The 115,343-nt window shown below is 36.9% G+C and carries 87 protein-coding genes, 7 tRNA genes and 2 rRNA genes (2 of these 96 running past the window's edge); 48 read left to right on the top strand and 48 right to left on the bottom strand.

Annotated features, from left to right (window positions below; genetic code table 11):
• Window positions 1-390: the 5' portion of a cupin-like domain-containing protein gene (locus ACKTTZ_RS07940; RefSeq protein WP_253318033.1), read on the bottom strand. It extends 492 nt beyond the left edge of the window; only the first 390 of its 882 coding nucleotides appear in the window; its start codon is at window positions 388-390; the stop codon falls past the left edge of the window.
• Between the two features lie 449 nt (window positions 391-839).
• Between ACKTTZ_RS07940 and ACKTTZ_RS07935 the strand changes: the two genes are divergently transcribed.
• Entirely contained in the window at window positions 840-3,551 is a 2,712-nt protein-coding gene (locus tag ACKTTZ_RS07935) for a TonB-dependent receptor (RefSeq protein ID WP_407848226.1), read from the top strand.
• 57 nt (window positions 3,552-3,608) lie between these two features.
• On the opposite strand, the gene ACKTTZ_RS07930 is transcribed toward ACKTTZ_RS07935, so the two are convergent.
• Entirely contained in the window at window positions 3,609-4,106 is a 498-nt protein-coding gene (locus tag ACKTTZ_RS07930; protein WP_034693971.1) for a DinB family protein, read from the bottom strand.
• A gap of 182 nt (window positions 4,107-4,288) precedes the next feature.
• Here ACKTTZ_RS07930 and ACKTTZ_RS07925 point away from each other — a divergent pair, with 182 nt between their 5' ends.
• The 8 genes from ACKTTZ_RS07925 to ACKTTZ_RS07890 all read left to right on the top strand — a co-directional run bounded on the left by ACKTTZ_RS07925 (window position 4,289) and on the right by ACKTTZ_RS07890 (window position 13,741).
• On the top strand, window positions 4,289-5,188 hold the full coding sequence (locus ACKTTZ_RS07925) for a GLPGLI family protein (protein WP_407848223.1): 900 nt from the start codon (window positions 4,289-4,291) through the stop codon (window positions 5,186-5,188).
• A gap of 181 nt (window positions 5,189-5,369) precedes the next feature.
• Window positions 5,370-5,576, top strand: a complete 207-nt coding sequence (locus ACKTTZ_RS07920) for a FeoA family protein (protein WP_051934272.1) — start codon at window positions 5,370-5,372, stop codon at window positions 5,574-5,576.
• Window positions 5,576-7,609, top strand: a complete 2,034-nt coding sequence (feoB, locus tag ACKTTZ_RS07915; RefSeq protein WP_407848221.1) for a ferrous iron transport protein B — start codon at window positions 5,576-5,578, stop codon at window positions 7,607-7,609. Before ACKTTZ_RS07920 ends, feoB begins: the two co-directional genes overlap by 1 nt.
• Before the next feature lie 218 nt (window positions 7,610-7,827).
• Window positions 7,828-8,844: a DUF4421 family protein gene (locus ACKTTZ_RS07910; protein ID WP_407848219.1), complete on the top strand. Its 1,017-nt coding sequence runs from the start codon at window positions 7,828-7,830 to the stop codon at window positions 8,842-8,844.
• A gap of 68 nt (window positions 8,845-8,912) precedes the next feature.
• Window positions 8,913-10,295, top strand: a complete 1,383-nt coding sequence (glmM, locus tag ACKTTZ_RS07905; RefSeq protein WP_253318029.1) for a phosphoglucosamine mutase — start codon at window positions 8,913-8,915, stop codon at window positions 10,293-10,295.
• Window positions 10,296-10,343: 48 nt separating this feature from the next.
• The gene (locus ACKTTZ_RS07900) at window positions 10,344-10,922 is read left to right on the top strand and encodes a Crp/Fnr family transcriptional regulator (RefSeq protein ID WP_407848217.1); all 579 of its coding nucleotides are present in this window, start codon (window positions 10,344-10,346) and stop codon (window positions 10,920-10,922) included.
• Window positions 10,923-11,182: 260 nt separating this feature from the next.
• A complete protein-coding gene (locus ACKTTZ_RS07895) occupies window positions 11,183-12,151 on the top strand; it encodes a zinc-binding alcohol dehydrogenase family protein (RefSeq protein WP_034693962.1) in 969 nt (322 codons plus the stop codon).
• A 207-nt stretch (window positions 12,152-12,358) separates the two neighbouring features.
• Window positions 12,359-13,741, top strand: coding sequence for a tetratricopeptide repeat protein (locus ACKTTZ_RS07890; RefSeq protein ID WP_034693961.1), 1,383 nt, complete (start codon window positions 12,359-12,361; stop codon window positions 13,739-13,741).
• A 46-nt stretch (window positions 13,742-13,787) separates the two neighbouring features.
• Here the strand turns inward: ACKTTZ_RS07890 and ACKTTZ_RS07885 are convergent, their stop codons facing one another.
• The 4 genes from ACKTTZ_RS07885 to ACKTTZ_RS07870 are packed head-to-tail and all read right to left on the bottom strand — an operon-like array spanning window position 13,788 to window position 16,657.
• Window positions 13,788-14,654 carry a hypothetical protein gene (locus tag ACKTTZ_RS07885; RefSeq protein ID WP_407848214.1) on the bottom strand — a complete coding sequence of 289 codons (867 nt, stop codon included), beginning with the start codon at window positions 14,652-14,654 and terminating at the stop codon, window positions 13,788-13,790.
• 47 nt (window positions 14,655-14,701) lie between these two features.
• Entirely contained in the window at window positions 14,702-15,580 is an 879-nt protein-coding gene (locus ACKTTZ_RS07880; protein WP_253318024.1) for a DMT family transporter, read from the bottom strand.
• A complete protein-coding gene (aat, locus tag ACKTTZ_RS07875; RefSeq protein WP_407848212.1) occupies window positions 15,567-16,220 on the bottom strand; it encodes a leucyl/phenylalanyl-tRNA--protein transferase in 654 nt (217 codons plus the stop codon). The genes ACKTTZ_RS07880 and aat overlap by 14 nt, the downstream gene beginning before the upstream one ends.
• Before the next feature lie 59 nt (window positions 16,221-16,279).
• Entirely contained in the window at window positions 16,280-16,657 is a 378-nt protein-coding gene (locus tag ACKTTZ_RS07870) for a DUF3127 domain-containing protein (protein WP_034694219.1), read from the bottom strand.
• Between the two features lie 178 nt (window positions 16,658-16,835).
• On the opposite strand from ACKTTZ_RS07870, the gene ACKTTZ_RS07865 reads away from it, so the two are divergent.
• The 5 genes from ACKTTZ_RS07865 to ACKTTZ_RS07845 all read left to right on the top strand — a co-directional run bounded on the left by ACKTTZ_RS07865 (window position 16,836) and on the right by ACKTTZ_RS07845 (window position 17,451).
• Window positions 16,836-16,917 (top strand) — tRNA-Leu (locus tag ACKTTZ_RS07865).
• Window positions 16,918-16,921: 4 nt separating this feature from the next.
• Window positions 16,922-16,997: transfer RNA gene (locus ACKTTZ_RS07860), tRNA-Gly, on the top strand.
• 6 nt (window positions 16,998-17,003) lie between these two features.
• A tRNA-Leu gene (locus ACKTTZ_RS07855) sits at window positions 17,004-17,087 on the top strand.
• A gap of 120 nt (window positions 17,088-17,207) precedes the next feature.
• A tRNA-Leu gene (locus tag ACKTTZ_RS07850) sits at window positions 17,208-17,289 on the top strand.
• A gap of 78 nt (window positions 17,290-17,367) precedes the next feature.
• Window positions 17,368-17,451: transfer RNA gene (locus tag ACKTTZ_RS07845), tRNA-Leu, on the top strand.
• A gap of 81 nt (window positions 17,452-17,532) precedes the next feature.
• Here ACKTTZ_RS07845 and ACKTTZ_RS07840 read toward each other — a convergent pair.
• Complete coding sequence (locus tag ACKTTZ_RS07840) at window positions 17,533-18,162, bottom strand: helix-turn-helix domain-containing protein (protein ID WP_407848210.1); 630 nt, start codon at window positions 18,160-18,162, stop codon at window positions 17,533-17,535.
• A 122-nt stretch (window positions 18,163-18,284) separates the two neighbouring features.
• Here ACKTTZ_RS07840 and ACKTTZ_RS07835 point away from each other — a divergent pair, with 122 nt between their 5' ends.
• The 8 genes from ACKTTZ_RS07835 (at window position 18,285) to ACKTTZ_RS07800 (ending at window position 29,728) form a co-directional block, all read left to right on the top strand.
• A complete protein-coding gene (locus ACKTTZ_RS07835; RefSeq protein WP_034693957.1) occupies window positions 18,285-18,680 on the top strand; it encodes a hypothetical protein in 396 nt (131 codons plus the stop codon).
• Between the two features lie 19 nt (window positions 18,681-18,699).
• Complete coding sequence (locus ACKTTZ_RS07830) at window positions 18,700-19,401, top strand: PspA/IM30 family protein (protein ID WP_253317697.1); 702 nt, start codon at window positions 18,700-18,702, stop codon at window positions 19,399-19,401.
• Between the two features lie 3 nt (window positions 19,402-19,404).
• Window positions 19,405-20,061 (top strand): hypothetical protein, encoded by a 657-nt coding sequence (locus ACKTTZ_RS07825; protein WP_034693955.1) that lies wholly within the window; start codon window positions 19,405-19,407, stop codon window positions 20,059-20,061.
• A 123-nt stretch (window positions 20,062-20,184) separates the two neighbouring features.
• A complete protein-coding gene (locus ACKTTZ_RS07820) occupies window positions 20,185-22,206 on the top strand; it encodes a flotillin family protein (protein WP_034693954.1) in 2,022 nt (673 codons plus the stop codon).
• Between the two features lie 157 nt (window positions 22,207-22,363).
• Window positions 22,364-27,166 carry a DNA repair ATPase gene (locus tag ACKTTZ_RS07815; protein WP_407848207.1) on the top strand — a complete coding sequence of 1,601 codons (4,803 nt, stop codon included), beginning with the start codon at window positions 22,364-22,366 and terminating at the stop codon, window positions 27,164-27,166.
• 236 nt (window positions 27,167-27,402) lie between these two features.
• On the top strand, window positions 27,403-27,771 hold the full coding sequence (locus ACKTTZ_RS07810) for a hypothetical protein (protein WP_034693950.1): 369 nt from the start codon (window positions 27,403-27,405) through the stop codon (window positions 27,769-27,771).
• A gap of 41 nt (window positions 27,772-27,812) precedes the next feature.
• Window positions 27,813-29,228, top strand: coding sequence for a PLP-dependent aminotransferase family protein (locus ACKTTZ_RS07805; protein ID WP_233333272.1), 1,416 nt, complete (start codon window positions 27,813-27,815; stop codon window positions 29,226-29,228).
• Window positions 29,229-29,242: 14 nt separating this feature from the next.
• Window positions 29,243-29,728 carry a GNAT family N-acetyltransferase gene (locus tag ACKTTZ_RS07800; RefSeq protein WP_407848204.1) on the top strand — a complete coding sequence of 162 codons (486 nt, stop codon included), beginning with the start codon at window positions 29,243-29,245 and terminating at the stop codon, window positions 29,726-29,728.
• A gap of 75 nt (window positions 29,729-29,803) precedes the next feature.
• Here the strand turns inward: ACKTTZ_RS07800 and ACKTTZ_RS07795 are convergent, their stop codons facing one another.
• The 6 genes from ACKTTZ_RS07795 to ACKTTZ_RS07770 all read right to left on the bottom strand — a co-directional run bounded on the left by ACKTTZ_RS07795 (window position 29,804) and on the right by ACKTTZ_RS07770 (window position 39,056).
• Window positions 29,804-31,657, bottom strand: a complete 1,854-nt coding sequence (locus ACKTTZ_RS07795; protein WP_407848202.1) for a LamG-like jellyroll fold domain-containing protein — start codon at window positions 31,655-31,657, stop codon at window positions 29,804-29,806.
• A gap of 404 nt (window positions 31,658-32,061) precedes the next feature.
• Entirely contained in the window at window positions 32,062-32,730 is a 669-nt protein-coding gene (locus ACKTTZ_RS07790) for an HAD-IA family hydrolase (protein ID WP_034694215.1), read from the bottom strand.
• Window positions 32,731-32,737: 7 nt separating this feature from the next.
• Entirely contained in the window at window positions 32,738-33,892 is a 1,155-nt protein-coding gene (locus ACKTTZ_RS07785; RefSeq protein ID WP_253317691.1) for a TIGR03364 family FAD-dependent oxidoreductase, read from the bottom strand.
• Between the two features lie 11 nt (window positions 33,893-33,903).
• The gene (locus ACKTTZ_RS07780; RefSeq protein WP_407848200.1) at window positions 33,904-35,202 is read right to left on the bottom strand and encodes a DUF5690 family protein; all 1,299 of its coding nucleotides are present in this window, start codon (window positions 35,200-35,202) and stop codon (window positions 33,904-33,906) included.
• A gap of 9 nt (window positions 35,203-35,211) precedes the next feature.
• Window positions 35,212-38,037, bottom strand: a complete 2,826-nt coding sequence (locus ACKTTZ_RS07775) for a TonB-dependent receptor (RefSeq protein ID WP_407848198.1) — start codon at window positions 38,035-38,037, stop codon at window positions 35,212-35,214.
• Between the two features lie 449 nt (window positions 38,038-38,486).
• Window positions 38,487-39,056 carry a helix-turn-helix domain-containing protein gene (locus tag ACKTTZ_RS07770; RefSeq protein ID WP_079243618.1) on the bottom strand — a complete coding sequence of 190 codons (570 nt, stop codon included), beginning with the start codon at window positions 39,054-39,056 and terminating at the stop codon, window positions 38,487-38,489.
• A gap of 422 nt (window positions 39,057-39,478) precedes the next feature.
• On the opposite strand from ACKTTZ_RS07770, the gene ACKTTZ_RS07765 reads away from it, so the two are divergent.
• The 10 genes from ACKTTZ_RS07765 to ACKTTZ_RS07720 all read left to right on the top strand — a co-directional run bounded on the left by ACKTTZ_RS07765 (window position 39,479) and on the right by ACKTTZ_RS07720 (window position 48,850).
• Window positions 39,479-40,186 (top strand): response regulator transcription factor, encoded by a 708-nt coding sequence (locus tag ACKTTZ_RS07765; protein ID WP_407848196.1) that lies wholly within the window; start codon window positions 39,479-39,481, stop codon window positions 40,184-40,186.
• A gap of 3 nt (window positions 40,187-40,189) precedes the next feature.
• Window positions 40,190-41,605: a HAMP domain-containing sensor histidine kinase gene (locus ACKTTZ_RS07760; RefSeq protein ID WP_253317688.1), complete on the top strand. Its 1,416-nt coding sequence runs from the start codon at window positions 40,190-40,192 to the stop codon at window positions 41,603-41,605.
• Window positions 41,606-41,796: 191 nt separating this feature from the next.
• On the top strand, window positions 41,797-42,291 hold the full coding sequence (locus ACKTTZ_RS07755) for a hypothetical protein (protein WP_034693930.1): 495 nt from the start codon (window positions 41,797-41,799) through the stop codon (window positions 42,289-42,291).
• 30 nt (window positions 42,292-42,321) lie between these two features.
• Complete coding sequence (locus ACKTTZ_RS07750; RefSeq protein ID WP_034693928.1) at window positions 42,322-43,149, top strand: YoaK family protein; 828 nt, start codon at window positions 42,322-42,324, stop codon at window positions 43,147-43,149.
• Window positions 43,150-43,464: 315 nt separating this feature from the next.
• Window positions 43,465-45,261, top strand: coding sequence for a DNA mismatch repair endonuclease MutL (mutL, locus tag ACKTTZ_RS07745; protein WP_034693926.1), 1,797 nt, complete (start codon window positions 43,465-43,467; stop codon window positions 45,259-45,261).
• A gap of 6 nt (window positions 45,262-45,267) precedes the next feature.
• Window positions 45,268-45,996 carry a rhomboid family intramembrane serine protease gene (locus ACKTTZ_RS07740; protein WP_034693924.1) on the top strand — a complete coding sequence of 243 codons (729 nt, stop codon included), beginning with the start codon at window positions 45,268-45,270 and terminating at the stop codon, window positions 45,994-45,996.
• Between the two features lie 9 nt (window positions 45,997-46,005).
• A complete protein-coding gene (locus ACKTTZ_RS07735; RefSeq protein ID WP_407848192.1) occupies window positions 46,006-46,998 on the top strand; it encodes an endonuclease/exonuclease/phosphatase family protein in 993 nt (330 codons plus the stop codon).
• A 73-nt stretch (window positions 46,999-47,071) separates the two neighbouring features.
• Window positions 47,072-48,043, top strand: coding sequence for an endonuclease/exonuclease/phosphatase family protein (locus tag ACKTTZ_RS07730; protein ID WP_034693920.1), 972 nt, complete (start codon window positions 47,072-47,074; stop codon window positions 48,041-48,043).
• A gap of 4 nt (window positions 48,044-48,047) precedes the next feature.
• Window positions 48,048-48,410 (top strand): hypothetical protein, encoded by a 363-nt coding sequence (locus ACKTTZ_RS07725; protein ID WP_034693917.1) that lies wholly within the window; start codon window positions 48,048-48,050, stop codon window positions 48,408-48,410.
• A 29-nt stretch (window positions 48,411-48,439) separates the two neighbouring features.
• Window positions 48,440-48,850, top strand: coding sequence for a hypothetical protein (locus ACKTTZ_RS07720; protein WP_034693915.1), 411 nt, complete (start codon window positions 48,440-48,442; stop codon window positions 48,848-48,850).
• Between the two features lie 288 nt (window positions 48,851-49,138).
• Here the strand turns inward: ACKTTZ_RS07720 and ACKTTZ_RS07715 are convergent, their stop codons facing one another.
• Entirely contained in the window at window positions 49,139-50,341 is a 1,203-nt protein-coding gene (locus tag ACKTTZ_RS07715) for an IS256 family transposase (protein ID WP_407848189.1), read from the bottom strand.
• A 125-nt stretch (window positions 50,342-50,466) separates the two neighbouring features.
• A complete protein-coding gene (locus tag ACKTTZ_RS07710) occupies window positions 50,467-51,981 on the bottom strand; it encodes a GH3 auxin-responsive promoter family protein (protein ID WP_034694213.1) in 1,515 nt (504 codons plus the stop codon).
• Window positions 51,982-52,388: 407 nt separating this feature from the next.
• On the opposite strand from ACKTTZ_RS07710, the gene ACKTTZ_RS07705 reads away from it, so the two are divergent.
• Complete coding sequence (locus tag ACKTTZ_RS07705; protein WP_407848187.1) at window positions 52,389-53,423, top strand: hypothetical protein; 1,035 nt, start codon at window positions 52,389-52,391, stop codon at window positions 53,421-53,423.
• An 86-nt stretch (window positions 53,424-53,509) separates the two neighbouring features.
• On the opposite strand, the gene ACKTTZ_RS07700 is transcribed toward ACKTTZ_RS07705, so the two are convergent.
• The 17 genes from ACKTTZ_RS07700 to mraZ form a co-directional block, all read right to left on the bottom strand.
• A complete protein-coding gene (locus tag ACKTTZ_RS07700) occupies window positions 53,510-53,920 on the bottom strand; it encodes a BrxA/BrxB family bacilliredoxin (RefSeq protein ID WP_034693910.1) in 411 nt (136 codons plus the stop codon).
• A gap of 452 nt (window positions 53,921-54,372) precedes the next feature.
• The gene (locus ACKTTZ_RS07695) at window positions 54,373-54,819 is read right to left on the bottom strand and encodes a GatB/YqeY domain-containing protein (RefSeq protein ID WP_253317686.1); all 447 of its coding nucleotides are present in this window, start codon (window positions 54,817-54,819) and stop codon (window positions 54,373-54,375) included.
• A gap of 164 nt (window positions 54,820-54,983) precedes the next feature.
• Window positions 54,984-56,897, bottom strand: a complete 1,914-nt coding sequence (gene ftsZ / locus ACKTTZ_RS07690) for a cell division protein FtsZ (protein ID WP_407848184.1) — start codon at window positions 56,895-56,897, stop codon at window positions 54,984-54,986.
• Window positions 56,898-57,022: 125 nt separating this feature from the next.
• Window positions 57,023-58,408 carry a cell division protein FtsA gene (gene ftsA / locus ACKTTZ_RS07685; RefSeq protein WP_407848182.1) on the bottom strand — a complete coding sequence of 462 codons (1,386 nt, stop codon included), beginning with the start codon at window positions 58,406-58,408 and terminating at the stop codon, window positions 57,023-57,025.
• Between the two features lie 78 nt (window positions 58,409-58,486).
• Complete coding sequence (locus tag ACKTTZ_RS07680) at window positions 58,487-59,455, bottom strand: cell division protein FtsQ/DivIB (protein WP_407848180.1); 969 nt, start codon at window positions 59,453-59,455, stop codon at window positions 58,487-58,489.
• Window positions 59,456-59,659: 204 nt separating this feature from the next.
• Window positions 59,660-61,018 carry a UDP-N-acetylmuramate--L-alanine ligase gene (gene murC / locus ACKTTZ_RS07675; protein WP_034693902.1) on the bottom strand — a complete coding sequence of 453 codons (1,359 nt, stop codon included), beginning with the start codon at window positions 61,016-61,018 and terminating at the stop codon, window positions 59,660-59,662.
• A 131-nt stretch (window positions 61,019-61,149) separates the two neighbouring features.
• Window positions 61,150-61,443 (bottom strand): GIY-YIG nuclease family protein, encoded by a 294-nt coding sequence (locus ACKTTZ_RS07670; protein WP_407848178.1) that lies wholly within the window; start codon window positions 61,441-61,443, stop codon window positions 61,150-61,152.
• Between the two features lie 102 nt (window positions 61,444-61,545).
• A complete protein-coding gene (gene murG, locus ACKTTZ_RS07665; RefSeq protein WP_034693900.1) occupies window positions 61,546-62,640 on the bottom strand; it encodes an undecaprenyldiphospho-muramoylpentapeptide beta-N-acetylglucosaminyltransferase in 1,095 nt (364 codons plus the stop codon).
• A 1-nt stretch (window position 62,641) separates the two neighbouring features.
• Window positions 62,642-63,880: an FtsW/RodA/SpoVE family cell cycle protein gene (locus ACKTTZ_RS07660; protein WP_034694212.1), complete on the bottom strand. Its 1,239-nt coding sequence runs from the start codon at window positions 63,878-63,880 to the stop codon at window positions 62,642-62,644.
• Window positions 63,881-63,902: 22 nt separating this feature from the next.
• Window positions 63,903-65,240, bottom strand: coding sequence for a UDP-N-acetylmuramoyl-L-alanine--D-glutamate ligase (gene murD, locus ACKTTZ_RS07655; protein WP_407848175.1), 1,338 nt, complete (start codon window positions 65,238-65,240; stop codon window positions 63,903-63,905).
• Between the two features lie 62 nt (window positions 65,241-65,302).
• Window positions 65,303-66,544, bottom strand: coding sequence for a phospho-N-acetylmuramoyl-pentapeptide-transferase (gene mraY / locus ACKTTZ_RS07650; RefSeq protein WP_114819545.1), 1,242 nt, complete (start codon window positions 66,542-66,544; stop codon window positions 65,303-65,305).
• 43 nt (window positions 66,545-66,587) lie between these two features.
• The gene (locus ACKTTZ_RS07645) at window positions 66,588-66,965 is read right to left on the bottom strand and encodes a four helix bundle protein (protein ID WP_407848173.1); all 378 of its coding nucleotides are present in this window, start codon (window positions 66,963-66,965) and stop codon (window positions 66,588-66,590) included.
• A gap of 41 nt (window positions 66,966-67,006) precedes the next feature.
• Complete coding sequence (locus ACKTTZ_RS07640) at window positions 67,007-68,467, bottom strand: UDP-N-acetylmuramoyl-L-alanyl-D-glutamate--2,6-diaminopimelate ligase (RefSeq protein ID WP_407848172.1); 1,461 nt, start codon at window positions 68,465-68,467, stop codon at window positions 67,007-67,009.
• A 45-nt stretch (window positions 68,468-68,512) separates the two neighbouring features.
• Entirely contained in the window at window positions 68,513-70,504 is a 1,992-nt protein-coding gene (locus ACKTTZ_RS07635) for a penicillin-binding transpeptidase domain-containing protein (protein WP_034693893.1), read from the bottom strand.
• Window positions 70,488-70,853 (bottom strand): FtsL-like putative cell division protein, encoded by a 366-nt coding sequence (locus ACKTTZ_RS07630; RefSeq protein WP_002981890.1) that lies wholly within the window; start codon window positions 70,851-70,853, stop codon window positions 70,488-70,490. The genes ACKTTZ_RS07635 and ACKTTZ_RS07630 overlap by 17 nt, the downstream gene beginning before the upstream one ends.
• Before the next feature lie 99 nt (window positions 70,854-70,952).
• Window positions 70,953-71,846 carry a 16S rRNA (cytosine(1402)-N(4))-methyltransferase RsmH gene (gene rsmH / locus ACKTTZ_RS07625; protein WP_034693889.1) on the bottom strand — a complete coding sequence of 298 codons (894 nt, stop codon included), beginning with the start codon at window positions 71,844-71,846 and terminating at the stop codon, window positions 70,953-70,955.
• Window positions 71,847-71,897: 51 nt separating this feature from the next.
• Window positions 71,898-72,356, bottom strand: coding sequence for a division/cell wall cluster transcriptional repressor MraZ (gene mraZ / locus ACKTTZ_RS07620; RefSeq protein WP_041461948.1), 459 nt, complete (start codon window positions 72,354-72,356; stop codon window positions 71,898-71,900).
• A 272-nt stretch (window positions 72,357-72,628) separates the two neighbouring features.
• On the opposite strand from mraZ, the gene ACKTTZ_RS07615 reads away from it, so the two are divergent.
• The 3 genes from ACKTTZ_RS07615 (at window position 72,629) to ACKTTZ_RS07605 (ending at window position 74,518) form a co-directional block, all read left to right on the top strand.
• Window positions 72,629-73,390 carry an alpha/beta fold hydrolase gene (locus ACKTTZ_RS07615; protein ID WP_253317963.1) on the top strand — a complete coding sequence of 254 codons (762 nt, stop codon included), beginning with the start codon at window positions 72,629-72,631 and terminating at the stop codon, window positions 73,388-73,390.
• Between the two features lie 62 nt (window positions 73,391-73,452).
• Window positions 73,453-74,076, top strand: a complete 624-nt coding sequence (yihA, locus tag ACKTTZ_RS07610) for a ribosome biogenesis GTP-binding protein YihA/YsxC (protein WP_034694211.1) — start codon at window positions 73,453-73,455, stop codon at window positions 74,074-74,076.
• Entirely contained in the window at window positions 74,069-74,518 is a 450-nt protein-coding gene (locus tag ACKTTZ_RS07605) for a GNAT family N-acetyltransferase (RefSeq protein ID WP_034693884.1), read from the top strand. The genes yihA and ACKTTZ_RS07605 overlap by 8 nt, the downstream gene beginning before the upstream one ends.
• A 216-nt stretch (window positions 74,519-74,734) precedes the next feature.
• Here ACKTTZ_RS07605 and ACKTTZ_RS07600 read toward each other — a convergent pair whose 3' ends face one another.
• The 4 genes from ACKTTZ_RS07600 to ACKTTZ_RS07585 all read right to left on the bottom strand — a co-directional run bounded on the left by ACKTTZ_RS07600 (window position 74,735) and on the right by ACKTTZ_RS07585 (window position 78,546).
• Window positions 74,735-75,802 (bottom strand): type I restriction endonuclease, encoded by a 1,068-nt coding sequence (locus ACKTTZ_RS07600; protein WP_034693883.1) that lies wholly within the window; start codon window positions 75,800-75,802, stop codon window positions 74,735-74,737.
• A gap of 124 nt (window positions 75,803-75,926) precedes the next feature.
• Window positions 75,927-76,592 (bottom strand): response regulator, encoded by a 666-nt coding sequence (locus ACKTTZ_RS07595; RefSeq protein WP_034693881.1) that lies wholly within the window; start codon window positions 76,590-76,592, stop codon window positions 75,927-75,929.
• 12 nt (window positions 76,593-76,604) lie between these two features.
• Complete coding sequence (locus ACKTTZ_RS07590; protein WP_034694209.1) at window positions 76,605-78,194, bottom strand: tetratricopeptide repeat-containing sensor histidine kinase; 1,590 nt, start codon at window positions 78,192-78,194, stop codon at window positions 76,605-76,607.
• A gap of 172 nt (window positions 78,195-78,366) precedes the next feature.
• Window positions 78,367-78,546, bottom strand: a complete 180-nt coding sequence (locus ACKTTZ_RS07585; RefSeq protein WP_156106400.1) for a hypothetical protein — start codon at window positions 78,544-78,546, stop codon at window positions 78,367-78,369.
• Window positions 78,547-78,909: 363 nt separating this feature from the next.
• Between ACKTTZ_RS07585 and ACKTTZ_RS07580 the strand changes: the two genes are divergently transcribed.
• Entirely contained in the window at window positions 78,910-79,749 is an 840-nt protein-coding gene (locus ACKTTZ_RS07580) for a hypothetical protein (RefSeq protein WP_407848166.1), read from the top strand.
• A gap of 73 nt (window positions 79,750-79,822) precedes the next feature.
• Window positions 79,823-81,610, top strand: coding sequence for a metallophosphoesterase family protein (locus tag ACKTTZ_RS07575; RefSeq protein WP_407848164.1), 1,788 nt, complete (start codon window positions 79,823-79,825; stop codon window positions 81,608-81,610).
• A 415-nt stretch (window positions 81,611-82,025) separates the two neighbouring features.
• On the opposite strand, the gene ACKTTZ_RS07570 is transcribed toward ACKTTZ_RS07575, so the two are convergent.
• Window positions 82,026-83,102 (bottom strand): phosphatidylinositol-specific phospholipase C1-like protein, encoded by a 1,077-nt coding sequence (locus tag ACKTTZ_RS07570; protein ID WP_407848162.1) that lies wholly within the window; start codon window positions 83,100-83,102, stop codon window positions 82,026-82,028.
• A gap of 330 nt (window positions 83,103-83,432) precedes the next feature.
• Here ACKTTZ_RS07570 and ACKTTZ_RS07565 point away from each other — a divergent pair, with 330 nt between their 5' ends.
• Together ACKTTZ_RS07565 and ACKTTZ_RS07560 are read left to right on the top strand one after the other, a co-directional pair.
• Entirely contained in the window at window positions 83,433-86,477 is a 3,045-nt protein-coding gene (locus ACKTTZ_RS07565; RefSeq protein WP_407848160.1) for a SusC/RagA family TonB-linked outer membrane protein, read from the top strand.
• A 13-nt stretch (window positions 86,478-86,490) separates the two neighbouring features.
• Window positions 86,491-88,251, top strand: coding sequence for a RagB/SusD family nutrient uptake outer membrane protein (locus tag ACKTTZ_RS07560; RefSeq protein ID WP_407848158.1), 1,761 nt, complete (start codon window positions 86,491-86,493; stop codon window positions 88,249-88,251).
• 193 nt (window positions 88,252-88,444) lie between these two features.
• On the opposite strand, the gene msrA is transcribed toward ACKTTZ_RS07560, so the two are convergent.
• The 10 genes from msrA to ACKTTZ_RS07510 form a co-directional block, all read right to left on the bottom strand.
• Window positions 88,445-88,999, bottom strand: a complete 555-nt coding sequence (gene msrA / locus ACKTTZ_RS07555; RefSeq protein WP_407848156.1) for a peptide-methionine (S)-S-oxide reductase MsrA — start codon at window positions 88,997-88,999, stop codon at window positions 88,445-88,447.
• 272 nt (window positions 89,000-89,271) lie between these two features.
• Complete coding sequence (locus ACKTTZ_RS07550; RefSeq protein WP_034693864.1) at window positions 89,272-90,240, bottom strand: ROK family protein; 969 nt, start codon at window positions 90,238-90,240, stop codon at window positions 89,272-89,274.
• Window positions 90,241-90,319: 79 nt separating this feature from the next.
• Window positions 90,320-91,531 carry a PepSY domain-containing protein gene (locus tag ACKTTZ_RS07545; protein WP_034693861.1) on the bottom strand — a complete coding sequence of 404 codons (1,212 nt, stop codon included), beginning with the start codon at window positions 91,529-91,531 and terminating at the stop codon, window positions 90,320-90,322.
• 51 nt (window positions 91,532-91,582) lie between these two features.
• Window positions 91,583-93,697: a TonB-dependent receptor gene (locus ACKTTZ_RS07540; protein ID WP_253318091.1), complete on the bottom strand. Its 2,115-nt coding sequence runs from the start codon at window positions 93,695-93,697 to the stop codon at window positions 91,583-91,585.
• Window positions 93,697-94,896 carry a PepSY-associated TM helix domain-containing protein gene (locus ACKTTZ_RS07535; protein WP_407848153.1) on the bottom strand — a complete coding sequence of 400 codons (1,200 nt, stop codon included), beginning with the start codon at window positions 94,894-94,896 and terminating at the stop codon, window positions 93,697-93,699. The genes ACKTTZ_RS07540 and ACKTTZ_RS07535 overlap by 1 nt, the downstream gene beginning before the upstream one ends.
• Window positions 94,897-94,936: 40 nt before the next feature.
• Window positions 94,937-97,096, bottom strand: coding sequence for a TonB-dependent siderophore receptor (locus ACKTTZ_RS07530; RefSeq protein WP_407848151.1), 2,160 nt, complete (start codon window positions 97,094-97,096; stop codon window positions 94,937-94,939).
• A gap of 33 nt (window positions 97,097-97,129) precedes the next feature.
• Window positions 97,130-99,322 (bottom strand): TonB-dependent siderophore receptor, encoded by a 2,193-nt coding sequence (locus ACKTTZ_RS07525; RefSeq protein WP_407848149.1) that lies wholly within the window; start codon window positions 99,320-99,322, stop codon window positions 97,130-97,132.
• 151 nt (window positions 99,323-99,473) lie between these two features.
• Entirely contained in the window at window positions 99,474-102,548 is a 3,075-nt protein-coding gene (gene secA / locus ACKTTZ_RS07520) for a preprotein translocase subunit SecA (RefSeq protein WP_034693854.1), read from the bottom strand.
• Between the two features lie 123 nt (window positions 102,549-102,671).
• Window positions 102,672-102,893, bottom strand: a complete 222-nt coding sequence (locus tag ACKTTZ_RS07515; RefSeq protein WP_002662059.1) for a DUF2795 domain-containing protein — start codon at window positions 102,891-102,893, stop codon at window positions 102,672-102,674.
• A 136-nt stretch (window positions 102,894-103,029) separates the two neighbouring features.
• Window positions 103,030-104,058, bottom strand: coding sequence for a GDP-mannose 4,6-dehydratase (locus ACKTTZ_RS07510; protein WP_407848146.1), 1,029 nt, complete (start codon window positions 104,056-104,058; stop codon window positions 103,030-103,032).
• 89 nt (window positions 104,059-104,147) lie between these two features.
• On the opposite strand from ACKTTZ_RS07510, the gene ACKTTZ_RS07505 reads away from it, so the two are divergent.
• Window positions 104,148-104,945 carry a DUF2797 domain-containing protein gene (locus ACKTTZ_RS07505; RefSeq protein WP_034693849.1) on the top strand — a complete coding sequence of 266 codons (798 nt, stop codon included), beginning with the start codon at window positions 104,148-104,150 and terminating at the stop codon, window positions 104,943-104,945.
• Between the two features lie 34 nt (window positions 104,946-104,979).
• Window positions 104,980-107,631, top strand: coding sequence for a hypothetical protein (locus ACKTTZ_RS07500; RefSeq protein WP_407848144.1), 2,652 nt, complete (start codon window positions 104,980-104,982; stop codon window positions 107,629-107,631).
• A 108-nt stretch (window positions 107,632-107,739) separates the two neighbouring features.
• On the opposite strand, the gene ACKTTZ_RS07495 is transcribed toward ACKTTZ_RS07500, so the two are convergent.
• Window positions 107,740-108,090, bottom strand: a complete 351-nt coding sequence (locus tag ACKTTZ_RS07495) for a hypothetical protein (RefSeq protein WP_034693840.1) — start codon at window positions 108,088-108,090, stop codon at window positions 107,740-107,742.
• 175 nt (window positions 108,091-108,265) lie between these two features.
• Between ACKTTZ_RS07495 and ACKTTZ_RS07490 the strand changes: the two genes are divergently transcribed.
• The 6 genes from ACKTTZ_RS07490 to ACKTTZ_RS07465 form a co-directional block, all read left to right on the top strand.
• The gene (locus ACKTTZ_RS07490; RefSeq protein ID WP_034693837.1) at window positions 108,266-108,460 is read left to right on the top strand and encodes a hypothetical protein; all 195 of its coding nucleotides are present in this window, start codon (window positions 108,266-108,268) and stop codon (window positions 108,458-108,460) included.
• Window positions 108,461-108,583: 123 nt separating this feature from the next.
• Entirely contained in the window at window positions 108,584-109,630 is a 1,047-nt protein-coding gene (locus ACKTTZ_RS07485) for a PA0069 family radical SAM protein (RefSeq protein ID WP_034693834.1), read from the top strand.
• Between the two features lie 1,440 nt (window positions 109,631-111,070).
• A 16S ribosomal RNA gene (locus tag ACKTTZ_RS07480) occupies window positions 111,071-112,587 on the top strand.
• Window positions 112,588-112,798: 211 nt separating this feature from the next.
• Window positions 112,799-112,872, top strand: a tRNA-Ile gene (locus ACKTTZ_RS07475).
• A gap of 85 nt (window positions 112,873-112,957) precedes the next feature.
• Window positions 112,958-113,031 (top strand) — tRNA-Ala (locus ACKTTZ_RS07470).
• A gap of 153 nt (window positions 113,032-113,184) precedes the next feature.
• A 23S ribosomal RNA gene (locus ACKTTZ_RS07465) occupies window positions 113,185-115,343 on the top strand; it runs 598 nt beyond the window's last position.
• Together the 16S and 23S rRNA genes with 2 tRNA genes alongside form the textbook arrangement of a ribosomal RNA operon.

Here is a 115,343-nt window from a genome sequence, read left to right as displayed (position 1 = left end):
ATTTGGGTATTTATCAAGGAAGCCCCCCATTAATTCTTTAGGAGAAATATAATCTTCCAGAAGTTTAGGAGCGTATTTTATGGGGTCGAAGAGGAAAATTCTAAGATCAGTAGGCTCTCGCTGGATAAGATCTATATAATCTCCAAACTTCATTGTTGCGGCTGATGCATTGATGGGAGCAGAAGGATCTGCCTTTGAACTGTCATATAGCGGGACCTCCACATCTCCTACAACCTCCTTCATATATTCCATCGTCCATTTTTGGTAAGCAGGCCATTTTTTTGCCATATTTTTGATGACAACGGGCCTTCTTGGCTTCAGATATTTTTCGTAGAATTCTTCTTTCGAAATGTCATCTACAACATCTATAGGCTTTAAAATTATTCCCATTTTATAAATTTTATGTTACAAAATTATTAAATATATATTGATGAGATAGCGTTTAATTTTTTTTTAATCTATGATTCAAATCAGATTTTCCTATTTAGAATAAGTAAGATTACTAATTTCTTAGCTTCTTGTTAAAATTGTTCTCTTATCTAATCAATAAGACAAAATCTATTCAGATTATGTTACAAAAATCAAAAAATAAATCACTCGCTTCTTTTGCAGATTTTTTATGCCAAACATGATTTTATGATAAAATAAATATTCGCAAAGACGGGTAAGAAGGTTGTGAATCTACTTAAAAAGATTTCTTTTTTCAAAGGAAAATCAAAAGTTTGAAAATTATCACTATGTTTGTAGTGATATTAATTTAACCTTTAACTATAAAATTCATCTTTATAAAAAGTGTAACAAAAAACTATAATGATTAACTAATTGAGCAAATAATAAGTATGAAAAAAAATATTTCTTTATTTCTGATGCTTTTCTTTACTGTGCTTACTTTTGCACAGAAAACGGTTTCAGGAAAAATTACTGATGATGACGGGGTAGCAATACCAAGCGCCAGTGTAACCATAGAAGAGCCCGGTAAAGATGCTATTCTTGCTTATGCCATTACAAATTCCAAAGGAGAATATAAAATAACTTTTACATCCGCTGAATCCAATGTGGATCTGAAAGTAAAAGCATTCAATCAGAAACCTCTTACCAAGCAAATTAATAACAGTGATCAGACTCTGAACTTTAAAATGCAGTCTGAAGCTACAGAAATTAAAGAAGTACAGCTGAAAACCAAAATGATCACCGCAAGAGGAGACACCATTTCTTACGATCTTAAGGCTTTCAATAGTAAAAACGACAGAACCCTTGCGGATGTAATGAAAAAGATTCCGGGAATTGAAGTAAACAAAGACGGAACAATTCTATACCAGGGAAATGCCATCAATAAATTCTACGTCAACGGAAAAGACCTGATGGAAGGTGGCTACGGTACCATCAACAACTCTCTTCCTAAAGATGCCGTACAGAAAGTAGAAGTTCTGGAGAACCACCAGCCGGTAAAAATCCTTCAGGATAAAGTACCTTCAGACCAGGCTGCCATCAATATCAAACTGAAAAATTCTGTTACGATGACTGGAAGAGGAGAAGTAGGAACCGGATTTGGAGATCCATGGCTTTGGAATGTAAAATTAACACCCATGTTTTTCGGACAAAAAAGCCAATGGGTTGTCAATTATAAAACCAATAACATGGGTGAGCAGGTGGAAAATGAAGGGAATATTTTAGCATTCGGTAGTTCATGGGAAGGAAGAAGAAGTAACATTTCGCAAAATAATTGGTTAGATGTGGAAAATGCAACGGTACCTGATCTTCCTGTAAAAAGATATTTGATGAACAGTGTGCATTATTTATCAGCGAATTATCTAACTAATATTGATAAAAAGAAAGAATGGGAACTTAAAGCCAATGCCAACTATACCAATAATGCCGTGGAAAGAGAGTCAAATAGTATTACCAGAGATATTCAACAGGGTACACAATATACTACAAGATTCCTGAACAATTTCTATACAGACAAATTAAAAGGAGAGTTGATCTTTACTAAAAATGCAAAAAAAGGATTCTTTAAAAACACAACAACATTCTCTCAATTCTGGAATGCAGATAGGGCTTTTGCAGAAAGAAATGATAAGCAAGGTTACAGGATAGGAAATGAAGCATTGGAATCACCTACAACATCTTTCCAGAACTCTTTAAGTACAATTATTCCATGGAAAGAAAAAATGGTGAATTTCAAATCTTATCTGAGTTATCAGAATGATAAACAGATTTTAGAAATTTCTCCTGCAAATTATTTACAGTTTCCATATAAAGAACCTGGAAGCACTGATTTTACAACCATAAAATTCACACCAGGAAGTACTGCTTTACAATATTTCAGGATTAAATCTTTAGATACGTCACATTCTGCAAATATCAGTTTCTCTTCAAAAGGATGGACATTCACACCACAGGTAGGATTTGATTTTTCAACGGATAACCTGACAACAAATTTTGATGGAAGTACTGTAGATAATAAACCGGATTTTGCAAATTTAGCTTATGAAAATGATCTGAAATTTACGAGAGTTAATCCATCAGCTTCCGTAGGAATCAATTATAAATCAGAGTCATGGAGTTTATTTTCAAGTTTCCCTGTAAACTTCAATAATATTAAAGCTGAAGATGCATTTAGAAATGTTTCCAAATCATTAAGTAAAGTAACATTTACTCCTAATGTTTTTGCTCAATATTCATTTGCCTCATTCTTCAAAGCGAGTGTGAATGGAGGAATTAGTAACAATTTCGGAGATATTCAGACAGCTTATGCAGGATATATTCTCACTAGTCCAGGAGGATTTAATGTGATGAATCCTAAAAACCCGATCCCTCAGACTACTACTAAAAATGCAGGAACAAGATTGGAGTACAGAAATCCGTTAAATAACCTTTTCTTTAACGTTGGATATAGAATAAGTGATGCGAAAAATAACCTTATTGCTTCAAGTATCGTTAATGAATCAGGTTTCAGAGTAACAGAATACTTGGAGAGAGAAAATAAAAGGACCAGCAATACCTATTATGCAGAAATAGGAAAATATTTTCCGAAATTTAAAACCAATGCATCATTAAGTTATAACAATACCATTTCTAAATCTCAATCCATCAGAAATACTGATAATATTGATAATAAAACGAATGGAAATACGCTAGGAATTAAATTTAACAATACTTATTTCTCATGGATGAGTGTTGATTTTAATGCGTCTAAAACATGGAATAAGACATCTAATATTTTCCTTACGGATAATAAAGGAAAGTCAGAAGGATACAACCACAATCTTAACGTATTTTTCTATCCGTTAGAAAACCATACCATAGGATTTTATTGGGATCAGATCAATTCAAAATCTGCAGATATAAAATATAATAATGGTTTCTTTGACGTTTCATATCAGTTCTCATGGGCTAAAAAGAAAATTGATTTTGAACTAAAATGGATGAATATAGCAAATAAGAGAGTGTTTGAAAGAATCGATATTGATAATACGAATATCACACAAACAAGTATGCAGCTCCGCCCAAGCCAGGTGATGCTAACTGTAAAATTCAACTTTAAATAATATAAAAACCAATCCATCCGGATTGGTTTTTTGTTGAGATATAATGATGTATTAAAATTAAAAGCTTTGCTGGTCTGCTGAAGGCCCATAGCTTCCCGGCAAAGGAATATTGTTTAGTCTGTAATATACTCCCAATTGAGCCCTGTGATGAGTGATTTGGTTTAAAGCATGTCGTATTGCACCATATTTGCTCCAGCTTGCCAGTTCATGGCCATCATTTTTAATCGTCCAGCTGGGATTCAGATCGTCTTCTGTACTGTTTTCCAATGCTGTTTTTGCAGACTGATAATCATCTTCCAGTTTTTTTATGAGATCATCTCTTGTAGAAAGAATGGTAGGTTTATAGTCTCCTTTTGCAAAATCCAACTCAGAAGTTTTCAAAATAGTGTTTGGCCATTCAAAAACTTCAACAAGATGGGTGGCAAGTGGCATCAGTTTCATACTTTTTTCATGCGGAGCATAATCGTTTTTTCCATCAGGGAATAGTTCAATAAATTTTTTTGTGGTTTGGAACTCTCCCTCCAGTTCGGATTTTAATTGAGATAAGGTATCCATAATATTTTGTTTTTTAGAAACTTAAAGGTAAGTGTTTTAAAAATGAAACTGTTTTAAGAGAATCATGATTTTTTAATCATCGGCCATCTGAAGTAGATGAATTTTTTTCTCGGAAAATAAAATTTCAGTAAAACTGTAACAAAAGAAGACAAGTGATTACTAATTATATAAAACTTGCTACAATGAAAAAGTTATTCTCCATATTTCTTATTGCTCTTTTTGCATTTGCAGGAGCTCAGGAATCTAAAGAAACAGCAAACCGTTTCTTTTATGAACTGACTTTTAAGCCGAAGAAAGATTCGGCAAGAATGGATAAGATCATTACTATTCTTGATATTACCCCTAAGAAATCAATCTATCAGGATTATACAATGCCGGCTCAGGATTCTATCATTAAAGTTCAGATAGAAGAAATGGAGAAAACCAAGTCTTTCAAGGATATGACCAAATTTATAAAGTGGCCAAAATTCTCTTATAAAATTATCAAAAGCTATCCGGACATGAAGGTTCAGTATGTAGATAGAATCAGTAGAAACCTATTCTCCTACGAGGACGAACCGAAATTACAATGGAGTATTTTACCAGATAAAGAAAAAGTAGGTGCATACAATGCTCAGAAAGCAACTACAGAATTTGGAGGAAGAAAGTGGACAGCCTGGTTTAGTTCTGATATTCCTTTTCAGGATGGACCTTATAAATTTAAAGGACTTCCTGGTCTGATTGTAAAAATAGAAGATGCTGATAAAAACTATTCATGGCAATTGAGCGGAAATAAAAAAATCGAAAACTATGATGAATTATCATATGCCGATAAGATCAATGCTAAGATGGGAATGATGAGCAATACTGTAACACCTACATCCAAAGAAAAATTCCTGAAATCTTACGAGGGATACAAAGCAGATCCATTCGCAGAATCAAGACCTTACATGACTGCAGAAAATATGAGCAGACCAATGCCAGGAACAGACGGAACAGTAGGAGACTTCATGAAAAGACTGGAAAAGCAGGTGAAAGATTTCTTCGGATCCAATGATAATCCCATAGAAAAAGAACAGCCTTCTGATAAGAAGAAAAAATAAGCATTCATATCAACTAAATTATATTTTGAATCAACCCAGATACAGCAATGTGTTTGGGTTGATTTCTTTTGTCTCAAAACGTTATTTAGATTAAATTTAAATAGCGTATATTTGCAGGACTAAAAATTAGGCTTTGAAAGAGAAAGGATTACATAAATTAAGTGGATTCCCTAAAAACAAAATGGGGAAGATATTGGGGTATGATAATGACCATCTGAAAATGCCCAATAAAATCATTGAAATGGGACTTCTTCCGGAAACCACTTTCAGAATTTTGTATCAGGCACCATTCAATGGGCCTATGTATGTGGAGTTTGGAGCAGAAAAAAGCCGGATTGCTCTTCGTGAGGAAGAAGGAGATTACATCATTGTTGAAGAATTGAATTAATGCAGGAAAACAAGAAAAAACAGATACTTTTAGTCGGAAATCCTAATGTAGGAAAGTCAACAGTTTTTAATACGCTTTGCAACAAAAAGCAAAAGACAGGAAACTATGCCGGCGTTACCGTAGCAAGCCACTCAGGGAATTATACTTATAAAAATGAGGAAGTGGAGGTTATTGACCTTCCGGGTTCCTACAGTGTATACCCTAGCTCAGAAGATGAGGCCATTTTTTCCAAATACCTTATTGATGAGCAGAAAAACTACGCAGGAGTTGTTTATATTCTTGAAGCATTAAGCTTAAAAAGAGGATTGCTGCTGTTTCAGCAGATTCAGGACCTCGGCATTCCAATGATCTTGATTGTCAATCAGATTGACCAGGCTGAAAGAAGAGGAATTACTATTGATATTCAAAAATTTTCCGATGCACTAGGCATTAAAATTATTCAGACCAATGCCAAAGAACAAATCGGGATTGATGCAGTAAGAGAAGCTGTTTACAACAACGAATTTGTAAAAACAAATACCCTTTCTTTTGAAACACCCAACGAGCATAGAGATTTTATTCAGAAACTGGCAGCACATAAAGGTTTCGACAATGAATATAAAGCTTGGATGAGCCTCTCACTGGGAACAGATCTTGGAAGAATTGGCTCAGTAATGGAACAGCTCAATGATGCTGATTCTAAAAGCTTAGTGCCGAAAAGACTTCAGGTTCAGGAAACCGTAAGAAGATATCAGAATGTAGACAAAATACTGGCTGATGTCATTTCTAAAAAAGCTCAGTTCAAAGAATTATTAACGGAAAAACTGGATAAAGTTTTAGTTCATAAATTCTGGGGTTATGTAGTCTTTTTAGCGATCTTATTAGTAATATTCCAAAGTGTTTTCTTTCTTGCGGAATACCCTATGAACTGGATCGAAGAGACCTTCTCATGGTTGGCAGCATTCTCCAACGAACATCTTCCGGAAGGACCAATTAATTCATTGATTTCAAATGGAATTGTTCCGGGAATAGGAGGAATTGTAGTTTTTGCACCACAGATCGGAATTCTGTTGTATTTCCTTTACTTATTAGAAGATTCAGGATATATGGCAAGAGTGGTATTCCTGATGGACAGATTGCTTCGCCCTTTCGGACTTAACGGAAAAAGTATCGTTCCCCTTGTATCAGGAACGGCCTGTGCCATCCCGGCGGTGATCTCTACAAGAAATATTGAGAATGTAAAAGAAAGATTGCTTACGATATTGGTAACACCATTTATGACATGTTCTGCGAGACTTCCGGTTTACAGTATCATTATCGGACTGATTATCTCAGAAGGAACATTTCTAGGAATCAAATATAAAGCACTGGTCTTGATGGGAATGTATCTCCTTGGCTTCTTAGTCGCTTTATTCTCTGCAGCAATCCTTAAAAGATTTATTAAAAGTAAAGGAAAAACGTATCTCGTAATGGATCTTCCAGCCTATAAAAAACCACTTTTTGGATATGACTTTAAAATGGTTTTAGGAAAAGTATGGGACTTCATTACCGGAGCCGGAAAAATAATTTTCATCGTAAGTATCATCATCTGGTTTTTAAGCTATTTCGGGCCAAGCCAGAAAACAAACGAATTTGTGGCTGCAGATGTTCACTTAGACCATTCTTACCTTGCTAAGATGGGTAAAGGAATAGAACCTGTAATTGCTCCTCTTGGTTACGACTGGAAAATGGGTGTAGGAATCCTTACAAGCTTTGTAGCAAGAGAAGTTTTTGTAGGAACAATGTCTACCCTTTATAGCCTGGAAGATGATGCTCCCGAAGTGAAAGTAATTGATAAAATGAGAAGAGACGTAAAACCCAACGGCGAAAAAGTCTTCAGTTTTGCAACCGGAATTTCGGTTCTTCTTTTCTACGCATTTGCAATGCAGTGTGTTTCTACACTTGCAGTAGTCTACAGAGAAACCAAAAGCTGGAAATGGACCGGCTTTCAGGTAGTCATGATGACAGGTTTGGCATATTTTGTGTCGATAATAGTATATCAGATTTTAAAGTAATGGACTCATCATTAATTATTCAGTACGTACTTATTGCCTTAATTGTAACATTTGCCTGTTACTCTTTATTCAAAGTACTTAAAAAGAATTTCGCGCCAAAGAAATTCAGCTCCAAAAGAACCAACTGCGATAAAGATTGCGGCTGTTCTTAACATTGGGTTTATCGGATAATTGAAAAAAATATAGTAATTTCATTTTTCTAATATAAATTATTCGATTTGAATTTTTTAAAGGCAGGATTACTCGTATTATTTTCTTTATCAGCTCTTCAGGTAAAAGCACAGTCAGATACCGCAAATACCAAGTCTTATGCAGACCAGGTGATGATTCGTGTGAATCTTGATACCAATATTGAAAGCTATGTTTTTTCAGAAGGAGAGGGGAAGAATGTCAACGAGACAATTCTGTCCATCAACAACAAAACGAAAACTTCCTTTTCCATAGATTATAGAATAATAAGTGCAACAATATCATTTGCACCCCGATTTTTAGATGGAAATAATGATGAAGAATTGAAAGGGAAAAGTTCTTATACCGATTTAAGTTTCAGATTTTTTCCTGGAAGATTCATTCAGAATGTCTATTATAAAAATGTAAAAGGCTTTTATGTGGAAAACATGAAAGATCTGTCCCCCGAATGGCAGGAAGGAAGAGATCCCTACATTAAGTTTCCGGATTTAAGAGTGCAGACTTTTGGTGGATCTACGTCTTATGTTCTCAATAAAAATTTTTCAGCAAGAAGTATCTATACCCAAGGCGAATGGCAATATAAAAGCTGTGGAAGCTGGGTCCCTTTTTTGGATTATGACCTTACCGTTTTTAGAAATACAATTGACGGAGTAAAAAGCAAAGAAACCCAATATAATATCGGAGGGAATATTGGATATTTCTATAATTGGGTTATTGGGAAGAATGTCAATATTTCCCCTTACCTGGCCCTCGGAATTGGAGGGAAATTCTCCAGTTACAGAGATTTTCAGAACGGAGGATCAAAAGAAAATGCCCAGTATGCTACCATAAGAATGCAGGGAGGGCTTCATATAGGTTATAATACGGACCGGTTTTTATTCGGAGGAAAAATGAATTTTAAAACCTATGCCTATGACCAGAAAAACAATCAGACTGTAGAAAATAATAATCTCTATGGACTGTTATATATTGGGTATCGTTTTGCTCCTCCGAAAGTTGTGAAAAATACCTATGATAAAATTCAAAAAAAGATTCCCGTTCTATAAGTTGAAGGGTCTTTTAAGTATCTTTGTGTTGGAAAACTTAGAAAGAACAAAATAAAAGTAAAAACATCATGTCATTAATAAAATCTATTTCCGGAATTCGCGGAACCATTGGTGGAAAAGTAAATGATAACTTAACACCACTGGATGTGGTAAAATTCGCATCTGCATTCGGAACTTGGCTTCAAAATAATAAAAACAAAAAAGATCTTACCCTAATTATCGGAAGAGACGCCAGAATTTCTGGTCAGATGGTTTCTTCTTTAGTAACAGCTACATTGCAGGGATTGGGAATTAATGTAGTTGACCTTGGGCTTTCTACAACTCCTACCGTTGAAATAATGGTTCCTGAACTGAATGCCGACGGAGGAATTATTCTTACTGCTTCTCATAACCCAAAACAATGGAATGCCCTTAAACTCTTAAACGAAAAAGGAGAATTCATCACAGGTGAAAATGGTACTGAAGTATTGGCTTTGGCAGAAAGTGAAGATTTCAATTATGCAGAAGTAGATGATCTTGGAAAATATGAAACAAGAGACGATGCTTTTGATATCCATATTCAGCAGATCCTGGATTTACCAATGGTAGATGTTGAAGCAATCAAAGCGAAGAATTTTAAAGTAGTTCTTGATGCTGTAAACTCTACAGGAGGAATTGCTATCCCAATGCTTTTAGATAAATTAGGTTGTGAAACCATCAAATTATATTGTGAACCTACAGGACATTTCCCACACAATCCTGAACCTTTGAAAGAACATTTGGGAGATATCTGTGAACTGGTGAAAAAAGAAAATGCTGACCTAGGAGTTGTAGTAGATCCGGATGTAGACAGATTAGCTCTTATTGATGAAAAAGGAGAAATGTTCGGGGAGGAATATACACTGGTAGCCGTTGCTGATTACCTGTTGAAAAATAAAAATGGAGTAGCAATTTCCAATCTTTCTTCAAGCCGTGCCTTGAGAGATGTAGCACAGACTCACAATTCAGAATATTTCGCAAGTGCTGTAGGAGAAGTAAACGTAGTTACTTTGATGAAAGAGAAAAATGCTGTGATCGGAGGAGAAGGAAACGGAGGAATTATCTACCCTGAATTACATTATGGAAGAGATTCTTTAGTAGGAGTTGCTTTATTTTTAACACATTTAGCTAAAGAAAACAAGACTGTTTCTGAATTAAGAGCCGGATATCCAAGCTATTTCATGGGTAAAAAGAAAATAGAGCTTACACCGGAGATTGATGTAGACGCTATTTTAAGCAAAATGGAGCAGGAATATCAGAATGAAGAAGTTTCTACAGTAGATGGTGTTAAAATAGACTTTGAAAACAATTGGGTTCACCTTAGAAAATCCAATACAGAGCCAATCATCAGAATTTATACTGAAGCTAAATCTCAGGAAGAGGCAGATCAGTTAGGAGATGATATCATTGCTAAAATCAAGAGTTTAATCTAAAAATACAGGAAGAACGGACAAACAGTCCGTTCTTTTTTTATACCAGAAATGTTTGAACATATTAAAAACAAATTTCCTTTCCCTAAAGAAAAGTGGAGAAAATTTCTGGGCAGTTTCCAGCGTATGGAAGTCCCTGCCAAAACTTTGCTTTTAAAAGAAGGTGAAATTTCCTACAATGCTTACTATATTGAAAAAGGCATCGTTAGAGCCTGGTATAATAATGACGGAAAAGACGCTACCTTCCAGTTTTTTCTTGAAAATACAATGTTTTCTTCCCTTGAAAGCTTTAAAAAAGGCTTGCCTAGTATGGTTTCGTTTGAGACTATAGAACCCTGTATTTTATACAAAATCAATAAACCTGATGTAGATGCTTTCCTGGAAGAAGTCTACGAGAATCCTGAGCTCAGAAACCTCTTTATGGATGCCCTTTTTGAAAGAGTCTTCGATTATATGAAACACTTCTTTTCATTCATTAAAGACACCCCACAGCAACGATACCTGAACTTGGTTAAACAAAAACCCGACATTATTAAAAGAGTTCCCCAACATTATATCGCCTCTTATCTGGGGATTACAACGGTGCATCTCAGTAGAATCAAAAGCAAAATATTGAAAGAAAGACTTTAAGAGGTTGGAAGATGGAAGTCACAAGCTGTAGGTTTCAAGCGATAATCTATAACTTCGGACTTGTTCTATTAAATTTTAAACGCGATGCACGCAAAGAATATCTTGTTTCCTTGCGAACGCTGCGTTTGTTAACTCTATTACCGGCTTTATAAACTCTCGGCTTCCCACTTCCATCATCCTTTCCCAAAATCCAAAACTCATAACAAATGTTATCGCTTCGCAGCCTTCTTCCCTCCTAATTTTGTATAAAAATTAAAAGAATGAAAGCAGCAGTAGTATTTGAAAAAGGAAGCATTCCTCAATATGCAGATTTTCAAGAGCCGGAAGTACAGGAAAACGAAATCTTGGTTTTTGTAAAAGCCGCATCGATTAAAAATCTAGACAGAGCCAGAGCAGGAGGAAATCACTATTCCACAGAAAACCAGGAACACCAGCCAACGGTTATAGGAACTGATGGAGCAGGATATCTTGAAAACGGAAATAAGGTTTATTTTTTCAGCAAAAAAGGAACAGTCTCTGAAAAGGCTGCAGCCGATAAAAAGATGATCATTCCGATTCCTGAAGAACTGGATTTTTCTCTGGCTGCTGCATTACCAAACGCTGTTATGGGATCTGCTATGGCATTAAAGTTCAAGGCAGGAATACAGACTGGAAATACTGTCCTGATTAATGGAGCAACAGGAATTACAGGAAGAATTGCCGTTCAGATTGCCAGACTATATGGAGCACAGAAGATTATTGTTACCGGAAGAAATGAAGAATCTTTGCAGTCTTTACTTGAGCTGGGTGCTGATGAGGTCGTTTCTCTAAAACTGAATGATCAAGATTTTAAGCAAAAAATAAAAGAAATTCATCAGGAAACACCGATAGATATTATCATAGATTATATCTGGGGACATTCTGTAGAAATGATCTTGTCTGCTTTCAAAGGAGACGGAACCTTTTCTCATCAGACAAAGCTGGTAACTATAGGAGGAATGAGTGGTGATACCATTCAGCTGTCTTCACAGATCCTCAGAGGAACTGATATTCAGATTTCAGGATCAGGATTGGGAAGCTGGACAAAAGAAGAATCAGCACTTCTATTTTCAGAAATTATCCCTGAAATGTTTCAGGCAGCAGTTGAAGGAAAAATTAAAATGGAAACACAAGAAGTGAATATAAAAAATATCGAAACGATATGGAACGCTGAGATAGAAAGCGGAAAACGCCTTGTCATAAGAATTTAACCCCAATTTCCGTTTTTTTATCCACAATCCTTTTATCGGTTTTCTTTTTTTACTATTTTTATAATAGAAATTTATGAAATGGAATATTCAAAAAAAAGTTGCAACTTTGCATAAATATTTGAATATCAGTTTCAGATGTATTATTAACTAAACGTTTGCCGAGGTTTGTAAGCAAATTCAAGCGTTGGGCCGACAAAGAGGACACTATTGGAAGAGTATTTTGGAAATGAACTTGTAAAAAAGTTCGAGGAAATGATGGAAAACAATGACGAATTCTACTTCGATACCGAAGAGCTGGAAGACATTATTGTTTATTATTTGGAGCTTGGTGATTTTAATTACGCTGACATGGCTGTTAATTACGGACTCAAGCTTCACCCTAATTCGTTGGATATTAAGATCAAAAGACTTGAAATCCTTCTGGAGTGGGAAGAGTATAATACGGCGAAAGAACTTATTGACGAACTGAAAGGCGCTTCTATGGAGCATACAGACTTTTTGGTTTGCTACGCCAAGTATTATTCGAACTTAGGAAATCCCAGAAAATCCATTGAAATCTGCAAAAAAGCTTTAACATTAGAGGAAGAAGAAAACTTTCTCCACAACTTTATTGCGGATGAATATGTGAATCTTGGAGATCCTTTTAACGCTCTTAAACATTACAGAAAAGCACTGAAGGAAGATCCTACGGATGAATATTCGTTGGAAAACTGTATGGTGTGTTTCAGTGACCTGAATAAGAGTGAGGAGGCTATTGCCTTTCTTAATGAATATTTAGATGAATTCCCTTATTCTGAAACTGCATGGTTTGAATACGGACAATTCTATTTCAACAGAAAAAATTATGATGAAGCGATAAGAGGCTACGATTATTTATTGGCAATCAATTCAAACTCTGTAGGAGTATATGCCAATAAAGCAGCTTGTTATGAAGCTTTGGGACAATACCAGAAGGCCATCGAAACTTATGAAGAAATGCTGGAGCTGGAATATACAAAAGCATTTACTTTCTATAAGATCGGATTATGCAACAAGGCCTTAAAACAGCCTATTTTAGCTTTAAACTCATTTCAGAAATCATTGAGAGAAGACCCTCAGTTTTATCTTGCAATGATGGAGCAGTCTTATCTTTATGAAGAAATGGGCGGAATGTCTGAAGCATTGCATTATGCCAAAGAAGCTACCCAGCTGAATGAAAATAATCTTGACTATCAGAAGAGATTGGCATTTTTGTTCATTGATTCAGGGAAGTTTGAAGAAAGTCTTTCCTGTCTTAAAAAACTGGTGGATGCAGAGCCTTCAAGGTTCTACAACTGGTATGCCTATTCAGAAGTTTTAATGTTGGTAGGAGAGTATGAAGACGCGGTAACAGTCTTGAACAGAGCCATTAAAAAACATTACAGAGCCGAGCTGTTTTATCAGTTGAGCAATTGTTTTTACAATCTGAAAGACCAGGATAAAGGAATGGAATCTCTTCAGAAAGCATTGGAACTTGATCCTTCTTTAGCTAAGGATATGCAGAAAAAATATCCTTTCATTAAAGACGAAGTGAAAAAGGTCAAAGCCAGCAAAGTGAAGAAAAAGAACTAGATTTCTCTAACAAATAACAGAAAACCTGCAGAAATGCAGGTTTTTTTTATTGATAATTGTATTCGTAGAAAAATTTATCCGGAGCGCTGGTATTTGCATTTCCGTTCATATCAAGAGACTGTCTGCTTTCTTCAGATGGATAACCCGCAGTATTAAACGTTGTTGTATACTTATGAGAGGTTGTTCCTGCAGCTGTTCCTCCTCCGGCTGTAGTATTGGTAAACTCTCCTTTATAAGTGCTTAAGCTGTTCTTAATATTCGAAAATAGCATACTTATCCCATCGCTGCTTTCATTTCCGTTAAATATAATTTTGTCAAAACCTTTGACATTTTTGAAAGGATAGTTCTTATCAGTATAGGTATAAGTCTCTTTTTCCGTGTAATTAACTGTATTTCCATTGACGATTCCGGCTCCTGATCCTACGTTACTTACCATATTTCCACTGCTGTACGTAAATACACTGTTAATGGTAGAGGATCCTCCAGTCCCTGAATTGGTCTGTCTTTTTACATTGATTTCTGTATTACTGGTATAGTTATAAGTAAATGTAACCGTATTCTGTACAGTTCCGGTAGTGGAATATTCCTTTATAATAGCTGAAGCCATTCGCCCATTAGAATATCCATATTCTACAGCGCTTTCAAGAACATTATTTTCATAATGTTTAATCCCGGAAATATAATCTTCGGTATAGGAGAACTCCACTCTTTGTCCATGATTAATGTTGTTAATCATACTGATGATTTTAGTTCCGTTGTAATTGATTTTCATTACAATACCGTCCATAGTCATCTTCGTGGGAAGAATTACGCTTTGATTAGATGGATCACTGTTGTCGAAAGGAGTGTCATCAGAGTTGGAACAAGAAAGTGTAGATAAGGCTATAGCCCCAAAAAGTAGCAGTTTTTTCATAGTTATAAGTTAAATCATCCAAATATAATTTAATTTATAACATAATTTTATTTTTTTGGATTTGTTCTTAAAAATATGAGTCCGGCAATAATAACTCCGGCTCCTATGAATTGTAAATAAGTGAGTTTTTCACCATCAATAATTCCCCAGATAATGGCAACGATTGGCATTACCAAAGTGACGGTTGAAGCAAAAAGAGGAGAGGAAACTTTCAATAAACGATAATTCATCATCATTGCCAATCCGGTTCCGAAAACAGATAAAAGGCTGACAAACATAAGTCCCATCAGGTTATCCTTTGAAAAGCTGAATTCTGAAAAGAATCCTGTGCCTGTTAAGGCAATAATGGAAGGTAATAATAAAACAAATGAGAAAACAAAAGCAGATAAAACGGTAGAAGATACCTCCATTAGCTTAGACTTCACGGTCGTTGTACTCATTGCGTAGCATAAAGTAGCCAATAAAAGCAACAGAATCGGGATCATTTTCAATTCTCCGCTGTCTCCACCACCAAAAGCCAGAATACAGACTCCAGTGAAGCTTATTAACGTGCCTACAATTTGTTTTTTTGTTGTTTCGAACTTCCATACCAAAGCTCCAACAATAATGACGAAAATGGGCATCATGGAGTTGATAATCCCTGCAATACTACTGCTTATTTCGGTTTCAGCAATCGGAAACAGAAACATCGGAATGAAATTCCCGGTAAAAGCAGCCAGAATTAACCATTTCAAATGTTTTTTAGGGAAAAGTTTGTAATTGGAAATAGCAACCGGAAGCAGAATAATGCCGGCAATAAGAACCCTTAAAGATCCAACCTGAAACGGATTGAAATGTTCCAGCGATTTTTTGATTAAAATAAAGGATGATCCCCAGATAATGCTCAGGATAACCAGAAGAACCCACTTTTCTTTATCTGCGTTCATTATTTTCGTGTAAGATTTTTAGAAATTCTTTTTTGGGAATCATTTTTGCTCCCAGACTCTCCAGGTGTTCGGTATGTGACTGACAGTCAATTAATTCAATATTGTCTTTGTTGCTTTCTACAAAATTGATAAACCCTGCTTTTGAAGCATTACTTACTTTAGCAAACATACTTTCTCCGCAGAAAACATTTCCAATCTGCAATCCGTAAAAGCCACCTACAAGTTCTTCATCCTGCCACACTTCAATGCTTTTGGCCAAACCATATTCATGAAGCTGGATAAAAGAATCCATCAGTTCATCAGAAAGCCATGTTCCTGATTGTCCTTTTCGGGTAGCCTGCTGGCAGTTTCTGATCACCTCTCTGAAATTCTTATTCTCAGAGAAAGTAAAAACATTCCTGTTTAAGATTTTTCTCATTGATTTTGAGACTTTTAATTCTTCAGGAATAAGAACAAATCTTGGATCAGGACACCACCAAAGGATTTCCTCTCCGGGATTGTACCATGGAAAAATGCCCAGCTGATAAGCAAACCAAATACGTTCTACGGACAGGTCGCCCCCAAAAGCAACCACTCCCTCATGACCTTCATACAGCTCTGGGTCAGGAAATGAAATCTCGTTTTCGTCTAATCGGACCATTTTTAGAAAAAAAATCCCACTTCAAAAAGCAGGATTTATATTTGATCTTTATTCTTTAATTAGAAAGGTAAATCATCATCGTCATCTCCGGCAAACGGATTCTCGTTAGAAACTGGAGATGCAGATTGCTGAGGCATTGCCTGAGTAGGTTCAGAACCATTGTCAAAAACTTTCTCTACTCTCCACCCTGTAATAGAGTTGAAGTATTTAGTTTCACCCTGAGGAGAAACCCATTCTCTCCCTCTGATGTTGATTCCTACCTTTACGTTTTCTCCTTCTTTAAGGTTATCTAATAAACTGATTTTATCAGATAAAAATTCTATGTTTATCGGCTGTGGATACTGTTCCTGGGTCAAAATAACCATTTCTCTTTTTTGAAACCCGCTCGCAAATGTTTGAGCATCAAAAAGTTTCTTTACCGTTCCTTGTAATTCCATATCGTAAATATTAACGATGTAAAAGTAAGAAAATGAAATGTAATAAAAGAAGGCATGAAAAAAAAATGTGGAAATTTTATTTTTTTTTCTTGAAAAGTTTGGTAGTAAAGGAAATTGTCCTATATTTGCACTCACAAAAACGAAGCAAGCTCTTTAAAACTTACAATATAAAAAACCAGCGGATGTGGTGTAATTGGTAGCCACGCCAGACTTAGGATCTGGTGCCGTGAGGCGTGGGGGTTCGAGTCCCTTCATCCGCACTATGCGAAAATAGCTCAGCTGGTAGAGCACAACCTTGCCAAGGTTGGGGTCGCGGGTTCGAATCCCGTTTTTCGCTCCACACCATGCCCTGGTGGTGGAACTGGTAGACACGCAGGACTTAAAATCCTGTGTCCGCAAGGACGTACGGGTTCAAGTCCCGTCTGGGGTACAAGACCCTCTGTAATATCTTACGGAGGGTTTTTTGTTTTAATAGAGAGTGTTCTTTAAATAAAAATCTTATATTTGTAAGAAATCAGGTTGAATCTGAGTATTCAGATCAACAAAACCAGCGGATGTGGTGTAATTGGTAGCCACGCCAGACTTAGGATCTGGTGCTGTGAGGCGTGGGGGTTCGAGTCCCTTCATCCGCACTATTCTAAAAGTTCTCTTTTAGAGTCGTTAAGAAGGTTGGAACCTCTGGTTCGAATCTTTTTTTTTGCCCACACCATGCCCTGGTGGTGGAACTGGTAGACACGCAGGACTTAAAATCCTGTGTCCGCAAGGACGTACGGGTTCAAGTCCCGTCTGGGGTACAAAGCCCTCTGTAATGTATTACGGAGGGCTTTTTTATTTGTCCTATAAGGCTATATCATTTTAGTGGATTGCAAAAATGATCATTTAATACTATTTTTACGTTCCAAATTCTCCAGCCTCTCAAAAATACTGGTGAAAATATTTTTCTCAGCAGTAGAAACGTATCCTACAATTTTATAATACTCTTGCTCGGAGTTTGCTGCTGATGGCTTGTCAGTAGCGTGCACGAGGTTTCCATCCTGATAAATAAGAAGGTTGTTGACAGATTCTGTTTTCTGATCTGCTTTGTTCAAAAACAAAATATCACCATATTGATATTGCGGTAGCAAAGTTTTTTCAGAGGTAAATTCATACACCAAATTCACGGATGCTAATATTTTTTGCAATAAGGGTTCGTTTGGATTGCTTTCCTGCGTTTTTTCGTGTGCTTCTTTGCTGTTCTGAATGGCCAATTCCGGGAAAAGCATCAGCTGGTCTATATCAGAAACGCTTACTAATTGGTTTACCTGAAGGGTTTCGGTCAGTAATTTGTCAAGATTAAGGTTAAAATGATTGGCTACCTTTAATATAGTTTCTATCTTAGGTTCTGCGCGACCTTCTTCATAAGAGCTTATTACTCCTCTGTTTAAATCAAATAAATCGGCAAAAGCCTTTTGACTCAGTCCTTTAACCTGTCTTATTTTTTTAATATTAGTTCCAAAGAAGCTCATCTTGTCTAATCTTTTTTGCAAAGATAGAGAATCTGAAATAAATAATTGCTAATAATATTTGCAATTTGAAAATTTTATTTTATATTTGTGTAGACGAAAAATAAAACACTAAACCAGCCATCATGAGAAATCAAATATTCAGAACGGTCAAAGAGTGGTTGTTAGATTATGAGTTTAACATCACGTTGGAAGATGAGGCTCAGAGAATCTTAATCATCGAAAAAGAATCCAACGGGATAAAAAACATGATCCTTATAATATCAGACTCTATTCTGATCATGGAACAGTTTCTTTTTGAAATCAAAAACCCATCCGAAAAAATATTTCTGAGACTCCTTCAGAAAAACAGAGACATCGTTCACGGAGCATTTGTACTGGACGGAAGCGGAAGAAGGGTGATTTTCAGAGATACACTCCCAACCGATAATATGGCGCAAAACGAAGTGATGGCTTCCATCAATTCTTTAGGAATCCTTGTGGGGGAATTTACAACAGAAATGCTTGAAATGAGTAAGTAATTCACAAAAGATATTTAAAATGAACATTTTTAAAAGATTGTTAACGATAGGAAAAGCAGAGATCCATTCTGTGATCGACAGCTTTGAAGACCCAATCAATTTAACGGAACAGGGAATCCGTGAAATGAAAGAACAGTTGGGAAAAAGTATAGAAGCACTTGCTCAATTGAAAGCGCTTGCCATACGTAAAAAGAATGACGCAGAAACAGAACAGCAGACCGCCAATGATTATTATAATAAAGCTATAGTCATTGTTCAGAAAGCAGAAAAAGGAGAGGTGGAAACCGCTGACGCAGACCGCCTTGCTAAAGAAGCACTGAAAAAACAGACCTCTTCTTTGGAAAATGCAACAGCTCTTCAGAAAGAACATGAGAAACTGTATGATGACTGCGAAAAAATGCAGGGTAATATCAACCATCTGAAATCAAGCATTGCCAAATGGGAAAACGAATTGAAAACCCTGAAAGCAAGAGTTCAGGTGAGTGAAGCCACAAAAGATATCAATCAGAAGATGACCCAGATGGACACCGGAAGTACAGTGAGTATGCTGGAAAAACTGAAGGATCGTGTTGTACAGCAGGAAGCCCTTGCAGAAGCTTATTCTGATCTTTCAAAATCAGGAAAAAGCATTGATGAAGAGATAGATGCCGTAGTAAACAATAGTGATACAAAAGCTGAAGAAGCTTTAAACAGATTAAAAGAAACCCTTAAAAAAGGCTAATATATGACCTTTCAGGAATTTTTGAATGTAGCATTTTCTCCGGTGAATACGGTGCTGACTGTCCTTTTGGCACTTTCGGTAGTCTATTGGCTATTCACCATTCTTACCGGGCTGGATATCGATGTTGGAATTCATTCCGATCTGGATGCTGATGCAGATATAGACGTTCCGGATGGTCATCTCCACGCTCCTGATCATGATCCTTCGGCATGGATGCATTTCCTGAAATTTCTGAATCTGGACATTGTTCCGGTAACATACTTTCTTACACTTTCATTGCTGATTACCTGGCTGGGCTCATTTTATCTGAATTATTTCATTCCACTTCCCACATGGGCAGGAATACTGATTCTCTTTCCAATGATGATTGGGGGAATGCTATTAACCAAAATAATTCTAAAGCCCCTGAATCCCTTTTTTAAAGAGATCAATCATAAAGGAGAATTGTCCTATGCCTTTTTAGGAAGAGAAGGACGCCTAAAATCCAGTATTCAGGATGATAAAATAGGAATGATGGAAGTCTTCATCGGAAGTGATCCTATGACATTGATGGTAAGAAGCAATGACGGAAGCAGGCTGGAGCACGGAACCCGGGTTATGATTGTAGATGAAGAACCCGAAAAAAGGATTTACTACGTACAGAAATCAATAAGATATTAAAATAAAAAACTAATAACCATGCTGACTATTTTTTTGATTCTGATGAATTATATCCTGGATATCATCTTCCAATTCTTATAAAAATAAAAAACACATCTATATAAACTATAAACTTATAAAACTATGAACTTACCTTTAATTGCTGGAATTATTGTTGCCGTCGTAGCAACAATCGGATTGATTTTCTGGATTTTATCGATGTATAAAAAAACTGTTCAGGGAATCGTTATTTTAAGAACTGGTTATGGAGGTACAAAAGTCTTCTTTAATGCCGGTATTGTCATTCCCATTATCCATCGTATGGAATCTATGGATATCTCCGTAAAAAAGCTGGAGATTTCAAGAGAGGGAAGAGCAGGGTTAATCTGTAAAGACAATATGAGAGCAGATATTCAGGTGGCATTTTTTATCCGTGTCAATAAATCAGTAGATGATATTGTGAATGTAGGTCAAACGATTGGTTGTCAGCGTGCTTCAGATGCCCAGACATTAAGAGAATTGTTTGAAGCCAAATTTTCAGAAGCTCTTAAAACGGTAGGAAAGAAATTTGATTTTACAGAACTATATGAAGCCAGAAGCGAATTCCGTCAGGAAATCCTTGATATCATCGGAACAGATCTTAACGGATATGTGCTGGATGACTGTGCAATAGACTACCTTGAGCAGACCTCAATTGATAAATTAGATAAAGATAATATCCTTGATTCTGAAGGGATTAAAAAAATTACCGAACTGACAGCTACTCAAAATATTAAAGCCAATCAGGTTCGTCGTGATGAAGAAAAAACCATTACAAAACAAAATGTAGAAGCCAGAGAAGCCATTCTGGAACTTGAAAAACAGCTGGCAGAAAAAGAAGAATCTCAAAAAAGAGAAGTGGCCAATATCAAAGCCCGTGAAAATGCAGAAATTCTGAAAGTAGAAGAAGAGGAGCGCCTGAGATATGAAACAGTGCGTATTGCTACAGAAGAAAAACTACAGATTGCAGAAGAAAATAAACTTCGTCAGGTCGTGATCGCTGCTAAAAATAAAGAACGTGCAGATTTGGTAGAAACCGAAAGAGTATTAAAGGATAAAGCCCTTGAAGCTACAGAAAGAGAAAGAATTGTCTCTCTTGCTCAGATTGAAAAGGAGAAAGCAATAGAACTGGAGAAGAAAAGTATTCAGGATGCGATCCGCGAGCGTTTAACCATGGAGAAAACCGTAGTGGAAGAACAGCAGGGAATCAAAGATCTGGAAGCCTTCAAAACTGCAGAAAGAAACAAGCAGGTAGAAATTACTGTTGCCACTCAGGAAGCAGAGAAAAAGCTGATCGAGGAAACAAGAGCCGCAGAATCCCGAAGATTGGCAGCAGAAAAAGATGCTCAGAAATATGTAATTGAAGCACAGGCGAAAAGAGATGCTGCAGAAAAAGAAGCTGAAGCCCGTAAGATTATTGCAGACGCAAAAGCAAAAGAAGAAGCAACAGTAGGATTATCAGAAGCTCAGGTAATGCATGCGAAAGCAGATGCTGCAGAAAGACAAGGTGTTGCAGAAGCTACAGTGATTGAGAAAAAAGCTGACGCCAATAAAAAAGAAGGAATTGCTCAGGCAGAAGTTATCAAAGAAAAAGCATTGGCAGAAGCAGCAGGAATCACAGAGAAAGCAGAAGCCATGAAGAAACTGAACGATGCCGGAAAAGATCACGAAGAATTCCGTCTTCAGCTTGCCAAAGAAAAAGATGTGGAACTGGCTCAGATTGCTATTCAGAAAGATATTGCAGAAGCTCAGTCTATGGTACTCGCAGAAGCCTTCAAATCTGCAAAAATTGATATCGTAGGAGGTGATAATACTTTCTTCGACAATGTTATCAGACAGGTTTCTGCAGGAAAAGGATTAGATAAATTCATCAGCCACAGCGAAAATGCACAGATTGTAAAAGAAAACCTTCTGGGTGATGGAGAAAACATCATTGGAAAAGTGATGGGAATGGTGGATAAATATAAAATCTCATCCGATGACATCAAAAATATGAGCATTGCTTCCCTGATTTTTAAACTGAACGGCGTAGCCAATCAACAGGAAAAAGGGATTCTGGAAAGAGCACTTGACATGGCTAAACATCTGGGAGTGGAACACAAACCTGTGAATAATAACCATGTTTAATGCAAGAGAGCTTTAGATGCTTTAAGAGATTCTAAACCTCAAACCTTATAGGTTTCCAAAACCTATAAGGTTTATATCAAAAAAAAATTTTCAAAGTACCACAAGTTATACAAAGACCTGCTGTCCTACAGCAGCCATGACAACCTAAATAAAAACGATGTCAGAACAACTTAATTCCGGAACTTACGAAATTATTCAGAACCGTTTAAATGAGCAGAAGAATGACCTGATTCAGAGACTTCAGCAGCTTAATGAAAGCCGTAAAAATATATTTGGCGGAGTGGATTTCTCTCTCATTGCCAATGAAAGAATTTCGACGGATCACAGCTGCATTGCCAAAGATATTTATTCATTGGGTGATCTCCTGATTTTTGGATCTAATGCACACCTGGGACTTCAGACGGAAATCAATATTTCGGACGTTTTTTCAATATATAAAATCAATAATGACCGGTTTGAACCTCAGGATCAGACCCTGATCAATGATGAAGTTTTCATCGACGAGTTTAAAAACCTTTACAAATATTACAGAAATACTTTCTTTGCCAGATTTACCTTCACGGAAAACTATCTTTATATGGTTTTTCAGCTGTCAGAAAGTACCACAGATATCAAAGCTTTTAAATGGCTGATCAAAGAGAATCAACTGATCTATGTAGATTCAAGAAGTGCCTCCGAAACATCATATCCTCAGCAGCATGGTTTTGTATGGACAAAGGCAACAAGAGATATGCAGAGATCCGGAAAACATCCTCATATTTCTTTAGCAGATAAAGTTTTTGTAGAAAGCATCGGTGGAGATATTACCATTAAAGTAGAAGACAATACAGATACAGGAAAGGGAATCTACTCTGAAGATGTAATTCATAAAGATCAGAATCTGGATGATGCTGAGATTCATTTCTGTGATCTGGATAATCTTGTTTTGTTTAAAATAAAGCCTTATCAGGAAACAGAACGCTATTTCATTTATAATCACAAAGAAAAAACCGTTTCAAGGGCAGATGCTATTAAATATTCAGGGCTTTTGCTTCCGGAAAATCAAGGGGTATTATTTTCAAACGGATATGCCCTTCAGACAGGAGGATTAAAAGTGATCTCTCAGGATCAGAACAGACTTTACTATCTGAAAACTGTTGCAGAACCGAACGGAGAGAATTTTTTATACGTTTTCTACGATGATAAGACCAATAATTATCAGCTGATCTCCTATAATATCATCACCCAGACTATAGAAACCCCGATCCGATGCAGCGGTTTTACATTTCTTAATGACGGGAAACTGATCTATCTCAGAGAAAGCATCGAAACCACAAAACATCATCTGTCTCAGATCTGGCAGACTCCTTTTTCCAAAGAACTGTTGCCCAATATGGAAAAAGCAGACAGTTTACTTTACAAAATTGGAAATAAGGATATTGTAAGAGTAATGGCTGAGAGTCAGGAGCTGATAACCCTTCTGAATAAAAAAGATTCTTACAGTGGTTTGTATGATGATATTGTAAAGCTCTCAACCTTTATTCTGGATACTTACTATTTTCTTGGGGAAGAGGAAGTTCAGAAGCTGGATATGCCATTGAAAGAGATCAGGGCGATTGCCCATTCGGCCATCAATGAGTACGAAAAAGTAGTAGAACAAAGGAAGAATACAGAGGAAACTTTAGAAAAGATAAAGTTGTCCTGTGATAAAATTCTTGATGATACCAAAAGGCTTCACTATTCTCAGCTTACAGAATACATTGATGCTCTTTCTCAGATCAGAGCATTAAGAGGAGAAGTGACAGGAGCCAGAGAGCTTAAATATGCAGAAAAAGCTTTGCTGGATAGATTGGAAAAATCTCTTGCAGACCGTTATACAGAACTCTCAAATGCCTGTGTGGAATTTCTGCTTCAGGAAGGTGCATTATTGCCATACGAAGAAAGAGCACAGCAGATTTCCGAAGATATCATTGGACTGCAGAAAGCCATTGACGCCAAAATAATTGAAGAAAATATCAATACACTTTCCGGGCAGCTGGAATTATTGGTGGATATTGTCAATAACCTTAAAATTGAAGACACCTCCCAGTCTACCCAGATTATTGAAAATATCTCTTTAATCTTTGCAAGACTGAATCAGGAAAGGCTTGAACTCAGCAAAAGAAAAAGAGAAATTTCAGGGAAAGAGCTGGCTTCAGATTTTCAGGCTCAGATTACCTTATTTGACCAGTCTGTGATCAATTTTCTGGAGCTTTCACAAACTCCTGAGAAATGTGATGAATATCTGACCAAACTCTCTATTCAGCTGGAAGAAATGGAAACGAAATTTATTGATTTCGAAGAGTTTATTCAGCAGATAGGAACCAAAAGAGAAGAAGTTTACGGACATTTTCAAAATAAGAGGGTACAGCTTACCGAAGCAAGAAATAAAAGGACTCAGAATCTTTTTGATGCTGCGCAGAGAATCTTGAAATCGGTACAGACCAAAGCAGAATCTTTTGACTCAGAAAATGAGATCAATGGCTATTTTGCTGCAGATCTGATGGTGGAGAAAGTGAGAGATCTCTCCAGACAGCTTGCAGAATGGGAAGATTCAGCAAAATCAGAAGAGATTCAGACGTTGTTAAAAACCCAGCAGCAGGAAGCCGTAAGAAAACTGAAAGATAAAAAAGAGATCTATGCAGACGGAGAAAGCGTCATTGCATTGGGAGACTATAAATTTGCAGTCAATCAGCAGAAGCTGGATCTTACGCTGGTACTGAGGAATGCTCAATATTATTATCACCTTACCGGAACAAGCTTTTATGAACCATTGAACTTCACGGCAGATGAATTCAAAGAAGTCTGGAATCAGGAATTTGTTTCAGAAAACAACAAGGTAAAAAGATTTGAATACCTTGCCTGGAATGTATTTTCCGCTCGCAAGGAAATAACCTCGGAGATTGAAAATGAAAAGGCAGTACAGCAGTTTACGGCAGAACATTTCGGAGAAGGACTGGTAAAAGGAATTCATGATAAAGATGCTGAAATGATTGTCTTGAAACTTCAGCAGATCCATAATGAACTTGGACTGATGAGGTTTACAGCACAGGAGAGAACTTTAGCCCAGCTTTTCTGGTTTTTCCTTGAAAGTGAAAGGAAAGAATACTATACCAAACAGTTTGAGGTAGCATCCATTATTACTCAATCATTCACTGTAAAACAGGGATTTGAGTACTTAAGCAGAGAAATTTCGGAAGAAATGAAATCTTTTGCATCAGCACATGGTATTTTTCTGGAGACGGATTATATCAATGCTGCCATATACCTGAAAAAAGAAGATAAAGAAAGCTTCCTGATCTCAGAAAAAGCTGCTACTTTGTATGAATTGTTCCTGAAAGAACTCAAAGAAAAAGGCAAAGATCTGGAGTTCATTGCTCAGATACAGGCTATGTATCAGTATCCTTCAGCATGTTATTACATTGCCGAAAGTGCATTACAGGCATTTGATCCGGAAGCTGATGAAAATATAATACAGGAAGCTGCAGCATTCATCATTACTCAAAAGTTTGATCCGAAAAATATCAAACACATTGCTTATGAAGTCGCCATAAAAGAGCTGAAATCTCTTGAAAAAGACACGGAATATCATCTTAACTACTTTGAATTTGTATCCAGACTGAGTCACTTTAATACCGTTACCGTTCCGAAATACAAACGTCTTCAGGAATTGAAATACAGCTGGGTAGATGAAAAGAAAAAAGCATTGAAGCTGGATACCTTTAAGCCTCAGGTTTTAAGCTCATTTGTGAGAAATAAACTGATTAATGATGTTTATTTCCCTCTCATCGGAGCCAATCTTGCCAAGCAATTGGGAACTGTGGGATCAGACAAAAGAACAGACAGAATGGGAATGCTTCTTCTGGTATCTCCTCCTGGATACGGAAAGACAACCCTGATGGAATATATGGCAGAGCGAATGGGGTTGGTATTTATGAAGATCAACGGACCATCATTAGGATACGATATTGTATCAACGGACCCTTCCGAAGCCAGAAATGCAGGTGCCAGACAGGAACTTGAAAAACTGAATCTTGCCCTGGAAATGGGAGACAATGTTATGCTTTATCTTGATGATATCCAGCACTGTAATCCTGAGTTTTTACAGAAATTCATCTCTCTTGCAGACGGACAGAGAAAAATTGAAGGAATCTATAATGGGGAAAGTAAAACATATGATCTTCGATCCAAGAGATTCTGCCTCGTCATGGCCGGAAATCCATACACGGAGAGTGGAGAAAAGTTTAAAATTCCGGACATGTTAGCCAACCGTTCAGATACTTACAATCTTGGAGAAATATCCGGATCGAAAACAGACCTTTTTGACCTGAGTCTTATTGAAAATGCTTTAATGTCTAATGAATATCTGACCAGACTGACCCATCCGGGAATGGAAAACCTGTATGAACTCTATGATTGTGTGATTACAGATAATCCTGCCGATAACCTGAAAGGAAATTTCAGTTCCAGTGAAATATCAGATTTCAGAACAGTACTGAAAAACACAATCAGGGTGAGAAATATGGTGTTGAAGGTGAACAAAGAATATATCGCATCCGCAGCCATGTCAGACGATTATCGAAATGAACCACCGTTCAAATTGCAGGGATCTTACCGTAATATGAATAAGCTGATTGCACAGATACAACCGATTCTTAAAGACAATGAAGTCATTCAGATTGTGATGAATCATTATCAAAATGAATCTCAGACGCTGACAACCGGAGCAGAAGCCAATATGCTGAAAATGAAAGAACTCATAGGAATTCTTTCGGAAGAAGAAACCGAACGCTGGAATGAAATAAAGAAAACCTTTGTTAAAAATAAAACCCTGAAAGGACTGGGTGAGAATGATAGAATGTCGCAGATTGTAGCACTGCTTGCCCAATTTGGTGACGGATTAGAAGGAATCAAAGAAGCCCTTAAAAAAACAGAACAATAACCATGAAACTTTAAATAGTTGCAAACAGGCTGTTTCGGAAGAAGCAGTCTGTTTTTTATTTCTATGCTATTATCAATTGTGTGAATTAGGATTTCTTCAAGAGAAAATCTGCGAAATCTACTTTATCTGCGAGAGTAAAAGATCAAATAAAAAATCTGTATCCATAATATTCTATAGTTCTGTATCTGTATCCAAAATTAAATACTCCATAATTTTGTTTAGCTAAAGAAGAAAATATGGAAACAATCACTCAACATCAGAAACAGTTTCAATATGCTGAGGCTTATGTATCAGATATGTTGGAGCTGAAGAACATTTTTCTGCAAACGCAGAATTTGAAGCAAGCAGACCAGAATTTCGGACTTCCTTTTCTTTTGGCTAAAAATGGAAAAGAAACTGTTGCTTTTGCCAGTCTTATCATCAATGAAAAGGATGAAATATCTTTTAAAATCTATGATAAAAACAGAATGACGGAATCAGAAAAAAGGAATTTTTATTCCCGTGCTGAAAGATATTGCAAAAATAATAATACACCCAATTTCAAGGATCCGGAACAATTAAAAAGCAGTATCAACAGTATGATCAGTTGGCTGAATCCTGAATAAAAACAGGATAAAATTGTACATTTACGTAAAACCCAGATTCTATGTCTAAAGATGTTCTGTACCTTAAAATAGCCAATTCTGTCACAGAGCAGATTAAAAGCGAAACCCTGCAGTTTGGAGACAGGCTGCCTTCATTGAGAAGTGCCCAGAAATTATACAATGTAAGTCTGAATACTATAAAACAAGCGTATATGGAACTGGAGAGCCGCTCTCTGGTAGAATCACGTCCGAAATATGGATATTATGTGAGCCAGACTTCCCAGCGAAAACTGGCGCTGCCTTCTGTGACACAGATGAAGGTTTCAGAAGGTAAAAATACTCCTCAGGATTTGATTGACAAGGTATTCGGGAGTATAGGAGGGACAGATGTCACACAATTCGCGCTTGGAATTCCCGGGAAAAGTCTTCTTCCGGTAGCCAAGATGAAAAAGTGCATGATTGATGTAATGAAAAGGAAGAGTGACAGCGGAACGAATTATGAACCTGTGCAGGGAAGCGAAGTGCTGCGCCGTGAAATTGCTAAATGGTCGATGGTCATGGAAGGGAAAATCACAGAAGATGATCTGGTAATCACTTCCGGAGCGATGAATGCCGTTTATAATTGCTTAATGGCCGTTACGCAACCGGGAGATTCGGTGGCAGTGGAAAGCCCTGTGTATTTCGGAATTCTTCAGGCCATTCAATTATTGGGATTGAAAGCAGTAGAAATTCCTACACATCCTATTACAGGAGTGGATCTGGATGCTCTAAAGAAAGTGCTTCCCAAGCTCTCTGCATGTTGTTTTGTGGTAAATTATAATAATCCGTTGGGATTTCAAATGCCGGACGAGAACAAAAAAGAGCTGGTTAAAATGCTTACCGAGCACAATGTTCCTTTGGTGGAAGATGATGTCTACGGAAACATCTATTTCGGAGCAGGAAGACCGAAACCTTGTAAGTTTTATGATGAAGCAGGAATTGTGATGTGGGTAGGCTCGGTTTCCAAGACATTAGCACCTGGTTTTAGAGTAGGATGGGTAGCGCCGGGAAAATTTAAAGAGAAAATTATTCGTCAAAAACTGGTTCAGACGGTGAGCGGACCTTCTTTATTCTCGGATGTGATTGCTGATTTCCTTGCCCACGGAAGGTATGATCATCACCTGAGAATGTTCAGAAAGAAATTGTACGCCAACTACCTTCAGATCCAGAAATCGGTGATTGAATATTTTCCTGATAATACAAAAATCTCAGAACCCAAGGGCGGTTTTATGCTCTGGCTGGAACTGGATAAGAGAATCTGTACAGAAGATCTTTATGATTTGGCTGTCAGTCAGAAAGTAAACTTTGCCCCGGGAAGAATCTTTTCACAATATAATCAGTATCAGAACTGTATGCGTTTAAACTATGCATTAGAATGGACAGACAGAGTGGAAAGTGATCTGGAAAAGCTGGGAAAAATGATAAAAAACAGAATTTAATAAACCTTATAGCGATGAATGATAGTAAAAATGAAGTAAAAATTATAGCCTATGAACCTCAGTATAAAGAAGCTTTCAAAGCTTTGAATGAGGAATGGATCAAAACGTTTTTTGTGATGGAAGCAGGAGATTACAAGCTTCTGGATCATCCCGAAGAGGAAATTTTAAATAAAGGTGGATATATAGCCTTTGCTTTGCTGGATGGAGAAGTTGTAGGAACCTGTGCCTTGGTAAAAACAGAGGGTAATCCTCTTACTTTTGAGCTTTCAAAGATGGCGGTAAGCCCTAAAGCACAAGGAAAAAAATTAGGCTATCTGCTGGGAAATGCTCTAGTGGAAAAAGCAAAAGAATTAAAGGCAGAAAAAGTTTTTCTAGTCACCAATTCTATCCTTGTTCCGGCTATTAAGTTGTATGAAAAGCTTGGCTTTATCCATACACCTATTGGTCATGCTGAGTACGACCGTGCAGATGTCAGAATGGAGTTGATTTTCAGTACATAAACAAAAAAAATATTAGAACTCGGATAGGAATATCCTTGTTCTAATATCAAATTTAAATCTAATTGCTTTACTGTTTTATTTCTTGATGAATGTCTTGGTCATTGCTTTTTTGCTTCCGTTGATTTTAATGAAATACACACCAGCCGGAAGACTTCCGATATTGATTTTTTCATCGTAAAAACCTCTTGAAGACTTTAAATGTGTTGTTAAAACATTTGATCCCTTACTGTCTATTATTTCTGCTTTAATTTCCTTATCCTCAGATAGATACTGGATTCCAATGAATGTTGAAACAGGATTCGGATAAATTTTAAAATCTTCAGCGATTACCTTCGTCTCTTTTGCTGATAATATTTCTTTGGAACATACCGGAATTCTATTCACTCCATCTATTCCCCATGAAGACTGCACCGGAATACAAAGCCAGTTCAATACCGTAGGGAAGTGGTCTGTTTCTCTCGTTGTTGAGGTATAGTCATAGATCTTAAAATTATTAACTGTACCTGCATTATAAGTAGGAGAACCTGTCACAGTCATGTTATTTGCGTTTGGACCAGAGTCTGCCAACGTATTTCCTGAAGTTCCACTACATTTCCAATTAGCTAATAATTGAGAATAATAAGGATGCGAAGTTGTAATATCCTGGTTCGCCCAATTCACGATCACATCATTGGGAAGAGCCGATTTCCAGATTCTTACATCTTTATAAGAAGCTGCCAGATTAATTCCGTAAGCATTCGTTCCATCCTGATTTAAGGTTAAAGGAAGTCCGGAATCAATATTGCCGATGGTATTCATTTTCGCAAAAGTTACCGGAACACCATCTTCATACAGAGTTACAAGGCCATCTCTGTCAAAGCTTGCTGCAATATGTTTCCACTTATTCGTTTCCACTTTTCCGCCTACAAGGTCAATTCTGTTAGTTCCATCTCCAATATTCATTTTGAAAGTCTGTCCTGAATATCCTGAGAAAACAAATCCTTTATTTTTTCCGTTCGCCCAGTTTTTATTACTGATCATCACCGGATCACTGGAGTAAGCAGCATTAGGTTTCACCCAAAACTCGATGGTGAAATCCTGGTTTGCACCAAAATTAAAAGGAGTCTGGCTTGCTGGCTTTGCATAAGCTCCCGCCGGAAGATTCAACTGATTGAATGTTTTATTGGATTCCAGAATGGTTTTGCTGATCTGTTGTGGAGTAAATCCAGGATTGGAGTACACCGTAAAAATATTTCTTTCCGTAAGATTTCCGCCTCCATGAGAACTTTCAATAGCTCCGTGATCTGTAGTCAATACTACCAGCCAGTCTTCATTATTATAAGAAGGTCTGTTTTTCATTGCAGTCACAATTTCTCCGATATAAGAATCTGTCGTCTTAATAGAATTGACATATTGAGAAACAGTGGATGAGAATCCATAAGAATGTCCGGCATGGTCTACATCATCAAAATCTACAAAGAGAATATCAGGATTGTCATTCTGTAAAGCTGTAACAGCAGCATTTTTCACTGCAAGATCCGTTGCCAGATTACTTTTTACATCAGCCGTTTGGATAATCTTGTCGTTGATTGGTGACCAATGAGCCAGAGAAATGGTTCTTAAAGCGGGATTATAAGTCTCTGCTCTGGTTAAAAAATCAGGATAATTAACATAGTTCGGACTGGTAAAATTATTGTCCTGAACATTGTGTTTGGTATGCCATACACCGGTAAGCATGGTGCTCCATCCGTTTCCGCTCCACGTAGTGGCAGCACAAAGCCCGTCAATAGAATAAATGGACTGACTGATGAGGTTTTGGATATTAGGAGTTGGGGTAGACATCATGACATCTGCACGGCATCCGTCAATGCCAATAAAAAGGACTTTTTTAGTCTGAGCTCCAAGGAAATAGCTCATTACAACAGCCATTGAGAATAGTTTTGTTTTCATGGGGAAATAAGGTTTTAGAATTACAAAAGTTTACAAATAGTAATTTATTTTTAACTATTGTAAAATTAGTTTACTATTTGTAAACATTCGTGAACTGAAAGTTAATTAATTGATAATAAAAAAGTTCACAGGAAAAACGTAGAAACGAACCACAAAAGTCACAAAAGAAAATGACTCTGTTTGTTTTAAGTTACATGCTTTGTGAATAGAAGATCAAAAAAGGTTTCTGGAAATACCGGTTATAACAAATACCTGATGATCCGTACTACATTCCACTCCTTTGGAGGGGTGGCGAAAATTCAAAGAATTTTTGACGGGGTGGTAAAAAACACAAACATTTCCAATAGAAAAACCATGAAAACATTTGTGTCAAGAAGTATTTAAAAATAATCTGAAAAAATGGATTAAAGGATTCCTTCAGCTTCAGAAATAGTATTCAGAATATAATCCGGAGCTGCTTTTTCTAGTTCTGATTTACTCTGAGCTCCGGAAAGTACGGCTACTGTTAATCCACAGCCTGCATTTTTTCCCTCTTCAATATCAATAACAGAATCACCAGCCTTTAAAACTTTACTTGCTTCAGTAATATTGAATTTCTTCATGGCAAGTTGGATCATTTCAGGGCTTGGACGACTTTCTGAAACATCATCTGCAGTAATCAAAGCATCAAAATGAATACTTTCTTTCCAGTTGAGTTTATCTAAAAGCTGATGGGCAATTTCTGAGGTATAGCCTGTATTTAAAACAATTTTCTTGTTTTGAGCTTTCATATTCAATAAGAAATTTTCCGTTCCGTTGATGGGTTTTACATCCAGATTTTGATAAGATTCTTTCAGCTGGTCAGAAAAATTCTCAAAAATAGCAGGAGCATCCTCTTCGTTCCCATTAATTTCTTTTAAAAGACTTGTGATGGCTTCCAGCTTTTCCATTCCGGCACAGCTGGATAATACTTTTTCCAGGCTTACCGCATAGCCGTAATCATTCACAGCGTTGGTAAGCGTTTTATAAACTACATTATCCTCATCAATTGTTGTTCCGGCCATATCCAGAACGAGTAATTCTATATTTTTCATTTGAATTTTATGCGTAAATTTTTTCAATATTAAATTTAGAAAAGCCACCGCTTCCCGTCATTCCTTTTCCTCCGATACCCGTTACAATATGAATATTGGCAGATGGGCTGTGCTCAAAAATATCTTTCGTTTTGCACTGAGAATAGATCCCGAACCATCGTCTCTGAATTTCATAGGTAGGAAGATCAATAATTTTCTTTGCCTCAAGAATCATGAATTCATCAATCTCCATATTAAGATCATATCCCAAATCATCAGCGTTTTTAGCATCTGCATATTCGTGAGAATCTCCTATGATTACGGAACCATCAAGGGCCTGTTTGAATAAAATATGAACTCCATATTTCTTTTCAAACGAATTAGGATCTTCTAAAGCCTTGATTTTCTGAAAAGAAGGGCACTCACTGAAAGATTCATACCTTCTCACAGAAAGCCCTGTAAGGATATTTCCCTGAAGCGAATAAATTCCCTGTGGTTTGGTCTGAAGCATCTGCAGTTTACTTACTTCAAGATCACTGTCATTGAATACTTTAGGATATAAAGTTTTGAACTCGTGTCCACCGCAGATTATGATTTTGGAAGCGTTAAATTCCGTTCCATCTGCAGTTACCGCTGTACATTTCTGATCATCTTCATGGGTTTCCAGTACGGTTGTATTGTAAAAAATCTGTAGTCCCATTTTTTCCTGAAGCAGCTTGTGAAGCTTTACAATCATATCTGCAGAATCTACGGAAAGTTCCTGTGGGAAAAACAAACCTCCTTTGCAATAGTCGGAACGCAGTCCGTCAAATTTCTTGATGCAGTCGTTTTTAGATAATAAAACAGATTCATAATCATTATTTCTGTTGATTTCATAAAGTTCTTCAATCAATTGAAGCTCTTCGTCATTTGAAGCAATATATACTGATCCGTTTTGTCTGATGGTAAGGTCTGCCTGATCATGAAGTTCATTGTATATTGCAAGGCTTTCCCTCCCGTAGTTCTGCCATTTAAGATCCATTCCGGAAGGTACTACCTGTCCGAAATTTCTTACCGTAGCACCCTGAGGAACAGAGTTTCTTTCCAGTAAAGCTACCTTAAGATTTTTCTTCAGCGCATGATAAGCGTGGAATGTACCTAAAATTCCACCTCCTACAACGAGTAAATCAAATTTTGTTGTCATTGTACTATAGTTTATAAAATTTTCGACGTATCGAAATTGATGAATTGATTAGATTTAGATTTGGGTTTTGACTTTTTTCTGAATGCCAGAAAAGCAATCACCGAAAGAATAAAAACCGCTATGGTGATGATATAATTTAAGTTAATATAAAAATGTAACCAGGAAGTCTGAGCTGAACCGAAGTTTTTATACAAAAGAATCAGAACACTTCCCAGATAACCGAAGGAATCTACAATATAGATCAGAAAACCTACATTTCCCTTGATTTCAAAAGCGGCAATCATGCGGTCAAAATAAATTCCATTGAAAGGAATATAACAGATGTACATTCCAAAACCTGAAACCGTCATCCATAAAAAAGGCGACAGAGAACCTTGCTGAAACAGATACGTAGAAAGCCCTACCGTAAGAATTCCCGCAAAAAGAATGTAATGATAATAGGCAAACGCTTTTTTATTGTTTTTGACTTTTACCATAAAGCTTAAAATCAGCAGAACCATTACGGCGATGGGAATTTCCGTTAAAGTGAAAATAGAGCTGTCGAAAGTAAAATTCAGTCCGTCCCAGATCTCACGATTAAAATTATCTCTGAAATCCCTTAAAACGGTTAAACTGATATATAAAAAGATGATGCACACAATTGGAACAAAAAACTGTTGGATCAGGGCTTTTCTTTCTTTACCATTCAATGGTTGTCTCTTGTTTTTAAGCAAAATATCCTCTTCCGAAGGTTTGGGAATCCTTTCAAGCAATAGCCCGAAAAGAATCAATGGAATTATGAAAATAAGTCCGGCAGCAAACGGCATCCAAAATTCTGTAACCGAGAAAGTATCCATCAGAAATTTCCCTACAGATTTTGTAAATCCTGAAGACACCACAAAGCTTGAACATAAAAATAGTCCGATGATTTCTGTGGTTTTTCGTCCTTCAATATAAGAGAAAACAATTCCCCAGATCATTCCCAACGGAATACCGTTTATAAACATAAACAGAATATTGTAAGGAGCAGGAACGATTGCAAATCCTAACAGAGCAAGCTCAGCAACAGCAATGAAAGTGAAGAGATAAGTGATTCTCTTCTGAGGTTTTAGTTCCGAAATAAATTTGATCCCAATGAATTTTGAGATGAAATATCCTACAGCCTGGGCAATGATAATCAGAATCTTATAATCTACCCCGAAATAGGAAAGTCCCTCGAAAGAAGCTACGGTAAGAGGTTTTCTGAAACCGTACATGCAGAAGTAAACACCGAAAGCAGCAAAAGCGGCCTTCAGTGTTACCAGTGTTTTTTTATTGATGGTTCTGGCCATGGTAATGGTTTAGAAGTTCAGTTTTATTCCAAGATTGAATCGGACTCCATAATATTCCACCTGTTCCGGACGATCTTCGCTTTTTCCGAAGTGATAGATTAGCGGTTTGTTCAGAATATTGTTCACATCCGCATACAAAGTCAGGTATTTGGTAAATTGATAAGAACCTCCGAAATCCAGATTGCTGTATTTACCATAATAAGAATCATTGATATCTTCTTCTGCATATTCTACAGCATACTTTCCTTTGTAGTTATAAGCCAGTCTTGCATTGAATCCTTTTTTCTCAAAGAAAAGTTGCGCATTGTACAACTCTTTGGCCTGGTAGGGAAGTGCTACCGTTCTTCCACTTGGCTTTTCCATTTCGGAAGTCATGAATGTGGCATTCAATTGTACTCCAAAGTATTGTAAAAACCCTGGAAGGAAGTCAAATCTTTTATTAATTCCCAACTCAACTCCTCCCAGCCATGCTGCTTTTCCGTTATTAGGAGCTGTAAACTGTACGCCATTGATTCCATTGTAATCTCCGATAAAAGAATCCTGGAAAATAGGGTCAGTAATTGATTTATAGAAAACACCGCCACTCAGAATTCCTACATTGGAAAAATAATATTCTCCCATCAGGTCAAAATTCAAAGAATAGGTAGGATTAAGATTCGGATTTCCCCCTTTGAACTCGTTATCTGCTTCAATATAAGTTCCTCCCGGTGTCAGATCACCAAAATTCGGTCTGGAAAAAGTTCTTGTTGCAGCAAAACGAAGATTGGTTTTATCGTTTAACGTATATTTTAAATGAATCATCGGAAGAACAGCCAGATAGTTTTTAGTATTTTCTACCGGTGTCAGGACGTTATCATTCACACTGTATCCTCTTACTTTGGTATTCGTATTTGATAATCTGATTCCTCCTAAAATGATGATTTTATCATTCAGTTTATAGGTTGCCATACCGTAAGCATCCGCATGTTTTTCAAACACATCAAAGTTTCTTCCTAATGCTTTATTGTATTCCAATGCTTCAGAATCAGCAGTATTGATTTTTAAATTTCCTTGGTTGTCATACCAAAACTGGTTCATTCCTGCGGTTGAAAGTACCGGGCCAAAAGTATTGCCGATGTGGGCATTCATTTCACTTAAATATTTCGGTCCGTTGGGCTGTGTCGTGATGTATTGAGAATAATCTGACAGAAGAGGCGCTGTTCCGCTGCTCCAGTTGTAGAAAATATCAGAGAATCTTGCATTACGTTCTTTATCTCTGTATTTAAAACCATATTTCAAAGTCAGTTTATCAGATGCATTGATCTCATGGTTAAAAGCAGCTACGATTTTATCCTTTTCCTCTACAAAGACTTTATAAAATTCAAGATCTGTAAATCTCATCTGGGAAGCATCCATTTTAAAGTTCGGATCACTGTAGAAACCGAATAAAGCATCCGGATTTTTATAATCTAATTTCCCGCCATCAGCTTTCCAATAAGCTCTCGGACCATTTCCATGATTTGAAATATAATCAGGATTGATGCCTACACCAGATTGGGTGTACTTGATGACATAGTAAGAATTGTTCTGCTTATCAGGGATATTTCCGTACTTGAATTTGTTGTCATAGTAAGATAAATCCCAGTCGATTTTTCCTTTGTTTAAATTATGAACAGCACCCAAAGAAACAGAAGTAAGTTCCGTTATCAGTAAATTATGGATATTCTGAAGTTCCACTCTTGCTGTATTATTGGTACTGCTGAATTTATCAAATCGGATTCTGTGTTTATAGTGGGTTTCGTCATCCGATAAAGTCCCATACATTCCCTTTAAATAGAAAGTCGTCTTTGGAGAGAGTACATATTCAAAAGCGGCATTGATTCCTGTTGTTTTTCTAACCCCATTATAATCACGAAGTTCCAGTCTGAAAACCCCTTCGTCACCACTTCTTCTTGCCTCAAAATTATCTGTAGACCAGTTTCTTATGAAATGCGCAAAGTTGAATAAATACCCGAATTTTTTATCCTTCGTTCTTCCTCCATATAAAAATCCAAGGTTGTAAACTCCTTTGTCAGACTTTGCGTTATAACCGCTTCCTACAGTGGCTTTGAATTCTGTTTTCATCGGTGGAGTTTTGGTGATAAAATTGACACCACCGCCTATTCCGTCAGCTTCAATATCTGGGGTAAAAGACTTGTTTACATGTACATAAGAGATCAGTTCCGTAGGAAAGAAGTCGAATGCTGTTGCTCTGGAAGTAGTTTCTTCCTCTGCCGTGGGCAGTCTGTTTCCATTGATGGTTGTGGATGCCCAGAATGGCGGAAGTCCTCTCAGGGAAACAAATCTTCCTTCTCCCTGATCCCTTTCAATCGAAACTCCCTGCACACGCTGTACAGTCTCTGCTGCATTTCTGTCCGGCAGCTTTCCGATTCCGTCTGAGGCAATCACATTGGTGATGTTGATGGCATTTTTCTGAAGGTTTAAAGCTCTCGCTTCTGTATTTTTTAATGTTCCGGTAACTACTACTTCATCAATATTTTTTCTGGGTTGGGATAGTTTGATAATTCCTAGGTCAACCGTTTGCTCTGGTTTCAGATCTATATTGATATCTGAAGATTCATATCCTATATAGCTGATTTGTAAAGTATATTGGCCTTCTTTAATATCGCTGATGGTAAATTTTCCTTCAATATCAGTTGTTATATTTTTAGATAAGCCTTTTATTTTGACTGTGGCCCCGGGGAGAGGCTGGCTGTCGTCAAGAACAGTTCCTATAATTAACTGTTTTTGCGCTGAAACAAAGACAATGAAACAGACAAAAACAAGGGTAAGTAATTTCTCTAATTTTGTTTTCATTTTTACATATATTAAATTTTTTATGCAAATCACGCCAATAATTTTAATATATATAAATATTTTGTGTTAAGTATTGTTTAACAAATAAACCATGTTTGTTACGCAATTTTTACTTTAAAACCAATTGACGTTAACCTTTGAAAATTTTATAAAAGAGGGTCTGAAGTAGCTGTTTCAATGTTTTTAGCAAATGTTTCCCAAGAATATAAGGAATAGAAACCTGCTTAAAAAAGGCTTGTTTTAGTTCATATTTCGTTCATCTTGGAAGAAAATGGGAAATCGAAAGTTGCATATTTGTAAACTTTTTGTGGATCTACATCACAATTGTCATTCTGAATGAAATGAAAGGTAATGAAGAATCTCAAGTTATTGAATGCAAATAAGAGATTCTTCCTTCGTCAGAATGACAAAAGCAAAATAGTAAAAAACTTTGCGTTAAAAAAATGCAGTTAAGCAGTATAAAAATAAAGAACAAGCATAACACAGCTTTCATCACTGATGCTTACCGGAACGTGAGGAAATTTCCCATTGAAATAAAGCGAATCCCCTTCTTTAAGGATAATTTCTTCATTATCAATTACGTATTTCACTTCTCCTTTCAGAATATATTTGAATTCCCAGGCATCCGTAATGACTTTCTCTCTTTTAGAATTAGGTTCGAGAGTTAGGAGCACAGCTTCAAAACCCAAAGAATGAAGACTCTTGCTGAAGATATGCATGTATTTGAATCCCTCGGCTTCCACCTCCTTCTCAATGACTTGCTGGCTTTCTTTCGGAACATAAATGAATTTGGCATTGGATTTTTTCTCAACCCCTTCAAAAAAATAACTGGCATCAATCTCCAGCGATTGGATTAAATCTAATAAAACAGGAAGCGAAGGAATTGTTCTTCCGTTTTCAATCCTTGAAACAAGACCGTTACTCACATTGGCTTTGAAAGCCAGTTCATTAATGGTTAAATTATTCTTTTTTCTAATATCCTTTAATCTCTTGCCGATACCTATTAAAAAGTCATTCATACTGTGTGCAATTTAACCTGATTATTTTTTCACCATTATATTCAAAACAAAGGTAATATTATTCTATATAGGTTGTATGGTAAAAAGAGGAATTCACAAAAAGGTAAAGTGATACAAAAGTGGAAAAATAAAAAACACCAAGTTGGCAAGTTTATTAATTATGCTGTTTTTATTTTTGATCGCGAGGGCACTTCGTTCAGCTAAGAATGCGATCATTGCATAGTGAAACGCCCTTGCGATCATTCTATAATTTTATATTGAAAAATTCCTTGCGGATTTTGCGTTAAATCTAATCCATCTGAACTGAATCATAAAACGTTTGTAATAGGTTCCCATCTTCTAGCATCCCTTTTCTTTCTCTGTTCCAGGTTTGCCCATCCCCGGAAAACTTCCCTATTTTTGTAAAACTCCTTATTTCATTTATGAAAAAAATTATTCTTATTGAAGACGAAACCAGTGTAGTATCCTTTATTAAAAAAGGACTTCAGGAAAATGGATATGAAATTTCTGTTGCTTTTGACGGGCGTACAGGAGTGCAGCTGGTGCAGGCGAACGATTTTGATCTGGTAATTTTAGACATTATGCTTCCGGAAATGAATGGGCTGGATGTGTGTAAAGAAATAAGAAAAACCAATCAAAGTGTTCCGATTTTATTTCTGACTGCTTTGGGAACTTCTGAGAATATTGTTCTCGGATTAGAAAGTGGCGGAGATGATTATCTGGTGAAACCTTTTAAATTCATTGAACTGGTAGCCCGTGTGAAATCTTTGCTAAGGAGAAGCAATAACAACAGTCCACAGGAAATCGCTGAACCGGAGCCGGATAATGAACACGTTTTTCAGTTTTCGGATCTGATGGTGAATGACTACACCAAAAAAGTAACCCGCGCAGGTGAAGATATTTCCCTTACTTCTACAGAATATAAACTTTTGCTGTATTTCCTGAATAACCCTGAAAAAGTAATTTCAAGAGCAGAAATTCTGGATGCAGTTTGGGGCGTAAATTACGAGCTGGGAACCAATGTGGTAGATGTTTATGTAAATTATTTAAGAAAAAAACTGGATAGCCAGGATGATAATAAGCTGATTCATACCGTGATTGGAATGGGGTATGTATTGAAAAAAACATAATGAATGTTTAACAGAGTCATTACAAATCAGACCAAAACGATGGTACTTTTGATGTTGGTTTTTACCGCCATCATTTTGCTGTTCAGTGGTTTGGTATACTTTTCTATTGTAAATTTTTCGCACCAGAGGTTTTATGAGCTGCTGAAGATCAGAACAGCAACAATTGTTCAGATCGAAAAAAGCAAAGATCATCTCGACCTTCCGGAAAATTATGTTCTCAGCAGCCTGAATGATGAAGAGCTTCCGATGGAAAAAGACTATGTTTTTGCCGTTCCTACAGATTCCAATTTCAAAAAAATATCTCAGGAAGTACATATTCCTGCCTATTTCTTTAAAAATATTATCAAAGAAGGAGAGTCCAATTATAATGATGAAGAATTCTATTATATAGGACAGAGTTTTAAATATGATGATAAAGATTATATTGCAATCGCCTCTGCAAAAAATCATTATGTCGTTTATTATCTGGGCTTTTTAAAGCGAACATTGCTTACCTGTATCGTTCTGTCTCTGTTCTTCAGTATGATTTTCTCTTTTTATCTGTCTAAAACGTTATTCAGACCGATCTTAAAAATCACTGGAAAGGTAAAGGAAATCAGTTCTGAAAACCTTCACTTAAGACTTGAATCTCAGCCCGATAATAAGGAACTTAACGAGCTGGTGGATACCTTTAATGATATGCTCAACCGTATTGAAACCTCTTTTGAAACCCAGAATCACCTGATCGGAAATGTTTCCCACGAATTGAGAACTCCGCTTACCTCTATTATGGGAGAAGCCGATGTTGCTCTTTCCATCAGCAGAACAGCGGAAGAATATAAAGAAACCCTGGGAATCATTTTGGATGAAGCAGAAAAGCTGGATAAAAAGATCAAAGCTTTATTAATGATTGCCCAAACCGGATTCGATGGGAAAATCCAGAAAATGGATAAGGTAAGAATTGATCAGCTGCTTTGGGACGTTATTGAAACCCTCAGAAGAATTGATTCCCGAAATAATATCTATCTGGATATCAGTATGCTTCCCGATAATCCGAAAAAACTAAAGGTACAGGGGAATGAACAGTTATTGCATCTTGCGGTGGCCAATATCATCAGTAATGGCTGTAAATATTCTAATTTCCAGCAGGTTAAAGTCTCCCTGGGAGCTACCAATTCGGATGTGTACATCATTGTAAAAGATAATGGTATCGGAATTCCGGAAGTGGAAATGAACAAAATCTATGATCCGTTCTTCAGAGCTTCTAATACCAATAATTACGAAGGCTACGGAATCGGACTTCCATTGGCGCGAAACATCGTAAGAATGCACCATGGTGAACTGATTGTAAGCTCGCACGAGAATCAGGGTACAACGGTACAGATGAAGTTCCCGAATTTCTATAGCATGATGCAGAAAGGCGAAGTAATAGACAAATAAGAATCACTATTTTAGCATTTTTCTACCTTTTTTTGATTTTTGTTTTTTCCAATATTAATTCCCCTTAACAATTTTCTAATCTCATTTTAATCTCTTTAATCACATTTTAATTCCGTTCCAAAGATCTTCTAATTTGGTCGTTCTAGTTTTGTATCATCAAAAAGATAAACACAATACAAAATAATAAGAACATGACTAAAACAATTTTAATTGCAACAGATTACTCTCTTGAGTCATTGAATATATTGAAAAAAGTACTTAAAGAGAAAGATGCAGCAGAAGATCAGAATCAATATAATATCCTCCTGACTTCCGGGTATGATTCCGGAGATTCTATCAGAGATCTTTTGTTCAGCACCAAAACATCTGTTTTCAATAAAATCAGACCTACAGAATTCTGCGATGCCTTTGGAATTATCAGTAATAAATATCCTCACCTGGTTAATAAAATCATCTGTGATGTCTTTACAGGAAGTTTCCAAAGAACCTTCAACCAGTACGTAAAGGCGGAAAATATTGAGGAAGCCTACTATTCTCCATCTATCAAAAGCAAAGGAAAAGGCAAATTCGATCTGATTCCTTATATCAAAAAATGCAAAGAGCTGAAGTCTTATGAAATTACTGTTGAAGTAAGAGAAAAACTTCCGGAAAGAGGAAGGCTGGCAGAGATCTTTGTAGAGGTCTAAAGATTAAACACAATTTAACAACGATTAAAAATGTTAAGGAATTATAGTAACAGCAGGACACTGGGAGACAATATCAGGTTGGGGACGCTGACTGCCTTCACGGCAGGTACTATAAACATCGCATCCCTATTAATATTTCTCTCTTTTACGTCGAACGTAACGGGACACTACGCAATTTTGGCGGCAGAAATCAGTAAAGGAAACTGGACGCAGGTAGGAGTTGTGGGAGGATGGATCTTTTTGTTCTTCTTCGGAAGCTTTCTGTCCAACTTTATTGTCATCAATTTTAATAAAAAAAGTAAATATTTTGCCCATTCCACGCCCATTGTGTTGGAAATCATATGTCTTCTTTTTGTAGGAGTGTACGGGCAGTTTTATTATCAGAAAACATTAGAAGAAACAGAATATTTGGTTGCATTGATGCTTTTTGCTACCGGACTTCAAAACGGATTAACGGCAAGTATCTCCAACTTCTCTGTGAAAACTACCCACCTTACCGGAACAACCACCGATTTAGGAATTCTGGCATCGATGTTTACACAGAAAAAATACAGAAGAAACGGAGAGTTGATTGGTAGGGCCAAACTTCTGATGAGTATTATGCTTGCCTATGTAATGGGAGCTGTATTTTCAGGGCTGACATACTACTATCTGGAGTTCAGAGTCTTCTATGTCATCAGTATATGTCTTCTGATTGTCATCGGGTACGATGCTTATAAAATTCATATCCGTCACTTCAACACGAAGTATAGATATAACAGGATTTACAGAAAGCCTAATATTTTTGCTTATCTGTATGAAAAAATCCATGGAATTCCTAAAAGAGAAAAGAAAAGAAAACTGGTCTTTGAGGATTAAAATAGAAAACACACTATTAATTTTTTGTATAAACTAGCTGTAAATGCCCTTATTTTATTATGAAATAAGGGTGTTTTTATGAAAATTGATCTTTCATATAAACGTTTATGTTATTTTTTGCCCTATTTTTCTGATGGTTGAAATGAAAGTTTCCTGATCAGACTTATCAACTTGCTAACGCCCTTCATTACAAACATTAAAAAAATCAGTTGGGGATAAATACGTAAAAATGTTGATAATTAAATATTAAATCACGATTTTAGTATTTTAATTCCCGTTTTCATTAACTATTTTTGTAAGTTGATTTACGTTTTTATGTCAGATATTATTCAGCTTTTACCGGATCATGTAGCCAACCAAATTGCAGCAGGAGAGGTGGTGCAGCGGCCTGCATCCATCGTGAAAGAACTTTTGGAAAATGCTATTGATGCCGATGCAACGAAAATTGAATTGATCATCAGAGATGCCGGGAAAAACCTTATTCAGGTGGTAGACGACGGAAAAGGAATGTCTGAGACAGATGCCCGCATGGCGTTTGAAAGACATGCTACCTCCAAAATCAAAGGAACAGAAGATATCTTTAAGATTGCCACAAAAGGCTTCCGTGGTGAAGCTCTGGCTTCTATTGCGGCCGTTTCCCAGGTGGAGCTCAGAACGAAACAGAAAGATACTTCTATCGGGACTAATATCTATATTGAAGGAGGTGTTTTCCAGTTTCAGGACCCGGTTCAGACAGCAGACGGATCAAACTTTTTGGTTAAAAATCTTTTCTATAACGTTCCTGCAAGAAGGAAGTTTTTGAAAAATAATAATATTGAATTCAGACACGTCATTGATGAATTTCAGCGTGTTGCACTAGCTCATGAGAACCTTGAGTTTTCTCTCTTCCATGATGATGAAGCGGTTTTCAGACTGAGAAAAGGGAGCCAGATGCAGCGTATCGTAGATGTTTTCGGAAGAAAGCTTCAGCCGCTTTTAATTCCCATTAAAGAAGATATTATCTGGTGTAAGCTTCATGGTTTTGTTGCCAAGCCTGAAGGAGCTAAGAAAGCAAGAGGGGAGCAGTTCCTTTTTGTCAATGGAAGATATTTCAGAAGCCCATACTTCAATAAAGCAGTACAGGAAGCATTTGAAGGACTGCTTCAACCAGGATATGTACCGTCGTTTTTTCTTTTCCTGGAACTTGATCCGGAGAAAATAGATGTCAATATCCACCCACAGAAAACGGAAGTGAAATTTGAAGACGAGCATCTTATTTTTGCTTTGCTTCGTTCAACCATAAAAAGATCTTTAGGAATTTATAATGTTTCTCCAAGCCTAGATTTCGACAGAGATCCGGAATTGGATGAAATGATGAATAAACCGATTCCCAGCAAAGGAAATGGGGGCGGAACCAGCGGAGGTGTTTTCAAAATGCCGGAAATTATTGTAGATAAAGACTATAATCCGTTTCTGGAAGAAAAAAATGTAGTACATCCGGAAGAAATTCAGAATCTTACGGAAATGTATCATCAGAATATTACAGCAGAACCATCAAAGATTAACCTCTTTGAAGATGAAGATTTTGACGAAGATTTAATGAGACTTCCCAATGGTTATTGGCTTTTCAATAAAGGAGATGTCACATTAATGCTGGATTTGGGAAGAATGCACAGACTTTTGGTTTCTGAAGGAAATAAATCTACCAGAAAATCAAATACAAACAGTCATGCCCTTCTTTTCTCTCTGGAGTATCATATGAATGAAATCGAAAAGACAAAATACAATTCGATAAAAAAATATCTTCCGGAATTAGGGTTTGACATGAAAATTGCTCATGAAAGTGTACTTCGAATAGATTCGCTTCCTGAAGGACTGAAAGAAACGCAGGCTATGAAGTTCCTGGAAAACCTTTTTGAGATCCTGGACTACAAGACGGAAGAAGAATTTTTGCAGTATTACCATAACCAATGGAATAAAATGCAGTCGAAGTCAAGATTTGACTTTATTTATAAAAAAGATGCGGAACAGCTGATTAAAGACTTTACAGCATTAGGCTTCCCGGAATTTTTGCCGGACGGCAAACGATGCTTTTATGAAGTTCCGTTTAATGACTTTAAAAACAAATTTTAAAAAATTATGTTTAACAATATACCGCCAATTACAAGGAATATTATAATAATCAATGTTATAATTTTCATTATAACTTATCTAATTGGAAATAAGATGGTCGAGTATCTTGCTGCCTTTTATCCTTTTTCTCCCTTTTTCCATTCATGGCAGATTATTACCCATATGTTTATGCATGGAAGTATTATGCATATTTTATTTAATATGATGACGCTCTTTAGCTTTGGACCTATTCTGGAACAGACATTAGGAGACAAAAAGTATTTGATTTTGTACTTTGCAAGTGGCCTTGGAGCGTTTTTTCTTTTTAATGCATGGAATTTTGTGGAAGTTCAGCAGTTCTCCAGGGAATTGGAACAACTAGGATTTAATGTAAATGCATATCTGTCCGGCGCAAGCGTTGAGTTTGCAGGAAATACAGGTTCAGTTCTCAAACAAAAGGAATTGCTGAAAAGTTTAACAGATATTTTAACAACTCCAATGGTTGGAGCTTCCGGAGCTATTTTCGGAGTGGTAGCTGCATTTGCAACTTTATATCCTGATTCTAAAATTGGAATTATGTTTATTCCGGTTCCGATTAAAGTAAAATATTTGTTGCCTATTATTGTTGTTGGGTCTATATACCTTGGGGTTTCCGGAAACGGAGGAGGTATTGCTCACCTTGCCCATGTTGGAGGAGCTTTGGTTGGATGGCTGCTGGCAAGAATTTGGAAGAAACATTTGTACAGATTCAACTAAAATAGCATTGTGAAGATTTTCCGACTTATAGTATTGATTGTCCATCTGGGAATTTTATTTCTACTGTTGGGTACTTTATTGAACGCTTATGTTCCACCAAAGGTTTTCCCTTGGTTTAATCTGCTTTCCTTAGGTTTTCCTGTGCTTATTATAGTATATGTGATTCTAACGGTTTTCTGGGTATTTAGCTGGAAAAAAAGGGCGTTTGTGTTTATGTTTGCAGGGTTAGCGTTTATAAATCCTGTAAAACGTTGGGTTAACTATTCTTCTTCTAAAAGTGGAGATTCTGAAATAAAAGTGGTTTCTTTCAATACCAGAGCTGGCAGAATAGGAAACAAAGAGCTCGAACCCTACCTGAAATCTCAGAATGCAGATGTTCTTCTTTTGCAGGAGGATGCGGGTATTAAATATCAATTTGAAGGCTATCAAAAAGCAAATCCCGGGGGAGGCTTAACAATTCTGACCAGGCATAAAATCATTAAACAGCAGATTATTGATCCACAAGATGAAGAGGTAAGAATTCCTGGTGTGATGGCTGATATAGAAATTAAAGGCAGGACCTACAGGTTCATTGATGTCTATCTCAATCCTTTTCGCTTTCAAAAAGATATGGTGAGACTTAATGGAAATACCGATACCGATGAACAAAAAATAAAAGATGTTGTTAAAAGACTGATTCCTACTTTTAAAAAACATCAGGATCAGGTGGCGCTCATTCGTGAGGCCATTGATAATTCTCCTTATCCTGTAATTCTAGCGGGCGATTTTAATTCTGTACCCAATTCTTACGAATATTATCATTTATCAGACGGGCTTGAAGACGCTTTTGTGAACGCAGGAAAAGGAAGTGCAACCAGTTTTCACGACTATAAATTCCCCATTAGAATCGATTATATTTTTTCTTCAAAAACTTTAAAGGCAATATCTTATAAAGTTGACCGTTCTGTAAGTATTTCAGATCATTATCCTGTCACAGTTAAGTTTTCTACGGAGAGCAAATAATCATAAAAATAGTTAAAATTATCTGCTTGGTAGGATTTTTGTTGAAAGAAAACCGTACCAAGACCGTTTTTTCATGAAGTCGAACCAGATATTACTATTTATACATATCGTTGTTGCTGTTTTGCTGTTATGCACATTGGGGAATGCATGGATTCCACCCAATATTTTAGGCAACCTGAATCTTCTGTCTCTTGGTTTTCCTTATCTGATTCTGTCACACTTGATTCTTACACTGATCTGGATCTTAAAAAAAGAAAAAATTGCTATAGCTTTTGCATTGGGTACACTTATTTTCTATAATCCAATCAGACGATGGGTGAACTTTTCTCCCAAAACAGAAAATTTAAAAACAATACGGGATATTAAAGTATTGACCTTTAATGTGAAATATGGAGAATATGGCTGGGATAAAGTAAAAGACTATATTAAAGCACAGGATGCAGATATTATTCTGGTACAGGAAAAAGATACAAATCGTGTTATAAAACGTGATCTTATAAAATATCCGTCGGTTATTCTTAAAACTAAGCATAAAATTGTAAGACAGGCAGAACTTATTGATGAGAAAGCCCGCGGAAATTCATTCTATGCTGATATAGACATCAATGGAAAAGTAATCAGAATTATTAATGTATATCTTGAACCCTTCAGACTTCATAAATCGATGTTTACGAAACTTGATAAATTAGGGTTGGGAAATGTTTCAACATTACTTTCTCATATGACTCCTACATTCCAGGCTCATGAAGATCAGGTAAAAAGAATCAGAAAAATGATAGATTTATCTCCTTATCCTGTTATTCTGGCAGGAGATTTTAATTCTGTTCCGAATTCATACGAGTATTATAATCTTGGAAAAGATCTTCAGGATGCATTCTTAGTAGCAGGAAAGGGTAGTGCTAGCAGCTTTCATGATTATAAAGTTCCTTTAAGAATTGATTATATCTTCACTTCAAAATCAATCATTCCTTTAAGCTATAAAGTAGACCAATCTGTGAAATTATCGGATCACTATCCTGTAATTGCAGAATTTCTGCTAAATTAGTTCCATGAAAAATTTACTGGCTGCGATTTTTGTTTTTACCGTTCTTTTTACTGCATGTTCCAAGAAAGAATCTCCGGGTTTTGGGGCTGAACAGGAAGTGAGAGTACGTTATGATACCACTGCTATTGACTCCTTTTCTACAGGAGCTGTTTCAGTGGATATTGCACGAAAAATAAGAATGTCTTCTCCTCAGTATCTTGATTCAGTAAAACAGGCTAAAAAGCTTCAGGATGAAGAAAATAAGCTAAAAGCAGAACTTGAAAAGGAAAACAAAGCAAAACAGGAAGAGGAAAAGAAAAAAGCAGACGCTGAAAAGAAGCTGAAGACAGCAGAAAAACCAGTTACTCAGGAAACCAAAACAGAATAATTTTAAATTACCATTAAACAATATACAATATGAAAAAGCAAATTATTGCCGCAATAGTGATCTCTGTGTTCACTGTAGCATGTACAAAATCAACTACAAAAACAGAACAGGTAGAAAACCCTGACGGATCTACTACAACCACAACAACTACCACCACAGAAACACCTAACGTTGTGGATACTGCGAAAATCAACAATGCAAAAGAAGATGTGAAAGCTAAAGTAGATGAAGCTGGTAACAAGATTGACGATGCCGCTCAGAAGGCAAAAGATAAAATTGATGCCACTGCAGATAAGACAAAACAAGATCTTAATAAAGCAGGGCAGGATATCAAAGCTGAAGCTAACAAAGTAGGGCAAGATGCAAAAGAAGCCGCTAAAAAAGGAGCTTCGAAAGTAGAAGAAGCTGCGAAAAAAGTGAAAGAAGATTTAAGCAAATAAATAAAGAAGCCGTAGTTCAATAGAATTACGGCTTTTATTTATTATCTGTGAATAGCTTTTTTAGCGCAAAGTTTCTATTTTGATACTGTAATAATTTGAGGGAGCTAAGATTGAATCAATAGATTGATTCTAACTAAGCTTACGTATAGCCACTACGCTTCATAAGCTGCGAAACTGCAATATTCTTAGCCCTCTTAAATAAAACATCCGAATTACTAATTCTTTGCGTTTTAAAATAAACGACACTATCCCGTAAAGTGTGTAAGTTAAAAAGTCAGGGCTTAGATTTTATAATCTGAGCCTTTTCTCAAAAATAAGCATAAATTGGTTGAGGACAATACCCCAATTCTGTATAGGCATTGTCCATTTTTTAGTAGCTTCTTTTAATGCCAAATAAACTGATTTCATTACAGCATCATCAGTAGGAAAAGACATTTTATTTTTGGTGTATTTTCTGATTTTGCCGTTGAGATTTTCAATTAAATTTGTGGTGTAAATGATTTTTCGTATCTCGAGAGGAAATTCAAAAAATACAGTGAGTTCATCCCAATTGTTTCGCCAGGATTGTATAGCATAAGAATATTTGCTTTCCCATTTATCTGCAAAATCATTGAGAGCTGCTTGAGCCGCTTGTTTTGTTGGAGCGGTGTAAATATGCTTCATATCGGCAGAAAATTCTTTTCTGTCCCTCCAGACCACATATTTGCAGGCATTTCTTATTTGATGGACAACGCAAATTTGGGTTTGAGATTCAGGAAAGACGGAACGGATTGTTTGGGTAAATCCGTTTAAGTTATCGGTAGCAGTGATGAGAATATCCTCCACACCACGGGCTTTTAAATCCGTGAGAACACTCATCCAGAAGGCTGAACTTTCATTTTTTCCAAGCCACATTCCCAAGACCTCCTTTCTCCCGTCACGGTTTAATCCAACAGCCAGATAAACGGTTTTATTAATGACTTTGGAATTTTCCCTTACCTTGAAAACAATCCCATCCATCCAGACAATGAGATACAAATCTTCAAGCGGGCGGTTCTGCCAGCTAACAACTTCACTGGCAACCGCATTGGTGATTCGTGAGATGGTAGAGGTAGAAACATCAAAATCATACATTTCTTTAATTTGTTCTTCAATATCACTTACACTCATTCCCTTAGCATAAAATGATATGATAATATTCTCCAAACGATCGATAATATTATGTCTCTTTGGAACCAATGCTGGTTCAAAACTACCTCCTCTATCTCTGGGAACTTTAATTTCAGATTCGCCAAATGAGGATTTTATCTTTTTAGTCCCGTGACCGTTACGGTAATTTCCAGTGGCAGATTTCTGATGTTTATCATTATCCAAATGAGAGTCCAATTCTGCATCAAGCATATGCTCTATAGCTCGCTTGTGCATTTCTTTGAAGAAAGAAGTTAAGTCTTCTCCATTTTTAAAGGACTTGTAAAAATCCTTGTTGTTTAATAATTCTTCTTTGTCGATCATAACTATGTAATGGTTAAAAATAATAAAAAGTTATTTCCGTAAAATTTTTTGAGCTATAAGGGCTCAAAATTTTCCAGAATAACTTTTTAACTTACACAGTTAGTGAGATACTACCAAATAAAACTTTATTTATTCATTTCCAGCAATGGATCAATATACTCTCTGTCATTGCTTAACCTTGGTACTTTATTTTGTCCGCCTAGCTTTCCTTTTGCTTCCAGCCAGTGATAGAACAAGTTTTCTTTGGCGATATGCACAATCGGCCTTTTAAGAGTCATATTGTTGTATCTTTTCGCTTCATAGTCTGAATTGATGGTCTTTAAATGCTTATCAAAAGCATCAATAAAGTGATCCAGATTATCAGGATGCTGACTGAATTCAAAAATCCATTCGTGGGCACCTCCTTCATTTCCCTTCATAAATACAGGAGCCCCTGTAAAATCCGTGATTTGTGCACCCGTTGCTTCACAGGCCTTTGAGAGAGCAGATTCCACATTGGTAATCATCAGTTCTTCCCCAAAAGCATTGATATAATGTTTAGTTCTTCCCGTTATTTTTATTCTGAAAGGATTGATCGAGGTAAAGACAACGGTATCGCCAATCAGATATCTCCAAAGTCCTCCATTGGTGGTAATCACCATTGCGTAATTTTTTCCTATCTCCACATCTTCCAGACTTACAACCTTAGGATTTGAAAAATGAAACTGATCCATCGGGATGAATTCATAGAATATTCCATAATCCAGCATCAGAAGCATCTCATCACTGTCTGATCTGTCCTGGATCCCGAAGAACCCTTCGGAAGCATTGTAAATTTCGTAGTAATTGATGTTTTTTCCGATGATCTGCCTGAATTGCTCCCGGTAGGGCTTAAAGCTGATTCCACCGTGAAAAAACACCTCTAAATTAGGCCACAGCTCAGAAATACTTCCTACATTGGTTTCCTTTAATACTCTTTGCAGAAGAACCATCATCCAGCTGGGTACTCCCAGGATACTTCCTACATCTTCATTCTTTACTTCGGAAGTGATCGCTTTAAGCTTACTTTCCCATTCTCCCATCAAAGAAACTTTCTTACTCGGAGTGGTGGTAATTTCTACCCAAAAAGGAAGATTATCAATGAGAATAGCAGATAAATCTCCAAATTTTGTATTGAAATCAGCATACAGCTCGGAGCTTCCGCCTAAACGTAAGTTTTTATAATTAAAAAGCTGGTTTTCGGGATGGTTGTTGGCATAAATGGAAACCATATCCTTTCCGGCTTTCATATGGCAGTATTCAAGGCTTTCGGCAGAGATCGGAATGAACTTGCTTTTAGCATTTGTGGTACCGGATGATTTGGCAAAATGTTTAATGAGACCAGGCCAGCTTACATCTTTATGCCCCTGTCTTGCCTTTTCAATAAAAGGTTCCATTTCTTCATACGTAACTATAGGAACTTTGTTTTTAAAATCCTGATAACTGGAGATAGAATTGAATCCGTATAGTTTGCCATATTCCGTATCCTCCGCATGAAACAGCTGAGAAAAGAGTATACCTTTCTGGGTTTCAATAGGATGGTCCATGAAATTCTGTATCTGGTCAATCCTTTGACGGATGAACCAGTTAACTACGGTATTGAAAAGTGCTTTGGTTGCCATTTCAACAAATATAATGATATTTGAATTTTCAGAAAATTTTTTTTTAGTCTTCAATAAAAATTCTATAGTCTTTTAGTTTTAAAAAGAAATGATTACTTCTGATTACTCAATTTCTCAGTAAATGGTCCTGTGATATTATCAACAATTTAATGTATGAAAGGAAAGAGGATGAGAGACTTTTTTTGCCTTCGAATGGTAGTTTGTTTTTGAAAATTTGCTAATAATTATGTTAAATAACCATAGGATATGTTGGTGTACTGGTCTAAGTTTGTTACATTCAATTGGTTAGTAAATAATGATTTTAAAATATTCTCATAATTGATTTAAAAATAGGACTTCGTAGAACAAGTAATGAAGGGATTAATTAACTCACCAACTTAATTAGCTGACTTTTAAATACATATATTATGAAAAAATGTTTAGTGGCAATGCTCATATCTGGGCTTGCTTATTCTCAGGTGGGAATTAATACTACTGCTCCCGCCACGACTTTGGATGTTAAAGCTAAGCTTGGTACTGCAGATGCAGATGGTTTACAGGCCCCACGTCTTACCCGCGCCGAGCTTACAGGTAAAGGAATCCTATATACAGCATCACAAACCGGAGCTTTCGTATATATTACAGATATTACCGGAGGTGATACCGTTGGGCCCAGAGCAAATATTACATCAATAGGATACTATTATTTTGATGGGATTGTATGGCAGAGAGTTATTACTTCCACTAGCGTACCCAATGACTACTGGAAGCTTACCGGAAATTCGGGAACAGCTGCCGGAACTAATTTTATAGGAACTACAGATAATGTTGATCTTATTACCAAAACCAACAATATTGAAGCGATGAGAACCACCAGCACCCAACAGGTGCTGATTGGTACGAATACAGTGCCTGCAGGAGGAGGAAATTCCAAGCTGATTATAGATAATGGTACAACAGCTGGTGGATTACAGCTCAAAGACGGAACACAGGGAAATAATAAAGTTCTGATGTCTGATAATAATGGTGTTGCCAGCTGGCGTAATAATCCAGTTCGGGCATATATCTCTCCAGAATGGAATGCTGGTCCGGGACTGACTGGTCCTGCCATTTTGCAAGACTTAAAGCCAGGTGCGCTTTTTACAGTTAGCTTGGGGCAGGCATATTGGGGAAATACAGGGGAAATATTTACTATGACAGCATCTTTAAACAGCCAAGGTCAGCCAGTACTATATGTTATTACTACCAGTTCTGAGGGACCCACTGCAACAGTTACCAATAACCTTACTGATACTGTAACTGTAACAACCAGTGATTATGCAGGAGTAGGAGGAAGTGTTGATTATAAATTTAAAGTTATAGAGAGCCCTGCCGGTAGTGGTATACTTGCAATACACTATGAAAATAATAACCCAGGTCATGTTTATTATATGAAAATAACCGGATTTTCCCCAACTGAGTAATTAAAGATCTGTATGCAAAATGGTATAATTTCAATAAAAAAACCGTTACAAAACTTGTAACGGTTTGATATTTAATATATTGCTTCTTAGCAGTATTCGTCGTATGCTGCCTGAAGGTTAGCTGCGATAGCTCCTGCAGGGTTTCCTTCGATGTGGTGTCTTTCCAGCATATGAACCAATTCACCATCTTTGAACAGTGCTACACATGGAGAACTTGGAGGGAATGGAGCAAGGTGCTTTCTTGCTTCTGTTACAGCCTCAGTATCAAATCCTGCAAAGACAGTAGTTAAATGGTCTGGTTTTTTATCTCCTGTTAAAGAGTATACTACTCCTGGTCTTGCAGCACCTGCAGCACAACCACATACAGAGTTGATGACCAATAATGTAGTTCCGGACTGCTTCAAAGCATCTTCTACCTGAGTAGGAGTTGTTAAATCCTGAAAACCTTTATCTGTAAGCTCTGCCTTCATAGGCATTACTAAATCTGTTGGATACATATATTTTGTTTTTTATCGCTACAAAGTTAAGCAATTCTTTGCGTTTGTTCAATATATAAAAACTATCAATTGATTAGTCATATAAAATTAACCAAGTATTAATATTGTAATAATATTCTAAAAAAAGTGAATTAACGCTAGGAATAATAAAATATTATTATTAAATTTGAAATGATTCTGAAAAACAAACGACCGTGAAAAAAACATTTGAAGCTTTCCCTCAAGCAATCAATCACTTAAATACTCTCTGAAATATGGTAGTAGCTTAATTCTCTTTCAGTTTAGAATCAAACTGATTAACAAACTTTAATATCCAAAGAAAGTGAAGCCCGGAACTGAACAGTTCCGGGCTTCTAATCAAATCGATATGCAAAGGTTGTATATCCTATAGTTATGGAGTGAGAAGCGTTTTTGGGCTTTGAAATAAATCTAAGTCCAGGCGCAAATCACCATTAAGAAAGGAGCTTTTTAGCCATCTCGGAAATACTTTTTCCGTCTGATTTTCCGGCTAATGCTTTCGATGCAGCTCCCATTACCTTCCCTAAATCTTTAACAGATTCAGCTCCGGTTTCAGAAATAATATTTTTCATTTCTGTTTCTAATTCTTCAGCTGAAAGCTGTTTAGGTAAGAATTGCTCAATAACTTTCATTTGAGCGTCTTCTACTTCTGCAAGATCATTTCTTCCCTGTGCAGTAAATTGGTCGTAAGAATCCTTACGTTGTTTTACCATTCTCTGAAGAATAGCAATTTCCTGTTCTGCGGTTACTTCAGCTCCGATGGCTTCCGTTTTAAGCAGTAATATCTGAGATTTCACAGCACGCAGAGAGTCCAAAGCTACTTTGTCTTTCGCTCTCATTGCTGTTTTTATAGCTTCGTTTATTGTATTTTCTAAACTCATAAGTTTATAATTTGAGAATTTGAGAATGAAATAATTTGAAAATAATAAAACATCGGTAAATGATTGAGCTTTATATTATTAATTAAAATAATTAGCCAATACACCGAATATCTACCAGTTGGTTAATTTTCAAATTCTCAAATTATTCCATTTTCAAATTAATTTTAGTCTACATCTTTATTTAAAAATCTGTTTTCTCTGATCTGCATAGATCCATTGTTATCAGACAGGTAAGTGTTGATATTCTGGTCTGATGCATTGTTTCCGTCGATAGAAATATTTTTTCTTTTAAAAGCAGGAATAGATTCGAATTCACTTGTGCTATCAAAATTCTGGTAACGGGAGTTGAATTCTTTTAATTTATTTCTTCTTTCAATTACTCTGTCCTGATCAATCGTTTTATTCACGAAAGTGAATTCTGATTCTTCAGTTTTCGGAGTTTCAATTTCTGTTTTGTTTTCAAAAGTTGATCTTGTTTCAACCTTTGGTTCTTCCTGTTTCTGGTAGAACGTTTCAATCTTTTGAGCTGGTTCAGCTACCGCAGCATTGGCAGGAGTATTAAACTCAGCTTTAGGCTGTCCAAAATCGCTATTAGGCTCATTTCTGATAGGCTCGTTTACAAAGAAACTGAATTCAACAGGTTTTTCATTTGAAAACGAGTTGTTGAATGGAGTTCCGGATTGTGGTTCCTCTTTTTTATTTTCAAAATCAAATGAGAAAGACTGGATCTCAAGATCGTTAGGATCATCATGTTCTTCATCAATCGCTAATAAGCTATATTCTTCTTCTCCTTCGTCTTCATTTCTCCAGCTTTGCTCAGGAGTATTTACGATATCTTCCTCTTTATCAAAGAATTTTATTTCAGTTCTTGGCTGCTCTTCTTCAATAATCATTTTTTTTTCAGTAGACGTCATATTGAACGGAGTGTCGTTATCTTCGTCATCCAGTCTGAAAAGGTTTTTTCCACCAAAATCATGCGTGGTCTCAGGAGCTGATTCTCTTTCTTCTTTTGTTTTGAAAGGAGAATTTTTTGGAGCTTCAAAACTGTCATTAAGACTGATTCTGATCTTCTCTGTAGGTCCTGCAAACTTCTTATTATCATTAGAGAATCCTGTTGCGATCACAAGAACGCTTACTGCATCTCCCAATTCTTCATCTGCACCTACCCCGAAAATGATATCTGCAGTGTTTCCTGCTTCTTTCTGAATGTGGTCCATGATGATACCGATTTCATCCATGGTAACTTCTTCAGCACCACTTCTGATCAATAACAGGACGTTTTTAGCACCAGTAATCTTATTATCATTCAATAACGGGGAATCAAGGGCTTTTCTTACAGCTTCTTCAGCTTTATTTTCACCTGAAGCAGTTCCAGTAGACATCAATGCCGTACCGGAATTCTGAAGGACAGATTTAGCATCTCTAAAGTCAATGTTTACATCAAAGTAACCTGTAATAACTTCTGCCATACCTTTAGCAGCATTGGCTAAAACTTCATCAGCTTTTGAGAATCCCTGCTTGAATCCAAGGTTTCCAAACTGCTGTCTCAGCTTGTCATTGTTGATCACAATTAATGAATCGACATTATTTTTTAATTTATCAAGACCATTTTCAGCCTGATCCAGTCTTCTTTTCCCTTCAAAACTGAAAGGAACGGTAACAATACCTACGGTAAGAATTCCCATGTCTTTTGCTACTTTTGCAATGACAGGAGCGGCTCCGGTACCTGTACCACCACCCATTCCGGCAGTGATAAACACCATCTTGGTGTTTTGGCCCATAGCAGCCTTGATATCTTCAATACTTTCGATGGCTGATTTTTCTCCTACTTCAGGATCGGCGCCTGCTCCAAGACCTTCTGTGATAGAAGTTCCCAACTGAACTTTATTGGCTACAGGGTTATTATCTAATGTTTGAGCATCTGTATTACAGATCACGAAGTCAACCCCGTGAATTCCTTTCTCGTACATGTGCTTCAGGGCGTTGTTTCCACCGCCTCCTACACCGATTACCTTTATGATGGATGAATTTCCTTTTGGCAAATCAAATGAAAATCCTTGTGTACCTATATTTTCCATAACTATACTTTTAATAATTGATAAGTGATAGATGATAATTGATGAATGATATTCGTCTTTAATTTAATAAATATTAATCTATTTCAGGTATCATTGATCATTAATCTTTTATCATTTATATTTATTTACTCTACTTCTTCAAAGAATTTTTTTACTTTTTCCATAAGCGACTGCCCGAAGGTCAGCTTCGCCTTTCTGTTCTCCTGTCTTTCATTCTCAAAAGACTGCTGCTCCTGAACAGGTGCTGCCTGCTGAACCGGTTGAACAGTTTCTGCCTGTGCTGCAGTAACTTCCGGTTTGGGTTGTTCTGCAACAACTTCTATGGCTTCATCAGCATTCTGCTTTTTGTCTCTGATCTTCAAACTCTCCATCAGTAACCCGATAGAGGTAGCAAATTCAGGGCCTTTCAGATATTGGTTTTTATCATTAGCGATATATTCATTCGCAAAACCGATTCTGCTGTCAAAACCTGTGGTATAATTGGCCAGCTGGCGAAGGTGTTTCAGATTTGAACCACCACCCGTAAGAACAATTCCGGCAATCAGTTTTTTCTTCTGTTCAAAAGCACCGTAAGCTTTCAGTTCTGTATTCACCATTTCCAAAACTTCTTCTACTCTTGCGTTGATGATCTGAGCCAGAGTTTTTAAAGAAATTTCTTTGTCTGGTCTTCCGTGAAGTCCGGGAATGGTTACAAAAGTACTGTCTTTTTCTAATTCGGGAACAGCCGAACCAAACTTTACTTTCAGTTGTTCTGCGTGTTTCTCAATGATGGAACAGCCTTCTTTGATGTCTTCGGTAATAATTCCGCCTCCGTATGGAATCACACAGGTATGACGGATTATATTGTCTTTAAAGATCGCAATATCAGTTGTACCACCACCAATGTCTACAATGGCTACACCGGCTTCTTTTTCTTCTTTTGTAAGGACAGCTTCTGAAGATGCCAATGGCTCTAAAGTAAGGGCTTCCATTTCTAATCCGGCTTCACGAACGCATCTGGCAATGTTTCTGATGCTGCCCATTTGCCCCACTACAACATGGAAGTTGGCTTCTAAACGTTTTCCGTGCATTCCGACTGGTTCCTGAATTTCGCCCTCGGAATCCACTTTATATTCTTGAGGAAGTACGTGGATAATTTCTTCTCCAGGAAGCATAACCAGCTTTTTTACCTGATCTTTTAATGCTTCAATGTCATCGTCTGTAATAAATTTATCAGGATGTTCACGCATAATATAATCGGAGTGCTGCAGAGAACGGATGTGTTTTCCTGCAATACCTACCGTGACTTTGCGGATAGGAACTCCGGCACTGGATTGTGCTTCGGATACTGCAGCCTTGATTGAATTAATAGTTTGTGAAATATTATTCACAATACCTTTATGAACACCAAGACTTTTAGCTTTTCCTACACCGAGAACTTCTATTTTCCCGTGTGCATTCCTTCTTCCGACAATCGCGACTATCTTCGTTGTCCCGATGTCCAGACCTACTGAATACTCTTGATTTTCCATTTTATATCGATTTGATTTTTTCTACTTTTTTATCTATAAGGATAGGCTCCTATTTGTGTATTAAATGCCCTGAGGGACTTATTCTATTTTTACTTTTGCCTTAGGCTTGGACTGCGCCTTGACGGGTGGCTTTTTCTCTACTTTTTTAGTTTCTTTTGTTGGTCCTTTCGGTTTGGTACTCTCTTTCGGTTTTACCGAAGTGGAGCTACTTTTTTTTACCTCTGCTATTTTGGGTTTAGCTTCCGTCTTTTTAGCGGCTGTTGGGGAAGGAACTTTTGCCAATTCCATCTTTCCTGCCTTTAATATACTGTCATTTTCTTTAAAATAGGGGTTTAAAGTAGTGACAATCTGATTCTGATATTTTACAGAAACCATGCTGTATTTCTGAGGGTCTTGATACACAAGGTATTTTTCTACAAAGGTTTTAAATCCTTTTACTTTAAAATCAATATTATCAAGGTCTCCAATTTCTACTCTGTAGTTTCCTTCACTTGTCAGAAGGCTATAGCTATCTTTACTCTTAGAGATTCCGATAAAATATTTCTTACTGAAATCATCTTTGTCTATCTTTTCTACCAGTTCCGCCAGCTTTTCATATTCATCCGGCTGTACGTTTCCGGTTACCAGCATACATGGGTGTGAATAGGTTCTTGAAATAGGGAATTCAATTCCTTTTTCATCTACATAAAAGTCTTTTCCATCTTTATTTAATCTGAAAACGGGCACTCTCTGTTTGATATCCAGATTGAGCTTTCCGTTCAGGTTCAGATAAACATTGGCACTGTCTACTGCTGGCAGGGAATTGATCTTTTTTTCCAAAGAAGGAATGTTAAGATCTCCCACTTTTCCTGAAGGATTTTCTTTTTTTACAATTTCCCTGATGTCTTTTTCATCAACAAAATATACCGGAGTTTTCTCGCTCATTTTTACAGAAATCTTATTGTCCGTAATCTGCTCACGGCTGAATCTTCTCAATGAGAAGCTCAGTAACAATCCCAGGATAATTACAGTGACAACAATTTTTAATATTCTGTATTTATTTTTCATATTTTTTTTCTGCCACTATGGGCACAAATCAATTTTATTTTTCCGTTCGCAAGCACGTTTCACTTAGCTACGGCTATCAATTGAATAAGTTGTTATTAATAAATTAATTATGTTTTTAATAAATCTGTTGTATTCTCATTTGCTGAGTGAAACGCCTTTGCGAACGATTTTACATTTTTTTCTTCGCGAGCATTGCGTTTATACTCAAATTTTCTCAATCCATTCACAGATAGGGTCATACAGGGTATCTATATTTCCTGCGCCTACGGTAAGGAGGATATCAAAATCTTTCTCTTTTATTTTTTCAAAAGCATCGGATAAAGTCGATACTTCTTTTTTATCTAATGTTACTTTGTCCAACAGCCAGCTTGAAGTGATTCCTTCAAAATTTTCCTGAAGTTCTCTTGCAGGGTAAATGTCGAGAAGGATAAGCTCATCTGCTTTGCTCAAACTTTCAGCAAACCCATCTGCGAAATCTCTCGTTCTGCTGAAAAGGTGAGGCTGGAAGGTTACCAATAGTTTTTTGTCAGGATAAAATGTTCTGATTGAGCTCATTACAGCATTGATTTCTGTAGGGTGGTGAGCATAATCATCAATGTAAATTTTACCGTTTTGATAAATATGTTTGGTATATCTTCTTTTAATTCCTTTAAAATTGGCAATTGCTTTTTTCAGCGTATCAAAATCTGCGCCTAAATTATGCAGAATAGCCAGTGCTACAGTGGCATTTTCCACATTATGAATTCCCGGAATTTCCCAGACAAAATCTTTTATTGTTTCCGTTGGAGTATGGAAGTCAAAATAAATTTTATCATGTTCCATACGCAGATTGTCTGAATAATAATCTGCCGGCTCATTCACTGCATAAGTTTGATGCCCTCTGCCAATTTCCAGTCCTTTTCTTACAAAAAGTTGTTTGTCTTGAGGAACTAAAGCTGCAAACTGTCTGAACCCTTCTTCAATATGGTTGATGTCTCCATAAATGTCCAGATGATCCGCATCTGTAGAAGTTACTACTGCCCAGTCTGGAGATAAATTCAGGAAGCTTCTGTCATACTCATCTGCTTCTACTACAGAATACTTGGAACCATTGTACAGGAAGTTGGATTTAAAGTTTTCAGAAATTCCTCCCAAAAAGCATGAGAAAGGAAGATCCGCTTCTTTGCACAAATGGGCCACAAGGGTAGATGTAGTGGTTTTTCCATGAGTTCCTGCAATAGCGATACAATCTGTATTTTCAGTAATTAAGCCTAAAACTTTAGCACGTTTTAAAACTTCAAACTGATTTTGATTGAAATAATCCAGTATTCCAAGCGTTTTGATGGCTGGAGTATAAATGACTAAGGTATCTTCTTTCTGAAGGGAAGTAATCCTTTCATCAATAATATCTTCAAAAACAATATCAATGCCTTCATTCATCAGGTTCTGAGTAAGTTTTGTATTGGTTTTGTCGTAACCCAATACTTTTTTTCCGGATGCATTGAAATAGCGTGCCAATGCACTCATTCCGATACCTCCGATTCCAACGAAGTAAAAAGTTTGATATGTTTGTAAAATGTTCATTTATATTTTAATCTTTAATGACTCTTGAATAATTTCAGAGTTGTTTATATTCTAAAGCTTTCCTCAACTAACTTAATGACTCGTTAATGCATTACATTTTAACAGTGTCAGGCTGAGCTTGTCGAAGCCTTCTAATCTTTCATCCTATTTTTTGATAACATTGGTAATAAATCCCAGTTATCATTTATTATTCCTTCCTTCTTTTTTCTACTCCAGCCTTTAATTTGTTTTTCAAAGCTTATCGCTTGAGTGACATCATTAAATTCATGGTAGAAAACAAGTTCTACAGGTTTTCTTGTATACGTGTAACTTTCAGGATTTAAACCGTCATTATGTTCAGTAATTCTTCTTTCCAAATCGTTGGTAAAGCCTATATAATAGGAGTTATCCGAACATTTTACAATGTATACATAATATATTTTCATTCATTTGTGTTTGCTTACTGGCCCTTCGACAAGCTCAGGGTGACAGCTCTAATACTAACTGATTTATTTATGTCAGGCTGAGCTTGTCGAAGCCTTTCCTGATTATTTTATCACTTTAAAAATCTCGTCTACAATCTCTTTTGCGGCGTTTGGCTTGGCAAAATATTTAAGATGGTCAGACATTTCGTTTCTTACCCTTTCATTCTCGCAGATTTCTGATAATGTATTCCAGAATTTTTCCTGCATTTCAGAGTCTTTCACCATTCTGGCTGCATTTTTTTCAACCAGGTTCATGGCATTTTTAGTTTGATGGTCTTCCGCTGCAAAAGGGAAAGGAACCAAAAGCACCGGTTTTTGCGCCACAGCCAACTCTGAAATGGCAATAGCTCCGGCTCTGGAAACAATGATATCAGCTGCGGAATAGGCCAGTTCCATGTCTTTGATGAATTCTTTCAAATGAATGGAAGCTGGAAGCTGGAGGTTGGAAGACAATTCTTTGTAATCCAACTTTCCTGTTTGCCAAATTAATTGATATCCTTTTTCTTTCAGATTTTCAATATTTTCTTTCCATGCATTATTCAATGTTCTGGAGCCTAAAGAACCTCCTACAGACAAAATCGTAAGTTTGTCTGTATTCAATCCCATTTTTTCTTTTGCCTGAGCGGTATCCTGCATTCCTGAAACAATATTCTCACGAATCGGATTTCCAAGGAATTTTATTTTCTCTGCCGGAAAACCTTCTACTTTTGGATACGCTGTGAAAACGGCTTTCGCTTTTTTGCTTAAAATTTTATTGGTTACTCCTGCATGGGCATTCTGTTCCTGTATGAAAATGGGAATTCCCATTTTGCTTGCTTCATAAAGAGCGGGTCCGCTGGCAAATCCTCCGGTTCCTACTGCAAAATCAGGGGCGAAGTCTTTGATAATCCTTTTAGATTTTGATAAACTTTTCAGAATCTTGAAAGGCAGTCCCAGGTTGGATAACAAGTTTCCTCTGTCTATTCCTGCAATATCAATTCCTTCAATTTTATAGCCTGCCTGTGGAACTTTTTCCATTTCCATTTTCCCGTTGGCACCAATGAACAAAAATTCTGCATCAGGAAATCTTTTTCTGATTTCATCAGCGATGGCAATGGCCGGGAAGATGTGTCCTCCGGTTCCGCCGCCTGATAATAATATTTTTAATTTTTTGTCCATTTTAAGCGATATCGTTTATTTCTGCTATACTTTGTTTTTTGCCCATTCCTTCTTCATCATAAATCTGAATTCTGGAGCTTATATTTAAAATAATGCCTAACTGCAGATAGGTTACCAGCATTGAGGTTCCTCCGTAACTGATCAAAGGCAGCGGCTGTCCTGTCACCGGGATCAGGTTCACTGCAACGGCAATATTTACCGAAAGCTGAATAAAGATCATTACCCCGAGACTGAGCACGAGCAACGATCCGAAGAAGGCCGGCATTTTACTGGCGATCATTACGATTCTTATCATCATGATCAGGTATAAACTGATCAGGAAGGCAGCTCCAATCACTCCGTATTCTTCTACGATCACTGCGAAAATAAAGTCGGAGGCAGATTGAGGAAGCATTTGTTTCAATGCACTTTTTCCTGGTCCCATTCCGGTAATTCCACCATGTACGATGGCTGCTTTGGCTTGCATTACCTGATAGTTTTTTGCTTTTACGCTTTCATCATCTACATCGGCTGATTTTGCTTTGCTCGAAGTAAATGTTTCTACACGGCTCATCCATGTATGAACACGGTTTCCGCCAATCATATTCGTATTCAGTGCTATTAATAAAAATAATACAATGGCTACAAATGAGGCTGAAATAAACCCTGCAATGTATTTCCAGTGAAGCTGCCCAATGATAAGAACAACTACGGAAACCATTAAAATCATTAATGCTGTGGAACCATTATCTTTGGCTACCAATACAAAAACAAGCAGTATAGGGCCAAAAATATACATGATATTCTCTATAGGAAGCCTTTCTCTGGTGATCTTCTTGGTTAAATATCTGCACAGATAAATGATGAGCATTAAAAAGGCAAATGAGGAAGGCTGGAAGGAAATCGGTGTTCCCGGGATTTTCAGCCATCTGGAAGCACTGGCTCCATCAATGGTCTGCCCGGTAAACATGGTAACAATCAACAGAACTATCATAAGGCCGAGCAGGATACTGCTGAGCTTTCCGATGTATTCATATTTTATGGTTCCTACCAGTCTCATAATTGCTAATCCCAGGACTACAAAGAACATATGTTTGATAACGTGACCCGTTGTAGTCCCGTTATTGACAATGTATTCAAGATTTGAACTCGCAGAGTATACCGGGAAAATAGAGAAAATGGAGATCACAAGGATGACCATCCAAAGTACTTTATCGCCCTTTAGAAATTCGAATCTGCTTTCTGTGTTCTGTTCGTCCATATTTAATGCTATTGGCTTTTGGCTAATGGCCATTGGCTTTTAATACCTGTTCTTTAAACTGGCGTCCTCTGTCTTCATAGCTTTTGAACAAGTCAAAGCTTGCGCAGCATGGAGATAATAAAACAGTATCGCCTTTTTTAGCCAGTGATTTTGAAATTCTCACTGCTTCTTCCATGCTTGAAGTATCATAAATAACTTCTTTTTTGTCTTTAAAGAAATCGATGATCTTCTTGTTATCTACTCCAAGGCAAACGATTGCCTTTACTTTTCTTTTGACTAAATCTTCAATTTCGGTATAGTCATTTCCTTTATCTAATCCACCAACAATCCAAACGGTTGGTGTTTTCATACTTTCTAAGGCGTAGTAAGTAGCATTTACATTGGTTGCTTTACTGTCGTTGATATATTTTACGCTATCAATTTCAGTTACAAATTCCAATCTGTGTTCTACGGCCTGGAATGTCATCAATGAATGTCTGATGCTTTCATTGTTGATTTTTAAGATCTTACCGGCGATAGAAGCTGCTAAGCTGTTCGCTACATTGTGGTTTCCTAAAAGAGACAATTCATCAACTTTCATTGCGAATTCGTCTTTCATTTTTACTATAATCTCATCTGCGTTCACAAAACCTCCTTCAGGTAACTTCTCTTTGGTTGAGAAAGGAATCATTTTAGCTTTTATTTCAAGCTTTTCAAGAAGATTCTTACTCATTTCATCATCTTTATTGTAGATGAAGAAGTTGTCGTTCTCCTGGTTTTCTGTTATTCTGAATTTAGCCAAAGCATATTCCTCATAATTGTAGTTGTACTGATCCAGGTGATCCTGAGACAGGTTTAACAATAAAGAGATATACGGTCTGAAATTCTGAATATCATCCAGCTGGAAAGAGCTTACTTCCAATACATAATATTCATGGTTTTCATCTGCTACCTGCTTTGCAAAGCTATATCCGATATTTCCTCCTAGACCTACATTCAATCCGTCATTTTTCAGGATATAATAGATCAGGGAAGTTGTGGTTGTTTTTCCGTTGCTTCCGGTAATGGCAATGATTTTTGCGTCTGTAAATTCAGAAGCAAATTCAATTTCAGAGGAAAGTCTGATTCCTTTTTCATGAATTTTATTGATGATGTCTGCCTTTTTCGGAATTCCCGGGCTTTTTACGATCCAGTCAGCATTTAAAATCCTTTCTTCATCGTGGTTTCCTTCTTCAAATTCAATTTCATTATCGGTAAGAAACTGCTTATAGTTATCCTTAATGGCACCTTTATCTGAAAGAAATACTTCCAGACCTTTCTTTTTGGCCAAATAAGCAGCTCCGCATCCGCTTTCTCCACCTCCTAAAACAACTATTTTCATATTATAAAAGCTTTATGCTATAGGCTTTAAGCTTTACGCTTATTGCTTACAGCTTTTAATTTTTATCTCATTTTTAATGTGATCAGACATACAATAGCCAATATTACTCCAATGATGATCATTCTGTTCACGATTTTACTTTCGTGGAATCCTTCTTTCTGATAATGATGGTGTAATGGTGACATTTTGAATAGTCTATTGTTTTGGGCATATTCCAACCCGTATTTTCTTTTTCTGTATTTGAAAACAACTACCTGAAGCATTACAGACAGGTTTTCAATTAAGAAGATTCCGCATAATACAGGAATCAGCAATTCTTTTCTTAAAATGATGGCTAAAACGGCAATTACTCCTCCCAGCATTAAACTTCCGGTATCTCCCATGAAAACCTGTGCAGGATAAGTATTGTACCAGAAGAATCCGATCACAGCACCTACCATTGCTACAGCAAAAATGGTAGTTTCACCCATATTCGGCAGGAACATGATGTTGAGATAGTCTGCAAAAATGATGTTCCCTGAAAGGTAGGCGAAAAGAGCCAGCGTGAGCAGTATAATGGCACTTGTTCCCGCTGCCAGACCGTCAATTCCATCTGTGATATTGGCTCCGTTTGAAACGGCTGTTACAATGAAGATCACAATGGGAATAAAGACAATCCATGCCCACTCATGGGCATCTTTATCATTCATCCAGAATAAAATTCCACTATAGTCGAACTCATTATTTTTTGCAAAAGGAACAGTAGAAACGGTAATTTTCTCTGTAGGCATAAAGTTTTGCTCTACATTGTTTCTGTTTACCACTTTAGCATCTGCATATTTTCTTTTTACGGTAATGTCCGGGTGGAAATACATGGTAATTCCGACAATTAGTCCTAAACCAACCTGGCCTACAATTTTGAATTTACCACTTAAACCGTCTTTATTTTTTTTAATTTTCTTTAAATAATCATCCAGGAAACCAATGGCACCCATCCAGAACATGGAAACCAGAAGCAATACAATATAGACATTAGTAATCCTTGTAAACAGCAATACCGGAATGATGGTTGCCAAAATAATGATAAGCCCTCCCATGGTAGGAGTTCCTTCTTTTTGTTTCTGCCCATCCAATCCCAGATCACGCACCAATTCTCCCATCTGTTTTGTTCTCAGATAATTGATTACTCTTTTTCCGTAGACAAGAGCAATGATAAGCGAGAATAATACAGCCATTCCGGCACGGAAGGAAATGTATTTCAACATTCCTAATCCCGGAACGTGAATTCCATGGTTGGTTAGATATTCGTATAGATAGTATAGCATGTTTCTGTTTTTTATTATTTAAAAATTTAATTTATTTAAAGATTTAAAGATTGGGCTTCTCAATATTTTCACTTAAATACTTAATGAACTTTGATATGTTTGAAGAAACTTCTCTTGAAGGGGCAATAATTTCTTCCGCTTTATTTTCGTCACCTAATTTTAATCTTTTACTTACAATCAGCATGCTTTTGACTTCAGCACAGCTGCCTTTCGCAATTTTTAAATATCTGATAAATTGTCTGTTATTATTATATTCTGAGCCTTCCGCAATATTATTACTAATAGAAAAACTCGTTCTTTTTATCTGGTTATTAAATTCATATTCTTTTTCAAAACTTTGACTTTGAAGAAAAATATAGACTTTTTCAATAAGATCTAAGCTTTTGATGTATACAGGAAAATTTTCAAAATTCTTTGTCATTATCAAATTTTTAAATCTTTAAATGAATTCAATCTTTCAATCTATTTGGACATTAATTTCCAGAGCTCATTAATTACTTCTTTGTCGTCAAAATGGTGTCTCACACCATTGATCTCCTGATAAGTTTCGTGCCCTTTTCCGGCAACTAAAACGATATCTTTGGGTTCTGAAAACTTTATGGCCATTTTTATAGCCTCTTTTCTATCCGGAATTGAAGTGTATTTGCTGAAGTTCTGAGGTTCAACTCCTGCTTCAATTTCTTTGATGATCTGTGCAGGATCTTCTGTTCTCGGATTATCTGAAGTGATGATTGCCAAAGTTGATTTTTTGGTGGCAATATTTCCCATTTCAGGTCTTTTGGAGTGATCTCTGTCTCCTCCACAACCGAATACAGTGATTAATCTTTCGTTTTTGGTTCTGATATCGTTGATGCTGTCCAGAATGTTTTCCAAAGCGTCCGGAGTGTGTGCATAGTCTACGATAAAGAAAATTCCACCATCGGATTTGAACGTTTCAAATCTTCCGGAAACTCTTTTTAATTTGCTGATAGCCTGAAGAATTTCATCCTGCTCGAAACCTAGTTCTTCAGCAATTCCGAATACAAGCAGCAAGTTGTATACATTGAATTTTCCGGTTAATGTCGTCCAGAATTCTTTTCCGTTGAAATTCAACAGCATTCCGTTGAAATCTACTTCCAATAATTTCCCGTGATAGTCTGCCATGGTTTTCAATGCATAAGACTTCTTTTTAGCCTTAGTGTTCTGAAGCATGACGTTTCCATTTTTGTCATCTACATTGGTGACGGCAATGGCTGTATCTTCTAATTGGTCGAAGAATCTTTTCTTAGTTTTTAAATATTCTTCGAAAGTTTTATGATAATCTAAATGATCATGAGTAAGATTGGTAAAGCCCGCTACTTTGAAATGTAATCCTTCAATTCTGTTTTGGGCAATTCCGTGTGAGCTTACTTCCATGAAGGCAAATTCACAACCTTTTTCTACAGCCTCGGCCAGAATCCTGTTGATCGTAATCACATCAGGAGTTGTGTGGGTAGCCGGAATAATTTCTTCACCAATTCTGATTTCAACAGTAGAAAGTAAAGCGGCTGGATATCCAAGGTTTTTAAAAACGTCAAAAAGAAGGGTAGAAACAGATGTTTTTCCATTCGTTCCCGTAACTCCTATCAGTTTTAACTTCTCTGAAGGGTTTCCATAGAAGTTAGAAGCAAGATGGCCTAAGGCTTTAGATGAATCTTTTACCTGAACATAGGTTACATTTTCCACCAATGTTTCAGGGAATTCTTCGCAAACAATTGCGGCAGCTCCTTTTTCAATAGCAGATGCAATGAATGAATGACCATCCACCACTGTTCCTCTCATGGCAATGTAAAGAGAGTTTTCTGTAACTTTTCTGCTGTCGATCACCAATTCAGTCACCTCACGGTTGTTATCACCGTGGATTTCCAATACTGGGATTCTGTTTACTAATTCTGTTATTATCATCTTTATCAATAAGGCATTGCCTTATTCTGTTTTAAATCCTTGTTTTTAATTCTGCAGAGACAAATAAATTCTCTGGTTCTTACTAATCGTTGTGCCTTCCAGAGGGAATTGTTCTTTAATTCTTCCTACTCCTTTATAATCGACACGGTAGCCTAAGTTTTCCAGCTGCGGGATTACATTTTTCCCGATTAATCCTACCACATTAGGCATTTGCTTATCATTGACTGCTACTTTAACATTAGGCTCAACCATTTTGCTCAGGTTTACCTTTTTGTCTACCAGCATTTCTTTTTCAATATTCTGAGGCGTTTTCAGGAATGTTTTTCCTGCAATTTCTTTAAACACCGGTGCTGAAACGGAACCTCCATAAAATCCTTTTGCGGTATTGGGCTCGCTAATCATGACATAGCATGTATATTTTGGAGCGTCAGCCGGATAGAATCCTGCAAATGATGCACGATATTTCATTGGACCAGGCAGCCAGTATTCAAATCTTGCGGTACCTGTTTTTCCTGCCATTTTCAGGTTGGGAGTAAAGATGCTTCGTCCTGTTCCTTTTTCTACTGCTTTGGTTAAAGCGCTGGTCATCATTTTAATCGCTTTTTCAGAAGCCATCTTGTTCACCATTACTTCAGGTTTTGCGTTGTACATTACTTTACCGTCTTTCATGATTTTATCAATGAATAAAGGCTTAAGCATTTTCCCTCCATTGGCTACTCCATTATAGAAGGTTGTCAACTGCAGCAGGTTGATGTTGGAAGAATACCCGTAAGAAATAGAAGCCAGTGTTGCGGCATTCCATCTTTTATTCTGTGGGGTTACGATCTTCGGTTTTGTGATTCCCGGAAGCTCGATGTCCATTTTATCGAATAATTTCCAACGTTTCAGGTGATCAAGAAAAATCTGAGGCTTTTCTGCATAATACTTTGTGATGAGCTTTGACGTTCCTACGTTACTGGACTTTGCCAATACATCACTGATATCGTATGTTCCTCCTCCGTGTCCGTCAGAGATTCTCTGTTTTGCATATACCCAGACTCCGTTTCCTACGTTTACCGTTGTGTTTTCATCGATGAATCCATCGTCCATTGCTGCCAGAAGCGAAATGGTTTTAAATGTAGATCCGGGCTCGATATTATCTTTCAGCGCATAGTTGTAAGAGTCTTCGTATTCTCCTTCTTCTGTTCTTCTTAAATTTACAAGAGCACGTACTTTTCCGGTTTCCACTTCCATCACAATGACAGTTCCGTGTTTAGCTTCGAAATTAATCAGCTGCTTTTCAAGGGCGGAATGCGCAATGTCTTGAATTCTAAGGTCTAAGGTTGTATAAACATCTTCTCCGTCTACCGGTTCCTGAACTTTCCAGAAGTCGATCGGTTTCCATTGGGAAGAGTTGATTCTTTGCTCCAGTCTTTTACCGTCTGTTCCGGTTAAATATTTTGAGAAAGCACCTTCCAGTCCGGATTTAAGTTCTCCGTTATCCATACCGATAGTTCCGGCTCCGATTTCTGAAGTAGCCAATTCTCTTTTATAGTTTCTGTCAACAATAAATCCGCCTTTATTTTTTCCTCTTTTGAAGATCGGGAACTTTCGGATTCTGTCGTATTGATCGAAATCCAATCCTTTTACCAAGGTATAATACTGGTTTTTCTTTTTCTTCTGCTCATCAAACTTCTGTCTGAATTCTCCTCTGGATTTTCCGAACATTTTGCTCAGGGAATCCGTCAGTGCTCCGATATTATTGGAGTACACCGTATCTTTCATTGTTTTGAAATCAAGATAGATGTCATATCTCATCACCGTTGTTGCAAGGATAGAACCGTCAGAAGCAAACAAGTTACCTCGGGCAGCTTTTAAAGTGGCTTCACGATAGTTTTTATTAATGTAATCATCTTTAATTTCCTGGACATTGGTATTCTGAAGAATAACAATCCTTGCCAAGAACATTACAAACACGCACAAAGCTACCACTGCAAAGAGGTAGCCCCATCGTAACGTTTTCTTACGTTTATTGTCGTATTCATTTTGCTTTTGCATCTGTACTGTCCAGTTTTATTAGCAATTTGTGAGGGTGGTTTTCCAGGGTCATCAATGAATCCCGGGCAACTTCTTTCCCCAGCTCTGATTCCATTTTTACTTTGATCAGCTTACTCTGGGCGTAAGCGTTTCGTGATTTGTATTCTTCTGTTTCTTCCTTTAAGGCGTTTACAATTTTTATTTTTTTATTGACGAGATGGTTGGTATAAATCATGGCCATCATCAGAACGAACAAGAGGAGAAAATACTTGTAATGTATTTTGATCTCATCACGATTCAGAAAGTTTCCTTTTATAATGTCTATAAAAGTGAGTCTTTTCTGGGGGCGATTTGTTGTTCTTTTAGCCAATTTATGATGTCAATTTGCTTTGTAGTGAATGTACGTTGTGTCAATGGTCAACTTTATTTTGTTAAATGATTCACTATTGACAATTCGCTTATTCACATTTTATACTTTTATTCCTGTTCTCATCTTGGCACTTCTTGCTCTTGAGTTTTCTTCGATTTCCTGATCATCAGGAATGATTGCTTTACTCTTTATCAATTCGAATGCCTTTTTATAATTTCCGTAGATATCTCTTTCCGGTTCTCCTTCGAACATTCCGTTTTTCAGGAATCTTTTTACCAAACGGTCTTCCAGAGAGTGGTAAGAAATAACGACTAATCTTCCTTCCGGTTTTAAAACATTATAAGCCTGAACCAGCATTTCTTTCAATACTTCAAGTTCCTGGTTGACTTCAATTCTTATCGCCTGAAAAAGCTGAGCATAGAATTTATTAACCTTGTGAGGTGGAATGTAGCTGAACAATTTTTTCAGATCTTCCGTAGTATCTATACTTTTAGTTTTTCTGTGGTGAACAATTTCTCTCGCCAGCTTTCTTGCTTCTCTTAATTCTCCATAGTGATAGAAAAGGTCTGCAAGTTCGCTTTCTTCATATTCATTAATCACTCTTTTGGCATCCAGATTCTGCATTACATTCATTCTCATGTCCAAAGGAGCATTGCTTCTTGTAGAGAAACCTCTGTCTGCTTCATCAAACTGGTGAGAAGACACCCCTAAGTCTGCCAAAACACCATCCACTTGTGAAATGCCATACATCAGCAATGAGTTTTCCAGAAATCTGAAATTCTGATTTACCAATGTGAAACGTGGATCATCAATTGTATTTTTAAGTGCATCCAGGTCCTGATCAAAACTGAACAATCTCCCTTTGTCGGAAAGTCTGCTCAAGATTTCTCTTGAATGGCCTCCTCCTCCAAAGGTGCAGTCCACATATATTCCGTCAGGATTCGTCACCAAATCATCAACACTCTGCTTCAACAAAACGGGGTTATGATACATGCTTAATTGTGTTTTTTATTTACTATATAATCAATTAATAACCTACTACAGTTATTCTTCATCGAAAGAGCCCATCACATCTTCGGCAAGGCTTGCAAAATCTGCTTCGTTGGTAGCAATTACCTTTTCATAGGCATCTTTATCCCAAATCTCAAAGAGTTCTCCTGCACTGGTAATCACAATATCTTTCTGAAGATTTGCGAAAACCGTAAGGTCTTTAGAGATCTGTAGTCTTCCTGCATTATCCAACTCTACTGTTTTTACTCCTGCCGTAAACATTCGTATGAAATCAGCATTCTTTTTTATGAACCTGTTCAGTTTATTAATTTTACCCATCAGTTTGTCCCATGCATTCATAGGATAAACTTCCAGACAAGGTTGGAACACAGATCTTTTGACTACAAACGCCTTATCGTCGAAGTTTTCCATCTGTTTGATTAAAGATGAAGGAACTTTTAAGCGGCCTTTGTCGTCAATTTTACACTCATATGTCCCAATGAAATTTTTCATTTGGGACAAATTTATATAATAATTTCCAAAATTTCCCACTTTTTCCCACTTTTTGACTCAATGTTAATAAGTTTTATTAAAGATTGAATTTCAATAATGTAAAATGCTGATATGAAGATACTTGTTGAAAGTGCTATTTACGCCATAATAAAGCCGTTTTGAAAAAAAAAGTTAAAAAGCAGAATATTATATTATTTTTATCTTAAATTAGGATAATCAAAATTTTTTTGAGGTTTAATTTGTATTTTTGCAGGGCTTTATTAAGGCGTTTTATGATATTTAGTACAAAAAAAGAAAAGAAATATTCCTATGTAGAAGCGGGAGAAGGACATCCATTAGTGCTGTTGCACGGGTTAATGGGTGGTTTGAGTAATTTCGATAAAATGGTAGATTTTTTTTCGGATAGAGGCTTCAAAGTATATGTTCCTCAGTTGCCGATCTATGATCTGCCGGTACTCAATACGAATCTTACCACTATTGCAAAATATATTATCAAGTTTATAGAAAGTCATATTTCTGGTCCGGTAACTATTGTAGGAAACTCAATGGGAGGCCATGTAGGACTTATATTGACTTTAGCAAGACCTGATCTGGTAAAGAATCTTGTTCTTACGGGAAGTTCAGGGCTTTATGAAAGAACTTTCGGAGACAGTTTTCCGAGAAAAAATGACCGTTCTTATATCAGAAAGAAAACGGAGGAAGTTTTCTACGATCCAAAGGTGGCAACAGAAGATCTCGTAGATGAAGTTTTCGGGGTAGTAAACGATAGAATGAAAGGAATAAAAACAGTAATGCTGGCAAGAAGTGCCATCAAACACAATATGCTGAATGATCTTCCGAAGATTGTGACACCTACCTGCCTGATCTGGGGTAAACAGGATAATGTTACTCCTCCTGAAGTGGCAGAAGATATGCACAAGTTTATTCCTAATTCCGACTTATTCTGGATTGATAAATGCGGCCATGCTGCCATGATGGAAAAACCGGATGAATTCAATGAGATCCTGTATAACTGGATAAAAGATAAAGTTTAAAACATATAAATGACCATTAAGAGCTTTTCTTAATGGTTTATTTTTCTAAAATACATTCAAAAATGATTATCAAGACAGCAGAGTTTGTAAAGAGTAGTGGAAAATGGCAGGAATGTCCTGAACCAAATATTCCCGAATATGCTTTTATCGGAAGGTCGAACGTAGGAAAGTCATCACTGATCAATGCAATGATGAATCACAAAGATCTTGCTAAAACATCACAAACCCCAGGAAAAACCCAGCTGATCAATCATTTTTTGGTGAATGAAAACTGGTATCTTACCGATTTACCAGGATATGGCTATGCAAAGGTTTCAAAAGTTCAGCGAAAAGATTTTGAAAAGCTGATCACCAATTATATTCTGAACAGAAGAAATCTGGTTAACCTTTTTGTGCTGGTAGATGTAAGACATACTCCGCAAAAGATTGATCTGGAATTTATCCAATGGTGTGGAGAAAGTGGAATCCCGTTCTCGATTGTCTTTACCAAGGCAGACAAACTAAAGCCGAATGCAGTGGTCAAAAACGTAGAAGATTATAAGGCTGAACTTCATAAAACATGGGAAGATCTTCCTGAACTGTATATCACCTCAGCAGAAAAGAAAGAAGGTGGAGATAACATTCTTAATTTTATACAGAAGACCAATGATTTTTTAACCCATAATAATATAAGTTTCGATGAGTAATATTGTCTGGAAAATCAAAACGTTTGATGAGTTTACTGTTCCTGAATTATACGCAGTACTAAAAGCCCGTATTGATGTTTTCGTGATTGAACAGAACTGTCCTTATCCTGATCTGGATAACTATGATCAGAAAGGTGTTCATATCTGGGCGGAAGAAGATGGACAGGTTTTGGCTTATTGCCGTGTATTTGACAAGGGGATAAAATATGATGAAACTTCCTTCGGCAGAGTTCTGACAACAGAGCAGGCAAGAGGGAAAAGTTTGGGAAAACAGCTGATACAATATGCTGTGGAAACTATAGAAAACCGTTTTCATACTTCTGAAATCAAAATATCGGCACAGGATTATCTTTTACGATTTTACAGCGGCTTCGGATTTGAAGATACAGGAAAGAAATATCTGGAAGACGATATTCCGCATACGGAAATGATAAGAAAGTAAAAAGGTATCTCAAACGAGATACCTTTTTTCGAACTGTATAAAATTATATTGGGTGTTATTAGTTTTTTTCATCATTTCTTACATCAAAAGTAAGACTATTGAGAAAACTGACCTTACGGAAAACCGTAATGGATTAAATAATTCCTAAATTGCCGCAAAATATATTGCAACTTTTTGCTTTTTCTACACTTTTAGATGTAGCTTTGGAGTATACTTTTAATAGTTTTCTAGCGTTTTATGAAGCTCTTCTCTAAAGTTATAAATTTCATCTAGGTTATTTAATAATACTTTCTCTCCTGCATCCTTACCATTGTGAAATGTTTCAATGTATTTGTTAGCCGTATTGAAATGTAGTCTACAAAGGGGTTTTCTGTTATTATCATCAAGTAGAATTCCAAAATAAGATAATGTGTCTCTGTAAGCGATGCGTACTGCGGGAATTTTTTCTCGCATAATAGCTTTCACAATCTGAAATCCTTCAAGTTCTTCTTCAGTAGTCACAATTTTAGAATCATTATTTTCATCTATAGGTTGGGATGGTTTTATATCTTCTTCCTGTTTTTCAATTTGTTCATTGATATTTAAAGCAGATTTAAGTCGGAAACTTATAGATTCATTAATAGACGTTGCTAATGCTTTTTTTGTATACTCTTTAAAAGAAAGCATTCTGTTAGCAGTCATTGGTTTTTCAAAGAACCTTCCAACCAACAGTTTTACAATTTCATCAGATGGAGATTCTATTTCTTTTTCAAACTCTTTTCGTATGGCTTTAATATATTTCAAGGCTTCAGCTGAGTCTAGAATATTCTCCAGATTGTAGTCTTTTTTAGTAAAGCTTTCTAATATCTTAATTGAACTGTCTTTTAGGTCTTCCATATTGATGGTGAAAAATGGTTTTTCATCCATAATATTAGGTTTTTCAAGATCTGTATAAAAATTATATACAATACCATTTGTTAGAACACCAAATCTTGTTTTAGAAACATGATAATATCTATGAAGTTGAGAATTGTGAGCGTCAGCACTTTCTTTCCAATGCTTACATTCAATTATAAAAATAGGCTCATCATTATTTTTAATTACATAATCCACTTTTTCTCCTTTCTTGGTTCCGATATCACAAACATGTTCAGGAATAACTTCGGTAGGATTAAAAATATCATAGCCTAGAATTTGTATAAAAGGCATTACAAAAGCATTTTTTGTTGCCTCTTCTGTTGCAATTTGATCTTTTAATCCTGATACTTTTTGCTGTAATTGCTCAAGTTTAATTTTAAGGTCCATTTTGTTAGTTTTGTTTATATTCCAAAAATATCATCCATTAAAATAAAATCCTTACGGAAAGCCGTAAAACAAAAAAACCTTCCAAAAATGAAAGGTTTATATACAAGAGAGGTTACGGTAAAGATTAAATAATTCCCAAATCTTTACAAAAAGCAACAAGCTGTTCATTACTTGTTATCTGAAGATCTTCTTTCATACTGTTCAGTTTTTTCTCTACACTGCTTAAACTATTGGGTTTAATATCGTTATTTTGGAGATAAACAGGGATGTTTTTCTGTAAAACTCCCTGAGACAAAAGAGATACTAAAGTAATGTCATAGGTGGAAAATTCGTAATTGTTGAGCTTTTTTACTTCCTGTTTAAGATCCAGTGAAAGATAATTTTCGTCTACATACGTTGAAGCAATTGCTTTTTTAAGTTCTTTTGAATCATTTCTGGCTTTACGAACAAAACCATTAATTCCATATTCGTTAAAAAGGCTGTCTATCACCCCGGATCTATGTTCTGCAGAAAAAACAATGACTTTCAATGAAGGATGCAGTTCTTTAATGGTCTTTATCAGCTCTTTTCCGTCTTTAAGATTTTGTATATTATGGTCTTCTTCAAAAGAAAGATCTGTAATTAACAAATCATAAAGATCATCTTCACGAATGGATTTTTGAATTTTAGCTAATGCATCATCACAATAATAGACATAATCTGTGTTGGAAATACTAAGGTCTTCTAATGTTTTCTGTACAGAAATACTACTGCTTTCGTGATCTTCAGCTATTAAAATTTTTTTGAACATTCTTTTTCTTTTTTAAGAAGCAGGAAATGAAATATAAATTTTCAATCCCTTTTCGGTTTCAGTGTCAAAAATAATTTCTCCATGGATAGCTTCAATACGGGAATCCGTATTTGTTAAACCATTTTTATAGATAATTCCTCCCGGAATACCGATTCCATTGTCTGTATACTGAATTTGTATATAATTATTTTTTCTTTCAAATTTAAAAGCAACAAGGGTAGCCTGACTGTGTTTTTTCATATTGATCAGAAGTTCCCGCATCACCTGATAGATTTCTTCCCGGGTAAATTCTTTCAGTGTTTTCCATATATTTTCATCATTTCCGGCAAGGTAAGTCTTTACATTTTCATTATTAAAAGATGCGATAAGAGTGGATATTCTCTTACTGAACTCAGATTTATTTTCGGAGGCAGCTTTCTCATAGGAAATATCTCTTGACTTTTCATATACAAACTCCAATTCGTCAAGTACTTTTTCTTTATCAAAATCTTCCTGGTTTTCAATCTTGGTCATTACCTGATAAATTCCGTTGGCTACTACATCATGAATTTTCTTGGAAACTTTTAGCTGTTGTTCTTTTAACTTATTGTCGGATTCCAAAAGCATGGTCTGCTTACGTTTTTTATACCAAAAGAAAGCACTGATAATAAGGGCAAGCGTTCCTAAACTGATACTTATAATTAAAATATTCTTTTTAGTAAGTTGATATTCCTTCTGAGCTAGCCCTTTCTGAAGCAAAAGATTTTCAGCTTTCTTTTTTTCTACATCAAATTCTATCAGAGCAAATCTGTTTTTTGCTTTATCTCTTGATAATTGAATGCTGTCATTAAGTTGTTGATATTCTGTAAAGTAACCTTGCAGGTGTATTCCTTTGTCATTTTTTACCAGAAAGTCAAGAGCCTCTAATCTGTCATTGGGGTTTTTGACCGCCTTTGCCAAACGATATTTTTCATTGATATGATACAATGCTTTAGTCTTATCTAAGCGTAGATAATATTCAGCAAGATGAGAATGACTGGATATGAGACCAGATTTATCATTGACTTTTTGTCTTAAAACAACTGCGGCTAACAAGCCTTCTTCTGCCTTATAATTATTATTTTCAAGCCAGCTGATATAATTGTAATTATCTAAAATCCGGGCATAATCAATCTCGTTTTTTTGCAGTGTTTTATTCTTGAGAAGAGATTGGTAAATATTGATGGCCTGCGGGTAGCTTTTCAGTTTTCCGTAGGCGTCAGCAATATTATTTTTGATCGTGATTTTCTGAAAATTATCCGAACTTACCTGTAAAGCTTTATGATACCAGTTGAGAGCCTCAGAATAATGTTTGAGATTTTTTTCGGATATCGCAAGGTTATTATAAATGGAAGGAAGATAGGCGGAGTCTTCAGGAAGTTTTAAAAAGGATAATGCATCAATAGCTCTTTCATTACTGCTAAGATAATCTCCGATATCATTCAGTATAATAGCCTTCAAGGTTAAACAGGATGCAATATTAGCGGAATCATTCTTTAGCTTATAGATACTTTCCGCTTTTGAAAGGAGTGTGAATGCCTTTACATTATCATTATTGTATAAAGAAGCTGCTTCATTGTACATTTTGTCCGCTTCAGTTGAAGGGGCCTTTACCGGAGGATTCCTGTTTTCGGAAAAATTACAGCTAATGAATAAAAGAAAAATTCCTAGAAATTTAAAACCAGCATACATGATAATAATTGATAGCAACTAAAGGTATTAAAAAAAGGACAATTTTCATTGCCCTTTTGTTTAATTATTTTTTTGGAGGCAAAATCTGTCCTGTTTCGCCGCTTGTGTCTTCTGGTGCCATTCCTACTGTTCCGGTTGAAAGGTTCATTGCAGGGGATTCGTAATTGTTGTTATCCGTTGTTGAAGTATTGGCATTATTATCTGAAAATGCTAATCCTAATAGCATCATTATAATTTGGATCATTTCCTTTAAAATTTTCGAAGTTGAAATCGTATTTCTTCCTCTCACGAAGTATTTATCGCAAGCTGTACACTGTTAAAATTTCGAAGCGCTTCTTAATTTTTTAGGGAAGTGAACCTTTAAAAACGGAGAAGAAACATCTGCTTCCCAATCCGGAGTTTAATCTCTGTTTTCTCTGGTTTTTCTGAAATCAGTTTTTTAATGTTTTTTGTTGATTTCTGAAGCAAATTTGCAGCAAAAAAGAAGAGGGATGTTAGACAAAACATAGACATCGATAGACAGTAAGTAAGCGTGGAGTTATTACGGAAATCCGTAATGTGGTGTGATTGAAAATCATCTACTTTGTAATGCCCGAAAACACTGTATATGTCCAAGAAAAAACTACTGATTAATGAAGTATTTGAGCAGGCAAGGAGAGAGTCAGAGAAAACCACAAAAAGTGGACTGGCTACTTATCTGCATCTTTGTTTTATTGATAACCTGAAATTCTACGATATTTCAGAGAAAACCTTCATACGGTATTATGAAGACTTTGTAGAAGGAAATAGTCTCAGGAATATTGAATCTGAGAGGCTGAATAAAATGAGCCAGTATATCGGCTATAAAGATTTTACAGAGTTTTCAAGGACTTTTATCAAAAATGATGAAAAAAAAAATCTGACCACCGTCAAAATAAGTGTGGATCAGGATGAGGAAATTATATCAGAAAGACTTTCAAAAATCAATATAAATATCATTAATGAACAACACTTTAAAATGCCTGAGTTTGTCAGACAGAACAGTTTTGGCCTTGTTGGTATATTTATGCTCGGAGGTTTTTTAATTGGCAATTATTATTGTTCATCCGGGAATAGAAATACATATAATCCATTCAGTTTTTTGACTCTGCCTGCCATTGAAAAGAATTGTATGTGCTGGGATCAAAATGAATATAAGTTGACGGACTGCAAGGAAGAAAATCCCATGTTGAATGTTATTCCTAAAGATATAATCCGGATTAAATACTTTAAACGTATTACAAGAAAGGATACTCTTACAGTGGAGAATGCCCTGGGGAAAATATGGTATTCAAAAGTCAATGGGGAAGTTGAATTTTTTACCATGGATGGAATTGATCCTGAAAATAAAAAGGAACTAAAACCGGCCACTGAATACATCATTAGAAAATATTCCGGGAAAAAACCTGAGATGAGCCCTTCAGAATAAATTTCCTTCACAATAATTTAAAATTCAATTAAAGCAATTCCTTATCTATTCCTGTAATTTCGTCTTTTTTAAGATGAATAAAATAATAATCTCCTTTTTAACTGTTGTATTTTCATTTTCCTACGCACAGAAACCTGTACAGATTGCTTTTCTTTCAGATGTGCATTTCCAGGATTTGTACGGAAGTTTTTCGGATAACAATTTTAAAGGAATTATAAATCCCAAAACAGGAAAACCAACGATTCTGAGAACGATGGATTCTCAATTGCATTCCACAAGAATCTTCAATGAGAACTATTTTGCATTTCTCAAGGCTTTGGATGATATTGTGGAGAAAGGAATTAAAATTGTAGCCATGCCCGGAGATTTTTCGGATGATGGCCAGGCTTATAACCTTCGAGGGCTGCACACTATTTTAGAACAGTACCATAGAAAGTATGGAATTCGTTTTTATTTAACGACCGGAAATCATGATCCTGTTGGACCCTTTCGGAAGGATGGAGGGAAAGATGATTTCCTTGGGCAAAATGGAAAGCCCTTAGGAGTTTATAGCACAGAAAGTGTCAGTAAATCAACAGATAAAGTCATTACAAAAGATATTGCAGAATCCGGATATCTTGAGATTTTAAATGAATTAAAAAACTTTGGGTTTTATCCCCAAAAAGAAGACTTGTACTGGAGCACTCCTTTCGATCGGAATTCTTTTAAAAACTATACGTACAAAAAAGGGTTACAGTCTGCAGCGTATTCCAAAAGAATGTATGAAGTGGCTAAAGGTTTTTTTGTTCCGGATTTGAGTTATGTTGTTGAGCCTGTGAAAGATGTATGGCTTATTGCTATTGACGGAAATACTTATATCCCGAAAAACATCAATGAACGCCCTGAAAATGCTTCAAACTATAAAGGAGCGAGTATTGGTTATAATAATGTACTCACAAACAAACAGCATTTAATCCAATGGGTAAAAAAACTAGCTGCTGAAGCAAAGAAAAACAATAAAACCCTTATTGCATTTACCCATTATCCTATGATTGATTTCAATGATGGAGCCACACAGGAGATTCAAAATTTATTGGGTGAAAAAAAATGGCAATTGGAACGTGTTCCCCAGGAAGAAGTAGCAAAAGTGTTTGCTGATGCGGGTTTGCAAATTCACTTTGCAGGTCACATGCATATAAATGATACAGGAATAAGGAAAGCAGGGGATAATATTTTAGTGAATGTTCAGGTGCCCTCATTGGCGGCTTACTTGCCGGCATATAAAATTCTGACTATACAATCTCCTGAGAAGATGGAAGTTCAAACCGAAGTTTTAAATGAAGTTCCTCGCTTCGATGAGCTGTTTGCTTTGTATGAAAAAGAATATGAGGCCTTACAAAGTAATGCAGATAAAATGCTTTGGAATAAAGATATTCTAAAGACAAAATCCTATCATGATTTCATGCTTTTTCATTTAAAAGAACTGGTTCGTCTTCGAATGATTCCGGATGACTGGCCAAAAGAGTTTATTGAAAAGGCTAAAGATTTAAATGGGGAAGATCTTCTTTTACTTATTCAAAATAAAAATCAGTTGAATGAGAAGCAAATCAAATCAGAAACTTTTAAAAAATGGTCTTTTGATGATCTGTTATTGGATCTATATAAATTTCAATCGGCTGATGAAATTGCAAAAAAAGACATTCCTGAGGAAAGGCTGAAACAGTATCAGCTATTGGAAGACCTGTACAAAGAAAACAACTCGAATGACCCATTGATTCAACAGTTAAAATCAGTTTTCAAAATCCTTTCATTACTTTCCCATGGAGATCCGGCAGACCATTTTGAAATAGATTTGAAGAGGAAAGAAATAAGGAAGCTATAAATCATAGGGCTTTATAAACATTCGGTTTATGCTGGTAGAATATTTGTGCCTATTTGTAAACGACAGTAGTGTTATCCGTGTTTAAAATAATTTGTCACATCTATCTATGATAAGATGTTTTATTTTTCCCACGGATTTCACAGATTTTCGCGGATGATTGCGCTTTATTTTCCTTGTGTTATTTGTGAAAATATTTGTGTTATTCGTGTTTAAAATTAAAATGCTTCGACTAAGCTCAGCATGACACTGCTAATACTAACTGCTTTAAAATACTTTGCAGAGAATGATTGCGAGAAATAGCATTCTTATTTTCCTTGTGTTATTTGTGAAAATATTTGTGTTATTCGTGTTTAAAAACAGAAAGGCTGCCCAATCAGACAGCCTCCTCAATTATAAATCTAATAGCAAAACAGGACTATTTTCCTGTCACGGGATTCATTCTTTCATAAGTGTTGTTGTCAAAACTTACCTTATAATTGGATTTGAATAATTTGCTGGGATAATAATAATCTGTTGTAATAATTTGTGCACCACTTTCTTTGGCTTTCTCAAATCTTGAATAGTCTTCCCTTCGTGCTTCCATGGTATCTGCATCAGCTCGGGTACGGATGATATACCCTTGTTTAACCAGATTTTTTATGGTAGTACCGTCTTTTTGAGGTTCATTCATAAACAAAACAGCAGCCTCAGCAGTTCCCGGAGTAGAATTGGTAAAAATCATTCTCCCTTTCAAGGAAAGATGATCTTTGATATATAAATCCCTGTTTTCCCCGTTATTATCCATTACAAAAAGGAATTTCCCTTTTACGTTTTTTACTTTTGGCCAGTTTTTCTTTACAACAGCTTCATTCAATGTTGAATAAGAACCGCGGATATCGTCCGGAGTGATTATTTTATCTTTTCCCAGATACTTTTTCAATTCATGATCTAGGTCATCAAAAAGTTTTGAAGTATAATGTTCCGGCTCTGTTCCGAACTGATTAGCTTTTCCATCTTTGGGCTCAAGGGTGATAAAAACCGGATCATGATCATGATGTTGATCTGACCATTTTTTCAAATCCTTCAAACAATCTTCTAATGTATAATACCAGGTTTGATAATCAATATCTGTAACATGAATCATTTTATAACCCGGCTTTTTCATTTTACCTTCCGGATCAAAAGGTTCGGTTGTCTTTACCAGATCCAGAATTTTCGGATGGGCATATTTTCCTCCTTTACTATCTGCATACACATCAATTTCCAGATTTCTCAAGCCCAGATCAAGTTGCTGTGGAATGGGAATGTGTTTATACTGAATCCTCGGTAAAACATTCAGAGTATCTTTTTGAGATAAATAACTGTACACCTCAGGAAGGATAGCCTTTTTATAGGAATTATGAGAGCCAATGACCTGAATTTCATTAATTTTTAAATCATTGAGATTGTTAGATTGTGACCAAAACAGGTTGAATGAAGACAAACAGATACTCAATAGAACAGCCTTTTTCATTTCGATACATTTTAAAGACGAAATTAATGACTCTTTACAGGTAACTACCTGTATATTATGTTAAGTAATTTTTAAAATTCTGTAAATTCTGAAAAATTTAATGTCCATAAATATTTGATTTTTAGTCTGTTTTTATTATCTCAATTTGAGATATTTATATATTGTTGACTTTAAGATAATATTATGTTAAAATAGATTTGTGGTAGATCCTTTTACTTTGTATGCCGAAATAAAAACTAACCGTTGCCTGAAAAGAAAACCACTGTTGCGGGAACAACAGCGGCTTTTTGATAAGCAATGTAACGTCTTGCAATTACTTTACTTATTGATATGTACCACAAAATTAATTTTTTTAAGTTTAAAAAGCTAATTCCGATTGCTTTAATTTTTTTGGTGGCAAACCAAGCTGAAGCAAAAGGATTTACCTTAAACTATCCTGTGTTTTCACAGGTAAACGAAACCATTTCCGGAACTGTAACGGATCAGAAAGGAGCATCCGTTGAAGGCGCAAAAATCACGGTGGTGGAAACCGGAGATACAGCTTCTACCGACGCATCAGGAAAATTTACCATTTCGGCCAATATCGGGCAGACCTTATCTATTTCTTATGAAGGATACGGGACCCAAATGGTGAAAATCTCTAGTACTTCAGTTACTGTACAATTAGAAACTCAAAAAGGATCTACTTCCATTGAAGAAGTTACGTTGGTTGGATATGGTTCTCAGAAAAAATCTGACCTAACAGGAGCCGTAAGCCAGCTGAAAGCAGAAAATTTCAAAGAAGGAATGAATATTTCCGTTGATAACCTGATGCAAGGGAAAATCGCGGGTGTCCGCATCGTTCAGTCGAGCGGTGAGCCTGGAGCGGGAGTGAATGTTTCCATCAGAGGGATCGGTTCCATCCGAAGCGGAAGTACTCCTTTATTTGTAGTAGACGGAGTTCCTTTGAGCAATGATGCTGTAAGTGCTACAGGTCCGAATATCGGTTTAGGAAATGCTCAGGCGAAGAATCCGCTCAACTTTTTGAATACCAGTGATATCGAATCCATAACTGTTTTAAAAGATGCTTCTGCCGCAGCCATCTACGGAGCAAGAGGATCAAACGGTGTTGTTTTGGTAACTACAAAAAGGGGAAGAAAAGGAGAACCCTTATTTACCTATGACACGTATTTAGGCTTTTCTTCAGTTATTAAAAAATTAGATCTGATGAGTGCTGATGAATACCGGTCAGCAGGAATCAATAAATTATACGACCATGGCGGAAATACAGACTGGCAGGATGAAATTTTCAGAAATGCAGTGTCTTCCAACCATTCCGTGTCATTTTCAAAATCTACGGAAACCGGAAATTACTTTGCCTCCATTTCTCACATGGATCAGGATGGTATTATTCTGAACAGTGGCTTTAAAAGAACGACAGCCCGTTTGAATGCAGAAGAGTCTTTCTTTGATAATAAAAGATTAAAGATTAAACTCAACCTTACGGCAAGTGACATCAAAGAAACCGGAATACCGAACGGAGCGAATGCAGGTTCAGACGGACAGGTGATTATCCATGCTTTGATGGCCAATCCTACACGTTCCGTATATGATCAGAACGGAAACTTTACCAACTTTAATATGAATGCTCATTACAATCCATTGTATCTGTTGAGCGTTTACAATGATAAAACCAATACATTCCGAGTGTTGGGGAATACAGAAGCCACGTTGAGAATCTTACCCGGGTTGAATTATAAGTTCAATTTAGGGATTGATAAAACAATATCTGAGAGAAATACCACGATGTATCCGAATATTACAGACAGAACCCCAAAGGGAATGTATGTTCAGGCTAATCTGGATTCTTATAACGTACTTTTAGAACATTACTTAACCTATGATCTTAGTTTAAATAAACATAATTTCAGTTTGTTAGGTGGTTTCTCTTATCAGAAGTTCAAAACTACAGGAACCTATTTCGGATTAAAGAATATTGCGAATCAGGGAGCGGGGATTGCTCCGGAAATTAATCCTGGATATTCTGGGGAAGCCTTTATTCCGGCAGCAGGATACGCACAGGAGAATGAACTGCAGTCTTACTTCGGAAGGGTAAATTATAATTTTGATAAAAAATACTTATTAACTGCTTCATTAAGAGCTGACGGTTCTACCCGTTTCGGTCAAAATAACAAATATGGATATTTCCCTTCTGTAGCAGTAGGCTGGACCGTTTCCAATGAAAACTTCCTGAAAGACTCTCAAATCATCAATGAATTAAAATTAAGAGGAAGCTGGGGACAAACCGGAAATCAGGAAGTTCCGAACAAGATTACCCAGGCGAGTTCTTCTCTGTCACCATCCGGAGGATATTACTTGTATGATAATCTGAACCTGATCAATGGAGTAGTGATCAACAGAACACCTAATCCTGATCTGAAGTGGGAAGTAGTGGAGCAGACCAATATTGGAGCAGACTTCAGTTTATGGAGAAACAAATTGTATGGATCACTAGAATACTATAACAAAGTAACGAAAGATCCGATTCTGAATATCCCTTCCAGACCGTTAAGCCCTACAAGTACAGTATGGAAAAATGTGGATGCAAAGATTGTTAATAAAGGATTTGAGTTCTCTTTAGGTTCAGAAATTATCAAAACTGAAAATTTTACATGGAACTTTGATGTCAATGGTGCTACCGTGAATAACGTGGTGAAAGACCTTCCGGTTTCAGCGATTTATTCAGGAGAAGTTTCAGGGCCCGGACTTTCCGGAGTGACGGCCAATATTTACAGAAATGGCTACGAAGCCGGCTCTTTCTATATGCTGAACTATCTAGGAGTAGATGCGAACGGAAAATATATTTATGAAGATGTAAATAATGATGGAAGAATTGACCAGAATGACAGAAAGATCTTTGAAGGAGCGATACCCAATTTCACTTTCGGAATCAATTCTTATATGAAATACAAGAAGTTTGATTTCTCTTTCTCGTTCATCGGACAAACGGGTGGCTACCTTGTGAATAATACTGCATTGGATTTAAATATCAACAACTTAGCTTCAGACAGAAACGTGTTGAAAAACTTCTATGAATCAGGAGCGAACTTCACCAATCAGCCTCAGTTATCATCCCTTTATCTTGAAAAGTCAGACTTTATCAGACTGAATAACGTAAGATTAGGATACACTTTTGATACCAGCCAACTGAAGTTTCTGAGAAGTATCAATTTGTATATAAGTGCACAAAACCTGATGACTCTTACAAGCTATTCAGGATATGATCCATTGGTGGATACCAACAAACAGGTGAGTGGAAACCAGTCTCTGGGAATTGATTACACTACATATCCGTCTGCAAAGACTTTCATTTTGGGAGCTACTGTTAAATTTTAATTGAAAAGAAATCATGAAATCTAAATTTTTAAATCTAAATACAATTGTTTTATCCTTTGCTGTACTGTCTTTAACGGGATGTACCAATCTGGATGAAAAAGTAATCGATGAGGTATTGGGCTCTGAAACAGCAGATCCTGAGGCTGCTCTTGCTGCTGCATATAGCCAGCTGGGTGACGGAACTTTTGTAGACCATGGAAATGTTTTCGCTTTGCAGGAATATTCTACTGATGAAGCATTATTACCCACAAGAGGAAGTGACTGGGGTGATGGTGGAAAATGGAGAGCCATGCACGAATTCTCATGGGATGCCAGCAGTGATGTTGTAAAAACTACCTGGAATTCCCTGAACTTCGGGATAACAAAGTCTCTGACAGCCATTTCAAGTATTGAAAAAAGCAACGGTACGAACAGAGCTTTATTTTTAGCAGAAGCAAAAGGACTACTGGCTTATTATACCTATACAACAATTGATCTTTTCGGGCAGGCTCCTTACAGAGATCCAGGTAATATTAATGCTCCCATTCAGATCAGAAAAGCAGAGACTACCATTGATGCTTTAATTACTGAAGTGGAAGGGCTTATTCCCAATCTTGCAGATATCAAAACACAAAATACACATGCAGGAAGATTTACCAAACAGGCAGCGTATGCATTCCTGGCAGATATGTATCTGAACAGAGCGGTTTTGAAAAATAAAACGGCAGGATCATTCAACTTTTTAGAGCAGGCTGTGACGGGTTCGGGAACAGATATGGATAAGGTCATTGAATATTCTAATTTGTTGATCAATAATTCTAATTTTAGCCTGGAATCCAATTACTTTCACAATTTTGATATCAATAATGATACAAGCAAGGAAATGATTTTCTCCATTGTTCAGAAGAAAAATACAGACAAGACTTCAGATAATGACCTGGCGTATATGTCTATGGAGAGAATTCAGAAACCATCACCGGATAACAGAGGAACCAATGCATCGTGTATCACTCCGGAATTCTATTATTCATGGAACGGAAATCATGATGATCCACGTTTTCAAAGATCTTATCAGTATGCGGACGGAACATGGTTCAGAAATGATGGAACAGATGTGAGCGTACCTTCTTCCAGTAAGGTGGAAGGAACTGGAAAACAATGGTTTCATTTCAACAGAGGTCTGCAGGTGGGACAGCAGTACGGTCCTAAAATTCTTTCAGATGGAAATTTTGATATGACTCCAGACGGAAGAATTAAAGTTTACAAATTATTTACTGAAAAAAATACAACACTTGCTGCAGACTTTACCCCTGAACTGAATTTTGATAATCCTTCCGAATCTGTATTTACACAGGCTCAGATCAACAGAGGAGTTAGAAATTTTAAGTTTGAGTTTGATCCGGGATATGGAAACAACGGAACAAGCGGAATGGATGTTCCATTGTACAGATTAGGAACTATCTATATGATGAGAGCAGAAGCTTACTTAAGAAGTGGAAACCTAGCTGCAGCGTTGGCGGATGTCAATAAACTGAGAACAAGCAGAACAAATGATGCTTTAAAGAATAATGCTCCGGGAGTTGCTATTGCTTCTTTGGATGAAAATACATTGTTCAAAGAATCAGGGTATGAACTGTATTGGGAAATGTACAGAAGAAAGGCGATGATCAGATTCAAGAAATTTGATTTACCGGGAACAGCTAAACCAGCTTCCCAGCCTTACAGAAGAATTTTCCCTATTCCTCAGGCCACCATTGATGCTTCAAAAGACTTTACACAAAACCCCGGATATTAGTTTCTTTATATAAACAATTATTTTTGTGCCAAACAAGAAGCGAAGAGATCTCCTCTTCGCTTCTGTTATTTTATGTGGGTTTTGTGAATATCCTGCTAAAATTTAAACATCAATAGGAACGGGCTTCAGCCCGTTTAATCAAAAAACCTCTACCATCTATTGGCTTTAGCCAAAACTTAAAACATTCAATGTTTTACTCTGCATTCAACATTCCCAGTTCCCCGAAATGCTTTTTGAACTTCTGTATTTTAGGTCCAACCACAGCGCTGCAATAAGGTTGTGTTGGGTTTTCATTATAATAGCCCTGATGGTATTGCTCTGCCGGCCAGAATGTATCGAATTTCGTTAACTCTGTTACATAAGTTCCTGTCCATCTTCCTGATTCCTGAGATACTTTGATCGCTTCTTCAGCTTTTGCTTTCTCAGCTTCATGTTTATAATAAATGACAGAACGGTATTGAGTTCCGATATCATTCCCTTGTCTGTTTAATTGAGTAGGATCATGTAAAAAGAAAAATACATCCATCAATTGTTCATAAGAAATAACAGCAGGATCATAAGTGATTTGAACTACTTCAGCATGTCCTGTCTCTCCTGTACAAACTTCCTGATAAGTCGGGTTATCTTTATGTCCGCCGGAATATCCTGAAATAGCAGATTGTACTCCTTTAAGCATATTGAAACAGCTTTCCACACACCAGAAACATCCACCTCCGAAAGTAATCTGTTCTAAATTATTGTTGTCCATTTTGGGTAATTATATTGTTTTATTATCCTTTCCTGATCCGGAAAAGACCAATCAAAAATATGAAAAACTTTTTCATTTGAACATGCTTTTACGTCTTAAACTCAAATTACAATGATAGATGTAGCAAATGGTTTTAAACACAAATAACACCAATGCTTTCACAAATAACACAAGGGAAATAAAGCGCAATCATTTGTGAAAATCTGCGCAATCTGTGGGAAAAAAGAAAGCACCCTAAAAAGGATGCTCTATATTATGTAAAAGACTTTCAGTTATTTTTCCCAAACCAAAGCACTCGCTCCAAGAATTGCAGCATCTGCTTCGTCAAGTTCACTGAATACCAGTTTTACTTTATTTCTGAAAATTGGAAGAAGGTTTCTTTCCATATGAAGCTTAGCAGGCTTTAAAATAAAATCTCCAGCTTTGATAACTCCTCCGAATAGAAGAATAGCTTCCGGTGAAGAGAACATTACAAAATTAGCTATTGCTTCACCCAGCTTCTGACCTGTATATCTGAAAACCTCGATAGCAATTGGGTCTTCTTTAATAGCACATTCGTATACTGTTTTAGAATTGATTTCATCTTCAGGATATTGATTCAGCATAGATTCCGGGAACTCTGCTCTCATTTTCTTTGCTGTAATGGTAATTCCTGTAGCAGAAGCATAGGCTTCCAGACTTCCTTCAGAACCTGTGCTCCAGTGTTTTCTCCCGCCTGGCTTTACAATCGTATGTCCCAATTCTCCGGCAAACCCGTCATGTCCATAGATTAAGCTTCCGTTGGCAATAATTCCACTTCCTACTCCTGTTCCCAGGGTAATCATGATGAAATCTTTCATTCCTCTTGCAGCTCCGAAAAGCATTTCTCCCAGTGCCGCAGCATTGGCATCATTGGTTACTGTACAAGGAAGACCGAATTTTGCCGTCATCAGCTCAGCGAAAGGAATAACACCTTTCCATGGAAGATTAGGGGCAAGCTCTATGGTTCCTTTGTAATAGTTCGCGTTTGGTGCGCCTACTCCGATTCCGTCAAAGTGTGCTTCAGTACCATACTTTTCCATCATTGGACGAACATGTTCATATAAAGCATCGATGAAATCTTCCACTTTGTCATAGGCATCAGTTCTCAGATTTCCTTTATCCAGAACTTCACCACGGTGGTTTACGATTCCGAATTTAGTATTGGTTCCGCCGATGTCAACTCCAAGGGCAACTTGTTTTGATAAATCTATTAATGACATTTCTATTATTAAATTCTAAGGGCTAAAATTATAAAAAAGATTGTATTAATGGATTATTAAGTAGGTTTTATTTAATACTTTAAGCTGTTTTTATTGGTTTTTTCTTTTTTCTTCCCCACCAGATCATAAATCCGGTAACCGGAAGAGAAGCACAGATAATACTTACAATAAAAGCAATAATCTTGGTAGGAAGTCCTAAAATAGCTCCTACGTGAATATCATAATTGGCGCTCACCACCTTTTCTCCAAAGTTTTTATCTTTCGGATCATGAGTATGTAGCAATTCTCCAGAGTTTTCATCAAAGATTAAGCTGCTGCTTTTATGGTAAGAATAAGAAAGGTGCTTCACGTACACCTCAAAGTTAGGATGTTCGTGGTCATCCATGTGCGGATGTCCTAAATCTATAGCAAAACCATAGGAATCCGGATATTTTGTCTGTACGGTATTGATGATTTTATCCAGTGTTCCTTCTGTTCTAAGCTCGATAGGAGCTTTTGTTTTAATGTGTGAGAAGTCGGGATACTTGGTTTCTCCACCAGAAAATATCACATAGATCATTGCCTGTACTACGAAAAATGCATAGAAAAGTCCTGTAATTGAGAAGATTAAAGCAAAAATAGATGCGTAAAATCCTAAGACATTATGAAGGTCGTAGTTTTTTCGCTTCCAGCTTTTAATATTTTTCCATTTGAAAGCAAAACGCTGTTTTCTTGCGGCTTTGTTCTTTGGCCACCATAGGATAATCCCGGAGATCAGCATGATGATAAAAATGATAACAGGAATTCCCACGACATACGTTCCCCAATCCTGTTTCAGAAGGTAGCTCCAGTGGATCATTTTTACAATATTGAAGAATCCGTTTTTTTCATCATAGACTCTCAGTACCTTTCCTGTGTAAGGATTTACATAAGCCTGTTTGTAGATGGGAAATTCATCAAAATAATTCCAGGCATCCGTATTATGCTCATACCAGAAGAACATATAAGATTGCGTCTTGTCAATAGGAACATTTACCCAGTGGATAGGATATTTCTCTTTTACCTGTTGCGCAACAGCCTTTTCCATTACTCTGATAGGAAGAACCTGTTTCTGCTCAATATTTTGCTCATGATGGTAGATAACATCTTTTCGGGTGATGTTTTCCACTTCATCTTTAAATACATATAAAGCTCCGGTAATGGAGATAATAAAGATCAGAAATCCTATTCCCAACCCGAACCAAAGGTGCAGCTTGGCTGACCATTTTTTGAAAAAGCCCGGTTTCTTTTTATGATGATGGTTTTTCTTCATATAACAGTAAAAAGTAAAGCAAAGATATGCTTTACTTTTTATTTAGATTAATTAAAATTTGTATTCAATCATGAATGTCCCTCTTAGTCCAAGAGCATTGGTGAAGTCACTGTCTCTTGCAGTCCACCATGAAATAGCAGGTTGATATACTTTGTTAAAAATATTTTCAACACCTAATGACAATCTCCAGTTGTTGTTAACTTCATAACTTGATTTGAAGTTAAAGACAGTATATTCAGGAACATATCCTTCACCATAAGCATACAATCCCGTTTTAGCATTAGGCTCGAATCTGTTTTGCTGGAAAGAGTGAAGCATATCAACCCCAACGGATAGAGCAGGAACAGGTCTTGCCTGAACATAAGCCAATACTTTAGGTGCAGAAATTCTGCTGTTGTTAATCTTGGTAGAATAATCACCGTCATCTTTTACAGAGGTAATTCCTTCCATCCAGCTGTAGCTTCCACCAAACTGAATCCATTTTGTAGGCGTAAAGTGTAAAAATCCTTCCACACCGTATACAATCTCGGGAGATCTCTGAATCATTAATGCTCTGTCCGGACTTTGTACGAATGATGCTCCCAGTTTAGAGGTACTCACATAAGAAGTTAATTCATAGTTCAACCAGCTGGAAAGTTGTCCTGTTGCTCCCAATTCGTAGTTGTTTACGATAATTGGTTTTGTTTCCAGGCTTTTAATGGTTTCAGAAGTTGAGGTTCTTAAAATTCTTCCTAATTCATTGATAGAGTAGGCTTGTGAGAAGCTTCCGAAAAGATTGATATAAGGTTCAATATTGTAACGAATTCCAATATTTCCTACCAATGCATTGTAGTTCAGTTTTCCACCAGCTACAGGAATACTCTTCGTGAAAGTTCCGTCACTTTTAAGGGTGGAAAGGGTATTGAAGTCATCTACATTTACTTTGATGTTTTCGTAACGAAGTCCTCCTTTAATGGTTAATTTTTTGAACAGATCAATTTTTGCCAATACGAAAGGTGCAATATTAGTCATGTTCATATTCGGAGTCCAGAAACGGCCGTCTTCCAGTTTTTGTACTGTTTCATCATTCAGAATATCAGCTCCGTAGATGATTTCTGCCTGAGAGTTAGCTGAATTCCAAAGTTGAGTATCAAAATTGAATCTTGCTCCTGCTTTTTTTGAAATGACATTAGACTGTCCACCATTGAAAAAGGTATCGCTGTACCCGTAAACGGTTTTGAAATCCTGATAGTAAAGGTTGATATTTAAAGAAGTTCCTGCAAACAGGTTCTTATTGTCATAGCTCACTCGGATATTGTGGTTTTTTGGAGTTCCCTGAGGGGTTGTTTCCAATCCTTTTCCAATTCCTTCACCAATAGTAGGCGTGATACCGTATTTACCTGTTTTTAATCCTACATTCAGATCTGATCTTGAAGAATAGCCGATGTAAGACGCTTCAATTCTTTGATTTTCGTTGATGTCATAACCTACTTTCAATAATCCATTATAGTTGTCCATCTTGGCAATACTGTACGTAGGGCTTATTAAAACACCGTCTCCGTCTTTTGTATATCCTGTTCTTTCGTAGGCTAATGAAAGGGTATAGTCAAACTTCTTGATCTTTCCGGTTAAAAGCTGGCTGGCTCTTACTCCTAAAGTACCACCATAAGGTTGTCCTGTAAGACCAATCTGCGAAATTCCGGAGATCTTTTTATCTGTTTTGTTTCTCTTTGTAATATAATTGATGATCCCTCCATCTGCTCCGTTACCATAGATGGAAGAAGCTCCTTTGATCACCTCAATTCTTTCGATGGCTGAAGGGTCAATAGTCCTTAAATCTCTAGCTCCGTTACGAAGTGGGGTAGACTGTGGAATTCCATCAATCAAAACCAAAACCTGGCGACCTCTTAATGTCTGTCCTGAATTGGAAGTCTGTCCTGAATTGGTTCCTAAACTGGGAACAGTGTATTGCAGAATGCTTGTAATATCTGAGTTCACAGTCAGCTGAGACTGAATCTGTTTTTCTCCTACCACTGTAATGGAGCTTGGAACTTCTTTGATATTTTCCTTTTTTCTGGAGGCGGTCATGACAACCTCGTCTACATTTTTAGTTTGTAAACTATCTTTTACCTGAGCAAAAACGGTAGTAGTTCCTAAGCAGGCAGCTGATAAAAGCACTTTTTTCATTATATTTTCTTTCCTTTTTTCTTTCTTTTTCCCCACCAAACCAGGAATCCGGTTACAGGGAGTGATGTACACGTAAGGCCGGCCATAAACCAGATGACCTTTCCAATGATTCCGAAGTAGGATCCGGTATGGATATCATAGTTGGCGTTGGAGTATTTCTCGGCAGTAGTAAGTTTGTGATGAGGTTTGTTGGCCAGTAGTTTTCCAGAGTATTTGTCGAATGTCAGGATGTTTCTTTCACTGTATCTTCCATCCATTCCGTAAACTGTTACCGGAAGATTTTTCAGTTCTTTTCCTTTTTTATTCTTTCCGTTTAGGGTAATTCTGAAGCTTGATGATTTTGCGTACAGTTTTTCGGTTTGGGCTGCAGCCAGATCAAAAACAGCTTCATTCTTCGCCATCAGGGAGTCCGGAGATTTTCTTTCTTTTTCTTTTGGAAGTTCCCATGAACCGGATAAAGCAAAAGTAAAGGTGTTTTTTACATAGGGATACGCAAAATAAAGCCCTGTAACACTTAATAGCAATGCAATAAATGATGCATAGAACCCTAAGATATTATGAAGATCGTAGTTTTTACGCTTCCAGTTTTTTACATTTTCCCAGTTGAACCAAAAGCGTCCTTTTCTGGCATTTTTATTTTTAGGCCACCATAAAATAATTCCTGTTATCAGCATAACGATAAAAAGAACGGTTGGAATTCCTACCGTATACGGTCCCCATTCTGAATTAAGCAAAAGTCCCCAGTGGATATATTTCAAAATATTGAATACATCGTATTTTTCATCATAAACAGCAAGGATTTGCCCGTTATATGGATTCACATAAGCTTTTTTATTAATACGTACCTGCTGGAAATAGTTCCATCCCTTTTTGCTTTTTTCATAGTACTCAAACTGGTAGGATTGATTTTTATCCAAAGGAATTTCTACAGCGCTTACAGGATATTTTTCATTAAGCTCCATTGATACCTTTTCACGAAGCAGATTAATAGGTAAAGGCTTTGTCCCGATATCTTCTTTTTTCAGATAAATATCTTCTTTGCGCAGACTATTATGTATTTCATCCTTAAAAACATATAAAGTCCCCGAAAGAGAGACTATAAATACAATGAAACCAACAGATAAACCAAACCACAAATGTAGCTTGGCAGACCATTTTTTTGAAGGAGCTTTCTTTTTATGGTGATGCTTTTTTCTCATAGCAAAAAGTTAACCCCGTGAGGGGCTAACCTTTGATTTTTTAAAATTTATATCCGATTGATAATCTCCAGTTACGCGGAGCATTGTAGATCCATGCATATTCGCCGGCATCTCCTCTGTACCCACTGTACAATTTTCTGTTAAGGACATTATTCAACATTAGATTGACATCAAATTTCTTAGCAACATAGGAAACCCCGAAGTTGGTATCAAAATAATCCGGAAGGCTCTGATCTTTTGTAGCACTTACTCCAAACCAGGATTGTCTTCCTCCCTGATACTGATAACCGGCTGAAATTCCGAACCCTTTCATAAGACCATTTTCAAATCTATAGTTAATCCAGGTATTCTGAACATTTTTTGCATTCCCCGGAGATTGGATACCAATTCTTGTAGGATCTGTGTCTTTAACGGTTTTTGCGTCTGTATAAGCATAGTTGATGATAATATTCAACCCTTTGATGATTTCTCCTTTGATATCAGTTTCGAAACCTCTTGCTCTCTGCTCACCTGTAGCAACCTGGAAAGGAGCTCCATTATTTTCATTTGAATTTCCGGCAACAAGAATATTTTGTCTTCTGATTTCGTATACTGCGAAAGTAGAGTTCCATTTTCCTCCGAACCAGTCTTTTTTCAATCCGAATTCAATATTCTGTCCTCTGAAAGGATCTGTAATCAATGTCTGATGAATTCCTGTACCGGATTGTGGTACGAAGGTTTTGTCATAAATCCCGTAAGCAGAGAAGTTTTCATTGATAGAATAACTAATTCCTACTCTTGGTGTAAATTCTCCTGCTTCATCCGGTACGATAGGAGTACCTGGGCTTAGGTTAGGATATGCAGAATAAGTTTTTCCGCTTGTATATCTTCCTGCTAATGTTAATCTTAACTTATTATTAAACATTTCAATCTGATCCTGAGCATAATATGAAGTATATTTTACGCCCTGGTCATTATAGAATGGAGCGGAAGTGTTCAATGTATAAAAATCAGAAGAAGGAAGTTTTGAAGGATCTACTCCATAATTTACATTATAAATATTAATAGGGAATGGCCCTCCGGCAAAAGATGAAAAGTCTGCATTATACTTTCGATCTCCATAATCGAATCCGGCAATAATTTTATGTACAATGTTTCCTGTGTTAAGCTTACCTCTTACATAGGTTTGGAAAATGTGATTTTTTCCTTTTGCCTGCCAGTTGCTTAATGTTCTGTTTAAAACATCTTTATTATTAGGATCAAAAGTTCCCCACCATGAACCTCCGTCATAATTCAGGTCCATGTACGCATATTGAGTACTCCAAACCCAGTCTTTGAAAAGCTTCTGATCTAAGCTTAAAAATAAACTCTGATCCTTTACTTCAGTTTTCTTGAAGTTCGGGTCATTAAAGTTGGTATGTACATTCAGTGAAGCGTATCCGTCGTTAGACATCAGATAAGCTCCGGGCTGATTGAATTTTAAGTATTGATAGTTATACTGAGCGGTAAATGTAGTGCTCTTTGTAGGTCTGAAAGTAATAGACGGAGCAACAATAATTTTGCTTGTTTTATCATTTTCCACCCAGGAATTGTTGGAACTTCCCATTAAATTGATACGATAGTCTAAAACACCGTCTTTTACAAGAACTCCGTCAAGATCAGCTTCACCTCTGAAAAGATTATAGCTTCCCGTTGTGAAACGCACACTGTTGGCAAATTTTCCGGTAGGCTTTTTTGTAACTACATTATAAAATCCGGCAGGATCTCCCATAGAGCCCATAAATCCGGCAGGACCTTTTACGAACTCTATTCTGTCTATAATAGATGCGTCAGGATTAATAGGTCCCCAAGTAGAAGAGACATTCATTCCGTTCATAAAAGTAGAAATACTGGCACCTCTCATGAATACATTGGAATATACATTATCCCAGTGTTCTACTTTTCTTGCCCCACTTACGTTACGAACAATACCTTCTGACATGTTCAGGGTCATCTGGTCAGCAAGAACCTGAGAACTTACAGACTGTACATTCTGAGGAAGCTCAAGAATCGGAGTCTGAATTCTCAATGAACCTGAGACTTCATTCAGTTTGTATTTCTGATAATATCTTCCGTTAACAACTACTTCTTCAATATCGTTGGATTTGATGGTGTCTTTTTTTTCCTGTGCAAAATTGAACATGGAAGTTAATAATGCAGCTCCTATTGTTATTCTTTTCATTGTTTATAAGGGGAATAATTTATTCTAACAGTTTTAAAATTTATAAGTGAAACTACCCAATACATTGGCAAGAGCCTGAGCATTAGCAGTTGTATATCCGCTCCAGTAGTGTTCGTTCGTAAAGTTGTCTACTTTTACCCCGATTCTGAATTTTTTAGTATCATAAAATGCGTTAGCATTCAATACCAGATATTTTGGAAGGATGAAAGTACCCATCGTTGTAGAGTTAACAATTTTGTTGTCGCTCGCGTAATTTCCTCCAACTCCGAAGCCAAGTCCTTTTAATTTTCCGTCAAGGAACTGGTAGCTTGCATTGAAGTTAACTAACCATGGAGATGATGCTGTAGCAGGTCTTCTTCCGATTACTGTTTCATCAGCTTCCGTATATTTCATATCGTTGTAGCTTACTCCGGCGATAACGGAGAATCCTTTGATCAGATAAGCATTTGCTTCCAATTCTACTCCCTGGCTTCTTAATAAACCTGCCTGATTTTGTACAGCCTGTCCTGTTCCTGTCATTTCACCCGTATTCAGAAGGGTATTTTTTACCTGAATATTGTAGTAGCTTAAAGTTGTAGTAACTCTTCCTTTGATAAGATTTGTTTTGATTCCTCCTTCAAACTGATTGGCTCTTTCTGGTGTTGAAAGGGTTACGCCTCCTGTTTTATCTGAAGTATAATATCCATTTACTGAAAAACTATTCTGGAAGTTTCCGAAAACGGATAATTTTTCAGGAAGAATCTGATAAACAACTCCGAATTTTGGTGACCATGCTCCCTGGCTAAAAGAATCAGTAAGTTTTTGTCCGGTTTGTCCTCCTTTGAAGTTTACACTTTCGTATCGTACAGAAGTAAGAATATTAAGCCCTTCTACCGGAGTGATGACGTTGGAGATATAACCACTGTAAATATCTCTTTTTCCTTTGCTTATATAAGTGTTGTTTTTCTCAAAATCAGACCCGCTTTGTAGTGCTGTGTATTTTGCTCCCAATGTCTGGCCATTCATATTGGAATAATCTGTGGCATTAAATGGTACCCAGTCAAAATCTGTAAACAGAAAATACTGATTATCATTCATTCTCATATAATCAAAACCTGCTACCGTTCTGTTTCTTACGCTTCCGATATTAAAATCAAAATTGAAGTTCTGTTGAAGCTGGAAATATGTTCTTTTGCTGTCTTTGGTTGACTGGTCCGCTCTTGCTACCCCAATTTCTGAACTGTTTAAAGGGTTTGGGGCAAAATAAAAATAAGGGTTAAATCCGTCTGAATAAGAATAAGAAGTACTTACGTTTGTAGAGGATTTGATATGTTCATTAATCTTATAATTAACCTGTCCAAAGAAGTTTCTTGCTTTACCCACCGTTTTAAGACCTTCTCCGGTATAAGACTGTTTATAGTTATAACCCAATTTCTCCAGTTTATCCATGCTGTCTGCGCCAAGCTGTGAACTCGGATAATAAAAGAAGAAAGCGGTTTCAGGATATGAATTGGTTTCAAACATTTCCAGCTCAGCATTAATCTCTAAATTATCTGTAGGACGGTAAGTAAGGGATGGAGTGAATGCATAGAAAGAGTTCTTTGCATTGGTTCTCTGGAAAGTTCCCTGGTTGGTATAGGCTGTATTTAATCTGAATAATAATTTTTTATCTTTCGTAAGCGGTGCATTCACGTCTGCCTGCACTCTGTAGTAGTTATAGCTTCCACCTGCCAGAGAAACAGCACCTGCAAAAGTTTCAAAGGGTTTTTTAGTCACTCTGTTCACTACTCCTCCGTAAGAGGTCAGATTACTTCCGAATAAGGTAGCAGAAGGTCCTTTTAAAACTTCAATTCTCTCTACATTAATAGCGTCCATAGAAGTAGTAATAGGAGCTACCATACCATTTCTGATAGAGTTTCCAGCTACAAAACCTCTTAAGTTAAGATAAATACCTCCGTCTCCTGCTCTGTTTGTAGCACTCCACATTTTCTGGGCACCTGCAACGTTTCTGAATGCATCATCTACGGTAAATAACAATTGGTTTTCCAGTATTCCTTTATCAATGGAAGAATATACCTGAGGATCCTCTATAGCTTTTAAAGGCATCTTATTAGAGTATTCACTATCTTTCTTTACATATGTATTGATGATTACTTCGTCAATGCTTTTAGTGGTTAATGTATCTTTTTTTTGGGCAGAAACCAGCATTGTTCCCAGAGCGGAAGCACAGATCAGTACATTTTTCATGAAAGTCAAATTTTCTGCAAATATATTATTTTTAACTGTTCTAAATAAATAATGAGATTGATATTTATCATGAAATTATTATATACTGAATAACAAAAAACCGCTATGGCCAATGCCAGAGCGGTTTTTGTATGATATTATTAAATTTTTCTTAAGCCGGAATTTCTCCTTTATATAAGAAAGAAATAATTTCTTTGTTTAATTTATCGATCATTTCACTGAATAAGTGGAAAGATTCCTGCTTATAAATTACCAGTGGATCTTTCTGCTCGTAAACAGCTCCCTGAGAAGATCTTCTTAAGTCGTCCATCTCACGAAGGTGAAGCTTCCAGTTTTCATCGATAATTGATAAAGTGATATTCTTTTCAAAATCGTTCACTAAACTTTCACACTGAGTATCATAAGCTTCTTTAAGATCAGCTACAATTGTCATTGTTTTGTGTCCGTCTGTGAAAGGAACCTGGATCATTTTGAACATTGAACCTTGATTTTGGTATACATTCTCAATGATTGGGAATGATTTTTCTTTCAATAGGTTCAGCTTCATTTTATAGTCTTCCTGAGCTGCTTTGAATAAAATATTCGTCAGATCCTGAACGTTTTTATTATTAAAATCACTTTGAGAAACCGGAGATTCCATTGTGAATGTTTTAATGATTTCGTATTCAAAATCTTTATAATTTCCTGAAGCTTTTCCTTTCGCAACGATAGAATTGGCAACATCGAAAATCATATTCGTGATATCATATTTCAAGTGGTCTCCGAATAAAGCGTTCTTTCTTCTCTTATAGATTACGTCACGTTGTTTGTTCATTACGTCATCATATTCAAGAAGTCTCTTTCTTGTTCCGAAGTTATTTTCTTCCACTTTTTTCTGAGCTCTTTCAATAGACTTACTGATCATAGAGTGCTGAATTACTTCTCCTTCTTTATGACCCATTCTGTCCATCATTTTAGCGATTCTCTCAGAACCGAACAAACGCATTAAGTTATCTTCAAGAGATACATAGAACTGAGAACTTCCCGGATCTCCCTGACGTCCTGCTCTACCTCTTAACTGTCTGTCAACACGTCTGGAATCGTGTCTTTCTGTTCCGATGATGGCTAAACCTCCTGCATCTTTTACTTCTTTAGAAAGTTTAATGTCGGTACCACGACCTGCCATGTTGGTTGCAATGGTTACAACTCCCGGCTGTCCTGCCCCAGCTACAATTTCTGCTTCCTTCTTGTGAAGTTTCGCGTTCAATACCTGGTGTGGAATTTTTCTTAATTGAAGTGCTTTTGAAAGTAACTGAGAAATTTCAACAGAAGTAGTACCTACCAATACAGGTCTTTTCTGTGCTGTTAATTTTTCAATTTCTTCAATTACAGCATTATATTTTTCTCTGTTCGTTTTGAAAACTAAGTCCTGCTTGTCATGTCTTAAAATAGGACGGTTGGTAGGAATTACCACAACATCTAATTTGTAGATTTCCCAAAGCTCTCCAGCTTCTGTTTCTGCTGTACCCGTCATCCCCGCAAGTTTGTTGTACATACGGAAATAGTTCTGAAGCGTAACCGTTGCAAAAGTTTGAGTAGCGGCCTCAATTTTTACATTCTCTTTCGCTTCGATCGCCTGGTGAAGACCGTCTGAATAACGACGTCCCTCCATGATACGACCTGTCTGCTCATCAACGATTTTTACTTCACCGTCAATCACCACATACTCATCATCTTTTTCAAATAATGTGTACGCTTTCAATAGCTGGCTCATTGTGTGAACACGTTCTGATTTTTCAGCAAAATCAGAGAAAAGTCTTTCTTTTGCTTCAAACTCTTCTTCTTTAGAAAGGTTTTTAGCTTCTACTTCAGCAATCTCAGTTCCGATATCCGGGAGTACGAAGAAGTTTGGATCAGAGTTACCCTGAGACATGTATTCAACTCCTTTGTCTGTAAGGTCTACCTGATTGTTTTTCTCCTCGATTACGAAGTAAAGATCTTTATCTACAATCGGCATATCACGGTTGTTGTCCTGCATATATTGCGCTTCAACTTTCTGAAGCAATGCTCTGTTTCCGCTTTCCGATAAGAATTTGATTAATTGTCTGTTTTTTGGAAGACCTCTGTATGCCTGAAGTAATTTGAATCCTCCTTCTTTTGTATTTCCTGCAGCGATTAATTTTTTCGCTTCATTGAAAATGGTAGAAACGGTTTTCTTTTGTACTTCAACAATTCTGTCGATAGAAGGCTTAAGAACATCAAACTCTTGTCTGTCTCCCTGAGGAACCGGACCAGAGATGATCAATGGTGTTCTTGCATCATCTACCAATACAGAGTCAACTTCATCCACGATAGCAAAGTTTAATTCTCTTTGTACCAGTTCTGAAGGTGATGTCACCATGTTGTCTCTCAAATAATCGAAACCGAATTCGTTGTTGGTTCCGTAAGTAATATCTGAGTTGTATGCTTTTCTTCTTCCGTCAGAGTTCGGCTGGTGGTTATCGATACAATCGATAGACATTCCGTGGAACTGATAAAGAGGTCCCATCCATGCGGAGTCTCTTTTTGCAAGATAGTCGTTCACGGTTACAACGTGTACTCCTCTTTCCGGAAGTGAATTTAAATAAATAGGTAATGTTCCTACCAAAGTTTTACCTTCACCGGTTGCCATCTCGGCAATTTTACCACTGTGAAGAATAACCCCTCCGATAAACTGAACATCATAGTGGACCATATCCCAAACTACAGGAGTTCCGGCAGCGTCCCATGAGTTTTTCCAAACAGCTGTGTCTCCCTGAATGCTAACGAAATCTTTTCCTGCAGCAGCAAGTTCTCTATCCCAGTCACTAGCTGTTACACGAATTTCTCCATTCTGAGCCCATCTTCTTGCCGTTTCTTTGATCAATGCAAAAGCTTCGGGAAGAACCTGAACCAGAACTTTCTCTTCAATTTCGTATGATTCTTTCTTTAGAGCCTCAATTTTTGTGAAAAGAGCTTCTTTTTCATCAACATTGGTTGAAGTTTTTATCTGCTCTCTTATCTGTTCTATTTGAGCTGTGATCTTACTGGTTGCAGATTTTATATTCTCTTTAAACTCAGCAGTTTTTTGTCTCAACCCATCATCCGACAATTGTTGAATGTTAGGTTCTACAGCTCTGATTTTTGTTACAACTTTTTTTACTTCTTTTAGGTCCTGCGCTTTCTTGTCTCCCAAAAACCCTTTAAGAACTTTGTTTAAAAAACTCATAAATTTTTTGCTTTATGCTTAATGCAAAATGCTTTAAGCGTTTTAAATAACACTTATCGTGTAAATTAATATATAAAAAGGGCAAAAAAGCTCTAAGCAAGCAGCCTAAAGCTTATCGCTTTATTAATATTCGTCCTCGTTCCAAAGGAAATCCTCGTCAGTAGGATAGTCACTCCATACTTCTTCGATAGATTCATAAATTTCTCCTTCATCCTCGATTGCCTGAAGGTTTTCTACTACTTCCATTGGTGCACCAGTTCTGATTGCGTAGTCAATAAGCTCTGCTTTTGTCATTGGCCAAGGTGCGTCACTTAAATATGAAGCTAATTCTAATGTCCAGTACATAATTTTCTAATTTTTTGCAAAAGTATAAAAATAGGTTGTATAATAAACTTTTTTATACTTGATTTTCAATTCTTTTTATAATTTTTTCTTATAAATGACTGTCACAAACTGGCTGGCAGCTGTGTCAGCAATTTACTTATTGTCGTTTTCTCAAAAACCATTCCACAAATTTTTTTATGCCATTTTGGAAGTCTGTGGCAGGTTTATACCCTATTAAATCCTTTGCTTTGGTAATATCGGCATTCGTTTTTGTGACATCACCAGGTTGCATTGGCAGAATTTTTCTGATAGCGCTTTTTCCAAGTGTCATTTCTATAGTGGCTACCATCTCAGATAAAGTGATGACCTGGTTTTCTCCCAGATTCAGAATTTCGTAAACCCCGGAATTGTTTTCAAGATAAAGGATAGATTTGGTAATTCCATCTATGATATCATCTATATAAGTATAGTCTCTGGCCGTATTTCCATCGCCATAGAAAGGGATTTCCTGATTCTCCGAAATAAGCTTTGCAAACTTGTGGATTGCAAGATCGGGTCTTTGTCTTGGTCCATATACCGTAAAGAACCTGAGCTGGATCATATCTATATGGTATAGATTATGGTAAACATGCCCTATAACCTCTCCACTTTTCTTGGTTGCCGCATAGGGTGAGATAGGATTGTCTACATTGTCTGTTTCAGCAAAAGGAACTTTTTCATTATTTCCATAAACACTTGAAGAAGATGCACAAATGAATTTTTTAATATTAAAATCCTTACACAGTTCCCAAAGATTCATAGTACCACGTACATTCACTTCTTCGTATTCAAGAGGGCGTTCAATAGAGGGACGCACTCCGGCAAGTGCTGCCAGATGAATTACCATATCAATATGATGATTCTTAAAGATGTTTTCAAGACCTTTTTTATCACGGATATCCTGCCAATAGAGGGAATATTGGTCAGAATGAGTGAGGGAAACCAAACGCGGAATATCCGTCTCTTTATCTGAGAATTCAAAATCCGAATTTTTACCGATTGACTCTAAAGTATTTTTAATTTTTACCTGATAGTCATAGAAATCATCAAAATTGTCAATGTTTATGACAGAATGTCCATTTCTTAATAATCGTTCAACTAAATGGGAACCGATGAACCCACTACCGCCTGTTACAAGATAAACCATTTGTATTTTTTATGAGTACAAAAATATAAATTTTACTTTTTGAAAAATATAATCATTAAATTTACTTAAAAAAGTAATACAAATATAATATGCAGTTTCAAGGGCAAATTTTAAAGATGACAAGCGTCGATGCTAAGCCAATCCAATACTACCTCAATCTTTCTGGAGATCTGATCCATATGAATGAGCTGTTTGGAAAGGAGTTAAGCATCAAACATACCGGATTTCAATGTGTAAATTGCGGACTGAATAAGCCTATTTACAGAATGGGATTCTGCAAAAGCTGCTTTTTTGAAAGCCCATATGCCAGTGATACCATTATTCGGCCTGAACTTTCTACAGCGCATTTAGGAGTTGCAGAACGTGATCTTGAGGTGGAAAAACAAATTCAGCTGCAACCACACACGGTTTATCTGGCTTACACCGGAGATGTAAAAGTAGGAGTGACCAGAAATACGCAGATTCCTACAAGATGGATTGATCAGGGTGCGACTTTTGCATTGCCTATTGCAAGAACAGAAAATCGTTATGAAGCAGGAATGATAGAGGTGGCTTTAAAAGAACACCTAGCAGATAAAACAAATTGGAGAAAGATGCTGCAGGACGATTTTGAAGGAGAAGTAGATCTTGCTGATTTCAGACAAAAAATAAAAGAATATTTTCCTGAAGACTTCCAGAAATTTTATAGAGAAGGAGAAGAACTGTGGATGTTTGACTATCCTTTTGAAAAACCGGAAAAAGTTTCATCATTTACATTAGATAAAAAACCTGAGTTTACAGGAAAACTTACTGGAATTAAAGGTCAGTATCTTGGATTTGAAGGAGGAAATTTTATCAATGTAAGAGGGCATGAAGGGTATGTAATAGAACTGGAAATAAAGAACTGATCTATATAATAGGAAAAGAATCAAATCACAAAATATGAAAAAATGGGTTAAAAGGCTATTAATAAGTTTCGGAATCCTGGCAGGAATTCTTCTTGCTGCGAATTTCGGACTGAATCTATGGCTCAAAACCCAACTTCCGGAATACATCAAAAAAAATACAAACTATAAAGTTTCTTACAAAACGCTGGATGTTGATCTGGGAACAGGAAATATCTTTGCAACAGGAATCACGGTAAACAGTAAAGATCCGCAAAATACAGACGTTATCGGCCTGCAGGGAACTATTGATACCTTGAAGATAAGCCGTTTTGGAATATATGATGCTCTTTTTAATAAAAGAATCAGCTCGTCAGATCTGTTGCTGGCAAAACCTGTTTTAAACATCATTCTTGCAAAACCTATTGATCGTAAAACCGGAAAGAAAAGGAATCCGGTTTCATTTGAAAATATAAGGATCAACGAAGGTAAAATTGCTGTTTTCAGGCATACAAAGCAGAAATTTCTATCCGTACAACAACTGGATTTGTTTGTAGAAAATTTACAGATGACGGAAGAGTCTGTAGAAAATAAATTACCCGTCGTTTTTGACAAATACAGCATCAAAGGAGAAAAATTCTTTCTTCGTCCGGATGAAACATATGCTATTACCATCGGTAGTATAAATACAACTAATGGGCAAATGGCTGTTGAGAATTTCAGGCTGACTCCGTTGCTCTCTTTTGCTCAGTTTAAAAAGTTTTATCCTAAAAAGGCTCAGTTATTTGAATTTTCCGTTCCCAAAATGGATTTTACGGAGGTCATTTTAAATAAAAACAAAGTTTCACTTACGAATGCAGACTTCCAGAATCCTGCTCTGAAAGTCTATAACACAGGAGTAAAAGCTAAAAAAGCTGAAAAGAAATCAAATTTTGAAGTTGATTTAAAAAATATAAAGCTGAATAATGCCATAGTAAAGGTCACAAAGCCGGATGGAAATAATCTTCTGTCAGTCGGGAATCTTACTGTAAATATCAATCAGCTGATGTTTAATAAAGAAACTTCTGAACAGGTTATTCCTATAGGATACAAAGATTTTACCATTGCAGGAAGGAATATTGAATACTCCAACACTCAGAATATTACAGTAAGAAGTTTAGGGTTGAAGCCAACAAATGGGGAAATCTGGGATGTTGTATTGACACCAGGCCATCCTGCAACAGGAAAAGCAGCGGCAGAGTTAAAAACAAATCATATTGCTTTTAATATCAATAAACTGGAATTCGTTGATAAAAAACTAAATGTTGATCTTAAAGATCTTCTCGTAGAAAATGTAAACGGAACTTTTAAAGCAGGTGAAAAAACAACTAATAAATCTGCCGGACCAGGGATTATTAATTCCATTATCATAAGAAAAACATCCTTAAAAAACTCAAACATTACGTATGATAAAGGAAAACAGCCTTTGACTTTCCATGATCTTAATGCAACGGTAAATAATATTGAGTTATCACCTAAACCCAATCAGACAGGGTTGTCCTTCAAAGTAAAAGATTATTATATCACTACCAGAAACCTGGCTTATAAAACACAGTTTTACAATATGAGCCTTGGGCTTATTAAACTGAATAAAAATAAGGTACAGATTAACAATTTTGCCATGAAGCCTCTCGTTTCAAGAGCACAATTTATCAAAATGATACCCGTTGAGAGAGATCTGTATGATTTAAAAGCCGGACAAATTACTGCAAAAGGAGAGTGGGATCTGTTTTCTCACAACAAAATGGTTAACGCCTCCCAGGTAGACATTGAGTCTGCAAATGCCAATATTTTCAGAAGTAAAATTCCCAAGGACGATCCGAAAATAAAAGCATTATATTCTAAAATGCTGCGTTCTATTAAAATTCCAATGACAATTCATAATCTTGATCTCAAAAATTCTGTTCTGGTATACGAAGAAGATACTCCGGAAAGTATGGGACCCGGAAAACTGACCTTCAGTAATTTTAATATGAACGTTAAAAATCTGAACTCTGCTAAAATAAAAGGAAAACCCACAAAAGTGGACATTAAAATTAATTGTTCTTTCATGAATCTTTCCCCGCTTTCTGTGAACTGGAACTTTGATGTAGCCGATCAGAATGATAAATTTGCAATCTCCGGGAAAACGACCAATCTTCCCGCAAGTGGAATCAATCCCTTTATCAGACCTTATCTTCATGTGACCGCTACTGCAGGAACTATTCAGGAAATGCTTTTTAGCTTCAAAGGAAACCCTGCCGGATTACACGGAACTTTTAATCTTAAACATAAAGACTTAAAAATTGCAGTATTAAATAAGAATAACCATGAGAAAAAAGGGTTTCTAACAGCCGTTGCTAATGTTTTTCTGAAATCAAACTCAGGAAATTTCCCTGACGCAGTTACAGTAGAAAATGTAGAACGTGATCCTACAAAGTCTTTCTTTAATCTTTTCTGGAGAGGAATTGAACAGGGATTAAAGAAAACCCTTATTGGTAAAAATGTAGAAAAGACGGAGAAAAAGGTGAAGGAGGCAGTTTCTTCTGTGAAAGATATGAAGCAGTCGGTAAAAGAAATAAAACAGGAAATAAAAAATAAAAAAGAAACTCCCCAGCCGGAAGAAGAGAAAAAAGAAAAGAAAGGTTTTCTGAATAATATATTCAAGAAAAAAGAAAAGACCGAAGAATAATTCTTTAAACCATTACGTCTGCTTATTCATTACCATTTATATAAAGAAGGCAATGTTTTAATAAAAACGAACTTAATGGTTTAAAAAATCAATATAAGAGAGATTTAATTAAAAATTGAATTCATCACTTTCCAAAATAGGAATATCCCTTAAAAACTTATCGAACTCTTCACCTGGATAATTGCTGTCTGCCCCGTAAGAATCTATAATCATTCCTCGGTTTCCTGCATTATCCTTTACCACATAAAGTACTGCATTATCATCTGGATTGCTGTCTCCTTCGAAACGATATGTTTTTAAAATGACCAACTCAGCAGGCTGATAAATTCTGTCTGAATTCTCAAACTTCATTTCACAATTTTCATTCATCCTGAATTCCCTTTGTATTCCTCTTTCAGAAAGCGTTTTCATAACTTCGCTTAAAGTTGTCATTCTATCAAAATTCTCTGAATTTTCCATAATAATATTTTTATTTTTAAGTACAATAATTAAACCATTGCAACTTCTAAATATAAGAAAAATAGCAGATTGTAATTTTCCTAAAAATAAAGTTTAATGTTAACAAAATTTATAATTTGAAAAAATAAAATAGGTATGCTTTTTGCAATGGTATCAATAATAAATCAAAGAAAATATGAAAAAAGAAGTTGGAGTTTTACTGGCAGGGGGAGTTGGTCTTTTGGCAGTATTAAGTTTAATTAGCATTAAAAAAATTTTGACAAAAAAAGATAAAAAATATAGTGATTCCTATTCGGACTATCACAGACACTTTGATGAAAAGAACCACGACGACGAAACACACGGAGTGGAATTTTACGCAGTGAAGTAGTAAAAAAATATATTTAATTATGTTTAAATCCAACGCTTTTGAAAGTGTTGGATTTTTTTTGTGGAAAACTTTAATGTTAAAACTCATTATTTTATAAAAATTCCATTCTAATTTTACATCAGAATGCAAAACGAAAATTTCATAAAAGGTCAGGGAGCTCAGCGAAACGTTGTTAATCGTTTCGACAGGTATACCTATGAGCCTGAAGATGAAGATTTCGAGACTGTGAAGACCTCTTTCACGGAAGTATTTCCCAAAACCATTGTCAATCAGGTTAAAAGCGAAGATCTTCCAATGGAATATTCCATGAATCCTTATCAGGGATGTGAACACGGCTGCTCTTACTGCTTTGCAAGACCTACCCACGAATATTGGGGCTATAGTGCCGGGATCGACTTTGAAAGAAAAATCATGGTTAAGAAAAATGCTCCTGAATTACTGGAGAAATTTTTTCAAAAAAGAGGCTATAAAGCCGCCCCGATTCTTTTGTCCGGAAATACCGACTGCTATCAGCCGGCCGAAAGACAATTTGAAATTACCAGAAAATTACTGCAGCTCTGTCTTGATTACAGACATCCGGTCAATATTCTGACAAAAAATGCTCTGGTGCTGAGAGATCTCGATATTTTAAAACCAATGGCAGAACAGAATCTGGTATCTGTTTCTCTAAGCATCCCAACAATCAATGAAGAACTGAGACGAAAGATGGAGCCGAGAACAAGCTCAGCAAAAAATAAATTAAAAGCAGTTGAAATTCTTTCTGAAAACAATATTCCCGTACATGTAATGGTAGCGCCCATTATCCCAGGGCTCAATAGTGATGAACCTTTAAATATATTGAAAGCTATTTCGGATGCCGGTGCTTTGGGATTCGGATATACCCTCGTAAGGCTAAATGATACCGTTGAGCCGGTTTTTGTGAACTGGATTGAGACTCATTTTCCGGACAGGGCACAAAAAGTTTTAAATCTTATCCGCTCCATGAGAGGTGGAAAACTTGGCGATAAAAGATATTTTGAAAGACAAAGAGGAGAGGGAAATATTGCAGAAATGATTCACACCACCTTTAAGATTGGTAAAAAGAAGTTTTTTGAAGGTAAAGAATTTCCAAGGCTTTCAACATCTAACTTTACCGGAACTCGCGATCAGCAGCTTAGATTGTTTGATTAAGCTTATCTTATATATAGTATAATCTTGTTGCCATTTCTTCAAACTCTATTGCACTCAAACCCTCAAACCCTCAAACTCTCAAACTCTCGAACTTTCTCAGGAGCTTCATCCTGCTATCCATTCATACTCCTCGCGCCAGCGCTCTCCCACGCTGTCACCCTGAGCGAAGCCGAAGGGTCTCCCACACCCAAACCCACCCACCCTCCAACCCAAGCTGCGGGGTAACCATTACTATCAGGGCTAGGGGAGGGGGAATTATAAATGAGAATTATGAATTATGAATGATGAATTATGAATGATGAATGATGAATGATGAATGATGAGGTTCGGGTTATTGTGTTACGAGTTTCGGGTTCCCGGTAGAAAAGGAACATTTGTATTGAATTCTCATCTTGCTGATTTCTATGGAAACTGTTTAGAGAGTATAAATATCTATTCCCCTTGTGTCATTGCGCAGGAATCCCAACTTCTTTACGAGAGTTTTAATAAAGGAAAGTAAAATGACCGTATAATGTCTAAGGCATTTTATCAGTTAGTATTAGCTAGTGTCATGCTGAGCAGAGTCGAAGCATTTTAATTAATTACGGGTATAGGAGTTACATCTTATTACTCTATATTATTATATATACTATAAAAGCAAAAATCTTCTCTGTGTCAATCTGTGTCATCTGTGGTTCATTATAACTATTCAATAGGAACGGGCTTTAGCCCGTTTAGTAAAAAATAACTCCTTAAGCCGGCTTTAGCCAAAACTTATATATAGGCTATTAATTTAAAAAAGCTATTCTATATAATTATATACCTATTATTTTGATCCCTCCACACCCCAAAACCCCGCCTCCCGCCCCCCGAACCATCTCTCTCAAACCCTCCAACTCTCCCACACTCCCACGTTCTCCCCCGATCCTCCAAACAAATGTTTAAAATTTTTCTCCCTGCCTTCCAGTAGATTAGGGTAAAATCTCGTTTCAATATGAAATTTAAGTTAAATAAAGTTGCGTAGTGTATGGGAAGTTTCTATCTTTGCCCCACTGAAAAACGAAAGACATTCAGTAGCGCAGAAGAGCCTTTAGATGGGCAGAAACAAAGAAATACTTCATAAGATAAGGACGAAAAAAAAACTTTAATTTTTTTATAAAAAAAGTTGTCAGTTAAAAAATAGTTATTATCTTTGCAGTCCCAATTAGAGGGAGCGCAGGAGTAGAGAGATTGAAGGTTTAGGAAGAATTAAGGTTACTTAAAAAACTTTAAAATTTTCTTCAAAAACATTTGGTCAATTCAAAATAAAGTTTTACTTTTGCACTCGCAAATACGGAGCAACACTGACAGAAAGATTGCTACGTTAAAAAGCGAAAGATATAAAGATCATTGACATACAATATAACAACCAAGTAAGGAAAAACTAAAGCGTTAAAAACTTTGAGTGAGTCAGACAAACATACAATGGAGAGTTTGATCCTGGCTCAGGATGAACGCTAGCGGGAGGCCTAACACATGCAAGCCGAGCGGTAGAGATTCTTCGGGATCTTGAGAGCGGCGTACGGGTGCGGAACACGTGTGCAACCTGCCTTTATCAGGGGGATAGCCTTTCGAAAGGAAGATTAATACCCCATAATATATTGAATGGCATCATTTGATATTGAAAACTCCGGTGGATAGAGATGGGCACGCGCAAGATTAGATAGTTGGTGAGGTAACGGCTCACCAAGTCTACGATCTTTAGGGGGCCTGAGAGGGTGATCCCCCACACTGGTACTGAGACACGGACCAGACTCCTACGGGAGGCAGCAGTGAGGAATATTGGACAATGGGTGCGAGCCTGATCCAGCCATCCCGCGTGAAGGACGACGGCCCTATGGGTTGTAAACTTCTTTTGTATAGGGATAAACCTAGATACGTGTATCTAGCTGAAGGTACTATACGAATAAGCACCGGCTAACTCCGTGCCAGCAGCCGCGGTAATACGGAGGGTGCAAGCGTTATCCGGATTTATTGGGTTTAAAGGGTCCGTAGGCGGATTTGTAAGTCAGTGGTGAAATCTCACAGCTTAACTGTGAAACTGCCATTGATACTGCAAGTCTTGAGTGTTGTTGAAGTAGCTGGAATAAGTAGTGTAGCGGTGAAATGCATAGATATTACTTAGAACACCAATTGCGAAGGCAGGTTACTAAGCAACAACTGACGCTGATGGACGAAAGCGTGGGGAGCGAACAGGATTAGATACCCTGGTAGTCCACGCCGTAAACGATGCTAACTCGTTTTTGGAGCGCAAGCTTCAGAGACTAAGCGAAAGTGATAAGTTAGCCACCTGGGGAGTACGAACGCAAGTTTGAAACTCAAAGGAATTGACGGGGGCCCGCACAAGCGGTGGATTATGTGGTTTAATTCGATGATACGCGAGGAACCTTACCAAGGCTTAAATGGGAAATGACAGGTTTAGAAATAGACTTTTCTTCGGACATTTTTCAAGGTGCTGCATGGTTGTCGTCAGCTCGTGCCGTGAGGTGTTAGGTTAAGTCCTGCAACGAGCGCAACCCCTGTCACTAGTTGCCATCATTAAGTTGGGGACTCTAGTGAGACTGCCTACGCAAGTAGAGAGGAAGGTGGGGATGACGTCAAATCATCACGGCCCTTACGCCTTGGGCCACACACGTAATACAATGGCCGGTACAGAGGGCAGCTACACTGCGAAGTGATGCAAATCTCGAAAGCCGGTCTCAGTTCGGATTGGAGTCTGCAACTCGACTCTATGAAGCTGGAATCGCTAGTAATCGCGCATCAGCCATGGCGCGGTGAATACGTTCCCGGGCCTTGTACACACCGCCCGTCAAGCCATGGAAGTCTGGGGTACCTGAAGTCGGTGACCGTAACAGGAGCTGCCTAGGGTAAAACAGGTAACTAGGGCTAAGTCGTAACAAGGTAGCCGTACCGGAAGGTGCGGCTGGAACATCTCATTTTAGAGCGTCTTAAGACGTTAAACAAAATCAGTATCGTAAGATACAATATACTTACTTAAAGCAATAGCTTTAGTTTTTTGTTTGGTTGCTATATAAAAATACAAAACCCACTAGAAATTAGTATAGGGAAAGAGATTTAGAAAAGAAGTTAGAAATTAGAAGTTAGAGATTAGTCTAACATCTAGTATCTAAAATCTAACATCTAAAACAAAGTCTCGTAGCTCAGCTGGTTAGAGCGCTACACTGATAATGTAGAGGTCGGCAGTTCGAGCCTGCCCGAGACTACTAATTAAAATAGAGGTTAGAATCTAGAAATTAGAAGTTAGTTTTTACTAATCTCTAACTTCTAACTACTAACATCTAAACTAGCGGGGAATTAGCTCAGCTGGCTAGAGCGCCTGCCTTGCACGCAGGAGGTCAAGGGTTCGACTCCCTTATTCTCCACAGTTTTGGAAGACTGATTTAAAAGTTACGAATGGAGCCAAAAACAACATTTGTTCATCAGTTTGAAAGAAAGAAATTAAGATCATTGACATTAACGGTAAAGACATCACAAAGAGAAAACCGAGCGCATAAAGCGCTTGAGTAACCAATAGGAAAGAAATCGTTAAGGGCGTATGGCGGATGCCTAGGCTTTCAGAGGCGACGAAGGACGTGGTAAGCTGCGAAAAGCTGCGGGGATTGGCACACACGAATTGATCCGCAGATATCCGAATGGGGCAACCCGGCATATTGAAGATATGTCACCTCGTAAGAGGAGCAAACCCGGAGAACTGAAACATCTAAGTACCCGGAGGAAAAGAAATCGAAGAGATTCCGTAAGTAGTGGCGAGCGAAAGCGGATTAGCCCAAAAGTCTTTTTATGTTTAGAGGAATGTTCTGGAAAGAACAATCGTAGAAGGTGATAATCCTGTACTCGAAAGGCATATTAAGATGATAAATGAGTAGGGCGGGACACGTGAAATCCTGTCTGAATATGGGGGGACCATCCTCCAAGGCTAAATACTCCTGAAAGACCGATAGTGAACAAGTACTGTGAAGGAAAGGTGAAAAGCACTTCGAATAGAAGGGTGAAATAGAACCTGAAACCGTACGCCTACAAGCGGTCGGAGCAGCATAAAGCTGTGACGGCGTGCCTTTTGCATAATGAGCCTACGAGTTAATTTTACTAGCGAGGTTAAGGTATTAAGTACCGGAGCCGGAGCGAAAGCGAGTCTGAATAGGGCGCATAGTTAGTAGGATTAGACGCGAAACCTTGTGATCTACCCATGGGCAGGTTGAAGCTCTGGTAACACAGAGTGGAGGACCGAACCGGTTGACGTTGAAAAGTCTTCGGATGACCTGTGGGTAGGGGTGAAAGGCCAATCAAACTGGGAGATAGCTCGTACTCTCCGAAATGCATTTAGGTGCAGCGTCGTATATAAGTTTATTAGAGGTAGAGCTACTGATTGGATGCGGGGGTTTCATCGCCTACCAATTCCTGACAAACTCCGAATGCTAATAAATGTTCTACGGCAGTGAGGGCATGGGTGCTAAGGTCCATGTCCGAGAGGGAAAGAACCCAGACCAACAGCTAAGGTCCCAAAATATATGTTAAGTTGAAACAACGCGGTTGGACTGCATTGACAGCTAGGATGTTGGCTTGGAAGCAGCCATTCATTTAAAGAGTGCGTAACAGCTCACTAGTCGAGCGGTCCGGCATGGATAATAATCGGGCATAAACATATTACCGAAGCTATGGATTTATATTTTAGATATATCTGGTAGGAGAGCATTCTATTTGCGCCGAAGCAGTACTGTGAGGTATTGTGGAGCGGATAGAAAAGAAAATGTAGGCATAAGTAACGATAAAGCAGGCGAGAAACCTGCTCACCGAAAGACCAAGGCTTCCTCAGCCATGCTAATCAGCTGAGGGTTAGTCGGGACCTAACGCGAACCCGAAAGGGGTAGTGGATGGACAATGGGTTAATATTCCCATACTTGCTCACAATAAAAGGGGACGGTTGGATGTAGCTGCTGGAGACTGACGGAATAGTCAAGGCCTAGCCTTCGGGCGAAGCTGCTGTAGTGTAATCTGATCCAAGAAAAGCCGAAGTGAAGCAACCCGTACCAAAACCGACACAGGTGGTCGAGGAGAGAATCCTAAGGTGCTCGAGTGAGTCGTGGCTAAGGAACTAGGCAAAATAGTCTCGTAACTTCGGAAGAAGAGACGCCAACAGCAATGTTGGCCGCAGTGAAGAGGCCCAGGCGACTGTTTATCAAAAACACAGGACTCTGCTAAATCGAAAGATGCTGTATAGGGTCTGACACCTGCCCGGTGCTGGAAGGTTAAGGAAGGTGCTTAGAGTTAAATCGAAGGCATTAACTGAAGCCCCAGTAAACGGCGGCCGTAACTATAACGGTCCTAAGGTAGCGAAATTCCTTGTCGGGTAAGTTCCGACCTGCACGAATGGTGTAACGATCTGGGCACTGTCTCAGCCACGAGCTCGGTGAAATTGTAGTATCGGTGAAGATGCCGATTACCCGCAATGGGACGAAAAGACCCTGTGAACCTTTACTATAACTTCGTATTGACTTTGAGTAAGTAATGTGTAGGATAGGTGGGAGGCTTTGAAGCAGGCACGCTAGTGTTTGTGGAGCCAACGTTGAAATACCACCCTTTACTTACTTGGAGCCTAACTTCTTTTAGAAGGACATTGCGTGGTGGGTAGTTTGACTGGGGTGGTCGCCTCCAAAAGAGTAACGGAGGCTTTCAA

Origin of the sequence: Chryseobacterium sp. KCF3-3 (assembly GCF_045865955.1) — a bacterium.
Lineage (GTDB): Bacteria > Bacteroidota > Bacteroidia > Flavobacteriales > Weeksellaceae > Chryseobacterium.
The sequence above is the reverse complement of the archived record's forward strand: the minus strand, read 5'-3'. Positions and strand labels throughout refer to the sequence as shown.

Coding starts and splice junctions, on each gene's coding strand:
- ACKTTZ_RS07840 (WP_407848210.1), bottom strand. CDS start 18,162: ATGAGCTTCTTTGGAACTAATATTAAAAAAATAAGACAGGTTAAAGGA.
- ACKTTZ_RS07870 (WP_034694219.1), bottom strand. CDS start 16,657: ATGGAATTACAAGGAACGGTAAAGAAACTTTTTGATGCTCAAACATTT.
- ACKTTZ_RS07600 (WP_034693883.1), bottom strand. CDS start 75,802: ATGGACCTTAAAATTAAACTTGAGCAATTACAGCAAAAAGTATCAGGA.
- yihA (WP_034694211.1), top strand. CDS start 73,453: ATGATTATCAAGACAGCAGAGTTTGTAAAGAGTAGTGGAAAATGGCAG.
- ACKTTZ_RS07635 (WP_034693893.1), bottom strand. CDS start 70,504: ATGCAAAAGCAAAATGAATACGACAATAAACGTAAGAAAACGTTACGA.
- ftsZ (WP_407848184.1), bottom strand. CDS start 56,897: ATGGAAAATATAGGTACACAAGGATTTTCATTTGATTTGCCAAAAGGA.
- ACKTTZ_RS07810 (WP_034693950.1), top strand. CDS start 27,403: ATGGAAACAATCACTCAACATCAGAAACAGTTTCAATATGCTGAGGCT.
- ACKTTZ_RS07550 (WP_034693864.1), bottom strand. CDS start 90,240: ATGTCATTAATAGATTTATCAAAACAAGTTGCCCTTGGAGTTGACATC.
- ACKTTZ_RS07640 (WP_407848172.1), bottom strand. CDS start 68,467: ATGATAATAACAGAATTAGTAAACAGAATCCCAGTATTGGAAATCCAC.
- ACKTTZ_RS07515 (WP_002662059.1), bottom strand. CDS start 102,893: ATGTACTGGACATTAGAATTAGCTTCATATTTAAGTGACGCACCTTGG.
- ACKTTZ_RS07805 (WP_233333272.1), top strand. CDS start 27,813: ATGTCTAAAGATGTTCTGTACCTTAAAATAGCCAATTCTGTCACAGAG.
- ACKTTZ_RS07790 (WP_034694215.1), bottom strand. CDS start 32,730: ATGAAAAATATAGAATTACTCGTTCTGGATATGGCCGGAACAACAATT.
- ACKTTZ_RS07670 (WP_407848178.1), bottom strand. CDS start 61,443: ATGAAAATATATTATGTATACATTGTAAAATGTTCGGATAACTCCTAT.
- ACKTTZ_RS07780 (WP_407848200.1), bottom strand. CDS start 35,202: ATGGCCAGAACCATCAATAAAAAAACACTGGTAACACTGAAGGCCGCT.
- ACKTTZ_RS07795 (WP_407848202.1), bottom strand. CDS start 31,657: ATGAAAACAAAACTATTCTCAATGGCTGTTGTAATGAGCTATTTCCTT.
- ACKTTZ_RS07575 (WP_407848164.1), top strand. CDS start 79,823: ATGAATAAAATAATAATCTCCTTTTTAACTGTTGTATTTTCATTTTCC.
- ACKTTZ_RS07900 (WP_407848217.1), top strand. CDS start 10,344: ATGTTTGAACATATTAAAAACAAATTTCCTTTCCCTAAAGAAAAGTGG.
- ACKTTZ_RS07925 (WP_407848223.1), top strand. CDS start 4,289: ATGAAAAAGTTATTCTCCATATTTCTTATTGCTCTTTTTGCATTTGCA.
- murC (WP_034693902.1), bottom strand. CDS start 61,018: ATGAACATTTTACAAACATATCAAACTTTTTACTTCGTTGGAATCGGA.
- ACKTTZ_RS07570 (WP_407848162.1), bottom strand. CDS start 83,102: ATGAAAAAGGCTGTTCTATTGAGTATCTGTTTGTCTTCATTCAACCTG.
- ACKTTZ_RS07825 (WP_034693955.1), top strand. CDS start 19,405: ATGACCTTTCAGGAATTTTTGAATGTAGCATTTTCTCCGGTGAATACG.
- ACKTTZ_RS07920 (WP_051934272.1), top strand. CDS start 5,370: ATGGGGAAGATATTGGGGTATGATAATGACCATCTGAAAATGCCCAAT.
- murG (WP_034693900.1), bottom strand. CDS start 62,640: ATGGACAAAAAATTAAAAATATTATTATCAGGCGGCGGAACCGGAGGA.
- ACKTTZ_RS07560 (WP_407848158.1), top strand. CDS start 86,491: ATGAAATCTAAATTTTTAAATCTAAATACAATTGTTTTATCCTTTGCT.
- ACKTTZ_RS07660 (WP_034694212.1), bottom strand. CDS start 63,880: ATGGACGAACAGAACACAGAAAGCAGATTCGAATTTCTAAAGGGCGAT.
- secA (WP_034693854.1), bottom strand. CDS start 102,548: ATGAGTTTTTTAAACAAAGTTCTTAAAGGGTTTTTGGGAGACAAGAAA.
- ACKTTZ_RS07495 (WP_034693840.1), bottom strand. CDS start 108,090: ATGGAAAATTCAGAGAATTTTGATAGAATGACAACTTTAAGCGAAGTT.
- ACKTTZ_RS07935 (WP_407848226.1), top strand. CDS start 840: ATGAAAAAAAATATTTCTTTATTTCTGATGCTTTTCTTTACTGTGCTT.
- ACKTTZ_RS07715 (WP_407848189.1), bottom strand. CDS start 50,341: ATGATCGACAAAGAAGAATTATTAAACAACAAGGATTTTTACAAGTCC.
- ACKTTZ_RS07720 (WP_034693915.1), top strand. CDS start 48,440: ATGAAAAAGCAAATTATTGCCGCAATAGTGATCTCTGTGTTCACTGTA.
- ACKTTZ_RS07710 (WP_034694213.1), bottom strand. CDS start 51,981: ATGGCAACCAAAGCACTTTTCAATACCGTAGTTAACTGGTTCATCCGT.
- ACKTTZ_RS07755 (WP_034693930.1), top strand. CDS start 41,797: ATGACTAAAACAATTTTAATTGCAACAGATTACTCTCTTGAGTCATTG.
- ACKTTZ_RS07895 (WP_034693962.1), top strand. CDS start 11,183: ATGAAAGCAGCAGTAGTATTTGAAAAAGGAAGCATTCCTCAATATGCA.
- ACKTTZ_RS07740 (WP_034693924.1), top strand. CDS start 45,268: ATGTTTAACAATATACCGCCAATTACAAGGAATATTATAATAATCAAT.
- ACKTTZ_RS07700 (WP_034693910.1), bottom strand. CDS start 53,920: ATGTATCCAACAGATTTAGTAATGCCTATGAAGGCAGAGCTTACAGAT.
- ACKTTZ_RS07820 (WP_034693954.1), top strand. CDS start 20,185: ATGAACTTACCTTTAATTGCTGGAATTATTGTTGCCGTCGTAGCAACA.
- ACKTTZ_RS07695 (WP_253317686.1), bottom strand. CDS start 54,819: ATGAGTTTAGAAAATACAATAAACGAAGCTATAAAAACAGCAATGAGA.
- ACKTTZ_RS07505 (WP_034693849.1), top strand. CDS start 104,148: ATGCAGTTTCAAGGGCAAATTTTAAAGATGACAAGCGTCGATGCTAAG.
- feoB (WP_407848221.1), top strand. CDS start 5,576: ATGCAGGAAAACAAGAAAAAACAGATACTTTTAGTCGGAAATCCTAAT.
- ACKTTZ_RS07585 (WP_156106400.1), bottom strand. CDS start 78,546: ATGATCCAAATTATAATGATGCTATTAGGATTAGCATTTTCAGATAAT.
- glmM (WP_253318029.1), top strand. CDS start 8,913: ATGTCATTAATAAAATCTATTTCCGGAATTCGCGGAACCATTGGTGGA.
- ACKTTZ_RS07885 (WP_407848214.1), bottom strand. CDS start 14,654: ATGAAAAAACTGCTACTTTTTGGGGCTATAGCCTTATCTACACTTTCT.
- ACKTTZ_RS07880 (WP_253318024.1), bottom strand. CDS start 15,580: ATGAACGCAGATAAAGAAAAGTGGGTTCTTCTGGTTATCCTGAGCATT.
- ACKTTZ_RS07615 (WP_253317963.1), top strand. CDS start 72,629: ATGATATTTAGTACAAAAAAAGAAAAGAAATATTCCTATGTAGAAGCG.
- ACKTTZ_RS07645 (WP_407848173.1), bottom strand. CDS start 66,965: ATGACAAAGAATTTTGAAAATTTTCCTGTATACATCAAAAGCTTAGAT.
- ACKTTZ_RS07815 (WP_407848207.1), top strand. CDS start 22,364: ATGTCAGAACAACTTAATTCCGGAACTTACGAAATTATTCAGAACCGT.
- ACKTTZ_RS07605 (WP_034693884.1), top strand. CDS start 74,069: ATGAGTAATATTGTCTGGAAAATCAAAACGTTTGATGAGTTTACTGTT.
- ACKTTZ_RS07540 (WP_253318091.1), bottom strand. CDS start 93,697: ATGAAAAAAGTGCTTTTATCAGCTGCCTGCTTAGGAACTACTACCGTT.
- rsmH (WP_034693889.1), bottom strand. CDS start 71,846: ATGTATCATAACCCCGTTTTGTTGAAGCAGAGTGTTGATGATTTGGTG.
- ACKTTZ_RS07770 (WP_079243618.1), bottom strand. CDS start 39,056: ATGAATGACTTTTTAATAGGTATCGGCAAGAGATTAAAGGATATTAGA.
- ACKTTZ_RS07765 (WP_407848196.1), top strand. CDS start 39,479: ATGAAAAAAATTATTCTTATTGAAGACGAAACCAGTGTAGTATCCTTT.
- mutL (WP_034693926.1), top strand. CDS start 43,465: ATGTCAGATATTATTCAGCTTTTACCGGATCATGTAGCCAACCAAATT.
- ACKTTZ_RS07750 (WP_034693928.1), top strand. CDS start 42,322: ATGTTAAGGAATTATAGTAACAGCAGGACACTGGGAGACAATATCAGG.
- ACKTTZ_RS07535 (WP_407848153.1), bottom strand. CDS start 94,896: ATGAGAAAAAAGCATCACCATAAAAAGAAAGCTCCTTCAAAAAAATGG.
- ACKTTZ_RS07590 (WP_034694209.1), bottom strand. CDS start 78,194: ATGTACAATGAAGCAGCTTCTTTATACAATAATGATAATGTAAAGGCA.
- ACKTTZ_RS07800 (WP_407848204.1), top strand. CDS start 29,243: ATGAATGATAGTAAAAATGAAGTAAAAATTATAGCCTATGAACCTCAG.
- mraZ (WP_041461948.1), bottom strand. CDS start 72,356: ATGAAAAATTTCATTGGGACATATGAGTGTAAAATTGACGACAAAGGC.
- ACKTTZ_RS07930 (WP_034693971.1), bottom strand. CDS start 4,106: ATGGATACCTTATCTCAATTAAAATCCGAACTGGAGGGAGAGTTCCAA.
- ACKTTZ_RS07705 (WP_407848187.1), top strand. CDS start 52,389: ATGAAAAAATGTTTAGTGGCAATGCTCATATCTGGGCTTGCTTATTCT.
- ACKTTZ_RS07530 (WP_407848151.1), bottom strand. CDS start 97,096: ATGAAAAGAATAACAATAGGAGCTGCATTATTAACTTCCATGTTCAAT.
- msrA (WP_407848156.1), bottom strand. CDS start 88,999: ATGGACAACAATAATTTAGAACAGATTACTTTCGGAGGTGGATGTTTC.
- ACKTTZ_RS07580 (WP_407848166.1), top strand. CDS start 78,910: ATGTCCAAGAAAAAACTACTGATTAATGAAGTATTTGAGCAGGCAAGG.
- ACKTTZ_RS07760 (WP_253317688.1), top strand. CDS start 40,190: ATGTTTAACAGAGTCATTACAAATCAGACCAAAACGATGGTACTTTTG.
- ACKTTZ_RS07545 (WP_034693861.1), bottom strand. CDS start 91,531: ATGAAGAAAAACCATCATCATAAAAAGAAACCGGGCTTTTTCAAAAAA.
- ACKTTZ_RS07830 (WP_253317697.1), top strand. CDS start 18,700: ATGAACATTTTTAAAAGATTGTTAACGATAGGAAAAGCAGAGATCCAT.
- ACKTTZ_RS07565 (WP_407848160.1), top strand. CDS start 83,433: ATGTACCACAAAATTAATTTTTTTAAGTTTAAAAAGCTAATTCCGATT.
- ACKTTZ_RS07595 (WP_034693881.1), bottom strand. CDS start 76,592: ATGTTCAAAAAAATTTTAATAGCTGAAGATCACGAAAGCAGTAGTATT.
- ACKTTZ_RS07490 (WP_034693837.1), top strand. CDS start 108,266: ATGAAAAAAGAAGTTGGAGTTTTACTGGCAGGGGGAGTTGGTCTTTTG.
- ACKTTZ_RS07730 (WP_034693920.1), top strand. CDS start 47,072: ATGAAGTCGAACCAGATATTACTATTTATACATATCGTTGTTGCTGTT.
- ACKTTZ_RS07525 (WP_407848149.1), bottom strand. CDS start 99,322: ATGAAAAATGTACTGATCTGTGCTTCCGCTCTGGGAACAATGCTGGTT.
- ACKTTZ_RS07835 (WP_034693957.1), top strand. CDS start 18,285: ATGAGAAATCAAATATTCAGAACGGTCAAAGAGTGGTTGTTAGATTAT.
- ACKTTZ_RS07510 (WP_407848146.1), bottom strand. CDS start 104,058: ATGGTTTATCTTGTAACAGGCGGTAGTGGGTTCATCGGTTCCCATTTA.
- ACKTTZ_RS07785 (WP_253317691.1), bottom strand. CDS start 33,892: ATGACAACAAAATTTGATTTACTCGTTGTAGGAGGTGGAATTTTAGGT.
- aat (WP_407848212.1), bottom strand. CDS start 16,220: ATGGTCCGATTAGACGAAAACGAGATTTCATTTCCTGACCCAGAGCTG.
- mraY (WP_114819545.1), bottom strand. CDS start 66,544: ATGCTATACTATCTATACGAATATCTAACCAACCATGGAATTCACGTT.
- ftsA (WP_407848182.1), bottom strand. CDS start 58,408: ATGGAAAATCAAGAGTATTCAGTAGGTCTGGACATCGGGACAACGAAG.
- ACKTTZ_RS07500 (WP_407848144.1), top strand. CDS start 104,980: ATGAAAAAATGGGTTAAAAGGCTATTAATAAGTTTCGGAATCCTGGCA.
- ACKTTZ_RS07775 (WP_407848198.1), bottom strand. CDS start 38,037: ATGAAAACAAAATTAGAGAAATTACTTACCCTTGTTTTTGTCTGTTTC.
- ACKTTZ_RS07485 (WP_034693834.1), top strand. CDS start 108,584: ATGCAAAACGAAAATTTCATAAAAGGTCAGGGAGCTCAGCGAAACGTT.
- ACKTTZ_RS07725 (WP_034693917.1), top strand. CDS start 48,048: ATGAAAAATTTACTGGCTGCGATTTTTGTTTTTACCGTTCTTTTTACT.
- ACKTTZ_RS07680 (WP_407848180.1), bottom strand. CDS start 59,455: ATGAAAAATAAATACAGAATATTAAAAATTGTTGTCACTGTAATTATC.
- murD (WP_407848175.1), bottom strand. CDS start 65,240: ATGAAAATAGTTGTTTTAGGAGGTGGAGAAAGCGGATGCGGAGCTGCT.